The sequence below is a fragment of the Pandoraea sp. SD6-2 genome, from assembly GCF_000389825.1.
Taxonomy (GTDB): Bacteria; Pseudomonadota; Gammaproteobacteria; order Burkholderiales; family Burkholderiaceae; genus Pandoraea; species Pandoraea communis.
Window position 1 is genome coordinate 1 of sequence record NZ_KB944459.1, and the last position, 114636, is coordinate 114636.

Annotated in this window: 87 protein-coding genes and 4 pseudogenes; 45 read left to right on the forward strand and 46 right to left on the reverse strand. The window is 60.5% G+C overall.

Annotated features, from left to right (window positions below):
- Positions 1-977 precede the first annotated feature (977 nt).
- The 12 genes from C266_RS25520 to C266_RS25575 all read right to left on the reverse strand — a co-directional run bounded on the left by C266_RS25520 (position 978) and on the right by C266_RS25575 (position 13751).
- Positions 978-1262 carry a hypothetical protein gene (locus C266_RS25520; protein WP_144265930.1) on the reverse strand — a complete coding sequence of 95 codons (285 nt, stop codon included), beginning with the start codon at positions 1260-1262 and terminating at the stop codon, positions 978-980.
- Between the two features lie 141 nt (positions 1263-1403).
- Entirely contained in the window at positions 1404-2150 is a 747-nt protein-coding gene (locus C266_RS25525) for an ABC transporter ATP-binding protein (protein ID WP_010806606.1), read from the reverse strand.
- Positions 2150-3946, reverse strand: coding sequence for an ATP-binding cassette domain-containing protein (locus tag C266_RS25530; protein ID WP_010806607.1), 1797 nt, complete (start codon positions 3944-3946; stop codon positions 2150-2152). Before C266_RS25530 ends, C266_RS25525 begins: the two co-directional genes overlap by 1 nt.
- A gap of 18 nt (positions 3947-3964) precedes the next feature.
- Positions 3965-5020 carry a branched-chain amino acid ABC transporter permease gene (locus tag C266_RS25535; protein WP_010806608.1) on the reverse strand — a complete coding sequence of 352 codons (1056 nt, stop codon included), beginning with the start codon at positions 5018-5020 and terminating at the stop codon, positions 3965-3967.
- A 347-nt stretch (positions 5021-5367) separates the two neighbouring features.
- Entirely contained in the window at positions 5368-5874 is a 507-nt protein-coding gene (hpaR, locus tag C266_RS25540) for a homoprotocatechuate degradation operon regulator HpaR (protein WP_010806609.1), read from the reverse strand.
- Positions 5875-6132: 258 nt separating this feature from the next.
- Entirely contained in the window at positions 6133-7278 is a 1146-nt protein-coding gene (locus C266_RS25545) for an ABC transporter substrate-binding protein (protein ID WP_010806610.1), read from the reverse strand.
- 220 nt (positions 7279-7498) lie between these two features.
- Entirely contained in the window at positions 7499-8281 is a 783-nt protein-coding gene (locus C266_RS25550) for a TSUP family transporter (RefSeq protein WP_010806611.1), read from the reverse strand.
- A gap of 659 nt (positions 8282-8940) precedes the next feature.
- A complete protein-coding gene (locus C266_RS25555) occupies positions 8941-9939 on the reverse strand; it encodes a branched-chain amino acid ABC transporter permease (RefSeq protein ID WP_010806612.1) in 999 nt (332 codons plus the stop codon).
- 11 nt (positions 9940-9950) lie between these two features.
- A complete protein-coding gene (locus tag C266_RS25560; RefSeq protein WP_010806613.1) occupies positions 9951-10835 on the reverse strand; it encodes a branched-chain amino acid ABC transporter permease in 885 nt (294 codons plus the stop codon).
- 81 nt (positions 10836-10916) lie between these two features.
- On the reverse strand, positions 10917-12113 hold the full coding sequence (locus C266_RS25565) for an ABC transporter substrate-binding protein (protein WP_036664623.1): 1197 nt from the start codon (positions 12111-12113) through the stop codon (positions 10917-10919).
- Positions 12114-12189: 76 nt separating this feature from the next.
- Positions 12190-12963, reverse strand: coding sequence for an ABC transporter ATP-binding protein (locus C266_RS25570; RefSeq protein ID WP_010806615.1), 774 nt, complete (start codon positions 12961-12963; stop codon positions 12190-12192).
- 8 nt (positions 12964-12971) lie between these two features.
- The gene (locus C266_RS25575) at positions 12972-13751 is read right to left on the reverse strand and encodes an ABC transporter ATP-binding protein (protein ID WP_010806616.1); all 780 of its coding nucleotides are present in this window, start codon (positions 13749-13751) and stop codon (positions 12972-12974) included.
- A 605-nt stretch (positions 13752-14356) separates the two neighbouring features.
- Between C266_RS25575 and C266_RS27620 the strand changes: the two genes are divergently transcribed.
- The 3 genes from C266_RS27620 to C266_RS25585 are packed head-to-tail and all read left to right on the forward strand — an operon-like array spanning position 14357 to position 16657.
- Positions 14357-14557 carry a hypothetical protein gene (locus C266_RS27620; protein WP_010806617.1) on the forward strand — a complete coding sequence of 67 codons (201 nt, stop codon included), beginning with the start codon at positions 14357-14359 and terminating at the stop codon, positions 14555-14557.
- Between the two features lie 46 nt (positions 14558-14603).
- A complete protein-coding gene (locus C266_RS27115) occupies positions 14604-15818 on the forward strand; it encodes a methyltransferase domain-containing protein (RefSeq protein WP_010806618.1) in 1215 nt (404 codons plus the stop codon).
- Positions 15815-16657 (forward strand): hypothetical protein, encoded by an 843-nt coding sequence (locus C266_RS25585; RefSeq protein WP_010806619.1) that lies wholly within the window; start codon positions 15815-15817, stop codon positions 16655-16657. The genes C266_RS27115 and C266_RS25585 overlap by 4 nt, the downstream gene beginning before the upstream one ends.
- A gap of 59 nt (positions 16658-16716) precedes the next feature.
- Here C266_RS25585 and C266_RS25590 read toward each other — a convergent pair whose 3' ends face one another.
- The gene (locus C266_RS25590) at positions 16717-18351 is read right to left on the reverse strand and encodes a GMC family oxidoreductase (protein ID WP_010806620.1); all 1635 of its coding nucleotides are present in this window, start codon (positions 18349-18351) and stop codon (positions 16717-16719) included.
- Positions 18352-18672: 321 nt separating this feature from the next.
- Between C266_RS25590 and C266_RS25595 the strand changes: the two genes are divergently transcribed.
- From C266_RS25595 to C266_RS25625, 7 genes are all read left to right on the forward strand, one after another.
- Positions 18673-19548, forward strand: a complete 876-nt coding sequence (locus C266_RS25595) for a LysR family transcriptional regulator (protein ID WP_010806621.1) — start codon at positions 18673-18675, stop codon at positions 19546-19548.
- A gap of 214 nt (positions 19549-19762) precedes the next feature.
- Positions 19763-21151, forward strand: coding sequence for a class II fumarate hydratase (fumC, locus tag C266_RS25600; RefSeq protein ID WP_010806622.1), 1389 nt, complete (start codon positions 19763-19765; stop codon positions 21149-21151).
- A 38-nt stretch (positions 21152-21189) separates the two neighbouring features.
- Positions 21190-22092: a LysR substrate-binding domain-containing protein gene (locus tag C266_RS25605; protein WP_010806623.1), complete on the forward strand. Its 903-nt coding sequence runs from the start codon at positions 21190-21192 to the stop codon at positions 22090-22092.
- Positions 22093-22330: 238 nt separating this feature from the next.
- Positions 22331-23611, forward strand: coding sequence for an MFS transporter (locus C266_RS25610; RefSeq protein ID WP_010806624.1), 1281 nt, complete (start codon positions 22331-22333; stop codon positions 23609-23611).
- Positions 23612-23674: 63 nt separating this feature from the next.
- Positions 23675-24904: an amidohydrolase family protein gene (locus C266_RS25615; protein WP_010806625.1), complete on the forward strand. Its 1230-nt coding sequence runs from the start codon at positions 23675-23677 to the stop codon at positions 24902-24904.
- 292 nt (positions 24905-25196) lie between these two features.
- Entirely contained in the window at positions 25197-26360 is a 1164-nt protein-coding gene (locus tag C266_RS25620; RefSeq protein WP_010806626.1) for a hypothetical protein, read from the forward strand.
- A 54-nt stretch (positions 26361-26414) separates the two neighbouring features.
- Positions 26415-26726 (forward strand): hypothetical protein, encoded by a 312-nt coding sequence (locus tag C266_RS25625; protein ID WP_010806627.1) that lies wholly within the window; start codon positions 26415-26417, stop codon positions 26724-26726.
- 121 nt (positions 26727-26847) lie between these two features.
- Here the strand turns inward: C266_RS25625 and trpS are convergent, their stop codons facing one another.
- Together trpS and C266_RS25635 are read right to left on the reverse strand one after the other, a co-directional pair.
- On the reverse strand, positions 26848-27876 hold the full coding sequence (trpS, locus tag C266_RS25630) for a tryptophan--tRNA ligase (protein WP_010806628.1): 1029 nt from the start codon (positions 27874-27876) through the stop codon (positions 26848-26850).
- Positions 27877-28166: 290 nt separating this feature from the next.
- Positions 28167-31784: an indolepyruvate ferredoxin oxidoreductase family protein gene (locus C266_RS25635; protein WP_010806629.1), complete on the reverse strand. Its 3618-nt coding sequence runs from the start codon at positions 31782-31784 to the stop codon at positions 28167-28169.
- A gap of 224 nt (positions 31785-32008) precedes the next feature.
- Between C266_RS25635 and C266_RS25640 the strand changes: the two genes are divergently transcribed.
- The 6 genes and pseudogenes from C266_RS25640 to C266_RS25665 all read left to right on the forward strand — a co-directional run.
- Positions 32009-32470: an Lrp/AsnC family transcriptional regulator gene (locus C266_RS25640; protein ID WP_010806630.1), complete on the forward strand. Its 462-nt coding sequence runs from the start codon at positions 32009-32011 to the stop codon at positions 32468-32470.
- Between the two features lie 303 nt (positions 32471-32773).
- Positions 32774-35188 (forward strand): TonB-dependent hemoglobin/transferrin/lactoferrin family receptor, encoded by a 2415-nt coding sequence (locus C266_RS25645; protein WP_081636421.1) that lies wholly within the window; start codon positions 32774-32776, stop codon positions 35186-35188.
- Between the two features lie 108 nt (positions 35189-35296).
- Entirely contained in the window at positions 35297-36415 is a 1119-nt protein-coding gene (locus tag C266_RS25650; protein WP_010806632.1) for a hemin-degrading factor, read from the forward strand.
- Positions 36416-36453: 38 nt separating this feature from the next.
- A complete protein-coding gene (locus C266_RS25655; protein WP_371257198.1) occupies positions 36454-37341 on the forward strand; it encodes a hemin ABC transporter substrate-binding protein in 888 nt (295 codons plus the stop codon).
- Between the two features lie 85 nt (positions 37342-37426).
- A complete protein-coding gene (locus tag C266_RS25660; RefSeq protein WP_010806634.1) occupies positions 37427-38572 on the forward strand; it encodes an iron ABC transporter permease in 1146 nt (381 codons plus the stop codon).
- 91 nt (positions 38573-38663) lie between these two features.
- Positions 38664-39464: pseudogene (locus C266_RS25665) on the forward strand (heme ABC transporter ATP-binding protein); the annotation flags it as partial.
- A gap of 80 nt (positions 39465-39544) precedes the next feature.
- Here the strand turns inward: C266_RS25665 and C266_RS25670 are convergent.
- The 5 genes from C266_RS25670 to C266_RS25695 form a co-directional block, all read right to left on the reverse strand.
- Positions 39545-40516 carry a delta(1)-pyrroline-2-carboxylate reductase family protein gene (locus tag C266_RS25670; protein WP_010806636.1) on the reverse strand — a complete coding sequence of 324 codons (972 nt, stop codon included), beginning with the start codon at positions 40514-40516 and terminating at the stop codon, positions 39545-39547.
- Positions 40517-40684: 168 nt separating this feature from the next.
- A complete protein-coding gene (gene pbpC, locus C266_RS25675; RefSeq protein ID WP_051126573.1) occupies positions 40685-42961 on the reverse strand; it encodes a penicillin-binding protein 1C in 2277 nt (758 codons plus the stop codon).
- Positions 42945-43670 (reverse strand): lysoplasmalogenase, encoded by a 726-nt coding sequence (locus tag C266_RS25680; RefSeq protein WP_010806638.1) that lies wholly within the window; start codon positions 43668-43670, stop codon positions 42945-42947. Before C266_RS25680 ends, pbpC begins: the two co-directional genes overlap by 17 nt.
- A gap of 20 nt (positions 43671-43690) precedes the next feature.
- Entirely contained in the window at positions 43691-49717 is a 6027-nt protein-coding gene (locus tag C266_RS25685) for an alpha-2-macroglobulin (RefSeq protein ID WP_010806639.1), read from the reverse strand.
- A gap of 411 nt (positions 49718-50128) precedes the next feature.
- Positions 50129-50620 (reverse strand): Lrp/AsnC family transcriptional regulator, encoded by a 492-nt coding sequence (locus C266_RS25695; RefSeq protein WP_010806641.1) that lies wholly within the window; start codon positions 50618-50620, stop codon positions 50129-50131.
- A gap of 141 nt (positions 50621-50761) precedes the next feature.
- On the opposite strand from C266_RS25695, the gene phhA reads away from it, so the two are divergent.
- Both phhA and C266_RS25705 read left to right on the forward strand, forming a co-directional pair.
- The gene (gene phhA / locus C266_RS25700; RefSeq protein WP_010806642.1) at positions 50762-51607 is read left to right on the forward strand and encodes a phenylalanine 4-monooxygenase; all 846 of its coding nucleotides are present in this window, start codon (positions 50762-50764) and stop codon (positions 51605-51607) included.
- Positions 51608-51874: 267 nt separating this feature from the next.
- Positions 51875-52180 (forward strand): 4a-hydroxytetrahydrobiopterin dehydratase, encoded by a 306-nt coding sequence (locus C266_RS25705; RefSeq protein WP_010806643.1) that lies wholly within the window; start codon positions 51875-51877, stop codon positions 52178-52180.
- A gap of 167 nt (positions 52181-52347) precedes the next feature.
- On the opposite strand, the gene C266_RS25710 is transcribed toward C266_RS25705, so the two are convergent.
- From C266_RS25710 to C266_RS25740, 7 genes are all read right to left on the reverse strand, one after another.
- On the reverse strand, positions 52348-52800 hold the full coding sequence (locus tag C266_RS25710; protein WP_010806644.1) for an SET domain-containing protein: 453 nt from the start codon (positions 52798-52800) through the stop codon (positions 52348-52350).
- A gap of 162 nt (positions 52801-52962) precedes the next feature.
- Positions 52963-53604: a MarR family winged helix-turn-helix transcriptional regulator gene (locus tag C266_RS25715; protein WP_036664609.1), complete on the reverse strand. Its 642-nt coding sequence runs from the start codon at positions 53602-53604 to the stop codon at positions 52963-52965.
- A gap of 513 nt (positions 53605-54117) precedes the next feature.
- Entirely contained in the window at positions 54118-54357 is a 240-nt protein-coding gene (locus C266_RS25720) for a hypothetical protein (RefSeq protein WP_010806646.1), read from the reverse strand.
- A 669-nt stretch (positions 54358-55026) separates the two neighbouring features.
- On the reverse strand, positions 55027-56142 hold the full coding sequence (locus C266_RS25725; protein WP_010806647.1) for a YbdK family carboxylate-amine ligase: 1116 nt from the start codon (positions 56140-56142) through the stop codon (positions 55027-55029).
- A gap of 3 nt (positions 56143-56145) precedes the next feature.
- Positions 56146-57351: a cation:proton antiporter gene (locus C266_RS25730; protein ID WP_010806648.1), complete on the reverse strand. Its 1206-nt coding sequence runs from the start codon at positions 57349-57351 to the stop codon at positions 56146-56148.
- Positions 57352-57856: 505 nt separating this feature from the next.
- On the reverse strand, positions 57857-59863 hold the full coding sequence (mnmC, locus tag C266_RS25735; protein WP_010806649.1) for a bifunctional tRNA (5-methylaminomethyl-2-thiouridine)(34)-methyltransferase MnmD/FAD-dependent 5-carboxymethylaminomethyl-2-thiouridine(34) oxidoreductase MnmC: 2007 nt from the start codon (positions 59861-59863) through the stop codon (positions 57857-57859).
- Positions 59860-61554 (reverse strand): ClcB-like voltage-gated chloride channel protein, encoded by a 1695-nt coding sequence (locus C266_RS25740; RefSeq protein ID WP_370855814.1) that lies wholly within the window; start codon positions 61552-61554, stop codon positions 59860-59862. Before C266_RS25740 ends, mnmC begins: the two co-directional genes overlap by 4 nt.
- 829 nt (positions 61555-62383) lie before the next feature.
- On the opposite strand from C266_RS25740, the gene C266_RS25745 reads away from it, so the two are divergent.
- Positions 62384-62839, forward strand: a complete 456-nt coding sequence (locus C266_RS25745) for a MarR family winged helix-turn-helix transcriptional regulator (RefSeq protein WP_010806651.1) — start codon at positions 62384-62386, stop codon at positions 62837-62839.
- Positions 62840-62920: 81 nt separating this feature from the next.
- On the opposite strand, the gene C266_RS25750 is transcribed toward C266_RS25745, so the two are convergent.
- Positions 62921-63868: a DedA family protein/thiosulfate sulfurtransferase GlpE gene (locus C266_RS25750; protein WP_010806652.1), complete on the reverse strand. Its 948-nt coding sequence runs from the start codon at positions 63866-63868 to the stop codon at positions 62921-62923.
- A 133-nt stretch (positions 63869-64001) separates the two neighbouring features.
- Positions 64002-65567 (reverse strand): DHA2 family efflux MFS transporter permease subunit, encoded by a 1566-nt coding sequence (locus C266_RS25755; protein WP_010806653.1) that lies wholly within the window; start codon positions 65565-65567, stop codon positions 64002-64004.
- Between the two features lie 427 nt (positions 65568-65994).
- Here C266_RS25755 and C266_RS25760 point away from each other — a divergent pair, with 427 nt between their 5' ends.
- Positions 65995-66789 carry an MHYT domain-containing protein gene (locus tag C266_RS25760; RefSeq protein WP_010806654.1) on the forward strand — a complete coding sequence of 265 codons (795 nt, stop codon included), beginning with the start codon at positions 65995-65997 and terminating at the stop codon, positions 66787-66789.
- A gap of 94 nt (positions 66790-66883) precedes the next feature.
- On the opposite strand, the gene C266_RS25765 is transcribed toward C266_RS25760, so the two are convergent.
- The 10 genes from C266_RS25765 to rpmH all read right to left on the reverse strand — a co-directional run bounded on the left by C266_RS25765 (position 66884) and on the right by rpmH (position 73848).
- Positions 66884-67099 carry a hypothetical protein gene (locus C266_RS25765; RefSeq protein ID WP_010806655.1) on the reverse strand — a complete coding sequence of 72 codons (216 nt, stop codon included), beginning with the start codon at positions 67097-67099 and terminating at the stop codon, positions 66884-66886.
- 53 nt (positions 67100-67152) lie between these two features.
- Complete coding sequence (thpR, locus tag C266_RS25770; protein ID WP_010806656.1) at positions 67153-67737, reverse strand: RNA 2',3'-cyclic phosphodiesterase; 585 nt, start codon at positions 67735-67737, stop codon at positions 67153-67155.
- Positions 67738-67898: 161 nt separating this feature from the next.
- Positions 67899-68270 (reverse strand): hypothetical protein, encoded by a 372-nt coding sequence (locus C266_RS25775; RefSeq protein WP_010806657.1) that lies wholly within the window; start codon positions 68268-68270, stop codon positions 67899-67901.
- 81 nt (positions 68271-68351) lie between these two features.
- Positions 68352-68948: a YMGG-like glycine zipper-containing protein gene (locus C266_RS25780; RefSeq protein WP_010806658.1), complete on the reverse strand. Its 597-nt coding sequence runs from the start codon at positions 68946-68948 to the stop codon at positions 68352-68354.
- Between the two features lie 14 nt (positions 68949-68962).
- Positions 68963-69310, reverse strand: coding sequence for a hypothetical protein (locus tag C266_RS25785; protein WP_036664668.1), 348 nt, complete (start codon positions 69308-69310; stop codon positions 68963-68965).
- Between the two features lie 288 nt (positions 69311-69598).
- Positions 69599-70993, reverse strand: a complete 1395-nt coding sequence (gene mnmE, locus C266_RS25790) for a tRNA uridine-5-carboxymethylaminomethyl(34) synthesis GTPase MnmE (RefSeq protein WP_010806660.1) — start codon at positions 70991-70993, stop codon at positions 69599-69601.
- 107 nt (positions 70994-71100) lie between these two features.
- The gene (gene yidC, locus C266_RS25795; RefSeq protein WP_010806661.1) at positions 71101-72756 is read right to left on the reverse strand and encodes a membrane protein insertase YidC; all 1656 of its coding nucleotides are present in this window, start codon (positions 72754-72756) and stop codon (positions 71101-71103) included.
- 24 nt (positions 72757-72780) lie between these two features.
- Positions 72781-73137: a membrane protein insertion efficiency factor YidD gene (yidD, locus tag C266_RS25800; protein ID WP_036664670.1), complete on the reverse strand. Its 357-nt coding sequence runs from the start codon at positions 73135-73137 to the stop codon at positions 72781-72783.
- A 77-nt stretch (positions 73138-73214) separates the two neighbouring features.
- Positions 73215-73652: a ribonuclease P protein component gene (rnpA, locus tag C266_RS25805; protein WP_051126575.1), complete on the reverse strand. Its 438-nt coding sequence runs from the start codon at positions 73650-73652 to the stop codon at positions 73215-73217.
- 61 nt (positions 73653-73713) lie between these two features.
- Positions 73714-73848: a 50S ribosomal protein L34 gene (gene rpmH / locus C266_RS25810; protein ID WP_010806664.1), complete on the reverse strand. Its 135-nt coding sequence runs from the start codon at positions 73846-73848 to the stop codon at positions 73714-73716.
- A gap of 815 nt (positions 73849-74663) precedes the next feature.
- On the opposite strand from rpmH, the gene dnaA reads away from it, so the two are divergent.
- The 5 genes from dnaA (at position 74664) to C266_RS27970 (ending at position 81149) form a co-directional block, all read left to right on the forward strand.
- A complete protein-coding gene (gene dnaA, locus C266_RS25815) occupies positions 74664-76202 on the forward strand; it encodes a chromosomal replication initiator protein DnaA (protein ID WP_010806665.1) in 1539 nt (512 codons plus the stop codon).
- Positions 76203-76442: 240 nt separating this feature from the next.
- Positions 76443-77549: a DNA polymerase III subunit beta gene (dnaN, locus tag C266_RS25820; RefSeq protein ID WP_010806666.1), complete on the forward strand. Its 1107-nt coding sequence runs from the start codon at positions 76443-76445 to the stop codon at positions 77547-77549.
- A 179-nt stretch (positions 77550-77728) separates the two neighbouring features.
- Positions 77729-80206: a DNA topoisomerase (ATP-hydrolyzing) subunit B gene (gyrB, locus tag C266_RS25825; protein ID WP_010806667.1), complete on the forward strand. Its 2478-nt coding sequence runs from the start codon at positions 77729-77731 to the stop codon at positions 80204-80206.
- A gap of 255 nt (positions 80207-80461) precedes the next feature.
- Positions 80462-80761 (forward strand): hypothetical protein, encoded by a 300-nt coding sequence (locus C266_RS27125; RefSeq protein WP_010806668.1) that lies wholly within the window; start codon positions 80462-80464, stop codon positions 80759-80761.
- 169 nt (positions 80762-80930) lie between these two features.
- Positions 80931-81149 carry a hypothetical protein gene (locus C266_RS27970; protein ID WP_051126576.1) on the forward strand — a complete coding sequence of 73 codons (219 nt, stop codon included), beginning with the start codon at positions 80931-80933 and terminating at the stop codon, positions 81147-81149.
- Positions 81150-81361: 212 nt separating this feature from the next.
- On the opposite strand, the gene C266_RS27975 is transcribed toward C266_RS27970, so the two are convergent.
- The 3 genes from C266_RS27975 to C266_RS27850 all read right to left on the reverse strand — a co-directional run bounded on the left by C266_RS27975 (position 81362) and on the right by C266_RS27850 (position 87057).
- Positions 81362-81649 carry a hypothetical protein gene (locus C266_RS27975; protein WP_010806670.1) on the reverse strand — a complete coding sequence of 96 codons (288 nt, stop codon included), beginning with the start codon at positions 81647-81649 and terminating at the stop codon, positions 81362-81364.
- Between the two features lie 20 nt (positions 81650-81669).
- Complete coding sequence (locus C266_RS25835; protein ID WP_246831230.1) at positions 81670-86550, reverse strand: type ISP restriction/modification enzyme; 4881 nt, start codon at positions 86548-86550, stop codon at positions 81670-81672.
- A gap of 324 nt (positions 86551-86874) precedes the next feature.
- On the reverse strand, positions 86875-87057 hold the full coding sequence (locus C266_RS27850; RefSeq protein ID WP_168162963.1) for a hypothetical protein: 183 nt from the start codon (positions 87055-87057) through the stop codon (positions 86875-86877).
- A gap of 34 nt (positions 87058-87091) precedes the next feature.
- Between C266_RS27850 and C266_RS27140 the strand changes: the two genes are divergently transcribed.
- The 4 genes from C266_RS27140 to C266_RS25860 all read left to right on the forward strand — a co-directional run bounded on the left by C266_RS27140 (position 87092) and on the right by C266_RS25860 (position 90959).
- Positions 87092-87514 (forward strand): hypothetical protein, encoded by a 423-nt coding sequence (locus tag C266_RS27140; RefSeq protein WP_081636420.1) that lies wholly within the window; start codon positions 87092-87094, stop codon positions 87512-87514.
- Between the two features lie 16 nt (positions 87515-87530).
- On the forward strand, positions 87531-87767 hold the full coding sequence (locus C266_RS25850; protein WP_036664615.1) for a hypothetical protein: 237 nt from the start codon (positions 87531-87533) through the stop codon (positions 87765-87767).
- A 223-nt stretch (positions 87768-87990) separates the two neighbouring features.
- Complete coding sequence (locus C266_RS25855) at positions 87991-89175, forward strand: SIR2 family protein (RefSeq protein WP_036664671.1); 1185 nt, start codon at positions 87991-87993, stop codon at positions 89173-89175.
- On the forward strand, positions 89172-90959 hold the full coding sequence (locus tag C266_RS25860) for an ATP-binding protein (RefSeq protein ID WP_010806676.1): 1788 nt from the start codon (positions 89172-89174) through the stop codon (positions 90957-90959). The genes C266_RS25855 and C266_RS25860 overlap by 4 nt, the downstream gene beginning before the upstream one ends.
- 412 nt (positions 90960-91371) lie before the next feature.
- Here the strand turns inward: C266_RS25860 and C266_RS25865 are convergent, their stop codons facing one another.
- The gene (locus C266_RS25865; protein WP_010806677.1) at positions 91372-91716 is read right to left on the reverse strand and encodes a hypothetical protein; all 345 of its coding nucleotides are present in this window, start codon (positions 91714-91716) and stop codon (positions 91372-91374) included.
- Positions 91717-91738: 22 nt separating this feature from the next.
- Here C266_RS25865 and C266_RS25870 point away from each other — a divergent pair, with 22 nt between their 5' ends.
- The 5 genes and pseudogenes from C266_RS25870 to C266_RS28495 all read left to right on the forward strand — a co-directional run.
- Complete coding sequence (locus tag C266_RS25870) at positions 91739-92146, forward strand: helix-turn-helix transcriptional regulator (protein WP_010806678.1); 408 nt, start codon at positions 91739-91741, stop codon at positions 92144-92146.
- A 422-nt stretch (positions 92147-92568) separates the two neighbouring features.
- Positions 92569-93060, forward strand: coding sequence for a hypothetical protein (locus C266_RS25875; RefSeq protein WP_246831231.1), 492 nt, complete (start codon positions 92569-92571; stop codon positions 93058-93060).
- Positions 93061-93074: 14 nt separating this feature from the next.
- A complete protein-coding gene (locus C266_RS28210; RefSeq protein WP_081636423.1) occupies positions 93075-95033 on the forward strand; it encodes a DDE-type integrase/transposase/recombinase in 1959 nt (652 codons plus the stop codon).
- Entirely contained in the window at positions 95023-95961 is a 939-nt protein-coding gene (locus C266_RS25885) for a TniB family NTP-binding protein (protein ID WP_010806681.1), read from the forward strand. Before C266_RS28210 ends, C266_RS25885 begins: the two co-directional genes overlap by 11 nt.
- 118 nt (positions 95962-96079) lie before the next feature.
- Positions 96080-96289, forward strand: a pseudogene (locus C266_RS28495) (TniQ family protein); the annotation flags it as partial.
- A gap of 9 nt (positions 96290-96298) precedes the next feature.
- On the opposite strand, the gene C266_RS28215 reads toward C266_RS28495, so the two are convergent.
- Positions 96299-96673 carry a hypothetical protein gene (locus C266_RS28215; RefSeq protein ID WP_246831232.1) on the reverse strand — a complete coding sequence of 125 codons (375 nt, stop codon included), beginning with the start codon at positions 96671-96673 and terminating at the stop codon, positions 96299-96301.
- 606 nt (positions 96674-97279) lie between these two features.
- Positions 97280-97447: a hypothetical protein gene (locus C266_RS28220; RefSeq protein ID WP_246831233.1), complete on the reverse strand. Its 168-nt coding sequence runs from the start codon at positions 97445-97447 to the stop codon at positions 97280-97282.
- A 23-nt stretch (positions 97448-97470) separates the two neighbouring features.
- On the opposite strand from C266_RS28220, the gene C266_RS25895 reads away from it, so the two are divergent.
- The 3 genes from C266_RS25895 to C266_RS25905 all read left to right on the forward strand — a co-directional run bounded on the left by C266_RS25895 (position 97471) and on the right by C266_RS25905 (position 101043).
- Positions 97471-99123 (forward strand): hypothetical protein, encoded by a 1653-nt coding sequence (locus C266_RS25895; RefSeq protein ID WP_144265932.1) that lies wholly within the window; start codon positions 97471-97473, stop codon positions 99121-99123.
- 79 nt (positions 99124-99202) lie between these two features.
- Positions 99203-99997, forward strand: coding sequence for a metallophosphoesterase (locus C266_RS25900; protein ID WP_036664680.1), 795 nt, complete (start codon positions 99203-99205; stop codon positions 99995-99997).
- Between the two features lie 131 nt (positions 99998-100128).
- Entirely contained in the window at positions 100129-101043 is a 915-nt protein-coding gene (locus C266_RS25905; RefSeq protein WP_036664681.1) for a COG2958 family protein, read from the forward strand.
- Between the two features lie 235 nt (positions 101044-101278).
- On the opposite strand, the gene C266_RS26480 is transcribed toward C266_RS25905, so the two are convergent.
- Positions 101279-102097, reverse strand: a complete 819-nt coding sequence (locus C266_RS26480) for a hypothetical protein (RefSeq protein ID WP_144265933.1) — start codon at positions 102095-102097, stop codon at positions 101279-101281.
- Between the two features lie 712 nt (positions 102098-102809).
- Between C266_RS26480 and C266_RS27150 the strand changes: the two genes are divergently transcribed.
- From C266_RS27150 to C266_RS25945, 8 genes and pseudogenes are all read left to right on the forward strand, one after another.
- Entirely contained in the window at positions 102810-103838 is a 1029-nt protein-coding gene (locus C266_RS27150) for an SIR2 family protein (RefSeq protein ID WP_210400028.1), read from the forward strand.
- Between the two features lie 9 nt (positions 103839-103847).
- The gene (locus C266_RS25920; protein WP_010806688.1) at positions 103848-105593 is read left to right on the forward strand and encodes an ATP-binding protein; all 1746 of its coding nucleotides are present in this window, start codon (positions 103848-103850) and stop codon (positions 105591-105593) included.
- A 152-nt stretch (positions 105594-105745) separates the two neighbouring features.
- Positions 105746-106333: a hypothetical protein gene (locus C266_RS25925; protein WP_036664618.1), complete on the forward strand. Its 588-nt coding sequence runs from the start codon at positions 105746-105748 to the stop codon at positions 106331-106333.
- Between the two features lie 179 nt (positions 106334-106512).
- A complete protein-coding gene (locus C266_RS25930; protein ID WP_036664621.1) occupies positions 106513-107772 on the forward strand; it encodes a DUF6361 family protein in 1260 nt (419 codons plus the stop codon).
- The gene (locus tag C266_RS25935; protein ID WP_010806691.1) at positions 107766-109655 is read left to right on the forward strand and encodes a phospholipase D family protein; all 1890 of its coding nucleotides are present in this window, start codon (positions 107766-107768) and stop codon (positions 109653-109655) included. Before C266_RS25930 ends, C266_RS25935 begins: the two co-directional genes overlap by 7 nt.
- Positions 109652-113035, forward strand: coding sequence for a DEAD/DEAH box helicase (locus C266_RS25940; RefSeq protein WP_010806692.1), 3384 nt, complete (start codon positions 109652-109654; stop codon positions 113033-113035). The genes C266_RS25935 and C266_RS25940 overlap by 4 nt, the downstream gene beginning before the upstream one ends.
- An 814-nt stretch (positions 113036-113849) precedes the next feature.
- Positions 113850-114062 (forward strand): annotated as a pseudogene (locus tag C266_RS27155) (transposase); the annotation flags it as partial.
- Between the two features lie 172 nt (positions 114063-114234).
- Positions 114235-114636 (forward strand): annotated as a pseudogene (locus C266_RS25945) (transposase); the annotation flags it as partial.

Sequence of the window (114636 nt, forward strand, 5' to 3'; positions counted from 1 at the left end):
TCCGGGCCGCGAAGATCGCCGATACCCTGACTGCGCTCCACTTGAAAGTCGCTCCGTCAGGGCACCGACAATCTCCGCCGGGTCAACGCCCGAGCACAACCGTCGGGGAATCGGTGGGGGTGTTTCACGTGAAACGTTGGGGGTGGGTGGGTCACCCTCGGCCACCATCGCGTCGCAGCGATAACACTTCACCACCACATCCCCGAATACCGGCGCCCGCCCTCTCCCGCTTCCGGGCCGCGAAGATCGCCGATACCCTGACTGCGCTCCACTTGAAAGTCGCTCCGTCAGGGCACCGACAATCTCCGCCGGGTCAACGCCCGAGCACAACCGTCGGGGAATCGGTGGGGGTGTTTCACGTGAAACGTTGGGGGTGGGTGGGTCACCCTCGGCCACCATCGCGTCGCAGCGATAACACTTCACCACCACATCCCCGAATACCGGCGCCCGCCCTCTCCCGCTTCCGGGCCGCGAAGATCGCCGATACCCTGACTGCGCTCCACTTGAAAGTCGCTCCGTCAGGGCACCGACAATCTCCGCCGGATCAACGCCCGAGCACAACCATCGAAGAATCGGTGGGCGTGTTTCACGTGAAACGTTGGTGATGGCCGAGTCACCCTCGGCCGTCATTGCACCGGGTTGGCAGCGCCCCCACCAGCACCTCCCCAAACATCAGCCCCGCTCTCGCTCGCCAAAGGACAAGGAGACCACCGACGCCCTGACTGGGCGTTCCACTCGAAGGTCACTCGATCGGGCACCGGCAATCTCCGCCGGGTCAATTGCCCGAGTGCAGTGCATCGCTCGATACCGGACTTTTCCACTGAGGAATCTCCGCTGCGGGAATGGCGAACGATGGGAAAGCGGATATCCCACGGATTAATGCCATCCCGGGCCGGAAACTCGGATGTTTGAGAAGTGGGGATTGGCGGTGCCCGGACGGATGAAAGCACGCCGCCGGGATCGCGGGATGTGGCGTCTCAAGGCTGCTCGACAAACCACACTGTTTCACGTGAAACCACGAAACGAAGAATGAAGAACAAAGCCCAAAGCCCCTCCGCCCCCCCATCGAAGCACCTTATCCACATACGCGCGCCAAGGCCTCCAAACAGCTCTCGGGAATTTGCTTTTCTGTGGATAACCTCAAGCGATTTTTCCTCAAGACTTTCGAGAAAATCGCGCAACCCCTTATTGCGGCAGTGCGCCATAGAATTTGGATATCCACAACTATCCACAAGCAACTGTGAATAAGTGAGTTCGCCCATACTGCGAACAATGCTTCGATGTCACGCCTCAAAAATGGGGCCGGATAGCCCGCAGCGGACACGCACGCGCCCTGTCACAAAAGAAAAAGCCCGCCAAATTGGCGGGCCTTTCCGTCAAAGCAATCCGACGAGCAACGCGCGTCAGGCTGCCTTCTTCGCCAACCCGAGATAGGTCTCGATAACCTTGGGATTGGTCGCCAGCTCCTGTGCGGGGCCTTCCAGCGCCAGCTCGCCCGTCTCGATCACGTAAGCGTAGTCGGCCACCTGCAACGCCGCCCGGGCGTTCTGCTCGATCAGCAGCGTAGCCACGCCCGTCTTACGCAAGTCGTTGATGATATGGAAGATTTCCTTCACGATCAGCGGCGCCAGCCCAAGGCTCGGCTCGTCGAGCATCAGCAACTGGGGCTTTGCCATCAACGCACGGCCCACCGCCAGCATCTGGCGCTCACCGCCCGACAGCGTCCCCGCCTGCTGCACACGACGCTCTTTGAGGCGCGGGAACAGCTCGTAGACCACTTCCATCTGGTCCAGGAAGTTCTTCTCCCCGGCCCGCTTGCGACGGTAGGCGCCGAGCAGCAGGTTGTCCTCGACGGTCATTGTCGAGAACAGCTCGCGCTTTTCCGGCACCAGGCACATGCCGCGCGACACCCGGGCTTCGATGGTCAGCGCCGACATCTCGTGTCCCAGATACGCCACGCTCCCCCGGCTGGAACCGTTGTGCGGCAGCGCCCCCATGATGGCGTTGAGCATGGACGACTTGCCCGCGCCGTTCGGCCCGATCACCGTCACGATCTGGCCCGCCTCCACCCGCAGATGCGCACCATGCACCGCCTCGACTTTGCCGTATGCGACGGCGAGGTCTTTGACCTCAAGAATCGCGTCTGCCATTACTCCACTCCTCCAAGGTACGCCTCGAGCACCGCCGGGTTCTTCTGCACGTCTTCAGGCAGCCCCTCGGCGATCTTGGTGCCGAACTCCATCACCACCAGGTGATCGGTCAGATTCATCACGAAGTCCATATCGTGCTCGACCAGCAGCACGCTCATCCCTTCGTCCTTGAGTTTTCTGAGCAGATCGCCCAGCGCCTGCTTTTCTTTGTAGCGAAGGCCGGCTGCCGGCTCGTCGAGCAGCAACAGCGTCGGGTCGCATGCCAGCGCACGGGCTATTTCCAGAATACGCTGTTGACCCAGCGCCAGGCTGCCCGCCTCGTCGTACATATGTGCGCCAAGGCCCACGCGCTCGATCTGCATTCTGGCTTCGTTCAGGAGCATCGCTTCTTCGTGGCGATCCAGACGCAACACGCTCGACCACACGCCCCCTTGCGGACGGCGGCGCAGCCCGTTCTTGTCGCGCAGATACGCACCAATCGCCACGTTCTCGAGCACGCTCATGTGCGGCATCAGGCGCACGTGCTGGAAGGTGCGGCCAATCCCGCGCTTGACGATTTCACGCGACGGCAGACGATCGATGCGCTCGCCAAGGAACGAAATCTCGCCCCGGGTGGCTTGCAGCACGCCCGTCACCAGATTGAACGTCGTCGACTTGCCCGCACCGTTCGGGCCGATCAACCCCACGATCTCGCCGGCCTTCACCTCGAACGACACATCGTTCACCGCGACCAGACCGCCGAACTCCTTGCGTGCCTTTTCGAGCTTGAGCACCACCTCGCCCAACGCAGGCTTCGCGCGATGCCCCAGCGGATCGGCATGCGCCGGTGCCTTTGCGACGCGTCGCGCCGGGAATATCTTGGCGAAGAACGGCCACACGCCGTCACGCGCGTATTGCAGCAGCAGCACGAGCAGCACACCGAAGACGATGGTCTCGAAGTTGCCGTTGGCGCCCAGCAGCACCGGCAAAATGTTCTGCAAGTAGTCCTTGAGCACCGTCAGGATGGCGGCGCCCAACACCGCGCCCCATACATGCGACACCCCGCCCACCACGGCCATGAAGAGGTATTCGATGCCGTGGTTCAGGTTGAACGGCGTCGGATTCACGGCCCGTTGCAAGTGCGCGTACAGCCAGCCCGAGATCGCCGCGAGCACTGCGGCGTACACGAACACCACGACCTTCATCCACGCGGTGTTCACCCCCATGGCCTCGGCCATGACGCCACCGCCCTTGAGCGCGCGAATGGCACGGCCCGGACGCGAATCGAGCAGGTTCTTGATCGACACCACTGCCAGCACCACGACGATCCAGATCAGATAGAACATCTGACGCCCGCTCGCCAGCTCGATGCCGAACAGGTTGATGGTCGGAATGTCGTTCAGGCCGTCGTACTTGCCCAGGAACTCGAGGTTGCCGAACAGGAAGTACAACGCCAGCCCCCAGGCAATCGTGCCCAACGGCAGGAAGTGGCCGGACAGACGCATGGTGATCGCACCGATGACGAGGGCCGCGGCTGCCGTGATCGCCACGCCGACGATCAGACCCAGCCATGGCGATGCGCCGTAGGCAGTGGTCAGATACGCCGTGGCATACGCGCCCAGACCGACGAACGCCGCCTGTCCGAACGACGTCATGCCGGCCACACCCGTGAGCAGGACGAGGCCGATGGCCACAATGCTGTACAGGCCGATGTAGTTAAGCAGCGTCACCCAGTATTCAGGCAAACGCACCGGCGCGGGCAGTACCGGCAACACGGCCAGCACTACCAGGAAAATCAGGAAGTATTTGTTTTTCATTCTGTGGTCCGCCCCGGCTTATTCCTCGTCTTCTTCCACATGCTTGCTCGTGAGCGACAGCCACAGCAGCACGGGAAGGATCAGCGTGAAGACGATGACCTCTTTGTATGCACTCGCCCAGAACGACGAATACGACTCCAGCAGGCCCACCAGAATGGCCCCCAGCGCTGCGACCGGATAGCTCACCAGACCGCCGATGATGGCGCCCACGAAGCCCTTCAGGCCAATCAGGAAGCCCGACTCGTAGTAGATGGTCGTGATCGGTGCGATCAGAATGCCGCACAGCACACCCAACACCGCCGCCAGCGTGAACGCCAACCGCCCGGCCTGCACGGTGCCGATACCCACCAGACGCGCACCCAGCCGGTTCACGGCCGTGGCACGCAGGGCCTTGCCCGAGAGCGAGCGGTCGAAGTAGAAGTACAGCGCCAGAATCATCACGAGCGAGACACCCAGCACCCACAGGCTCTGACCCGACACCATCACCGAACCGATGTTGAAGCTCGCGTCGGAGAACGCCTGCGTGCGCGAGCCTTCGGCCCCGAACATCACCAGCCCCAGCCCCGTGAGCGCAAAGTGCACCCCGACCGAGACGATGAGCAGCAGCAGCGTGCTCGCCTCGGCCAGTGGCTGATAGGCCAGGCGATAAAGCATCGGCCCCATCGGCACGACCAGCAGCAGCGTAAGCGCGATCTGCACGAGCATCGGCAGTGTCATCGTCGCCAACGCCTTGACGACGAAGAACACGGCGATCGGAAACACCAGATATTTGCCCGCAAGCACCGGCACCAGGCGGCCCGCCAGCTTGCGACGCTCGCTATGACGCAACACGCCAGCCGTCTCCACGACGAACGTGCATACGCCCATCGCCACGAGCAACCAGCTCGTAAGCGGAAACTTCTGGGTTTGCAGTGCCGCCAGCGTCAGCGCGCCATACGACACGAACTCGCCCTGCGGAATGAAGATGACGCGGGTGACGGAGAACACCAGCACGAGCGCCAATGCCAGCAAGGCATAAATCGCACCCGTGGTGATGCCGTCCTGCGCCAGGATGGCTGCAATCGAAAGATCCATGCTCCTCTCACTTCGTTTGAGTACTTCTTGAACCGGCTGGCGAGACAGCCGGTGTGATGCACGGCGCGGCGCGCGGCCGCCCCGTTCCCCTTCACATCGATACACCCCGCACGATCCCCGTGTCGCAGCGCAGCGAATTATGAATTGTATAAACGATTATGTATTGGTAAAACTCGGGCGACTACTGAGTCGGCGAAACCTGTCTCCTGCCATTTCGCCGTCTGCACCGTCCTGCATGCCGCGCCTGACTCGGCGCACCCCCATCACCCGCTCCCGCTCAAGACCGCTCAAAACTGCTGCTGACCGCTCTCGACGCTCATTCCCGCAGCGTCGCGCACGATGGATGCCTACCCTCCCGCCGCCGGCTTGCGACGGCGACGCGCCTTGGTCGGCAACGACGGTGCTTCTGCCAGCACTTCGGGAGGCAACGCCTCACGTACGACGTCGAGCAACCGGTAGATTTCGGCGAGCGTGTCGCGCCCGACCTTGTCTTCCAGGTAGCGATAACGTTCCTCGACCAGCGGGCCGAGCTTCTTGCACAGCGCGCGGCTCGACGGCGTGAGCGACACCATTACCCGTCGCTGATCGGCGGCCACGCGACGACGCAGAATGAGGCCGGAGACCTCCATTCGCTCGAGCATGCCCGACAGACTCGGACTGAGAATGCAGCACTCGCGCGCGACCTGTCCGATTTCCATTTCCCCGGATTCGCTATCGTTGACGGCCCGTATGACACGCCATTGTTGTTCGGTGATGTCGTAACAATTAAGCAAGGGCCGGAACAGCCCCATCACCGCTTCACGCGACTGCAGCAACACCAGAGATAGATTGCGGTGCTCGAATTCACCCGTCATGGATTTACGCTCGAAAGGATCGCCTGGTCAGCCCCCCGGCTGTAGCGATCAGGTTGGGACAATACGGCCTCTCGTGTGCCGCTCGTTTCGCATGTCCTGCCGTCTCTTTGCGAAGCGCGAAATTACCACGCGCTCAAAAAAAACGGGCGCGAACGCCCGTTCTTCCGGCCCGATCGGTCCAACCGGGCGCAGATACCGCAGATACGACAACGGGGCATGCCAGCGTACTACTGGTGCTATAGGCAGCCCCGAACCGTATCAGTTCGCCAATTTCCACTTGCCGTCGACGATTTGCACCATCACGCGCGAGCGTTGATCCAGACCGTTGTGGTCGTTCTTGCTCATATTGAAGATACCGGCGGTGCCCGGCATGTCCTTCACGTTCTCCAGCGCCTCGCGCAGCGCGGCACGGAATTCCGCCGTGCCCGGTTTGGCTTTCTTCAGCGCCACCGGAATAGTCGTCTGCAGCAGCAGACCGCCGTCCCACGCATGACCGCCGAAGGTCGAGATCGAACCGGCGCCGTAAGCCTTCTCGTAAGCGGCCTTGTATGCGGCGGCCGACTTCTTCACCGGATTGTCGGCAGGCAGTTGCTCGACCACGAGCAGCGGGCCAGCCGGCAGATACGTGCCTTCGCAGTCCTTGCCGCAAACGCGCAGGAAGTCGTTGTTGGCCACGCCGTGGGTCTGATACATCTTGCCCTTGTAGCCGCGCTCCTTGAGCGTGCGCTGCGGCAATGCCGCCGGCGTGCCCGAACCGGCGATCAGCACGGCGTCCGGGTTCGCGCCCATGACCTTCAAGGCCTGGCCCGTCACCGACGTGTCGGCACGGTTGAAGCGCTCGTTGGCCACCACCTTGATCTTGTTCAGATCGGCAGCCTTCTGGAATTCCTTGTACCAGCCTTCGCCGTAAGCGTCCGAGAAGCCGATGAACGCCACGGTCTTCACACCGTGATCGGCCATGTGCTTCGCAATGGCGGTGGCCATCAGAATGTCGTTCTGCGGAGTCTTGAACGCCCACGTGCGTTTGGCATCGACCGGCTCGACGATGGCTGCGCCCGCTGCCATCGAAATCACCGGCGTCTGCGTCTCGGCCGCCACGTCGACCATCGCCAGCGAATTCGGCGTGACGGTCGAGCCGAGCACGGCGTCGACGTGATCTTCGGTGATCAGCTTACGCATGTTCTTGACGGCGGTCGTCGTGTCGGTCGCGTCGTCGAGCACGATGTACTGCACCGACTGACCGGCGATCGTCTTCGGCATCAGCGCAATGGTGTTCTTCTCGGGAATACCCAGCGAAGCCGCCGGGCCGGTCGCCGACAGCGACACGCCAATCTTCACCTGAGCGTTCGCGACGCCCGCGGCAAGCATCATCGCCGATGCCATACACAGCAACTTCAATTTCATTTGGGTCTCCTCACAAAAATTTCGAATTCGTTTTTTTGACATTAACCGACCGATCAGTCGGTAAATTGTCGCCCATCTTACGGGCACCGATGCCTTCTCGTAAAGTGCGGTTTCCCCACATGTGGTTTCGACCGCATCTGCCCCCGACACGCCGGCCCTCCTTATTGCCTGAACCTGCCGGAACGCCAACGGCCACCCTGCGCGATCCCGCAATCCCATCTCACGCGCGCAGAAACGCGTCGTAGCCGGTCTTCACGATCAGCACCGCGAGAACGCACAGGAACATACGCCGCACGAAGCTCACTCCGTGCTTGAGCGCGAGACGGCTACCCACCTGACTGCCGAGCACGTTCATGATCGCCATGCCAAGGCCCACCTGCCACCACACATGCCCGCCCATGCCGAACAGCAGCAGCGCGGCGAGGTTGGTCGCCACGTTTACGATCTTCGACGACGCCGACGCGTTGACGAAATCCTGCCCGAACAGCCGGACAAACAGAAATACAAGGAAGCTGCCCGTACCAGGGCCGAAGAAACCGTCATAGAAGCCGATGGCACCGCCCACGGCAACGGCCATGAGGGTTACCCCTGTCCCACCCTTCACAGGGGCGTGGACGGTCCCGAAATCCTTCTTGCGCAACGTGTAGACCGCCACCCCCGCGAGCACGAACGGCAGCAGCTTGCGCAGCACGTCGGCGGGAATATGGGTGACGGCATACGCACCGCAGAACGAGAACACGAACGCCGCGACCGTTGCCGGTACCAGAATGGCCCAGCGAAGCTGGATGCCGCGCGCGTAGCGCAACGCGGCAGACGCCGTGCCCCAGACGCCGGCCATCTTGTTGGTACCGAACAGCACCGGTGGCGCAGCGTTCGGAAAGACGGCAAAAAGCGTCGGCACCGAGATCAATCCGCCGCCACCGACCACGGCATCGACCAGACCGGCGAGAAACGCCCCGCCCGCGAGCATCAGCAAGTCGGTCAGCGCCCAGCCCGTCAACATACATTCCCCGCACGGGCCATACCCGCCATACGGGCCATAAGGACCACACAGACCCTTCGCACTTGCGACGGCCACCGGGGGAAGTCACCGGCCAGACAGCGCGGGTGCGCGCATTGCGGAACGTGAAGGGTGCTAGACATACGACTGCGACTACCGGGTAATCGTAATGGCCGAATGGAACGAGCCGAATGAGTGAGAGTGGCGCCCAAATGGAATTGACCGAATTGGACGACACCATCGAAAGCGCACAATGAAACGGCGAGCATAGCGTCTTTAGGCCGCATTGCGCGAATTTAAGCAATGCGATTCTCGCAATATGGCGTGAATCGCAGAAAAAACACTGTGCAAAGGGATGTCGTACAGACTGCCGGGCTCCGGCGGCCAGCGGCCAGCGGCCTCGCGCGGGGGCGAAGCGCAATATAAAAAGCGCTGTTGGAGCATTCTCCAACAGCGCTTCCTTTTTGGCGGTGCGCGTTATCGCGCTTATTGTCTCCTCGTTCCTCGCCCCTATATCCTGCCGTGACGCGAACTGATAGAGAGAATAAAGGAGCACCCGATGCACCACAAGTCAGCATTTACCCCTATGAATTAGCTTTTTTCCGACATTCATGCGCCAGGGTGATGAGCGGACGCCCCAAGCCGGTGCGTCCACCCCGCCGTCACGACGGTTGCGAGATGGTTCGGAAGAACCGGTTGCGCGCTACCAGTTCGCCCACCAGACCGCGCCGGAAGGCCAGCACGCAGATGATGAAGATCGCGCCGATAACGATGGTCACCGATTCGCCAAGCGTCTGGAACCAGGGCACGCCGGTGGCCGTCGCGAGCCAGTTGCCGATGTCGCCGAGCTTGTTCTCCAGCACGATGATCACCACTGCGCCGACCACCGGCCCGAGCATCGTTCCCAGACCGCCCACGAGCGTCATCAGGATCACCATGCCCGACATGGTCCAGTGCACGTCCGTCAGCGTCTCGAAGCCCAGCACCACCGTCTTGGTCGACCCGGCCAGTGCCGCCAGCGTCGCCGAGAGCACGAACGCCAGCAGCTTGAAGCGATCGACGTCGTAACCGAGCGAGATGGCTCGCGGCTCGTTCTCCTTGATCGCCTTGAGCACCTGACCGAACGGCGAGTGCACGATGCGCATGATGAGCAGAAAGCCCAGCGCACAGATAGCTAGCACCACGTAATACAGCGTGAGGTCGGAATCGAGCGGCAGCACGCCGAAGAGACTGCCGCGCGGCACGCCTTGCAGGCCGTCTTCACCGCCCGTGAACGGCGCTTGCAGACAGAGGAAGTACAGCATCTGCGCCAGTGCCAGCGTAATCATCGCGAAGTAGATCCCCTGGCGTCGAATCGCGAGCAGGCCGATGACAAGCCCCAGCACCGCACCGGCGATCACCCCCGCGAGAATGCCGATCTCCGGGGTGAATCCCAGATTGCGGATGGCGTAGCCGGTGATATAGCCTGCGCTGCCGAAAAACGCCGCGTGGCCGAACGACAGCAGCCCCGTGAAGCCCAGCAGCAGATTGAACGCGCAGGCGAACAGCGCGAAGCAAAGCACCTTCATGACGAAGACCGGGTAGGCGCCGGCGAACGGCGCGACGATCAGCGCGAGCAGCAGAAGGGAATAAAGCACCCGTTGTTGCGTCTGTTGTTGCATGGTTCTGCCCCTTACTTTTGTTTGCCGAACAGCCCAGCCGGGCGCAGCAGCAACACGATCACCATGATGACGAACACCACGGTCGCGGACGCTTCCGGGTAGAACACCTTGGTAAAGCCTTCGATCACGCCGAGCATCAGACCGGTCACGATCGAGCCCATGATGGAGCCCATGCCACCGATCACGACCACCGCGAACACGGTGATGATCATCGACTGCCCCATGAGCGGCGAGATCTGGATGACGGGCGCGGCGAGCACCCCGGCGAATGCGGCCAGCGCGACACCGAAGCCGTACGTCAGCGTAATCATGAGCGGGACGTTCACACCGAACGCTTCCACCAGCTTCGGGTTCTCCGTGCCGGCACGCAGATACGCGCCGATCTTCGTCTTCTCGATGACGAACCACGTCAGGAAGCACACGATGAGCGACGCCACCACCACCCACGCGCGGTAATTCGGCATGAACATGAAGCCGAGATTGGTGGCACCTGAGAGCGCCTCGGGGGCGTCGAAGGGCTGGCCCGACACGCCGTAGATCGAACGGAACACGCCTTCGAGCACAAGCGTAATGCCGAACGTGAGCAGCAAGCCGTAAAGGTGGTCGAGTTTGTAGATCCAGCGCAGCATGGTGCGCTCGATGACAATGCCGATGATGCCCACCACGAGGGGGGCGAGAATCAGCATGACCCAGTAATTGAGGCCAAGATAGTTGCCGCCCATCCAGGCAAGCATGGCACCCAGCATGAACAACGCGCCGTGCGCAAAATTGATCACGTTGAGCAAACCGAAAATCACCGCCAGGCCGAGGCTCAGCATGGCGTAGAACGAGCCGTTCACCAGTCCCAGCAGCAGTTGGCTCAACAGCGCCGGCAGGGGGATGCCTAGAAATTCCATCGAAATCGATTCTCTGGGAGAAAGGTCGCGACGGGACACACGTCCCGCCGCTTTCGTTGCATCGCTTTCAGATCGTGCCGCTTACTTCGGCAGCTTGCAGGTCGACTCCGCCTCGGTGGTGAACGCCTTCTCACCCGGAATCGTCGCCACGACCTTGTAGTAGTCCCACGGCGACTTCGATTCCGCCTTCGACTTCACCTGCATCAGGTACATGTCGTGGATCATCGTGCCGTCGCGGCGGATATAACCCTTGCTGAACATGTCGTCGATCTTGATCTTGTGCAGTTGCTCCATGACCTTGTCGGCATCGGTGGTGCCGGCGGCCTGCACTGCCTTCAGATAGGTCGTCGCTGCCGAATAGTCGCCGGCCTGCAGGCTCGACGGCATCTTCTTCATCTTGTCGAAGTAGCGCTTGGCGAAAGCACGGGTCTTGTCGTTTTTGTCCCAGTACCAGCTATCGGTCAGGTACATGCCCTCGGTGTTATCCAGACCGAGCGAGTGAATGTCGTTGATGAACACGAGCAGACCGGCGATTTGCATCTTGCCCTTGATGCCGAACTCCTTCGCGGCCTTGATCGCATTGATGGTGTCGCCACCGGCGTTGGCCAGGCCCAGCACCTGCGCGCCCGACGATTGCGCCTGCAGCAGATACGACGAGAAGTCCGACGCCGAGAGCGGGTGACGTACCTGCCCCTTCACCGTGCCGCCGTTGGCCTTGACCACGTCGGCCGTTGCCTTCTCCAGCGCGTGACCGAACGCATAGTCGGCCGTCAGGAAGAACCACGACTTGCCGCCCGCCTTGACGACGGCCGAGCCCGTGCCGCGTGCGAGCGCGACGGTATCGTAGGCGTAGTGCACGCCATACGGCTGGCACTGGTCGTTCGTCAGCGCATCCGAACCGGCGCCCACGTTGATGTAGACCTTCTTCTTCTCGGCCGAGACCTTGTTCATCGCCAGACCGGTACCGGAGTTGGTACCGCCGATGAGCATGTCCACGCCGCCACGGTCGAACCATTCGCGCGCCTTCGACGCCGCAACATCCGCCTTGTTCTGGTGATCGGCAGTGACCAGTTCGATCGGTTTGCCGAGGACCTTGCCACCGAAGTCGGCGATGGCCATCTTGATGGCTTCCGCCCCCCCTTGCCCGTCGATATCGGTGTACAGGCCCGACATATCGGTAATGAAACCGATCTTCACCGTGTTGCCATCGGCATGGGCCTGCGAGGCCATTGCCGCAAAACCGAACGCAGCCGCAACGGCCAACGCCTTCATCCGAATCGTCATCTTCGTCTCCTTCGTGGATTTGATCGCCTGGGTCCATCGCCCGGAACGCATGTGCGCCGGGTAGCTCACCTCATACGCCCAACAACTCGTGCAGCACCGGCATCTTCGTCTCCAGCTCCTGAGCGCCGAAGCGCTCCACGATCTTGCCGTGCTCCATCACATAGAAGCGATCGGCCAGCGGAGCCGCAAAACGGAAATTCTGTTCCACCATCACGATGGTGTAGCCCCGCGCCTTGAGCGTGGTGATCATGCGCGCCAACGTCTGCACGATCACCGGCGCAAGACCTTCGGAGATTTCGTCGAGCAGCAGCAGGTTGGCCCCCGTGCGCAGAATGCGCGCCACCGCCAGCATCTGCTGCTCCCCCCCCGACAGACGCGTGCCCTGACTGTGACGCCGCTCCTTCAGGTTGGGGAACATGTCGTAGATCTCTTCGAGCGACATGCCTTGCCCGCCATCGTCGCGACGCTTCCCGCTCACGCCGATATACGGCGGCAGCAGCAGGTTTTCCTCGCACGACAGGCTCGCGAAAATGCCGCGTTCTTCGGGGCAATAGCCCACGCCGTGGTGTGCGACTTTATACGTCGGCAGGTGAATCGTTTCTTCCCCGCCGATGCGAATCGACCCCTGACGCTGTCCTGTCAGGCCCATGATGGCGCGCAGTGTCGTGGTGCGTCCGGCGCCGTTGCGCCCGAGCAGCGTGACGACCTCGCCACGGCCCACCGTCAGATCGACGCCATGCAGGATGTGCGATTCGCCGTACCACGCCTGAAGTCCTTCGACTTCCAGTGCCGGCACGTTCGAGCCGCCCTTCCCGCTACCGTTGCCCCCCCCATTCCCGTACATAGCCGTCCTCACCCGTGGGCTCCCTGCATTTCGCCGTCCGCGGTGCCCATATAGGCTTCCATCACCTGCGGATTCTTCGAGACTTCGTGATACGGGCCTTCGGCGAGCACCTCGCCGCGCTGAAGCACGGTGATGGTGTCGGAGATACCCGCGATCACATTCATGTTGTGCTCGACCATCAGAATCGTGCGGCCTGCCGACACTTTCTTGATGAGTGCGGTGACACGATCGACGTCTTCGTGGCCCATGCCTTGCGTGGGCTCGTCGAGCAACATTAGTTCGGGTTCCATAGCAAGTGTGGTTGCGATTTCGAGCGCGCGCTTGCGGCCGTATGGCAGTTCCACGGTGAGCGTATTGGCGAATTCGGTGAGACCGACCTCGGCGAGCAGTTCCATCGCACGGGTGTCGAGCTTGCGCAACGTGCGGTTACTGCGCCAGAAGTGGAACGCGGTGCCAAGGTTGCGTTGCAGACCGATGCGCACGTTCTCGAGCACGGTGAGGTGCGGGAAAACGGCAGAGATCTGGAACGAGCGGATGATGCCGCGCCGCGCAATTTGCGCCGGTGCTTCGCGGGTGATGTCTTCACCGTTGAAGGTAATCGCTCCCGCGCTGGGCACCAGGAATTTGGTGAGCAGGTTGAAGCAAGTGGTCTTGCCGGCGCCGTTCGGTCCAATGAGCGCATGAATGGTGCCGCGCGCGACGCGCAGGTCGACCCCGTTCACGGCGGTGAAGCCACGAAACTCTTTCGTGAGTCCGCGGGTTTCGAGAATGTAATCGTTGTTCGCCATGTCTCCTGCCACATTCCTGGTTGGCGGTGCGAGGCCGTCAAGCGCCACGGCACCATCGTCTGTGACAACCGCAAGGCAGGCAGATGACGCTATGGTCCGGCGTCGTCGGCGATATGCCCCACGTCCCGCATGTGGTGTCGAATTCTTGGTTCGATCGCACATAGGGAAACGTTATTGTGTGTGGTTTGCTGCAACGCGATCATTGGGATTTGCACTTAGCTTCGCACCCACCGAAACACGCATGCTCACTCGTGTTGCAGTACGTTCGATCGCACTACCCGGAGGTGCCACAAGCCCTTATGGCAAAAGGCTTTTGCGGCACACGCAAATGTGCGTCCGATAGCTTTTGGCGATGGACTCGTGTCGTTCGCGCAACCGACATTAGGTATTACTACGTAAGTTTTAGCGCCGCTGTCCGGATTTCCGGAAGGCGCCATCGCCGTTCCGGCTCGTTTTTTTGTCCTCGCCTTTCGGCGCCAGTCCCAAATGCGGCAAGAAATCAGAAAATCTCCAAAGTCCCTTCCCCCCCTCTCGTGCCACGATTTGCCAACCGCTATCGGCATACCAAGTTTGGCGTTCGGCTAACGATCCGTGGAGAGAAAAAAATGAGCCAGGAATTCGTTTATCAGTTCGATATCAATGGCTACGTCGTTATTCCCGCAGCGATATCACAACCTCATCTTCAACGCCTACAAGACTACTGGTCTGAGAACCTTATCGGGCTCCAACTACACGACGTGAATTTCGACTGGACCATATGTTTTGTGCCGATGAGCGCTTCGTCAGCAGCGGCAACTGGTCGTTGAACCTGCCTATGCACGAGGCCACGCGCCAGTAAGGAGCTAAACATATATGGATCCGGTCAGTGTTAAAGCGGTCATGCGGGGGCCTCAAGGAATTCTCTTCCTAAAAAATCCACGCAACGAACTGGAGTTGCCAGGAGGCAGACCTGACCATGGAGAAACGCTTGAATCCGCCTTGACTCGAGAGATCGAGGAAGAATGCGGCCTCAGCATCACCTCGGCAACTTACATGGGAAGTCAATCCTGCGAAGTCGTACCTGGGAGGAGTGTTCTGCTGGTTCTCTTTTACTGCACGCTCCCTGAAGGTTGCCTCGTACTGAGTGACGAGCATACCGACTACGAATGGGTCGATCTCGACGCCGAGCCACCCCACAACATGCCGAGCTTCTACTGGGAATTCTGCACTCAGTTGAGAAATGGTCACAACGCATCGGAATACGCTGGCGCGGCACGGCCCGAATACCCCCTGCTCACAGGAGAAGCGGACAGGCAACGGCTCATGGTCACTGCAGAGGTATACAACGCCGCCACGACCGAGTTCCTCCGAAAGTTCTTGCCGAAAAACGGTCGCATCCTTGAGGTCGGCTGCGGCCACGGGCAAATCGCTCAATGGCTTGCCTCCAGCGTCCCAGAAGCCACAGTCATCGGACTCGACAACGATGCTGAACAAATCTCCCTGGCGAAAGCGGCCGCGTCAGCACACGGAATCAGCAATCTTTCCTTTCAAGTCGGCGATCTGAATGATCCGGCGAGCATCTCTCAATTCGCAAGAAAATTCGAACTCATTACCTGCCGGTTTACCCTCCTGCACATCGGGCAACGCCACCCCGTTATAGAAGCACTATTGGATCTCTTAACCCCCTCCGGCATATTAGTCGTCGAAGAGCCATCACTCGGGAGCCTATTCTGCATGCCCCATGTGGCAGGTTTCGAGCAAGCCAATGCGGCGATCCGCGCATATGGTGAAAGCAGAGGCGTCAACTACAACTGCATCGAAGACATTTGGTCAATCATCACGAAGATGAACGTTCAAATCAAGGATGCCAGATTCAGTCAACCCACGGTCTGGAAAAAGGAGCACAAGGCGCTTGTCAAGCTGTCATTTCAGCAGCTTTCGCCCCGGCTCGTTGCGCATGGAATACTCGAAAAAAAACAGGCGAAGCGTATCGAGCAGTCACTTGATAGCGAGTACATGGACGACCTCGTTATTTCCGGAGGATTGCGAACGTTGCAGATTGCCATGTCGGTCAAGGGGGGGCTGTGAAAAGGTTCAATGTCGAGTCGATTTCGCAGGGCATTTATAAGGATATTCCGTCTGAGGACGTCGTCGGATACCTTCCGCGTGAGCGCTCAATTCTTGCATGGGCCATCGACGGTGCGTCCACACTCACCGAATCGCCATTCGCGACTTTCGACTGCATCTCAGACGCGGGATGGTTTGCAAGAAGACTGGCCGACTTGCTGCGGCAACTCAAAGCTACCGCTTTCTGCAAAGCGAAGCTGCGTGACGGCCTGGATATGCTTCGGCAAGAGTATTGCGCCGCGTCGAAACTCATCCCGCCGCTGGAAGATTGGCCAGTTGCAGCAGCAACTATCGCCGAGATAGATTTCAGCGTTGGAACAACATTGACGGTCTCCATCTATCGTTATGCGGATTGCTTCGACCTGATTCATCAGGGGGCGCTCCCTCATTCGAACAGAGACAAACCATCGGCATCACAGTGTCTGTCCTACGACCCATGGAAACCCTGCTCAGGGTTCCGAGGACAACCACTTGAGCAATTGCTACAACGAAGGCGCCAACAGCAGCGAAACGAATTTAGTACTGCACTCACGTTAAATCCAAAAAGTGCCCTAAACGCCACGGAAGAGCATCTAACAATCGACGCCCCTGCCCACATTCTCCTTGGCACCGATGGCCTGTCTCGCGTCTGGGAAACATACAATCTGATGGCCCGCGAGCAAGTCATACAATGGGTCGCACAAAACGGGTTATCCACACTACTCACGATCCTTAGAGATCACGAGGCAAGGATTCCCGCTGGCGAGAGGAGCGGCAAAAGAAGAGAGGACGCTAGCGGCATCTACGTTTCTCTTCTTTAGAAACCAGCGACGCCGTCGTGGATTCCACTTCACAGGAGAATCCCACCCGAGCACCTCCATCACTGCCTGGCTTTGCGCCCCGCACGAATCATGTCGCTCGCGCGTTCGGCAATCATGATCGTCGGCGAGTTCGTATTGCCCGACGTAATCGCCGGCATGACAGAGGCGTCGACCACGCGCAGGTTCTGCACGCCGCGCACGCGCAACTGCGCATCGACGACAGCATCGGGGTCGTCGGCGCGTCCCATGCGGCAGGTGCCGACGGGATGGAAGATCGTCGTGCCGATCTCGCCCGCCGCGCGCATCAGTTCCTCGTCGCTCTGGAACGACGGCCCCGGCAGATATTCGCGCGGCTCGTAACGCGCAAATGCCGGTGCCCCCACGATGCGACGTGTCAACCGGATAGCATCCGCCGCAACACGCAAGTCCGCTTCCGTCGACAGATAGTGCGGCGCGATGTTGGGCGCAACGCGCGCGTCCGGCGACGTCAGATGCACGTTGCCGCGCGACGTCGGCCGCAGGTTGCACACCGATGCCGTAAACGCGTTGAACTTGTGCAACGGCTCGCCGAAGCGCTCGAGCGACAACGGCTGTACGTGGTACTCGAGATCGGGCCGCGCCACGTCCTCCCGACTGCGGGCAAACGCGCCCAATTGCGACGGCGCCATGCTCATCGGCCCACGCTGCGCAAACGCATATTGCATGCCGATCTTGAGCTTGCCGAACAGACTGTTGGCCGTGAGATTCAGCGTCGTGACACCGCGCAGTTTGTACACCGAGCGCAATTGCAGATGGTCCTGAAGGTTCTCGCCCACGCCCGGCAGATCGGCGACGACATCGATACCGAAGCCGCGCAGCCGCTCTGCGCTTCCGACGCCCGAGACTTCGAGCAGATGCGGCGAATTCACTGCCCCCGCCGCGAGAATCACCTCGGCGCTCGCGAGCGCCGTGAAGTCTTCATTGCCGCCGCGATACGCTACGCCGGTGCAACGCGTACCGTCGAACGTCAGGCGGCTCACACTCGCCCCCGTGATGACGGTCAGATTCGGCCGCTGCATCGCCGGACGCAGAAAACCCTTCGCCGCACTCCAACGCACACCGCGCCGTTGATTCACTTCGAAATAGCCGATGCCGAAGTTGTCGCCGCGATTGAAATCGTCCGTCCTGGGAATGCCGATCTGCTCGGCGGCATCGGCAAACGAATCGAGCACGCGCCACGACAGACGCTGCTTCTCGACACGCCACTCGCCCCCGCCACCGTGAAACTCGGTGCCGCCCTTGTAGTGATCCTCGCTGCGCTTGAACAGCGGCAACACGTTGTCCCAACGCCAGCCGTCGTCGCCGGTCGCGTCGGCCCACGCGTCGTAGTCCTCGCGCTGACCGCGCATATAGATCATGCCGTTGATCGACGAGCTACCGCCCAGCACCCGCCCGCGCGGATACGCGAGCGAGCGGCCGCCGAGGCCCGCTTCCGCCTGCGTGCGATACAACCAGTCCGTGCGCGGATTGCCGATGCAATAGAGATAGCCGACGGGGATATGAATCCAGTGATAGTCGTCCTTGCCGCCCGCTTCGAGCAACAGCACGTTGACGTCGGGATCCTGCGTGAGGCGATTGGCCAGCACACACCCGGCCGAGCCGGCCCCCACGATGATGTAATCGAAGCGCTCGTGCTTCGCTGCCTGCTTGCTCATTCCCGCATGTCTCCGTCAATGGCGCGGCACTCGCCATAGTGCGGTGCCGGCGCGGGTGCAGCACCCGACTGGGGTGGACTGTCGCCCACCGCTTCAGGTTCATTTTGTCAGCGGTGCCCGAATATCAGCATCGCTCATGTTTCATACCCCGAATTCCTCCTGCCCGCGACACGCTCGACGACACGCGCACCGGCAAGCACCAAGCGTACTGCGGCACACCGGCGCAAGCCAATGAGAAATTATCAAAAGCAATATAAGATCGGCTTATATTGCCCGTTACCCTCCACCGGGTAACGATTGCGGATTGCTAACGGCTGCCCCATGGAACTCGCCCATCTTCGCGCTTTCGTCGCCATCGCTCACGAAGGCAACCTTACCCGCGCCGCCCGGCGGCTGCATCTGACGCAACCGGCGGTCAGCCTTCAGGTCAAGGCGCTTCAGGAAGCGCTGCGTCTGACACTCTTCGCGCGCACGGCACAGGGACTGGCCCTCACCCGCGACGGACAAACGCTGTTGCCGCTGGCCGAGCGCATGCTCGCCGCGCTGACCGATCTTCAACAGGCCGCCGGTGCGCTACGGGAAACGGTGCGCGGACGCTTGCGTATCGGCACGATCCTCGATCCCGAATTCACCCGGCTGGGCGGGTTTCTCAAGCGTCTGGTCGAGTCGTATCCGCACATCGAGACGGCGCTGCGCCATGGCATGTCCGGCTCGGTGCTGCAGCAGGTGGGGCGCGGCGAACTCGACGTCGGCTTCTATCTCGGCCGCCCCGACCCGGTGCGCTATCACGCCATCACCCTCACGCCGTTCTCGTATCAAGTGCTCGCACCCGCCGGCTGGCGCGAGCGGGTGGCCCGGCGTGGATGGCGCGAACTCGCCGCACTGCCCTGGATCTGGACACCGCCAGAGTCGGCCCACCACCGTCTGCTGTCGGAACTGTTCGGCGCGCTCGGGGTGTCGCCCACCCGGGTTGCGGAAGTGGATCAGGAGCCGTCGATGCTCGATCTGGTGAAGTCGGGCATCGGGCTTTCGCTCGTGCGCGACTCGATTGCGCTACGCGAGGCCCGCGCCCACGGCCTGGTGATCGCCGACGGCGTGAGCGTGCCGACCGAACTCACGTTCGTCACGCTGGCCACGCGGCGCGACGAACCCGCCATCGCCGCCGCCTTACAGTTGGTGGCTGCCGTATGGGCCTGAGCGATCCGGCAACGGTCTGCGTACGCCGGCACCCCCTGCCTGGCGTCACAATTCCGGCGCATAATCCATGCCTGCTCAGGCCTCCCGTTCACGACATTCGAAATGGCCGCGCTCCCCGCAATGCATTCCCACGTCATGGCATGTCACCCCTGTGCTGCCATGCCGGAACCTTACTAAAGCTCTAGAATTCAATTCTCTCTTCGAGGAGTCGATCATGTCTGTGAGAATGGAACGCGATACTTTCGGCGAAATTGCGGTGCCCGCCGATCGTCTGTGGGGTGCCCAAACGCAGCGCTCGCTGCAGAACTTCAAGATTTCCACCGAAAAGATGCCGCGCGAACTCGTGCGCGCGCTCGCTCGCGTGAAACGCGCCGCCGCCCAGGTCAACAAGGACCTCGGCATGCTCGACGCGAAGAAGGCCGACGCCATCATCAAGGCCGCCGACGAAGTGATCGATGGCCAGCATGACGACGAATTCCCGCTGGCCGTGTGGCAGACCGGCTCGGGCACGCAGTCGAACATGAACATGAACGAAGTGCTCGCCAATCGCGCCAGCGAACTGCTTGGCGGCGTGCGCGGCGAAGCGCGCAGCGTGCACCCCAACGATGACGTGAACAAGGGCCAGTCGTCGAACGACGTGTTCCCGACGGCCATGAGCGTGGCCGCCCTCGACGCCCTCGTCAACCATCTCAAGCCCAACGTCGGCCAACTGCGCGACACGCTCGCCGCCAAGGCCCACGCCTATGACGACATCGTCAAGATCGGCCGCACCCACCTCCAGGACGCCACGCCGCTCACGCTCGGTCAGGAAATTTCGGGCTGGGTCGCGCAGATCAACCACGGCCTGAAGCACGTCGACGACGCCCTGCCCCACGTGGCGGAACTCGCACTCGGCGGCACGGCCGTCGGCACGGGCCTGAACGCGCATCCGCAATTCGCGAAGAAAGTGGCCGACGCGCTCGCACGCGACACCGGGCTGCCGTTCGTCACCGCGCCGAACAAGTTCGAAGCGCTCGCCGCCAACGACGCCATCGTCAACGCGCACGGCACGCTCAAGACGCTCGCCGCCAGCCTGATGAAGATTGCCAACGACGTGCGCTGGCTGGCCAGCGGCCCGCGTTGCGGCATTGGCGAACTGATGATCCCGGAAAACGAACCGGGCAGCTCGATCATGCCGGGCAAGGTCAACCCGACCCAATGCGAAGCGATGACGATGCTGTGCGCTCAGGTGCTCGGTAACGACGTGGCGATCAACATCGGCGGCTCGATGGGCAACTTCGAGCTGAACGTGTTCAAGCCGATGCTCATCCACAACTTCCTGCAAAGCGTACGCGTGCTCGCCGACGGCGCCGTGAGCTTCAACGACAACTGCGCCATCGGTATCGAACCGAATCGCGCCCGCATCGCCTCGCTGCTCGAGGAGTCGCTCATGCTCGTGACCGCGCTCAACCCGCACATCGGTTACGACAAAGCCGCGCAGATCGCCAAGAAGGCGCACAAGGAAGGCACCACGCTCAAGGCGGCCGCCCTCGCCCTCGGCCATGTGACGGACGAGCAGTTCGACGCGTGGGTTCGCCCCGAGCAGATGGTCGGCAAGCGCTGATTCCTCGTTAGCGCCACACCGCCCCTCGTCTCCGACGCATGCCCATTTCGCCGTTGCCTCCGCTGCATTGCCTGATTGCTTTCGACGCTGCCGTGCGGCACGCAAGCTTCACCCGGGCCGCAGCGGAACTCAACCTCACGCAAAGCGCCGTGAGCCGGCAGATCGCGCAGCTCGAGGAATTCCTCGGGCGCGCGCTCTTCACACGCGAACATCGCACGCTGCGGCTGACGGTGGCCGGACAACGCTACGCCGAGCAGATTCAGCGTCTGCTTGGCGAGTGCGCCGAAGCCACCGCCGATCTGATGAAGCGGCGCGGCGATCTCGATCTCACCGTGGCCTGTTCGTCTGGTGTGGCCGTGTTGTGGATGACACCGCAACTCATGCGCTTTCGCGCCGCCCATCCCGACATCAAAATTCGCGTGATCGTGAAAGACGGCATCACGTCGCTTTCCGCGTCGGAGTTCGATCTCGGCGTGTATTACGTGCGTAACGACCTGCCGCCGGCCTTCGCCGGACGGCGTCTGTTCGACGAGGAAGTCTTCCCCGTCTGTTCCCCCGCCTACCTCGACGGCCGCAAACTCACGCCCGCCGATCTCGTCAACGAGACGCTGCTTCTCGTCGAAGACGGCCAGCGCAAGTGGATGTCATGGCCCGACTGGTTCGAGCTGCAAGGTGTCAGTGCCCGGAAATTCCCCCGCATGGTGAGCGCCAATCACTATCCGCTGCTCGTGCAGATGGCCATCGAAGGCGGCGGCATGGTGATGGGATGGCGTCACATGATCGACTCATGTCTCGACGCCGGCTTGCTCGTTCGCGCGTGCGAAGCGACCGCGAGTCTGGGCGGCGGCTACTACCTCATATGGCCTGCCGAGCGCCATGAGCATGCCGCAGCGCGAATTTTCCGCAACTGGATTTATTCCGAAACTCGTTTCCCATCATAGGGGTTACGTGTTTTTTTGAAAGTTGCCATGCGCCACACGCATGGCAACATGCGGAATTATCGTTTGGCCTGTCATTTTGTATGCACTACTTTGTGCTCTATCCGCGCACGTACACCGAGGCCATCGGGCCGCTTGTGCCCGGCTTCGGCAGACGTGATTCGACAAAAGCAGGCGTATTACCGGCATGACGTGAAAGCAAAGCACGCAACGGACGCCACCTATCCTCCGGGAGACCCAGATGCAGGCGACCTACGCAGTGCCTCAAGACAATATGGCTCGTCAGCGCCGTCACGCGATCGTGGCGACGGTGATCGGCAACGGTCTTGAATGGTTCGACTTCACCGTCTACAGCTTCTTCGCAGCCATTATCGCGAAACAGTTTTTCCCCACCGGCGACGATCTGTCGTCGTTCCTGCTCGCTGTCGCGACCTTTGGCGTGGGCTTCTTCATGCGCCCGGTCGGCGGCATCGTGCTCGGCATCTATTCCGACCGCGTGGGCCGCAAGGCAGCCCTGTCGCTCACCATTCTGCTCATGGCTGCCGGTACCGCGATGATCGGTCTGGCCCCGACCTACGATCAGATCGGTCTGGCCGCCCCCCTCATCATCGTGCTGGCGCGTTTGCTGCAAGGCTTCTCGGCCGGCGGCGAAATGGGTGGTGCAACCGCCTTCCTGACCGAATACGCCCCCGCCAATCAGCGCGCTTACTACTCGGCATGGATTCAATCGAGCATCGGCTTCGCCGTGTTGCTTGGCGCTGCCGTGGGTACGTTCGTCACGACGGAACTCGATAAGGCCTCGCTCGAATCCTGGGGCTGGCGTGTGCCGTTCATCGTCGGCATGCTGATCGGCCCGGTGGGTTTCTACATCCGTAACAAGATCGACGAAACGCCGACGTTCCAGCACGCCGAGAAGTCGGATACGCCGCTGCGCGACGTGTTCTCGCAGTATCCGCGCGAGACGCTCGCCAGCTTCTCGATGGTCGTGCTGTGGACGATCTGCACCTACGTGCTGCTGTTCTACATGCCGACGTATGCCCAGCGCGTGCTCAAGCTGCCCGCGTCCTACGGCTTCACGGCAGGCATGGTCGGCGGCGCAATGATTCTCGTGTTCGCACCCGTAGTGGGACGTCTGGCAGATCGCTACGGCCGCCGGCCGTTCCTGTCGGGTTCCGCACTGCTGATTCTGTTGCTTGCATGGCCGATGTTCACGTACCTGAACGTGGCGCCGGGCCTGCAATCGCTGCTCACGTTCCAGATCGTCTTCGGTCTGCTCATCGCCTGCTATACCGGCCCGATTCTCGCAGCGTTCGCCGAGCTGTTCCCGGCGAAGGTGCTCTCGACCGGGCTGTCGGTGGCCTATAACTTCGCGGTGACGATCTTTGGCGGCTTCGCTGCGCTCATCATCACGTGGCTGATCGCCCGCACGGGCAGCAACATGGCCCCGGCCATCTACGTGATCGTCGCGGCCACCATCAGCCTGATCGGCACGCGCTTCGTGAAGCCACTGCCCAAGGCCTGAGTTTTCTCTCATCGAGGCGCGCCCTGACCGGCGCGCTTTGTGTCTTTTGCAAGGAACTCCCCCATGTCCGTTACCCTGCTTCGCGGCGGCAATGTGCTCGATGCGGCCGCCGGTTGTCTGCTCGAGCGTCACGACGTTGTTATCGAGGGCGATCGCATCACCGCTGTCAGCGCCACACCGCTCGATATCGATGGCGCCACGGTGATCGACGTCACCGGCAAGACCGTCATGCCCGGCATGATCGACTGCCATGTGCACGTGCTCGCCTCGCATCCCAACCTCGGCACGAACGCCAGCCAGCCGAACGTGCTCACTGTGCTCAAGTCGCTGCCGATCATGCAAGGCATGCTCAATCGCGGCTTTACGACCGTGCGCGACGCCGGCGGTGCCGACTGGGCACTGCAACAAGCCATTGAGCAAGGCGTGATTCCCGGCCCGCGCATTTTCCCGTCGGGCAAGGCGCTCTCGCAGACGGGCGGTCACGGCGACTTCCGGCCGCGCAACGATACGCTCGAGCCGTGTTCGTGCGCGTTTCGCGCCGGGGCGATTGCCCGCGTGGTCGACGGCGTCGATCCGATCCGCCTCGCCGTGCGCGAGGAGATTCAGAAGGGCGCCACGCAGATCAAGCTGATGGCCTCGGGAGGGGTGGCATCGCCGGTCGATCCCATCGCCAATACGCAGTACTCGGAAGATGAAATCCGCGCCGCCGTGGCCGAAGCCGAAGCCGCGCAAACCTATGTGATGGCTCACGCCTACACGCCGCGTGCGATTGCGCGAGCTGTGCGTTGCGGAGTGCGTACCATCGAGCACGGCAATTTGTGCGATGCCGAGACGGCGAAGCTCATGGCCGAGAAAGGCGCCTATGTGGTGCCCACGCTGGTCACGTACGACGCCCTGGCCAAGGACGGTGCATCGCTGGGCCTGCCGCCGGAATCGGTCGCGAAGGTGGAAAGCGTGCAGCGCGCCGGTCGCGAATCGCTGTCGATCTATCGCGACGCGGGCGTGAAGATGGGCTTCGGCTCCGACCTGCTCGGCGATATGCACAAGTACCAGTCGGACGAGTTGACGATTCGTGCCGGCGTGCTGGGCACGGCCGACACGCTGCGCTCGGCCACGGTCGTCAGTGCGGAGATTCTGAATCGCGTGGGCGAACTGGGGGTGATCGCACCGGGCGCACTGGCCGATGTGCTGGTCGTCGATGGGAATCCGCTCGAATCGATTGAGGTACTCACCGGTCAGGGTGAAGGTATTCGCTGGGTCTTCAAGGACGGCAAGGTCGCGAAGCAACCGTAAGCTGCGGTGCTCACTGCCCCGCGTGATCGCGTAATGGGCACTGCATCGCCATATGAGCGCCTCTGCTGGTTTGGATCGGGTAACTCGGCTTAACACTGCTTTACACGGCCTAACACGAATAACGCCGCGATGTCTCGCACATCGCGGCGTTTCCTTTTTTGCCTCGCCGATACCACCGTCGCTCAAGATCACGCGACACCTCGTTTACAACAATCCGTCAAACGAATGAAAAGCGCACGCGGGCGACGCTGCCTAGACTTCGTGAAATGTTGTCGACGGAGGGTCCCCCCAAATGAAGCTCGTTCCGCAAAACTACATATCGCTTGGCTTCGACACCGTGGCCCCGCCATGGCCGACTGCCGATTCCACGACCTCCCCCGAATGGAAGCATGTTGCCGTTCGCCAGCAGATGCCGATCGTCGGCGCGTCATCGCCGCCTGCCGACACCTCTCCCACCATCGAGACCCTGCGCGAGGGCATCCTCGAGAGCTTCGCCACGATCAAGCGCGACTGGAATGCTGCTGCACAAACGGTCGCCCCCGACGCAGTCCGCGGGAAATTATCCAACGAGTACGACGTCATCGTCAGACTGTCCGAAGCCGTCTCCACCCATCAGGCGTCCGACCTCCTCAGCATCGATAAGCTGATCGAGACGTTCGAGAGCGCGGTCGAGAGAATCTGCGATGCCCGCGATATTTCCCTGACGTCGCTCAAGATCAGGAGCGTCGACGCGCAACGCTCGATCTCCGACCCTGAACAATTGATGCCGAAAGCACGGGCCGCATTCGAAGCACTGGGGCACTTGAAAGCGGCGCTCGACACGATGGTGTGCGCGTCGTCCGCGCGACGGCTTCTGGAAGACAAGCGTCAGGGCCTGAACGGCGCCAACATGACGCCAGAGGGGCTCAAACAGGCCAAGGCGGAGTTGCACAAAGCGTTCGAAGTCACGGGCGACCTGCTCAGCAAGACCGAGCCGCTGATTCATCACTATCTGACGCAGGCGCAGACCGCCATTCCGGGAGAGAAACGGCGATGGAAGACGAAAATCGCGATCCTCGTCACGTTTCTCGTCATCACCGTATCGTTGGGTGTGGCGTCGATAGCGGTTCCCGCGCTGTTGCCTGCGCTTGCGGGCCTCGCCCTCGGGCTGAAGATCGCCACGACAGGGGTCGGCATCCTGACCGCACTCAACGGGATCTGCAACGTCTTCGCGTACGCGCGCAATCGCGGCTGGGGTCAGCTATCTAACGAAATCACCGCAGTCAAAAATCTGAACGACGCCATCAATCGGGGAATAGAAGCCAGACATGGGATTCATCAGTCTGGCGCGACCACGCAGATACAAGAGCGTCTCGACAAGATCAATCACGAAATCACGCACGCCACACGCAATCAACGCACATTGAACCGAAAGTTCGAGAATTTCGACCGCGACGACATCAAAACCCAACTTTGACGGCGGGCCAAAGGGGTCGGAGACGGTCTAGTCACCAAGAGGAGGAAATCCATCATGCGTCCTACCAGCAACGCCTTTTTTTCGCCGGCGGCCGATCCGGGGCAAAGCTATCGAGCCGCCGCCGCAGAAGGCCGGATCATCGACACCCTGACCGACATTGAGACCGGACTGTCGGAGCTTCTGAGTATGCAGAACGCAGCGCTCTCGCGCATCGACCATCTCATCGCCCAATCGGGCACGCGCACCGTGACGCGAGCCGCCTCCGCCGACAATGCGCAATCCTCGCAACGTGTCGAAGCGCTAAGGAGCGACATCACGCGCTGCCGGTCGTGCGGCAACCTCGAGACGACCTCCACGCAGCTCTGATACCTCCGCCGAGCGCTGGTTTGCAGTGCCCCGACACAAGCGCCAGCGACCATAAAAAAAAGCAGCCCGGATGGGCTGCTTTCTTCTTTGCCGATAACACCGTCGGGCGAGTCGGCAAGCCTTACTTCTTCCAGCCCGGCGTGACGAACACCGAGCGCACGTCGTCGAGCGTTAGCGCGACCGTTTCGCGTGCGCGTTCGGTGCCCGCACGCAGCATGTCCCACACGAAGTCCGGATTCCTGGCGTATTCCTCACGGCGCTCGCGCATCGGGCGAAGCATTTCCTGCAATCGCTCTTCCAGACGCGCCTTTACCTTCGAGTCGGCCAGACCGCCGCGCACATAGTGATCCTTGAGCGCCTGCAACCCTTCCTTGTCCTCGTCGAAGGCATCGAGATAGGCGAACGCGACGTTACCTTCGAGGTGCCCCGGATCTTCCACCTTCAGATGCAGCGGGTCGGTGTAGCACTTCTTCACCGCAGCGCGGATCTCGTCCGGCGTCGACGAAATATTGATCGCGTTGCCCAGCGACTTGCTCATCTTGGCCTTGCCGTCGATGCCCGGCAAACGTCCGATCGGCGGCACCAGCGCCTTCGTTTCGACGAGGATCTCGCGATCGGCCAGACGGTTCAGACGGCGCACGATTTCGTTCGTCTGCTCGATCATCGGCAACTGATCTTCGCCGACCGGCACGAGCGTGGCGCGAAACGCCGTGATATCCGCCGCCTGACTCACCGGATACGTGAGGAAGCCGGCCGGAATGTCGCGCTCGAAGTTGCGCAGAACGATCTCCTGCTTGACGGTCGGATTGCGCTCCAGGCGCGCCACGGTCACCAGATTCAGATAATAGAACGTGAGTTCGGTCAGCTCGGGCAGCCACGTCTGCACGCAGATGGTCGTCACCGCCGGATCGATGCCGACAGCCAGATAGTCGAGCGCCACTTCCGAGACGTTGCGGTGAACCTTGCCGCGATCGTCCGTATTGTCGGTCAACGCCTGCGCGTCGGCGACCAGAATGAACTGCTTGTACTCGTGCTGATACGCCACGCGGTTTTTCAGACTGCCGACGTAGTGACCCAAATGCAGCGGGCCGGTCGGGCGGTCACCCGTGAGGATCACCTTGCGATCCGCAGGTGCCTTCGAAACACTCATTTTCCTCTCCGTAATCAAGCGCTTATGGCAATTCCCGACGCCTCGCGGGCAGTCGACGGCTTCCCGTCGTCACGCCCTCTGCGGCATCCGGTTCACCCAGTTGCGTCAACCGTAACCCCCGAATGGTAGCGCGTCGGCCCGATGACAGTACAGAAACGCGCTCGGTGCGGGTCGGCACCTTCGGCTACGAAGCATGCGTGCGCCCATGAAAAACGGGGGCCGCAGCCCCCGTTCCGTGCATTTCGAGCATCAACGCCGATCCGAAACCGGCATCCACTCCCCCAAGCGGCTCAGCGTGACGTCACCACCGGAATGCCTGCCAGCGACTTGCCGCGCTTGCGCGCGTGCGCCAGCGCCTGCTCGACGGCGTTACCGGTGGCCGGTGTCACGCCCAGCCGGCCGGCGATCGTGGCTTCGACGCGTTTGGCCATCGCCAGATTCGCGAGCTTCACATGACCGTAGCCGCGAATCTTTGCCGGGGCTTCGGCCAGCGCCACCCCATCGGCCAGCGTATCGACCGACAGACCGGCCAACGCACGTTCGATCGTCGTACGGTAGTCCGCGATCAACTGACGCTCCATGCGGCGCTCCAGCGTGTACCCGAAGACGTCGAGCGCCCCGCCGCGCAACCCGCGCAGCTTCGCCATCCCCCGCAGCACCGGCCACAACCACGGCCCAATGGTCACCTTCTTCGGCGCCGCGCCGTTCTTGCCGCGTGCGATGAGCGGCGGTGCCATATGGAACTCAAGGCGGAAGTCGCGACCCGGCTTGCCTTCGAAGGCCTCGCCCAACGAATCGGCAAACGCCGTGTGCGCATACAGGCGAGCCACTTCGTACTCGTCCTTGTAAGCCATCAGACGCGACAGTTGCTGCGCGACGGCACGCGAGAGGCGTCCCGGAGCGCCGGACACCCGTGTTTCCGCATCGGCCACCCGTTTCACGAAGCTCGCGAATTGCGCCGCATACGCCGCGCTCTGGTACTGCGTGAGCAGATCCACACGGTGTGCGACGAGCGTATCGAACGTCATGTCGTCGGCGACCGGCGCATGCACCGGGGCGTGCGCCGCCTTGGCCGACGTCTGCGTCAATGCCGCCGGATCTCCCGCCGCCAACCGGCCGATTGCCAGCGCCAATTGGTTCATCGGCACCGCCACGTTGTTCAGTTCGATGGCGCGTTGCAGCGCGTGCAGCGATACCGGCACCAGACCTAGTTGCCATGCGAAGCCGAGCATGATGATGTTCGCGCCCATCGTGTCGCCGAGGAAACGCTGGGCGAGCGCTTGCGCGTCGCAGGCATCGAGCTTGGCGTTGCCTGCGGCGTGATGCATCTTCGCGAGCAGCGCGTCGGCGTGAAGATTCGCGTCGGGGTTCTGCACGAATGTCGCGTTCGGAATGGCGTGCGTGTTGACGACCACGCGCGTGCGGTCGCGACGCACGGTTTGCAGCGCATCGGCACTCGCGCCCACCACCATGTCGCAAGCGAGCAGCACGTCGGCCTGCTGCGTGTCGATACGCACCTGATTGAGCGCTTGCGGCGTGTTGGCGAAACGCACGAACGACAGCACGGCGCCGCCCTTCTGCGCGAAGCCCATGAAGTCCAGCACCGAGGCGCTCTTGCCTTCGAGGTGCGCCGCCATCGTGATGAGCGCGCCGATCGTCACCACGCCGGTGCCGCCCACGCCCGTGACCATGATGTCGAACGGCACGTCGCCCGCGAGCGCGGCCGGTTGAGGCAGCGCATTCAGACGTCCTTCAAAAGCCGCCTGATCGAACGCCGCTGCGAGCGCCTTCTTCAACTGCGCGCCCTTGACCGACACGAAGCTCGGGCAGAAACCGTTCACGCAGGAGAAGTCCTTGTTGCACGACGATTGATCGATGCGGCGCTTGCGTCCCAGCGCCGTTTCCACCGGTTCGACCGACAGACAATTCGAAGCCACGCCGCAATCGCCGCAGCCTTCGCAAACCGCCTCGTTGATGAACAGACGGCGATCCGGATTCGGGAACTCATTTTTCTTGCGGCGGCGACGCTTCTCGGCCGCGCATGTCTGATCGTAGATGAGCACAGTCGTGCCGGGAATCTCGCGCAGCTCGCGCTGCACAGCGTCGAGTTCGCTGCGATGGTGGAACGTCGTGCCCTTCGGAAACTGTCCTTCGTGACCGATGTACTTCTCCGGTTCGTCGCTCACCACGACGAGTTTTGCAATGCCCTCGGCTTCGACCTGGCGCGCAATCTGCGGCACCGAAATCGAGCCGTCGACCGGCTGGCCACCCGTCATCGCCACGGCGTCGTTGTAAAGAATCTTGTAGGTGATGTTCGCCTTCGAGGCCACGGCCTGACGAATGGCGAGCAGGCCCGAGTGGAAGTACGTGCCGTCGCCCAGATTCTGGAAAACATGCGGACGTTTGGTGAAGTGCGAATGCGCGGCCCAGTCCACACCTTCGCCCCCCATCTGGATCAGCCCCGTGGTGTCGCGGTCCATCCACGACGCCATAAAGTGACAACCGATACCCGCCTGCGCGATGGAGCCCTCGGGCACCTTCGTCGACGTATTGTGCGGACAACCCGAGCAGAAATACGGCACGCGACGCACACCGTCGGCCGCATTCGACAGAATCTCGTGCGCGACGAGATCGACCACACGCTCACGGCGATCCAGTGCCGGGCGATGCTTCGCCAGCCACTCGGCGAACACCGGCAGCACGCGCGACGGACGCAACTCGCCCAGCGCGGAGAGCAACGCGCGTCCTTCGGCGTCGGTCTTGCCGAGCACGATCGGACGCGTGCCCGTCGTGCGGTTGTAGAGATATTGCTTGATCTGCTGCTCGACGACCGGGCCCTTCTCCTCGATCACGAGGATTTCCTTCAGACCGGCGACGAAGGTGTCCAGACGCGACAGGTCAAGCGGAAACGACAGCCCGACCTTATAGATGCGCACGCCGGCGGCGGCGAGATCGTCGACAGTGATGTCCAGGCGGCGCAGCGTCTCCATCAGGTCGAGATGTGCCTTGCCGCACGTCACGATTCCGATGTCGGCCTCGGGGGCGGGAACGATCCACTTGTCGATGCTGTTCACACGGGAGAACGCACGCACGGCGTCGAGCTTGTCAGCCAGACGCGCTTCGAGTGCGAGGCTCGGTAAATCGGGCCAGCGGTTGTGCAGGCCGCCTGCCGGCGCGACGTAATCGAGCGGCTCAATCCAGTCGGTGCGGATCTTGTCGAGGTCGACGGTGCCGCGCGACTCGACGGTCTCGGAGATCGCCTTGAGGCCCGCCCACGCGCCCGAGAAACGCGACAGCGCATAGCCGTACAGACCGAATTCGACGAGTTCGCCGATGTCGGCCGGGTTGAGCACGGGCATGCTCCACGACATCATCGTGAAGTCGCTCTGATGCGGCATCGACGACGACACGCAGCCGTGATCGTCACCCGCGACCACGAGCACGCCGCCATGACGCGATGCCCCGTAGGCGTTGCCATGCTTGAGCGCGTCGCCGGCACGGTCCACGCCCGGGCCCTTGCCGTACCACATGCCGAACACGCCTTCGACAGTGCGCTCGGGGTCGGCTTCCACACGTTGCGTGCCCATGACGGCAGTGCCGCCCAGTTCCTCGTTGATCGCCGGCAGGAACTTGACGTTGGCCGCATCGAGCAGTTTCTTCGCCTTCCACAACTGCTGATCCACGCCACCGAGCGGCGAGCCGCGATACCCGCTAACGAAGCCGGCCGAGTTCAGGCCACGGGCGGCGTCGAGTTGGTGTTGCATCAGCAAAATGCGCACGAGCGCCTGCGTCCCGGTCAGGAAAATCTGACCGCGGCGGGCCGTGAGCGCGTCGGAGAGCTGGTAATCGGGATGGGCCAGGGGGTTGGCCGTCGGCGTCGCAAGCGCGGCGCGCATGGGGGCATTCATTGGGTATCTCCTGATCCCTGCAGCCAGCACCGGACGGATGTGACCGGGTGTCGGCCGTGCTTTGGGGAGCTTCTGTTCTGTTCGTCTTAACGCACTAGCCGCATAGCGCGGGCACGCGTTGGTATGCAAGCAGTGTATGGGGAGGCAGGAGAAAGATTTTTACTATTTCACTCATTTTGTCGCACAATTAGAAACGTTCATTTCGAAAAAGGCGATTTAAGGAAATGGAATTACTCGACAATTTTGCCCGTCAAATCCTGCGCCTATTGCAGATCGACTCGCGCCGCTCGGCGCAAGAACTGTCTGAAAACGTGGGCCTGTCGGCCACGCCGTGCTGGCGACGCATCAAGGACATGGAGCAAAGCGGGGTGATCCAGCGCTACACGGTGCTGCTCGACCGCGAAAAGCTGGGCCTGCATGTGTGCGCGCTGGCCCATGTGCAACTCACCCGCCACACCGAGGGCGGCACGGAACAGTTCGAGCGCGAAATCCGCACCTGCCCGGAAGTCACCGAGTGCTACAGCACGACGGGCGAGGCCGACTACATCCTCAAAATCGTGGCGCCGGACATCAAGGCCTACGACGCGTTTCTTCACGAGCACATCTTCCGTCTGCCCGCCGTGGCCAACGTGAAGACAAGCGTCGTGCTGCGCGAAATCAAGTTCGATACGAGTCTGCCGATCTGACGCCGCCCTTTCGCCGCTTTCCCATTTGTCGACATCGCACGACATATCCCCTTGACGTGCCGTCACTTCTCCGCTAAAAATGCAAATGATTCTCATTTAAGTTTTTCGTCCCAAGGCCGGGTCTCTGCGGCCGGGTGGTACGAGATTTTCGCCAGCCGCGCCTGCCTGCGTGTTCCTCAGCGTCGATGACGATGCTGCCTACACGCCGATTGCCACGAGCGCTTGCCAGCCAGAAACGGGGTTTTCTTGCACTGGGAGCCAGCAGTGAAGCAGTCGTCGAGCGGCGGGGGCCGCACCTTTGTCATGTCCATGCGCCGGAATTACGGCGCCAACGGTTCGATCCGTGCCATTCGCGGCGGCGGAAATCGAGCCGAAGACTCGCAACGCCAAACTGCGCGCGCGCCTCGCCGGCGTCTGCAACCGCTCGCAGGCGCGGTGCTCGCCGCGTTCTGGTTGCCTGCCGCTTTCGCACAACAAGCCACGTCCGAGGGTGCGACTCAGCCAGCCGGTCCGGCCCAGACGATTCAGCTCGCGCAAGCATCGTCCAACGCGCCGTTGCAACTCGCCGACGCCAATCTGCGAGAAGTGAACGTGACAGCAACGCGCACACCGACCGAAGCGGAACGCACTCCCGCGTCCATCTCGGTCATCACCGATCAGGATCTCGAAGAACAGCAAGCGCAGGACATCAAGGAAGCACTGCGCTACGAGCCAGGTGTCACGGTACGCCGCGCGCCGTATCGTCCCGCATCGGCAGCGGCCGGCGGCGGTCGCGACGGCAATTCGAGCATCAACATCCGGGGTCTCGAAGGTAACCGTGTGGCGCTCTTCGAAGACGGCATCCGCATGCCCTCCTCTTACTCGTTCGGCCCGCTCGAAGCCGGCCGTGGCGACTACATGAGCATGGACCTGCTGCGCCGCATCGAAATCCTGCGCGGCCCGGCATCGTCGCTGTACGGCAGCGACGGCCTGACCGGCGTCGTCAACTTCCTCACCAAAGATCCGCAAGACCTGCTCGACGTATTCGGCAAGTCGACCTACTTCTCGCTGCGTCCGTACTACAACTCGATGGACCGCAGCTTCGGCACCACCGCGCAGGCCGCGTGGGGGGGCGAGCAGTGGCAGGGCATGGTGATCGTCGACGGCAACAAGGGGCACGAACTCGACGGCAAGGGCACCAACAACTCGGCCAGCACGTCACGCACGAGCGCCAACCCGCAGGACGCCAACGGCGACTCCGTACTCGGCAAGCTGGTCTTCAAAGCCACGCCAAGCTCGACATTCAAGCTCACGGGCGAGACCGTGCGCCGCCGTGTGGACTCGAATGTTCTGTCGGCCGTCAATCCGCCGGCGACACTCGGCCTGAACACGAGCGACCGTCTCGAGCGTAATCGCGTGAGCCTCGATTACGACTTCAACGACGCCTCGCAGGCATACGTACAGAACGTCCACGCGCTGCTGTACTTCCAGGATGCGAAGAACAGCCAGTACGCGTACGAGAAGCGCACGGCGGGCGATCGCACGCGCGACAACACATACAAGGAGCGCACCGTCGGCGGCTCGCTGCAAGCGCAGAGCAACTTCGCGACCGGCCCGCTCACGCACAAGCTCGTGTACGGCACCGACGCGAGCCTCGCGTACATCACCAGCTATCGCAACGGTACGCTGCCGGGCGTGGGCGAGTCGTTCCCGAACAAAGCGTTCCCGGACACGGATTACACGCTCTTCGGCGCGTATTTGCAGGACGAGATCCGATACGGTGCGCTCACCGTCACGCCGGGCATTCGCTACGACGCCTATTGGCTCTCGCCGAAGCAGAACGACCCGCTGTACGTTTCGCAAACGTCTTCGGGCGCACGTGTGCAACCGACGTCGTCGAACGATTCCGCGTTCTCGCCGCGTCTGGCGATCATGTACGAGATCGCGCCGTCGCTGATTCCGTATGTGCAATACGCACGCGGCTTCCGCACACCGACCCCGGATCAGGTCAACAATGGCTTCTCGAATCCGATCTTCGGCTACATGTCGATCGCGAATCCGAACCTCAAGCCCGAGACAAGCGACACGTTCGAGCTGGGTTTGCGCGGACGTCTCGCTACCACGCTCGGCCCGGTCACGTACAGCACCGCGGTCTTTGCGGGCAACTATCGCAACTTCATCTCGCAGCGGAGCATCAGCGGCTCGGGCCGTCCGAACGATCCGCTCATCTACCAGTACGTGAACTTCAGCCGCGCGCGCATTCAGGGTTGGGAAGGCCGTGCCACGTGGGCGCTCAAGGGCGGCGTGACGGTGCGCACCGCCATGGCCTACACGCATGGCACGACCGAAGACAACGGTGCCGCCAATCAACCGCTGAACACCGTCAACCCGTTCTCGATGGTGCTCGGCGTGCGTTACGAGCCGAACAGCACGTGGTTCGCACAAGCCGACCTGCTCTTCCAGGCCGCCAAGTCGCAAAGCCAGATCGCGAAGACCTGCACATCGGGCGCGCAGCAGAACCAGAATTGCTGGGCACCGCCGTCGTCGATCGTGCTCGATCTGTCGGGCGGTTATCACATCAACAAAAACGCCACGCTCTATGCGGGCGTCTACAACGTGTTCGACCGCAAGTACTGGAACTGGTCGGACGTGCGCAACATCGCCGATAACTCGACCGTCAAGGACGCGTATTCGGCACCGGGCCGCAGCGTGGCTGTGAGCCTGAAGCTCCAGTACTGATTCCGCAGATCGACCTCAGCACCGCGCCGGCGCGCCCGCACTTCGTTGGTTCGACGCCCGTCGGCGCATGCCAGCCATTGCCAGCCAACCCGCAACAAAGGACTCGCCATGATGAACGCTCAAAACGCTATCCCCGCCGCCCGTCCGGCGTTCCCCGCGCTCGCCGACGTCACCCGTCTGCGCAGCGAATTCCAACGTGTGAAGACCGAACAGAACCTGCGCGATCGCGACGCCGCGGCCGCACTGGGCGTGTCCGAAGGCGAGACGGTCGCCGCTTTCGTCGGTGAGCACGTCGTGCGTCTGCGCCCCGAATTCACCGAGATTATCGAAGCGCTGCCCGCACTGGGCCGCGTGATGGCGCTCACGCGCAACAACGCCGCCGTGCACGAAAAGGACGGTCAGTACGAGAAGCTCTCGCACACGGGCACCATCGGCCTCGGTCTCGGCAAGGACCTCGACCTGCGCATCTTCTATCACCAGTGGGCCTTCGGATACGCCGTCGAGACGCCTGCGGAAAACGGTCCGCGTCGCTCGCTCCAGTTCTTCGATAAGGCCGGCACTGCCGTGCACAAGATGTTCCTGCGCGATCACAGCGATGTAGCCGCGTTCGAGGCCCTTGTCGCGCGCTTTCGCGCCGACGACCAGACGCCCGGCCAGCACGTCGTCGCCGCCGACGCACCGAAGGCCGAAACGCCCGACGCCGATATCGATGTGGCGGCCTTCCAACGCGACTGGCTCGCCATGACCGACACGCACCAGTTCTTCGACTTGCTCAAGCGTCACGGCGTATCGCGCGCACAGGCGCTGCGTCTGGCCCCGGACGGTCATGCGCAGAAGGTGCACACCGCTTCGGTCCAAACACTGCTCGAAGACGCCGCTGGCACCGATCTGCCGATCATGGTGTTCGTCGGCAATGCGGGCATGATCCAGATTCACACCGGCCCCGTGAAGCACATTCGCATGATGGGCCCGTGGGTCAACGTGCTCGATCCGGGCTTCAACCTGCACTTGCGCGAAGACCTTGTCGACACGGCGTGGCTCGTGCGCAAGCCGACGTCGGACGGCATCGTCTCGTCGCTCGAATTGCTCGACGCTTCGGGCATGGTCATCGCCATGTTCTTCGGCGAGCGCAAGCCGGGTCAGGCCGAGCGCGAAGACTGGCGCGAGACGCTGGTGCGCGTGGAGGGTTCCGCAGGTTCGCAAAGCGTAGCGGAGGCATCGAAGTGAACGAGTCAATCGACGCGCGCGGCACCTCGCGGCGCGCACTGCTGACCGGGGGCGCTACGCTCGTCGCCGGTGCGTGGCTGGGCACGCTCTTGTCCGCAACGCGCGCCAGCGCGGCCTCGCCCGCCGCGCCGGGTGACGGTGGACCCAAGCGCGTCGTGGTCGCTGGCGGCGCGCTCACCGAGATCGTCTATGCACTCGGCGCGCAAGACCGCGTGATCGCCAACGATCTGACCAGCCTGTATCCGGAAGCGGCCACCAGGCTGCCCAAGATCGGCTATCTGCGCACGCTGTCGGCCGAGGGCGTGCTCTCGCTGCATCCCGACCTGCTGCTGGCGGGCGCGGAAGCAGGCCCGCCCAACGTGCTGTCGCAAATCGCGGCGGCAGGGGTCCCGGTCAAACGCTTCGCGCACGGCTACACCGCCGAATTGGTGCGCGACAACATTCGTGACATCGCCGCCGCCCTGCGAATGAACGACGCGGGGCTTCGCGTGGCGGGCCGCTTCACATCGGACTGGCTGCGTATTCGTGACCAGATCGAGCAGCGATACGGCATTGCGCGACGCCCGCGCGTGCTGTTCATCCTCGGTCACACGGGCAATCAGGTGATGGTCGCCGGGCAGGACACCGCCGCCGACGCCATGCTCACGTATGCAGGTGCCGAGAACGCGCTGCGCGGCTTCAACGGATACCGGCCGCTCACCGCCGAAGCGGCGGTTGCAGCGCAGCCCGATGTGCTGCTCACGACGACGACCGGGCCATCGTCCGCCGATCCTGCGGCAGCGTTGCTCGCACAGCCGGGGCTGGCGAACACACCCGCCGGACGCGCCAAACGCGTGGTGAGTTTCGACGCGTTGTACCTGCTCGGCTTCGGCCCGCGTCTGCCACAGGCGGTGGCCGATCTCGCGCAGCGCGTGCACGCCACATGAATGTGACCCGGTGCGTCGCTATGCACGGTTTGGCCCTGCACGCCAGGGCCATCCAAAAATCCGCCAATCGCCAGTGAACGAAGACATGTCAGCCGCTCCTCCGATTCCGAAGCCATTGCCGTCCCGCAGCGCTGAGACGACGCCGGCCTCGGCCACCGCCTCTGCTTTGGCGCAAACCAACGCCGCGCGTCGCCGCCCGGCGCAGTGGATCGTCATGGCGGTGCTCGCCGGCTTGCTCGCCGCCGCCGTGCTCGCCGCCCTGTGCGGCGGCGCCTATCGCATTGCGCCGGGCGAAGCCGTCATGGCGTTGTTCCGGAGGGCCACAGGCGACTTCGCGCAGGATCAGGCGCGCAACGTCATGCTGCAGATCCGGCTGCCGCGCATCGTGCTTGGCATGCTCGTCGGTGCGGGATTCGGTGCCGCTGGCGCTGCGCTGCAAGCCCTCTTTCGCAATCCGCTCGCCGACCCCGGCCTAATCGGCGTGGCCAGCGGCGCCGCGCTGGGTGCGGCCGGTGTCATCGTGTTGGGCGGTGTCATGCTGCCCGCCGCGCTCGCCGCGTCGCTCGGCCTGTGGCTGCTGCCTGTGGCAGCGTTCTCCGGCGCGCTCGGTGTCACAGCGCTCGTTTATCGACTGGCAGCGGGACGCGGACGTCTCGCCTTGCCCCTGTTGTTGCTCGCGGGCATCGCCATCAACGCCGTGTCGGGAGCCGTCATCGGTCTGCTCACCTATCTCGCCAACGATACGCAGTTGCGCACACTCACGTTCTGGACCCTCGGCAGTCTCGGCGGCGCGCAATGGTCGATGCTCGCGGTGATCGTGTGGCCGGTCGCGCTGGGCGTCATTGCACTTGCCACGCAGTGCCGTTCGCTGAACGCGCTGTTGTTGGGCGAGGCGGAAGCGCTGCATCTCGGTGTTGCCGTGCAGTCGGTCAAGCGCCGCGTGATGGTGGCGTGCGCGCTTTGTGTCGGTGCGCTTGTGGCGTCGAGCGGCATGATCGGGTTCATCGGCCTGATTGCTCCGCATATCGTGCGTCTGGTGGTCGGTCCCGATCCGCGTGCGGTACTGCCGGCGGCAGCGCTCTTCGGCGCGATCCTGACGCTGCTCGCCGATCTCGTCGCGCGTACGTGGGTGGCGCCGGCCGAGTTGCCGCTGGGTATTCTCACGGCACTGCTCGGCGCCCCATTCTTCCTCATGCTGCTGTGGCGGCGCCGCGCACAGTTCGGGCTGTGATGAAACCGGACCGACGACAAAGGACATCGCGATGCTCAGTGCACACAACCTGACGATTGCTCACACCGATTCGCCCGTGCTCGACGGGTTGTCGCTCGACATCCGTCCCGGCGAACTACTCGTACTGCTCGGCCGGAACGGCGCGGGCAAGAGCACGTTGCTCAAGGCGCTCGCGGGGGAACCGCTGCCACCGCGCGCGCATCTGAGCGGCACCATTACGCTGGGCGGCGCGCCGCTCTCACAGTATTCGACGGCGGCGCTGGCGCGTCTGCGTGCAGTGCTGCCGCAAACGGCTCAGTTGTCGTTTCCGTTCAGCGCACTCGAAATCGTCACGATGGGACGTTTGCCCTTCCCAAGATCGCGCGGACGTGGGGCGGCAAGCAAGATCGCGAAGAGCGACACAGAAATCGCGACGCTCGCGCTGGAGCGCGTTGGCGCACTGCCGTTGCTGCATCGCGACGTGATGACGCTTTCGGGTGGCGAATGGGCGCGCGTGCAGTTCGCGCGTGTGCTGGCGCAGCTTTGGCCGCACGACGACGCGTTGGCACCGTCTGTACCGCGCTATCTGTTGCTTGACGAACCGACAGCGGCACTCGACCTCGCCCATCAGCATCACCTGCTCTCGCTGACGCGTGAACTTGCCGGTACTTGGGGATTTGGCGCGATGGCCATCGTGCACGACGTCAACCTTGCGGCGCGTCATGCCGACCGCATGGCGTTGCTCGCCGACGGACGCATTCTCGCCACCGGCACACCGCGCGAAGTGATGCGCGCCGACCTCATCGAGACAACGCTGGGTCTTCCGGTCCACGTCATCACGCCGCAGATGTCGCCGGGCTATCCGGGGCTCGCCGGTGCTTCGGCAGGCGTACCCTTCGCGCTTCCGGCCTAAATCCGCGACGCGATCGCGCTTCGGCGTGATCCGCGTCTCACCATCTCACCACTGCATCGCCTCACGGCGTAGGCGTGGCCTTACGACACCGGCACACCGTCCTTCGCGAGATTGGCGCGCGCGCACAGCACGGCAGCAAGATCCCACAACGCGTAACCCACGCTCTTGAAAAGCACGGGCCCGCTCGACCGGAAGCGATCGGGAGTGATGATCGCGTCGAGTAGCGGCGCGGCACGGCCCCAGTCAATGGCGGCATGCAGCAGATCGCCGGCTTCGTGCTTGACTTCCCAGGTGTCGACGACGAGCGTGCCGCGCACGGCGGCATCGCGGCACAACTGCGGCGGCAACTCCCGCATGTCGGGGCGGAACGACCCCACACCGGCAACGAAGATGTCATCGCGCCAGCGATGCACGTCGCTATCCGGCAGCACAGGCTCGTTGCTGGTTGTCGCGGCAATCACGATGCTCACGGAATTCAGCACCGGCTCGATGGCGTCGATGACCGTCGCTTCCACGCCGAGGGTGGCGGCGTGATCCGCGAGCGCATGCGCGCGTTCCGGGCTGCGCGAGAAGATCATGAAATGACGCGTGCCCATCCCTGCGGCAAAGGCCTCGAGATGCGCACGAGCCTGCACGCCGGCGCCAACGATCAGCACCGGCCCCTTCGGGCGGGGCGCAAATTTGCGGGCAGCGAACAGCGTCACGGCGGCGGTGCGACGCCCCGTAATGGTCGGTCCATCGAGCAACATGAGACGTTCGCCCGTATGCGGATCGAACACCATCACCTCACCGATGATGGACGGTTTGCCCGCACGGCAATTCTCGGGATGAATGGTGATGTGCTTGGTCATCGCCACATCGCGATTGGTGGCAGGCATCACCAGCAGCACGCCACCTCGGCGGCCGCGTTCCGGTTCGGTCAGGGAAAAATGCAGACGCTCAGGCGCGCGCGCGGTGCCCGAGCGCATCTCCATGAGCATGGCCTCGATACCGTCGGCCAACTGAGGATAAGGCAGCAACTGCGCGGTTTGGCGCGCGTCAAGCGTGATCATCGATATGTCTCCGCTCCGGGGCGTGCGCCGTCGGCGGCAGGACCTGAACTCGTCGCCTTCACATCGCGTCACGCATTGACAGTCTCGTTTCAGTGTAGCGTGCATCGCGTGGACGCGTCTGCCACATCAAAAATTAATCCTGACAAATCCCATCGAGCGCACATGCGCTCAGCGACTCGCATTGCGCATGCGCTTGCCATCGGTCAATGTCGCACCGCGTACCTCGAAACGTATGCTGTCGCGAACGACGCCGGCAGCGTCGACAAGCTCGAGCGTGTGACGCCCGGGCCACGGCAGCCAGCCCGTGCGCGCGCCCCCCGCAAGCGGCTTGCCGTCGAGCCGCCACGCGGCCCCTTTGGGCCAAGCGGCCGCCACCTGAAACCACAGTCGCTGGTTGGCGGGCGGGATGTCGGGGTCCAGTGCCACGATGGTGCCGTCGGCCGGCCCGGCAATTCGCCAGAGCGGCCCGCCGGGCGCTTTGGTCGCGAGTGACGAAAGGGCAATCGTGCTTTGCGAAGTACCGGGAAGAAACCACTCTTCGCGTGTAGGTTCAACGTGCTCCGCGTATTGCACTGCGACATGCTCGAGACCCGGCGGCGGCGCTGGCGGCAGGCTTGCCGTCCGGCGATGCAGATAGTCCATCATGCGATGCCAGATGGGCGCCGCACCCGACACCCCGGAGACGTCCCACATCGGCGCACCATCGGCGTTACCGACCCAAACGCCGACGGTATAGCGCCGCGAGTACCCGACGGCCCAGTTGTCGCGCATGTCCTTGCTGGTGCCGGTCTTCACGGCGGTCCAGTAACGCGTGGAGAGCGGACTATCGAGGCCGAACGTGCGGGTGCGCGCCTGCCGGTCCGCAATCATGTCCGACACGATGAAACTCACCTGCGGGGAAAAGACAGCCGTATGTCCCTCGGACCGGACCGTTCCCCTGGCGTTGTCGCCGCGCGTGCGGGCCGTCTCGGGCATACGTTCCTTCACACCGCTGGCAGCACCGCCGTTGGCCAGTGCACGATAGGCATTCGTCAGCGAAAGCAGCGTAACGTCGGCGCTGCCGAGGGCAAGACTGTAACCGTAGTAGTCGCCGCTCTGCGTGAGCGGCAGGCCGAGCGCGACGAGCGTCTGGGCGAACCGGCGCGGTGTGACCATCACGAGCGTGCGCACGGCAGGCACGTTCAGCGACGAACCCAGCGCAGTGCGTGCGCTCACCCATCCCTTGAAATGCCGGTCGTAGTTCTGCGGAATGTACAGGCCGCCGCCCGTGGGCAGATCGATGGGCGAATCGTCCAGGAGCGACGCCGCCGTCAGGCGCTGCTCGGCAATCGCCTGTGCGTAGAGAAATGGTTTGAGTGTCGAACCGGCCTGCCGTAACGACGTGACACCGTCGACCTGTGCGGCGGAAGACAAGACGCCCGACGATCCCACCCAGGCAAGAATGTCGCCACTTGCGTTGTCGATGACGACAATTGCCCCGTCCTGCACGTTGCGCGAGCGACCCGGCGTGCCCAACTCGCGCAGGGTCTGCTGCAAGGTGGTGACGGCCATGCGCTGGAGGTTCGCATCCAGCGTGCTGGTGATGCGCGTGCCCGCCGGCGGGCGGCTCGCGCTGAAGATGCGACGCGCGAAATGCGGCGCGAGGTTGACGGCGTCGCGCGTCGTCATCACGTTTGCCGGTCTCGAGAACACGAGTTGCGCGTAGCCGTCCAGTCCGTTGCAATCGGTGGCCTGCCCCATGTCGCGCAGGATGCCGCAAGCGCGCTGCGCCACGCGCGAGACGGCCGCATTCGGCGCACGCAGCAACGCAACGGCCAGCGCCGACTCGCGAGCATCAAGGCCGATGGGCAGCTTGCCGAAGAGCGTTTGCGACACAGCCGAGATGCCAACAAGTTCGCCGCGAAACGGCACGAGGTTCAAATACGCCTCGAGAATCTGATCCTTGCGCCAACGCTGCTCCAGCCATACCGCCGTCGCCGCCTGACCGATCTTCTGAGTGACGGATCGATTGCGCGCACTCGGGCGCAGATCGTCGTCGAGCAGCCCCGCCAACTGCATCGTCAGCGTGGACGCGCCGCGCGTGCGCGAGTGCCAGAGGTTACCCCACGCGGCGGCGGCCACGCCTCGCCAGTCGACGCCGCTGTGCTCATAAAAGCGCTTGTCTTCAGAGGCGATCAACGCCTGACGAAAGGCCGGAGATACCTCGGCGAGCGTCACCCAATCGCCGCGTTGCGCCTGCATGTCGGCCCGCAGGCGTTGCAGCGGTTCACCCCGGCGATCCAGCAGAATCCAGTCGGAAGCGCGCCAGTCCTGCCGCACCTCGTCAAACGACGGCACCGCGCTTGCCGGTGCCGACACCTGCAACAACCCAAGCGCCAACCCGACGCTCAATACGACACGACGCGCAACACCCCAACCATGAAGAACGTCAGACACTGGGCGCATGCTCCTCGCCCTCTTGCGCCAGTCGCGGCACGCGCACTGCCATGATGCCGGCGGTCAGCAGCAGTTGCGCAAGCGCGTAGAGAATCCAGATGGCGTACTCCTGCGCCGGAATCGTGCCAACAAAGCGCGTGGCGCCAATAAGCGCATCCGAGATCGTGAAGAGCAGCGCGCCGACGGCGGCCCACTCTCCGCGGACGTCGGCGAGCAGCGCCGCCGACGCCATCATCGCAAGCACAATCACGTAACATGCCACAGGCGCCTTGAGTTCCCCCATGCCGGGCCAGTACATCGCGTACGCGAGCGCCGCCGTCACCCACACCAGCACGATCGCGACGCGATGCCAGCCGGGCACCTGCGTCCAGGGTCGCCGCAAACGCCAGAAGAGCGCGAAATAAGCGAGATGAGCCAGCAGGAAGGCAGCGAGCCCCAGCACGAAGCCCTGTGCCAACGTCGGCAACGCGAGCAGGACATCGCCCGCGCCGGAAAAGAACAAGGCTGCACACAACCACACCCGCTCGCGCGGCATTCGGTGGTGCAAGGCGGCGAACAGGAGCAACGCGCACAACAGCGCCTTCGCGACCGCCTGATCGGCGTACGGTGCCCCACGCAACGACAGCGCATAGGCGGCTCCCGCGACAGCGGCCAGCCACCAGAAGCGGCGTGCGTCGCGGGGCAGCGCCGCCGCCGGTGCAAAGAAGTTCGACGTCATGTCTGCCCGGCTCCCATTCGTCACGGTTTCGCAGGCACCACTTGCACGGGCGCGTTGGGCGTCTCGCCGTACATCGCAGGCTCGTACATTGCTTCGACACGCGTCGGCGGCGTGGCGAACTTGCCCACGTTGTTCAGACGCACCGTGTACTCAATCCGATGCTGGCCCTTTGGCAGGTAGTCGTAATACGCACGATAAGCGTCCTGCGCTCTTTCCTCGAACGCCGGCATCGCGCCTTCACTCTTCTCCCCTTGCGTAGCGATAGCCGAATCTCGTCCCAACCCGCCGCCGAGCACCGTCGCCCCGCCGGGCAGCGGATCGCTCACCACGACCCAGCGCATATCGGCCTGTGCGTCGATATCCAGCCGCACACGCAGCACGGCACCCCGCACGAAGCTGTCACCCGAGCGATCCGCAGCGTCTTGCACCTGAACGCTGCGCGTCACGCGGTAGCCGGCCGCGAACGGCGCTTTGAGCGGAACGGCAGCCAAGCTCTGGATCGTCGCCCATGGCTTACCCGCCCCCGTCTGCTCGAGACGCAACACATCGCGCGCGCTGTCCGTGCCGGCGGCGACGTGGCTCAGCCACGGCAGCGAGACCGTGGGTGGCACGGTGCCCGCCTTGAGCTTGGCCCAGTCGACGGTTTGCACGGCGCCGCTCGTCTGGTTGTCGCGCTGCCACTGAATGGCGGTTTGCCCGGTCGGCGTGTCGCGCTCGAAGCGTGCCGAGAAGCGATCCACCGCCAATCCGCCCCACACGTTGGCCGTTGTCGTCGACCAGGCACCGCGCGATTGCAGCCCCAGCAGCCCGATTACGAGACGGGGCATTTCGTCCTTCCAGGCCGGGTTCGCGTTCATCAGTAACGCCAGACGCGCGGCGTTGGTCTCCGGGCCAACCATCAGCCACCAGAGCCCGTCGCTCGCCTGTGTCGAGAAGCCCACCCGCGTGCCCTGATACGACAGGCGCGCGCGCAGGATCTGCTCGGCCTGTGCCAAACGCTCGGCACGCTGCGGCGCATCGGGCAAGCGTTGCAGGATGGCATACCAATCGATGACCGCCGACGTCGGCCAATCGTTCGGCGCAACGGCAAGCGAACTCAGCATGCGCGCGTTTGCCCGTCCATACCGGGACAGCGCCTCGATCGCGGTGAGCTTGCGCAGTGTCAGATCGTCGCGCGGTGCCCAGAAGCGACGCGTGAGGCGTCCTTCCACGAACGCCGTCAGGCCGTCCTCCATGCGAGCCAGCGCGTCGTCCGGCAGAACGTACGCCGGGTCGAGCGCCTTCGCTTCGCTGCTCACGGCCAGCAGATAAGCGGTAAGCGTATCGCTGCCCTGATTGGCGAAGCCCTCCTGCGGCGGGAAGTAGCTCGCCAGCCCGTCCTCATCGAGATACGACGGCAGCATGCCCATCACCCGCTTCCACTGGGCGACGTCACGTAAGCCGAGCGCCTTCGACGCCTGCTGCTCCAGACAGGCATACGGATACAGCTCGAACCAGCGCTTCACGCCGGGCAATCCCTGCGACAGACGCGGCTGCATGCTGATGCGCACGCCGCCGCGCAGCTTGCCGGTGCTGTCCGCCACAGCGCCCGACGGCGGCGCCATCGGTAACGTCAGACTGCCTTCGACCTGCGTGAGCACCGACTGCTGAACGCTCGCAGGCAACGATGGCTGAATGTCCTGCCCGACCTTGATCGTGTCGCTCGCCGCAGGAGCCCCACCTGCCGCCGGAGCCTGAGCACTCACCTCCCACAGCAATCGTTGTGCACGCGTGTCGGCCAGCCCGGCAGGCGCCGTGACTTCCCAAGCCACTTCACGCGACTCGCCGGCCGGCACATCAACGCGTTGCGGTGCCAGCGTCAGTTGGGTCGCCCGTGCGCTCAACTGCACCTGCATGGGGTGCTGCGTCGTATTGCGCACGGTGAACTGGGCACGATAGTTGTCACCTTCGCGCACCAGCGGCGGCAATCCCGAGATCAGTTGCAGATCCTGCGTGGTGCGAATGGTCGCCGTCCCCGTGCCGAACCAGCCAAGCGCCTGCGCACCGGGCTTGCCATCGTCGGCAACGGCCACGATGCGGAAGCTGGACAACGAGTCGTTGAGCGGTACGTCCACGCTCGCCTCGCCCTTGTCGTCGAGCACTACACGCGGCTGCCAGAGCAATAGCGTGTCGAACAGCTCGCGCGTCGGACTCTTGCCCCCGCCCCCGCCTGCCGGTACCGCCTTGCGGCCGTAATGCCGGCGTCCGATGATCTCCATCTGCGCGGTGGCGGTCGTCACGCTATAGCTGCGCCGTTGCCACATGGCGTCGAGCAAACGCCAACTCGTGTTCGGCGCCAGTTCGAGCAGTGCTTCGTCAACCGCAGCAACGGCAACCTCCGATCCCGCCGCCACCGGCTTGCCGTCCGGCTGCGTGACCTTGATGCGCACCTTGGCGTGACCTCGCACCGGATAGGCCGCCGCATCGGGCTTCACCTCCACGCCGAGACGTTGTCCCGCCGTGCCCACGCGCAACTCGGTCAGCCCGAAGCGATAAGCCGGCTTGCCCAGATCCACCAGCCCCGTCGGCGCCTGATACTCCCGGCCTTCGTACCAGAAGGCACGGAACCACTCTATTGGCTGCTTCCAACCCCATTGGAAGAATGAGTACCAGGGCACCTCATGGATGCGACCGCGCACCGCCAACACCGACACATAGACGTTCGGGCCCCAGGACGGATCGACCTTGAGGGAGATGTTCGGGTCCTTGCCCGAGATCTCCATCGTGCGCGTCTCCATCACCCCTTCGCGCTCGATCGCCACAAGCGCCGTCGCAGAGCGGAATGGCATGCGCACCTGCAGTTTGGCCGTCTCGCCCGGCTCATAGGCGCGGCGCTCAGGCAGCACGTCCATGCGGTCGGTGTTGTCGCCACCGAACCAGACCTCGCCGCGTCCCGTCACCCATACACTCGTCGTCGAGGTGCTTAAATTACCCTTGTCGTCCTTGGCCTGTGCAACGAGCGTGATCTCGCCCGGCTGAGAGAGAGATACGTCGCACGACAGCAAACCGCGCTCGTCCGTCTTCCCGCTGCACACGGTTCCGAGATCCTTGACCTCGATGCGGTTGTCGTAGGCGTAGAAGCCCCCCACCATTCGCTTGCGGCTGCTGGTGGTAATTCGCGCCTCGGCACGCACATCCATCGCAACCCCGGCCTTCGGCTTGCCTTGCAGATCGAGCGCGAGTGCCTTCACCGGCAGCTTGTTCGTCACGGATACCCAACTCTCGCTGCGCACGCCGGTGATCAGATTCGCGGGCCAAAGCGTGGCGTTACCGCGAAGCGTCTGAATCTCGCCGTTCGGGTCTGCAAAACTCGCTTCAAGCACCAGATCGCTCGGACGATCGACCTTCGGCAGATCCTTGAGCGTCAGACTGCCAGCACCGTTTCGATCCAGCACCAGCCGTTGTTTGTCGGCCACCAGCTTCTGATCGCTCGACCCCGAACTCTCGTCGTTGCCCTGGTCGTCATCGTCGGCCCCCGACTGAGCCGACGGCGGACGATAGGGCATGAAGCTGAAATCGTCGTATCCGTCGAACGTCAGGTCACGCACGCGCAACAGCGCGGAGACGCGCACGGGCAAATTACCGGCGGGTCCCCCCGCGACGTAATTCACCTGTACGTTGACCGGCGCTTCCGTCTTGTTGACGAGTGGAGCCTTCCCCGCGTCGCGCACGCCAATCGAGCCCGCGAGCACCGGCAGACGGAAGGCCTCCACGCGGAAGTGTCCTGCGTCGAGCGACGAGGGATACGACTTCGGGCGCGAATCGGTATCCGTATAGTCGAGCGTTACCGCATACTCCCCGAGTTTCGCGCCTTGCGGAATCTGGAAGGTGTTCTCGGCCAACCGCCCGTTGCGCCACTTGATAGGCTGTGTGTAGGTTTGTCCTGAGCCTTGGTGCGTGATCGTCAGTTGAGACGGCAGACTCGCCGGCAATGCCAGCCCCTGCATGGTTTCCTGGCGGATGAAGTGCTTCATCGACACCGTTTCGCCGACACGGAACAGCATGCGGTCGAAGACCGTCTGTGCGCGCACGGTCGGACTGCTGCCACCATCGGTCGGCACATGGAAGCGCCACGGCTCGATGCCGCGATCCCAGTCGGACGATACAAACGCCATGTCGGGATCGTTCCCTTGCGTGCGCGCGACGACAAAGTACCCCGAGCGCATGGTCTTCTCGCAATACCGGTATCGCTCGAGCGATTTGTCGATCTTCGCTACCCCCGTCTTGTCCGTGACAGCGCTGGCGACTTCCGTACCATCGCAATCGAGCACCCGCACCTTCGCGTTGGCGACCGGCTGGCCTTTGTCAAGCGTCGTCACCCATGCAACGGCGTTCTCGCGGCCCATCTTGAAATGCACACCGAGATTCGTGACAAGCACGGTGGTACGCACGTACATCGGCAACGACTTGCCGAGCAGCGCCGCCCCGAGCGACGGCGAAGCCAACTCCACGACATAGAAGCCGGGCTTCTGGAACGGAATGCCCACCACCTCGAACGGGCGTAGGTCCTTCTCCTTGGGCACGGGCAAGGTCAACGCCTGAACCCCCTGCAATCCCGACAGCAACGACAGGCTACGCGTGTCGTAACGCGTGACCTTGTCCTCGACGATCACCGCCGCGTTCGGGCCGAAAGCGTCTTTCGCCGCCGGGGCAGTCAGAATCGACGGCATCTCCTGCGCAATCTGCTTGCGCGTCATCGTCGTCTCATCGAAGCGACGCACGCGCGACATCCAGTTCATGACTTCGGCATCGTCGTCCACGCGCAACTGCAGGGTGCGGCCGCCCTCATTCGCTTTGGCGGCCTCTCCGGCAACACCGAGCCCATTGATCTGCAGCACGGGCTCGACCTTGCGCAGCGTGACCGGCAACATCGGCGGCATGCCGGGCTCGGCAAAACGCTCTACGATCCCGAACGGTGCGGCAGCGAACTTGGCGAGCGGCGGCATCGTCGCGGTTTTCGTTTTCAGCGGAAATTCGCCGGCGTTATCGAGCACGCGACCACTGTCGTCCGTAAATCCCTTCGGGAGCGTGACGGTCAGTTCGGCTTTCTCAGGGAAAGGCGCATCGAACGTCACCTCGTTCACGCTCGAAGAGCGATCCGAATCAGTGAACTTCGGTGAGCGCTCCGCGCCCGCGCCTTGCAGGCGGATTTTGGCCGCCATATCGCGAGCGACCGGCGAGTTGAACGTCAGACGCAGCGGGCGCAACGGCGTGCACGGTGCGTTCGCGTTCTCACGCTCACAACTGAAGCTGGCGGTAAACGGCTCGCGCACGTCGTATTCGAAGCGTCGAGCCTGCTTGGTCGGCACCCCCGACGGCGTGCTGATGCCCGCCCCCCAAACCAGATGCATCTTCGAACCTGCCGCGAGCGTGCGGTTGCATTGCAGCATGACCACGCGCGCAGCCTGCTTATCGAGATTGAAGCGTTTGATCAGCGCGCTTCGCGTATCGCCCTCGATCCACTTCACGCCGATGCGCTCGCCAACGCCCTCGGTTTCGCACCAGGCGTTCTGGCGCACGCTGGCAGGGGTTGCCGCACCGTTAAGCGTGAGGATGAATATCTGGTTTTCGTCGATGGCGCCGTACGACGGACGGATGGACGTGACGGCCGGGCCGCCGGTGTTGAATGCATAGCGCGTGGTGCCCGATAGCGCGGCACCTGAGACGGCGGACAAGCCGCTGCGCATCTCGACCGAACACTTCGCGCCAGGCGGGAGCGGTTGTCGGAAGTCGTAAACCCAGATCTTCGGTTCGAGCCAATGGCCCTCGCCGGTGAGCGAGGTATCGGAGCACCTCACGGTGGCCGGTGCCTGAGCGCGCGGATCACCCGCCGGCACGATGGCTTCGTCGAATTTGACGACCACCTGGTCTACGCTGGCGACCTCGCCCTGCGGACTCACGCTCGCGACACGCGCCGCCTGAGCCGGCGACGTCACGAACATTCCAAGACACAGTGCCGCCCACGCCATCGGCGCGGTCAGCCAGACGCGTTGCGTTCGACGATGCATGCCGGACTCCTCCCGAATTCTTGTCAGGCGATTCTAACCCGCGATCTTTGGCAATTCGAACCGTTCCCCCTCAGATCTGCGACGGGGCACGATATTTCGGAATGGCGGCGTGGCTGCATCGGAATCAGCCGGGATTGGGGGCGGGGCCTGTATGAAGAACCGAGCCTCGCCGTGCTGCGCGTCATCGAAGTGTTGGTCGGCTCCACCGTCGCGCTTGTCCAGTCGTTGATCTATGGATGCTACGTGAAGCCATGGCTGATGCCCGCCGACTGATGCGAACGGGCAGCCGGGACGGGCCAAAGCGCCGCCGGCTGGCCGCGCTTTGCATCGGTCAGGCCAGCGAAATAGCGCCGGCAAGCCGGGCCAGTCCGGGGAATGCGGCAAAGCGAAGCGGCATGACGCCGCGCCCGCTTAACGTTGCGTTTGTTTGGTGACCACGTAGTGCAGCGGTAACGCATTGCTGCGCTTGAACGCGCTCAGCACGATGTTCGAGCGCACATTCTCCACACCGGGCACCTGCATGAGCCGTTTCATCACGAACGTCGACAGGGCGTTCAGATCCGGCACCACGATGCGCAGCAGGTAATCGGCTTCGCCAACCACCGCGTGGCATTCGAGCACTTCCGGCAATAGTTCTATCTGCTTCTGAAAGTTCTCGATGGGCTTGTCGCCGTGATGTTTCAGCCGCAGCGACGTGAACGCCGTCACCGTCAGGCCCAACGCCTCGGGGCGCAGTACCACGCGATACCCCTCGATAATCCCGTCCGACTCGAGCTTTTGCAGGCGACGACCGATCTGCGACGGCGAAAGCGCCACGCGCTCCGCCAATTGATGATGCGTTTCCCGACCGTTCCTCTGCAACGCGTCCAGAAGAGCCAAATCGAATTGATCCAGATCAAGCATGACGATTCTCCGCAACAAAGTACATTTTTATGCGAGATTTATGCAAACGACTTTCACCACAGGCGCATTATGCGCCCATTTCGCATGCGATGCGCACTACACTTTTAATCATTGCAACTGCTTGATTGAGTCGTTCGTATCATGTCCATTACCGCCATGCTCCAGGAGCAATTCGATGCCGGTCTCACAACCCGGCCCGACTTCACCATCGATCAGCCCGTCGAACAATACGGCGCGATCGATCACGCGGTATGGCAGCAACTTTACGCGCGTCAAACGGCCATGCTTCCGGGCCGCGTCTGCGACGCCTTCATGGACGGCGTTCGCGCTCTCGACATGGACGCGCGCCGCGTGCCCGAGTTCGCTCGCCTGAACGAAAAACTGATGGCGGCAACCGGCTGGCAAGTCGTGGCCGTGCCCGGCCTCGTGCCGGACGACGTCTTCTTCGATCATCTCGCCAATCGCCGTTTCCCGGCCACTTGGTGGATGCGTCGTCCCGATCAGCTCGACTACCTGCAAGAACCCGATTGCTTCCACGACGTCTTCGGTCACGTGCCGTTGCTCGCGAATCCGGTGTTCGCCGACTTCATGCAAGCCTACGGCAAGGCCGGCAAGGTCGCGCAATCGCTGGGGGCACTGCCGCTGCTCGCGCGTCTGTATTGGTACACGGTCGAATTCGGTCTGATGCGTGACGGCGACGGTCTGCGCATCTATGGCGCCGGTATCGTCTCGAGCCGTGGCGAAACCGAGTTCTCGCTGACGTCGCGCGAGCCCAATCGCCTCGGATTTTCGCTCGAACGGGTGCTACGCACGCAATACCGCATCGACACCTTCCAGCAGACGTACTTCGTGATCGATGATTTTGCCCAACTGTTCGACGCCATGCGCGCCGACCTGCCGGCGCTGTTCAAGACGTTCGCCGAGCAGCAGGCTTTCGAGGCCAACGCCCGTCGTCCCGAAGACACGCAAATCCTGTTGCCGGCATGATGGCATGGCCCGGTGCGTTCCGGGCCTGTCTTCCCTAGTGCCTGTCACAGCCCCGGATTCCTGCGATTAGTCCTTTACACGTCGCGCTTTCAGACGCGGCTCACGCACACGCGACGCCCGCCTGTGGAACAATAGCCCGAATGAACCGGCAACCCTGCCGATTCATGGGCACTGCGTCCGGCTCAGCCGACAATCCTCCTGACGCCTAGCCGGCCCCGGTGAACTCGAATCTGCCCGATTTGCACTGAACGCTTTGAAAGGAATGCCATGACAACACGACTCTCATCCGAGGCACGCGCCAGTCTGACCGAAGTGCTGCCCGAGTGGCACCAGGTGGTCGGACGCGACGCCATCCAACGCAGTTTCACGTTTCACGACTTCAACGAGGCCTTCGGCTTCATGGCACAGGTCGCGCTCAAAGCCGAGAAGATGAATCATCATCCGGAGTGGTTCAACGTCTACAACCGCGTGGACATCACCCTCTCGACGCACGACGCCGACGGATTGACGCAACGCGACGTCGATCTGGCGCTGGCCATCGATCAGTTCGCCGGTGATCGCGCCTCGAGCTAACTCACCCGCCTGAAGTTTCTTTGCCCCCCGTCACCGCATTAGGGGCATTTCCCTCAGCATCGGACGGCATCGCGGCCAGCCGCCTCACCACGGCCCGATCCGCACCGATGCCGCAATGCTTCCCCCGCAGACTCGGCGTGTCGTACCGCCGGTAATGCCCGACGCACTCAGCGCTTCGGCGCGAGCAATGTGCCGCGGCACGCCTTGCTGCCACAGTGGCAGGCGTATTCACGTTTGAGTTTTGCCGTGTAGCGCGCGTCGATCACCAGACCGTAATCGTAGAAAAGTTCTTCGCCCGGCTCGATCTCGCGCGTGGCGTAGATATAGACATGTTCGCCCTCTTCGCGCGCTTCGCAGTTCGGCGAGCAGGCGTGGTTGATCCAGCGGGCATTGTTACCGTCGACCTTGCCGTCGATGCAGCGACCGTCTTCCAGACTGAAATAGAAGGTATGTGTCGGGTGCGCCGGATCATGAGGATGGCGGCGCAAGGCCTCACGCCACGAAATGATCTCGCCCTTGTACTCGATCACGCGATCCCCTTTCTTGAGACGCTTGACCGCGTACACCCCCTTACCGTGGACGCCGGACTTCCTGACTTCGATTCTGCGCTTGGCTGCCATCTCTATGCGACGAGGTTTCGTGGATACAAAAAAGCGCAGTGTACAGGCAGGCGGCGATCGTGTGCGTGACAACGCATGACGAAAAAAAACGTCATCCGGTACCGAATGACGTTTTTCCCCTTCGTTCACGCCACTTGTGCATGACGAACGACGGTCTGCCGATCAGGTCTTGTTGTACAGCTTCCAGACTTTGCGCTGCGCAGCGATGTCGGCAAGCTCGTGCGCGTTGCAGTCGAGCGGCAGGTGCGAATCGTCGTAATTCGCATTGAAGTGATTGCAGTGGTATTGCCCTTTGCCGCGTTCCAACACCGCGAAGTGGCTGCACGTCAGACACATGCGCTGCGGCGGCATGTCGCCACGCTCCTGCATCGTGAAGATCAGTTTGACGAGTGTCCGGTAGAGCTGGGTACATTCCTTGTCGGCGAGCGAGTCAGACGCCGAGGTCAGGAAGTTCGGCCATTGCGACGCCTTTTTGGCGGCCGTCTTGCCGCGCGCCGTCAGACGAAGCGCGAGAGCACGACCATCGTTGGCATCACGCCGTTTCTCGACAAGCCCTTTGCTTTCCAATGTACTCACGGCCTCGCTGACCGTGGCCGATGTGAGTGCGGCATCCTCCGCAATCTCGCCTAATCGCATCGGCACGCCGCGCATGAGCAGAAGCGTAAGAATCTCGCCCTGCGTCGGCGTCAATCCAGCCATTGCCGCGCCCTCCCAGGCGTGGCTCCGTAACGCGGTTCCCATGCGCAACAAACCTGCCGTTACGCGCTTGGACAGCGCTTCATCTAGTGGGGTCGGAGTAGCCATGATTTTCGTTAGGATTTCTAAAAACTATACGTCGGTAATACAGCTTGTCAAATGAACCCACGGGCGGTGCATCACACGTCTAAACATTGCAATTTCTTCATTTCGGCGCCCCGCCCGGGGGAAACCCTAAGCCACTTCCGTGTCGATACGCGACGGCAAGTCGCTGTTGAACTCGCCGCCCCACCACGATTCCATTGTGTGTTCTGAGTTGAATTTTGGCGTATCAGTTCTTGTACTGATCTCCCAAATCCTACTCACGATGTTTACAAAATATTGGTGTCCTGCGCACTCGTGGTGCGAAGCGTTTTCTGTCGAAAAATGTTTCGCATCCCATGCGAATTTCATCGATTGCTGAATAGGTGTAACGCACAACCGTCTGTCGAACCGCGTCGCATCCCGCATCTTTTTTATTTTTCCCCGCAAAGCCACGCCGGCTATGGCTTGCGGGCCGTGTCGCTACTTGCCGCTCATCTCCGGTTTGCTTTGTCAGCCATCGGAGACTCTCCCCGATCCTCAAGAAATTTCCGGCCGCCGCAGGCTTTTCATGCGCACGAAATCGCCGTCCCGCGTTTCGGACAGAACGCAAATTATTTGAAACACGACTGCCAGTCGCCAGTCGGCGGCGGCAAGGTTCCGCAGAAAAGTGGGGAAATAAGGACTCGGCGTGCCCGCAGGTAACACGTTCTGGACATGCGAATCGAAGAATTTGACAGTACCGGCGATTTCGCTCGTTACCGCCAGCAAAACCAACATCAATCACTTCTTACACCACGCGCGGCAAGTCGAAAAAACGAAGTGGCGAGATTGTATCCGCGAACCGGCCGGCCAACGCAAGAACATCAAAATTATCCACAAAACCCCGTTTTCGGGGGTGTCTTGCACAAAATTTAGGCGCCTGTGGATAACTTTATGGATAACTTATCGGACTAGATGTGCATGGGTTCGGGATAACTTGCGAATCTTTCCACAGGGGGCAAAAACTGTTCCGAGTTGTCCTTGGGATACCCGCTGTTTGTCCATCCAGTTCTCATTCGGGCAACTTTCTGTTTACACGGCGTTAACTGTGGTTATCCACAGGAGTGAGCTGCCTTTGTTAACTACTACTATGTATACATACAGTAAACCTATTAAAACCTTAAAAACTGACTACGAGCGACGCGAAAACCGCAAAACCCGCTCAGCCCGGACAGTGGAAAACGCAGCGCTCGCGGTGCGTGATCCGGGCCCTGCCAACACGTTCTGCCCCGTTAGCGGCACACCCTGGAGGCTCGTCCTGTCCAGTGCCGCAGATTCCGTGTGCCGCAAACCAGGCAGGCAATAAAAAACCCCGCCAAGGCGGGGTTTCGTTACACCGATCGCATAACGACGGGTGTTGCCAAAGACAAACGGTCGGGAAACGGCGCCGTTTCCCGCGGCATCAGGTCATGCCGCCCATCGTAAGCATTGCTGGCGAACCATTTCATTGAGCGATTTCGCGTCGGCGTACACTTCGCGCAACCAAACGGCGTCGTTCTTTCCCGAGGCAACGAGCTGACGGATTTCTTCACAGGCAGCTTCGGCCTCCAGCGCCGCTGCGTGCGGCTTGATGACCTCCAGCGTCTGTGCAACGTGCTGCCCCAGTGTGGTGCGCTCGCCCGTCTGCGGGTCCACGTAGGCGCCGTCCAGACCGAAACGGCAGGCCTCGAAGCGATTGAACGTGTAGACGAGGTAATCGTCTTCGCTCAGGACGAACGGACGTTCCTCGAGCAGATAACGGGCCAGAGATTGGATATAACAGGCGATGGCGGCCGCGCGGTCGACCGACAAGGGGGTATCCATGACTCGCACTTCGATCGTCCCAAAACCCGGTTTAGGACGGATATCCCAGTAGAAGTCCTTCATGCTCTCGACAACCCCGGTTTTCACCATCTTGTCGAAGTACGTCTCGAAGTCCTCCCACTTCAGAACGAACGGCGCACGGCCCGAGAGTGGAAACGCGAATACCGAATTCAGGCGCGCCGAATGGAAGCCCGTGTCGACCCCCTGCACGTACGGCGACGATGCCGAGAGCGCGATAAAGTGCGGGATATAACGCGACATGGCGTGAAGCAGGTATAGCGCGCTGTCGGGGTCCGGACAGCCGATATGGACGTGCTGACCGAACACCGTGAACTGCTTGGCGAGGTAGCCGTAAAGCTCGGAGAGGAAGTGAAAACGCGGCGAGTCGTAGATCGTGCGTTCGCTCCAGCGCTGGAAGGCATGCGTGCCGCCGCCGCACAAGCCGACGTTAAGTTGCTCGCTCGCGGCCACCAGCACATCGCGGACCCGCCGGAGTTGCTTCACGGCATCGCTGTGCTGATGGCAGATGTCCGTCGACAACTCGATCATGCTTTCGGTCATTTCCGGCTTGATCTCGCCCGGATGTGTCTCCTTGGCCACGAGCCGCATCAGATCGGCAGCGGCCTTCGTCAGATCGTAATCGTGACGATTGACGAGTTGCATCTCCAGCTCCACGCCGAAAGTGCACGGCTTCGAGGGAATGAATTCTTCTAATGACATGGCTTAATCCTTCCGTTCACCGACAAGGGCCAATGCCCAATAGACTGCCAACGGCCCAAGCAGTTGCAGCAGGGCAATGGCACACATCACCACGGCCTTGAGCATCGGGTCGAACTGCGGGTAGATGTCGTATGTATCGGCAACGAGTACGAACGCGAGACTGGCCATCGGGCACAACGACAACCCGAGCGCGATGGCCTGCTTGTAGCTGATTCCTGCCTGATGGGCGAAGGCAACCGTGCCCACCACCTTGGCGAGCGAGCGCACGACGATGATCGCCAGTGCCGCCAACCCGCCGATCACGACGTATTGCCACTGGAACGCCAGCGATGTCAGAACGAAGAGCACAACCGCGAGCAGCCAGCCCGCCGTGCCGAAATATGCGGGCCAAAGCTGCGGACGCTCCTCGACGTTCCGGAAAATGATCCCGGCAAGCAGCAGCGTGAGCGAATTCGGCAGCTTGAGCATATGCACGAGCGCGACCATCAACATGATCAGACCGATGAGCACCACGAAGGCGTGATGGTCCTGACTGCCGAATTTGCGGAAGACGAGATTGCAGGCTTTCGCAAGGACGAATGCCAGCACGATCGAGCCGATGAGCAGGTACAACGGGTGAAACAGCACCACCCAGAAGCTGGAGTGATAAGCCTGGTGCATCCAGCCGTAGACAAGCTTGACCGCGACGACTGCGTACACGCTGTTGAGCGCCGCCAGCGCCAGCAAACGCTCCGTCACCTGACCTTCGGCCCTCAGTTCGTTCTTGAGCTGGATGACCACGGCAGGCGAGGTCGCCATGCTGATGGCGCCGATGAGGACAGCCGTCAGCGGCGATACACCGAAGACGCGCAGCACCGCATAGACGGCCACGAAGGTGAGCAAGGCTTCCAGCGCACTGGTGACGATGATCCAGGGATTCGCCCGCATCCATTTCAGGTTGAGGCGGCTGCCCAGTTCGAACAACAGCAGGCCCAGTGCCAGGTCGATCAGCAGCCGGATGGCCGCGCTTGTCTGCGCGTCCAGCATCGAGGAAAGACCCAGGGTGCCACCGGCTAGCCCGACCACGGCGTAACCGGTAATGCGCGGCAGGCGCAATTTCCGGAAACAGATCTCCCCGGCGAGTCCGGCAAATACCAATGCCAGCCCGGCGAAGAAAACGGGATCGGGCGCCGGCGGCCAGCCCGGAAAAAGGGACAGTTCCGACGTCATTAATGCTCGCTTTGCGCCGCTTGACGGCGCATCAAGTGGTGAAAAGGAAAGAAGTCGCGCGCGGGGTTGCAGATGAAGGACAAATGCGCGACGAACCCGAAGGGTTGGGTTCATTTTGCCACACTCGGTTTCTGCCGATTTCAAACGGCCGTCACGTTGACCGTCGGCCCGTCGCACGAGGACGTTCGGACGGTTGCGTTTCCTCACCCTGCCGAACAAGGGGAATGTCAGGCTTGCGGGACGAACATTGGGCGAGCGCAGGAAGGTACGGGGCAAGCGCCGTAGGCGCGTCGGCCCCGCATGGGGCGGGCTTTTTACCCCTATAGGGTCAGATTCGATTTATTGGCGCAGCGCCGATTTTCGGAGAAAAACACTTTAGGCGCTGTCACACGCAGGCGTAAGGGACGCGGCGAGCGGATATGCGTGGGTGTCGGCTTGCGATCGGGAACAAACGGAAACCTGGCGGCGAGCGGTGGTGTGAGGTGACACGCCCGCACGCGGGCTGTCAGCCTTTGCGCAGCGCGTGCATCACGTAGCGAGCCGGGTCGATGGCGTCGGCCAGATCCGCACCGATGGGCCACGGCTCGCCTTCGATTTGGCTGGCGACCAGTTCCGCACACAGCGACGCGAACACCAGCCCCCGTGAACCGAACGCAAAGCTCGCGTACAGGCCTTCCAGACGCGGCAGGTCCCGCAGGTGCCCACCGGTCAACCGTCGCCGTAGCGGCTCGATGGCGGCCATATCCGGCAGTTGCCCGGCCATCGGCAGCCTGTCGGGCATTAACGAGCGGAATGCCGTGCGTCCGCCAAGCTCGGCGGCGGCGCTTTCGCTGGCGAGTCCTGCATCGCCGAACACGTCGGCACGGGCCGGCAGTAGCGCGGCAAGACGGCGCAAATTGGCTTGATGGTCGGCCACGCGCACTTCCTCTGCCGGATCGTCGAAGCCGTATGTCGCGCCTGTGACCGGCCCGGCGCCGCCGAGCGGCGACGGTGCGACATAGCCGTCGCCGCAGACCGGCACGCGCAACTCGGGCAACGTGTCGGGCGGCAGAAAGGTCAACTGCCCGCGCACCCGTTTGACGGGCAGGAACTCCGGCGCGAGATACGGGGCGAGCAGTTTCTGTGAGACATCGGCGGCCGTCACGACCGCGACGTCGGCCTCGGCGAGCACGCGTCCCGTCTCGTCGATCGCGGTCCAGCGGCCATTGCCCGGTTCGAGCCGTTGCACGTTCACGCCGTAGCGCGCGTCAAGCGACGGGCCGGCCGCGACCAGCTCCGCGCGGCACAGCATGGCCGGTGCGAGCCAGCCGCCTTCCGGATACCAGATACCGCCGTGTGCCAGCGTTTCCCCGGCAAGCGCCGAGGCCTGGGTCTTGTCGACCCACTTCGCGTACGTTTCCGGATATCCGTGTACGGCAGCGAGCTGCTGCATGGCCTGCGCTTCCACGTCGGTCATGGCGACCTGCAACAAGCCGTCGGCCCGTCCGGGCAGCCCGCCCGGCAATGTTCTCCATTGCGAGAGCGCGTACAGAAACCCTGCGCGGGTGAGGCGCGACAACACATTGTCGTCCGCTGAGAGTTGCGGATGAAAGACGCCCGCCGGATTGCCCGATGCGGCAGTGCCCGGTGCCTGTGCCCGTTCGAACAGACGCACCCGCCAGCCGCGCGCGATGAGCCGCCGCGCCATCGCCGCGCCCGCCATTCCGGCACCGACGACGATGGCCTCTCGGGCTCGTGGCGACGGGGCCACGGGCGGATCGTACCGGCGCATCCGGTACGGTGGCGCGTAGTGGCCCGCGAGCATGTCGCGCTTGTAGCCATAACCAGGCCGCCGTGCCATGGCGAAGCCGGTGGCGATCAGATCGCGCCGCACCTGTCCGGCAGACGTGTAGGTGGACAGCGTCGCGCCGTCGCGCGCCAGGCGGCTGAGCGTCTTGAAGATGTTGGCCGTCCACAAGTCGGGATTCTTGGCCGGGGAGAAGCCGTCGAGATAGAAGGCATCGGCACCCGCCCGCAGCGAAGGCATCAGATCGAAAAAATCGCCGAAGCCGACGCTCAGCACCACGCCGGGCGCCACTTCCAGCCGGTGCCAACCCGCCACCGGAGACGGCCAGACGTCGCACAGCCGCTGCACGAGCGGCGCCAGTTCGGTCATGCCGGGCAGCACGAGCATCGACTCGAGAACGCGGCGCAGATCCTGCGCGCGGAACGGAAACTTCTCTACCGATACGAAATGCAGCCGCTTGGGCCGCTGCGGATCGTCTCGCCACGCGGCCCACGTTGCGAGGAAATTCAGGCCCAGACCGAAGCCGGTCTCGACGATCACGAATTGCTCGCGGCCGCGCCAGCGCTCGGGAAGATCGTTGCCACCGAGAAAGACGTGCCGTGCCTGCCCCAGCGCTCCGTTGACGCTGTGATAGACGTCGTCGAACACCCTCGAGTAAGGCGTGCCGTCTGTGGCGGTTGCCGGTTCTGCCGGCTGGATGCGGCTCGGGCCCGGTCGATGGCTCATTCGCGCCCCCGCTCTTCGGTCACGATGTCGATGAGTCCCGGTAGCGAGACGACGCCCAGCCACTTGCCTTCCCCATCCGTCACGGGTACCCAGTCGGCGTGCATCGTGCCGACCGCGCGCAGGGCGCCGACTAACGCCATTTCGCCGTCGAGTGCTTCGCATGGCGTGACCGCGTCTGTCCACAGTTCCGGCTTGCCGGTGGCCTGACGCTTCCACCAGTTCGCGGCGTCCAGCGTGCCGGCGAGGCGCCCGTCCGGTGCACGCACCACGAGGTTGCGATAGCCGGTCGCGATAAAGCGCTCTCCGATGCTCTCCGAGTGATCGGCGGCGCTCACTACGGCGTCGTTGTCCACCGCAAGCGACGACAGACGCATCGCGCTGCCCTCGCTGCTCATCGACAACCACCGGCCGGCAACCCGATTGCGGCGCAGCGACTTCGCGTACACGGAGTCGGCGCGCAGTGTCTGCGCGGTGAGATAGGCCGTCACGCATGCCAACATCAGGGGCAGCACCACCTGATAACTCAGCGTCATCTCGAAGATCATCAGGATCGACATGAGCGGTGCATAGGTCGTCGCCGCCAGAAACGCGCCCATGCCGACCACCGCGTAGCTGCTGGCCACCGAGGCTGTCGCTGGGGCGAGCGCGTTCATCGCCAGGCCGTAAAGGCTACCGAGTGCAGCGCCGACGAAGAGCGTGGGTGTAAACACACCGCCCACCGCGCCGGAACCCGCCGACGATGCGGTTGCCAGCACTTTGAACACCAGCACCATCGCCAGCGCCTGCCAGGCCCAGTGCGTGTGCAGGATCGAGTTGACCACGCTGTATCCGTTGCCCCAGACCTGCGGCACTTGCAGCGACAGCACGCCCACGACGAGACCGCCCAGCGTCAGACGCAGGAACAGCGGCACGGGCAATGCGCCGAAGCGTGCCTTGGCGGTGTCGAGCAGACGCAGGAACAGCGGCGCGAGCACACCCGCGAGTACGCCGAGGCCCACGTAGAAGAAGACCTCCCAGCCGGAAACGAAGTCGAAGCGCGGCATCTGATAGACCGCTTCGTAGCCGAGGAACTGGCGGATGACGATGTTCGCGATGACCGAGGCCACGACCAGCGGGCCGAGCGTTGCCGTTGAAATCGAGCCGTAGACGATCTCGGAAATGAACAGTGCACCCGCGATCGGGGCGTTATAAGCCGACGTGATCCCGGCCGTCGCGCCGCAGGCGACGAGCAAACGCAGACGCTCCGGTGGAAACGCGAGAATACGGCCGACGAGCGACGCGAACATCGCGGCGAGCTGCACCATCGGCCCTTCCCGCCCGATCGACGCCCCCGAAGCCACCGAGCACAGCGACGACAGGCTTTTGACGAGTGTCTGGCGCAGGCTAAGCACGCCTGTGCCGATGGCAATCGCTTCCATGTAGTCGTCGGCGCCCTTCTTCGGCACCCACAACGTGGCGTATTGCAGGATTAGCCCGGCGATCAGTCCGCCGGCGGTGGGCAGCAGCAGTCGCTGCCACCAGTTCAGGTTCTGCGCGAGTTCGACCATGCCGCTGCGGTGTCCGGCGAGCAGGAATTGCAGGCCCGAGAGCGCTTCGCGAAACGCCACGGTTGCTAACGCCCCCAGCAGACCAACGATGCCGGCGAGCAGCAGCGTGATTTGCAGAGTGTTCGGTGCGAATTGGCGCCGCACCCACACAACGATGGGCAATTTTGCCCAGGCGGACACTGCTGACACGGATAGAAGACGGTGCGTGATCGAAATTGGGTCCCATGGTATCGACCGGCGCCTTTTTTTGAAAGCGCACGACCGGCGGGCGATTTTCGGCCTCAAAACTGAGCAGTGCTCAGGTAACGTCTTTTTGACGATATTTTCCTCGCCGAAGCAGGTTTGTGCCGCTGGATGTTGGTGGGATTCCGTCGTGAATTGCCAAGTGACGAAGCGATTTCATAGATGACCATCCGCTAACCGGAATTCGGCGCCTGTCTCAGCATTGCGCTGCGAACGCCGTGAATGCCATCGACACCGCCGATTCCACCGAAAAAAATGAGGCATGCTCAGATAAGGTGTTTTTAAGCCCTGTCGATTGCGGTCCGCCACACGCTTCGAGCGACTGCGATGCGGCGAGCATTTGACCTGCTTCCCGCGTTTTCGCCGCTTTGGGTGCCAGCGATAGCCACCCCCGTGGGGATTTTCTGAACGTTATTCAGATAAAGGTAAATTCCGAGCGCTTGGCGCAAGGTTAGGACACTTTTCTTCACTGTGTTCCGGGGCCAGCTTCACCGCCGGTGATGATTTCCGCCGGTGTTGGCGTGCCGGCACGAAAGCACCGCCCTGCCCCTTACCGCCATCCCTCCCGACCCGGTGTCATCGCTTCGTATGCCGCGCGCGCAGGCCGCATGGACTTCCCTTGAAATTTCTCGAGAAGCGCGTCATTCGGTTCGTCTTTCGAACTGGTCACATTCCACGCGGTGAAATAGAATGGCGCGCAATCGAATTGGAACTGAGAAGTCATACCGGAATGGCAGTGAGCAAAAAAGCCGCACAAAAATCGCCCGTGCGTCTCGAAGAGCAGTTGGGTTTCGCCTTGTACTCGGCATCGCTTGCCATGACAAAAGCACACAAGCCGATGCTCGATAGACTGGGTCTGACGTACTCGCAGTATCTTGTGATGACGGTGCTCTGGGAGCAAGACGATCTCGCCGTCAATCAGCTTGGCGCACGTCTCGGACTCGACTCCGGCACACTCACGCCATTGCTGAAACGACTGGAAACCATGGGGCTTTTGACGCGTCGCCGTGGAGAGGCCGACGAACGTCAGGTGTTCATCGACCTGACACCGAGAGGTGTGAACCTACGTCGAGAGGCGCGTTTGGTGCCTGCACAGGTACAGGCTGTCACCGGGCAATCCGATGCGGCGCAGAAGACCTTGCGAACCCTGCTTCTCCAACTTCGCGAAGTCCTCAACGAAGCGTGATGCAAAGCAAGACGCGCGCTTCCTTGCGGATAAGCGCGCGTCATTCAGTGGTGCGCAATGCATTGCGCTAGCGGCGGAATATCAATGTGCCGGGACGAGCATGTCGATGCCGTCGATCTTCTCGACGGTGTAGCCGGCATCTCGCCAGGCGTCGAGGCCGCCAAGCAACGGACGCACTTCGGCAAAGCCCTGCGCACGCAGTTGCTGCGCCAGACGGGCCGCCGTCACCTCGTTCGGACAAGCGCAAAACACCACAATCCGGCGATCGCGCGGAATATCCCGCAGTTTCTCGGCGATTTCGTCTGGCTCGATCGCGAGCGAACCGGGAATCGTGAACGGATCGATCGCCCGGCGAGCGGCTGAGCGCACGTCGATCACGACCGGCGTCACTTCGTCGTTCATCCACGCCTCAAGCGTTTGAACGCCGATACGCGCCATGCGCAGCGAGCGCAGCAGGCGGTAACGGTTGAGCCATCGATTGAGCAGATAAAGCACGAAGACCAGCGCGACCAGCCACAGCACGCCACGGCCGAGCGTATCGAAGGCGTCGAGTACGGCCACGATGCGCGACGCGAAGCCGAACCCGAGGGCTACGGCGACACCCGACCAGAGCACCGCACCGATGGCGTCGTACATCAGGAACGTGCGCCAGGACACGCCGAGCGCGCCGGCCATCGGCACCGACAGGGCCGAGAGTCCCGGCACGAAGCGGGCGAACATCAGCACTCGCACGCCATGGCGTCCCATCGCACCCTCCGTGCGGCTCACGCACGTATCGGGAGAGATCGACAGCCGGCACATCAGCCGCAGGATGTGGTGGCCATAGCGTCGTCCGGCGAGGAACCAGAGGGTGTCGCCCAGCAGCGCAGCGAAAACCGCGAGGGCGACAATCAACGCCGCCGGGAAGAGCGACGTCGACGCCGTGACGATGAGCGTGGGATAAGCCGGCAGCGGCAGCCCCAGCGCTTGTCCGAAGATATTCAGAAAGACCAGCCAGAGCCCGTAGCGGGCGATCAGATCGAACAGCATGCCGGGTACCTGTTGGCGAATGAGCGCAATATCGCATGTTAGCGCCCGGACGTGACGGCCAGAAGCCAGGATGCCGGAAAGTATTGTTGCTTTTCTGGAACGATCGCCGGTGCAGGCCGGAGGAAAGCGGATGTCAGTGGCCCATCGCAGCTTGGGTGCCCCGCTTGGGGCGGGTTAGCCAGACGAGCGCCGCCATGACGAGAAAGACATATCCCGAGAGGTGAAAGACGTCGTTCGTGGCCAGCATGAAAGACTGCCGGGTGACGAGATCGTTGAGCATGCCGAAGTCGGCCCCGTTTGCGAGCCCCAACCCTTGGCGCAACTGGTCGAGATAGCTCGTCGTGGCGTCGGAATAGGGGGTGATGCTCTCGGCGAGCCTTGCGTGATGGTAGATCGCCCGGTCTTCCCACAGGGTCGTACTCACGGCGGTGCCGATGGCGCCCGACAGGGTGCGGAAGAAGTTCGACAGCCCGGAGGCCGCGGCGAGGCGATCGTCTGAAATGCTCGAAAGCGTGATGGTCGTCACAGGCACGAAGAAGCATGCGATACCGATGCCCTGAACGAGCCGGGGCTCGATGACCTTCGCGAACGACAGATTCAGCGCAAAGTGCGAATTCCAGAAGGACACCCCGGCGAACACGACGAACGCGAACGAGGCGACTGCCCGCAGGTTCAGCCGATTCATGTTCTGCCCGATGAGCGGTGAGAGCACTAGCGCCAGCAGGCCAACAGGCGCCGTCGCCAGCCCGGCTTTGCCCGGCGTGTAGCCCATGACCGTTTGGAGCCACAGCGGGAAGATGACCACCGAGGCGAAGAACGTCATGAAGCCGAACGAAATCACCACCACGCCTAACGCGAAGTTGCGATCCTTGAACAGTGTCAGGTCGACGATGGGCTTATCGGATGTCAGCTCCCACAGGATCAGGAACGACAGGCAGATCGCGGCGGTGAGCGCGAGCGTGACGATCAGGCTGTTGTTGAACCAGTCGCGGTCCTTGCCGAGGTCGAGCATCATCTGCAAAGACCCCACGCCGATGGCCAGCAACGCCAGGCCGATCAGATCGATGGGCAGCTTCTGCGTCTTTGTTTCGTGCCCGCGTAACAGGAGGAAACAGGACCCCGCCGAGAAGATGCCGACGGGCACATTGATGTAGAAGATCCACGGCCATGTGTAATTGTCTGTGATCCACCCGCCCACGACGGGACCGAAGATTGGCGCGACGATCACGGTCATGGCCCACAGCCCGAGCGCGAGACCCCGCTTTTTCTCGGGGAAGCTGCGCAGCAAAATGGTCTGCGAGAGCGGCACCATCGGGCCGGACACAAGGCCCTGCAACAAACGGAAGAAGACGAGCGTTTCCATGTTGGGCGCCAGACCGCAGAGCATCGACGCCACCGTGAAGGCCGTGACCGACGACACGAACAACCTTGCTTCGCCCACGCGTCGTGCCAGCCAACCGGTGAGCGGCACCGCGATAGCTGCGGCCACCGCGTACGAGCTGATGACCCAGGTGCCCTGACTGTTCGACACGCCTACGCTTCCCGCGATGGTCGGCACGGCAACGTTGGCGATGGATGTGTCGAGCACTTCCATGAAGGTGCCCAGTGCGAGGCCTATCGTGAGGATCGCCAGTCGCGCACCGGTCAGCGGCGCCCCTTGCGGCGCGGCGGTGGCGCTTGCCGTGGCGGCGTCTGCCATATGCATCGTCTCCCTGAAATGACGGCCGCGTCGTGATGGACCGCGACCGATATCTTTCACCGGATGGTGCCGCAGAACGGCAACCGTGTGCGACGTGAGTTTGGAAACCGTGCTCTAAATCGTCAGGAAACCCGCCCGTCGGCCACTCGAATCAGCAGGCGTTGCGCGAATCACGCGTCCCGTAAGGGTTTCCAGCGGGGCCGTTTCATCGCGCGTCAGCCGGGTGCGGCAAATCGCCTTCGTCTTGCGAACGCAAGACGCTTTTATCCCTTGACGCGAGTGGGCGAGCAAGATTGAATCGGCGCTGACGCCCGACGTGCACGATGCCACGTCGCAGTCCCCTGGGCGTGTGTGCAGGCTCAATAAAGTTCTCTCTCTCTCCCGCGCTTCCGGCGCCGGGGCGACAGCGAAACCACAGGATAAGCCCATGCAGCCAGGCAGCGTCGTTCCCCTTCAATACAGCGAGCTTCTTGTTCTGCTTTCCTTCGTGATATCGGCGCTGGGGGCCTATGTCGCGCTGGTGGCCGCATCGCGTATTCGCGACGACGACGGACGCATCAGTCTGGGTTATCTCGTGGTGTCGGCTCTGGCCCTCGGAGGCATTGGCATCTGGGGTATGCACTTCATCGGCATGGCTGCGCAACGCATGCCCTTCCCCGTGGCGTATTCCCTCTGGCCGACGCTGGGCAGTCTGTTGCTGGCGGTCGTGGTCTCGGGGGCGGCGCTCTGGTATGTCGCCCGCGCACCGTATCGCAATGGCCTGCAATGCACGATCGCCGGCGTGGCGGGCGGATTGGGCGTGGCCGGCATGCATTACCTGGGCATGAGCGCCATGCGCACGCAGGCGTACTTCGAATGGGACGCGACGATCGTTGCGCTGTCGGTGCTCATTGCGATTGTGGCGGCGAGTGTCGCGCTGTGGCTGGCGTTCCATCTGGAGACCACGCTGCAACGCGGGCTGGCGTCCTTGGTCATGGCGGTGGCCGTGTGTGGCATGCACTACACGGGCATGCGCGCGGGCACGATCATCTGCACGGCCGCGACGCCCGTGCAAGTCAGCATACGTCTGCATGGCGATATGCTGCCCTACGGCGTCTTCTTGATTGGGTGTGTGGTGTTGCTTGCCATGGGCGTGCTGCTGCATCGCACATCGCGCAAGCGGCGCGAGCGGATGGCGGCGCGACTCGATGCGCTCATGCGCCAGCGCGCGGACCAGGTGTGAATCCCGTTCCGTTTCCCTGACAAACGAAACGCCGGCCCATCGAAAGACGGGCCGGCGTTTTCTTATCCGAGCGCCTCTCGGCGCAACACACTATTCAGTGCAGGATGGGGCTTCCCCCGACGGGCATCACATCGCCTGTTTCGATCAGGTCGACAATGAAGAACGGTTCTGTGTTGAGTTGTTTCGATGCACCGGGCTGGCCGGAGTACCAGCACACCATCGCCATGTCTCCCAGCATGCGGGTGACGATGCCAATGGCACCACGCGGCACTGCGATGTGATTGGATTTGACGATCGATCCGACTTGCACTTGAGCCTCCTGCGAATGACGAAAAACCGATGCGCCAACCGGTTGGCGCATCGTCATCCGAATATACCGTATTGCGTTGTGGCTATCGCCGATTTCTCCGTCGACGTTAAGAAAAATCCATCGGGCAAGGTGCCGCGATGCTCTGCGAGCACGCGGTAGTGCGGCCCGCGCGGCGTGCGTACCGAGTGCACGAGAACGTAGCCGTCGCAATGCCAGATCAGCGGACGCGGATACGGATCCGACGGCGCGCGACGCGCATGGCGCAGGAGTGAGACATGCGGGCGAAACGACTGCGTCACCACTCGGGCACCCGTCGCACGCCATTGAGACAGCAGCGTGTCGCGGGTGGCGATGAGGCTGTCGGGAACTGCGGGCGCACCGGCCCAGACGATCTTGCGATCGGACCAGTAGCCAAGATGATCGAAGGTGAGCGTGAGCGGAACGAGCGGTGTGCGTTGCATGAGCGCAAGCAGTACCGGGAGACGGGCGGGATCGACCTCGTCGAGAAACGCCAGCGTCAGGTGCAAAGTCTGGGCGCGCAGCACACGTCCGCCGCATTCCGCATGAGCCGAGACGGCCCATGCGTGAAGCTGCTCGCGTACACCCGGCCCGGGCCATAGGGCAAGGAAAAGTCGCATGAGAACACCAGGGGTTGGGTCCTGCTGATGATTCTCATAGTAGACGGGCGATCGGGCGAATGCCAGCCGGGCCCCGAGGAGGGCGGGGTGTCGTGTGGACCCCTTTGGCGGGTGTCACCCGCGGGAGCGGACGCTACGCCGCGGGTGGCATGCCGCTCGTGTCAGTTTGTCGAGATACCCGGTGTGATGCCGCGACCGCGGCGCGGCGTCGCTACCGGTTTGTCTTCGGGGTTGTCTTTCACGGGCGGGCGCATGATGCTGTTCCAGTTGTTCTGAATGGCCGTGTCGGTCGTGTCGCGAGAGACCGCGCGCGAGATGTCGGCACTCGGATTGAAGGTGCCCGAGCCTGTGGCGCCTGCCGTTCCTGCCCCACTCCCCGGCGCGGCCTGGTTCGCCCGTGCAGGCGTGTTCTGCGCGTGGGCATGCGGCGTGAGCACAAGCACGGCGGCGATAGCGCCGGGCAGCATTCCCCAGCCCCATTTGCGCAAGGGGGAAATGTTGCGAACGGCGCGGGCAATCGAATCGTGGGTCATTGGGTGTCTCGGCGAAGCGACGCAATTTCGCCGGCATCGTCACCTTGTGGGGGCGATGCCGGCGTCACGTCTTATGTGGGATCAGTAGGTGCCGGGAGGCGGCTTCCAGCCCGGGGGCGGAGGCGGCGGCGGCGCATAGCGCTGCGCCGGCTGCGGCAACACCATGTCGCCGCGAACGGGGACGCGATTGCCGGACGCATACATGCACTGAACGTAGGCCTGATCATAGCGGCTTTGCGTCATATATGCAGACGACTGGGCGTTGCCCATACCCACGGCGCTGCCGGCGAGCAGGCCTGCACCGGCCCCGATCGCCGCCCCGGAGCCACCTCCGAAGGCGGCACCGGCTGCGGCGCCGATGGCCGTGCCGACTACGGCGCTGCCGACGGCACTGTTGTTGGCGGCGGTCGCGCTATCCAGACCGCCATTCATGCCCGAGGCATATTGGCGGCAGTTGAAATCGTCCTGACGGAACTGATCGAAAGATTTGTTGGTGCCCGGCAATGCCATGAGGCTTGGGCCGGCGGGTGCCACGGCACAACCGGCGAGTGTGGCGGCGGCGGCGATGATGGCCAAGGGCACAGCGAGACGCCGGGTGGCGCGTACGTGGTGTGCGGCACCCGCGATGGCCGTCGACGGTTTGCGAGGTTGGGAGACGAGGGGCGATTCAAATGACATGGCGCGTCTCCAGATCAGTTCACCGGCTGCGCGGGCACTTCGCGCCATCCGCTCGGACACGTCTTTACGTAAGGATAGTAAGCACCGGCCTTGTCGCAGTAGTACCAGGTGTCGCTGTTTGCGCCGGGCTGAGCGTTCTGGGCGCCGGGCTGAGGCTGCTCGATGTATTGCTGAGGCTGGCTGGGCACGACGACGACCGGGGGCGCGTAATAGCTGGGCCCGTAGTACGGGTAGGCGTAGGGATAGGGGTAGTAGCCGGGACCGACCCAGACACGTACGCCACCTCGCCAGGCAAAGGCGCTGCCACTGATCAGGGCAGCCGCCACGGCAACGAAGCCGATGACAACCGGAAGACGTTTCACGACACGGACCTCGAAGAACAAACTCCGGGCACGGTGGATTCCGCCTCGCGTACGCGCGTCGCAAGGAGGTGGATGTCCCCAAATGTGCCGCAACGCCGCCCTGGAGCTGACGCTTCCGAGTCTAGGCCCGTACCCCTCCCGGAGCAATGACGGTACGTGTTAGAAGTGTTTCAAAGCATTACGTTTTTTACGGGAATTTTCGAGAAAAATGGGTGATGTGCCCGAAGTCCGCCGAACGGTAGCGATGGACTGCTTTCCCGGCTTTGCCAGACCCGGCTTCAAAACCGGCTATTTCCCGATACAGAATCGGCTGAAAATCACCCCGAGCAAATCATCCGACGTGAACTCGCCGGTGATCGTGCTGAGTTGTTCCTGCGCGAGCCGCAATTCCTCGGCAAAGAGATCGAGCGCATTCGCATTCTGCCGCGCATGTGCATCCGCCATCTCGATATGATCGCGGGCTGCACGCAGCGCCGACAAATGCCGCTCGCGCGCAAGAAACACGCCTTCGTTCCCCGCCTGCCAGCCGGCAATCTTGAGCAGCTCTGCGCGTAGCAGATCGATCCCCTGCCCGCCTTTCGCCGACAATCGCACGCCAAGCGGTGCGGTGCCCTCCTTCGGCAACACGGTCGCGGGTTCGCCCGCCAGATCGGTCTTGTTGTACACGCGCACGATGGGCACGTGCTTGGGCAACTGCTTCGCGATGTCTTCGTCTTCCGGTGTCATTCCCGAACGCGCGTCGAGCAGATGCAGCACGGCGTCCGCCTTGGCGATCTCGCTCCAGCTACGCGCGATGCCGATACGTTCGACTTCGTCTTCCGTTTCTCGCAGACCCGCCGTGTCGATGATGTGAAGCGGAATGCCGTCGATCTGAATCGTCTGCTGCACCTTGTCGCGCGTGGTGCCGGCGATGGGCGTGACGATAGCCAGTTCGGCACCGGCCAGTGCGTTGAGCAAGGACGACTTGCCTACGTTGGGCTGCCCGGCCAGCACCACGTTGATCCCTTCGCGCAGCAATGCGCCCTGCTTCGCCTGCGACAGCACATGCGCCAGTTGCGCGCGAATCCGCTCGAGTTGCCCGAAGGCGTCGGCCGCCTCCAGAAAATCGATTTCCTCTTCCGGGAAGTCGAGCGTCGCTTCCACCAGCATGCGCAGATGAATCACCAGATCCACCAGCGAATGAATCTCGCGCGAGAACGCCCCGTCCAGCGAGCGGCTTGCCGAGCGCGCCGCCGCTTCGGTGCTCGCTTCGATCAGATCGGCCACGGCCTCGGCCTGCGCCAGATCGAGCTTGTCGTTCAGAAACGCGCGATGGGTGAATTCGCCCGGCTCCGCCAGACGAACCCCCAGTGCCGCGCCTTCGTCGATGCAACGTTGCAACAACAATTGCAGCACGATAGGCCCGCCGTGGCCCTGAAGTTCGAGCACGTCCTCGCCAGTGTAGGAATTCGGACCAGGGAAGTACAGCGCAATGCCGCGATCCAATGCCTCGCCGCTGGCGTCGAGAAACGGCAGATACGACGCGTGTCGCGGCTTGAGCGGCTGCCCGACCAGACGCGCGATCACGCGCTGCACGGCGTCGCCGCGGTGCTTGCCGAAGGACACGCGCACGACGCCTATCCCGCCGCGTCCGGGGGCGGTGGCAACGGCGGCGATCGGGACAGTCGAGACGGTGGCGCTCATGGAACGATTCTTTGAAAAACAGAGGCTTATTTTGACATGCACCAAACAAAACCGCCCGCGAGAGACTCGCGGGCGGCAGTGTCAGTCAGACGGTCGGACCTGAATCGTCAGGCCGCCTTTTCTTTCTTCTTGGTACCGAGCATCCGGTTGATCGACCATTGCTGCGCGATCGACAACGTGTTGTTGACCACGTAGTACAGCACCAGGCCCGAAGGCAGGAAGAGGAACATGACCGAGAAAATCAGCGGCATGAACATCATCATCTTGGCCTGCATCGGGTCCGGCGGCGTCGGGTTCAGCTTGGTCTGGATGAACATCGACACGGCCATCAGCACCGGCAGGATGTAATACGGATCCTGCGTCGAGAGATCGTGAATCCAGCCCAGCCACGGCGCGCCGCGCATTTCCACCGACGACAGCAACACCCAGTACAGCGCAATGAACACCGGAATCTGAATCACGATCGGGATACAGCCGCCGAACGGATTGACCTTCTCGGTCTTGTACAGCTCCATGAGCGCTGCGTTCATCTTCTGGGGATCGCTCTTGTAGCGCTCACGCAGTGCCTGCATCCGCGGCGTGATTTCCTTCATGCGCGCCATCGACTTGTAGCTTGCGGCCGACAGCGGGAAGAACACCAGCTTGATGATGACGGTCACGGCGATGATCGCCCAACCCCAGTTGCCGATCAGTCCGTGCAACTTCGAGAGCAACCAGAACAGCGGCTTGGCGAGGATCGTGAAGTAACCGTAGTCCTTCGTCAGCTCCAGGCCCGGCGCAATCTGCTCGAGCATGTGCTCTTCCTGCGGACCGGCGAACAGACGCGCATCCACGGTCTCGGTGCCGCCTGCCGGAATGCTCGCGAGCGGCTCTTTCACGCCCACGCGATAGAGGCCGTTGTCCAGCTTGCCGATGTAGTTGTCGCGCGTCGCGCCTTCCTTCGGAATCCAGGCCGTGGCGAAGTAATGCTGCACCATGCCGATCCAGCCATCGCTCGACTGCTTGACGTATTTCGCCTTGTCCTTGTCGATGTCGCTGAACGTGATCTTCTGGAATTTCTCGTCGCTGCTGTAGACCGTCGGGCCCGTGAACGTGTGCGAGAACTTCGCGCCACTGATTTCACGGCCGTCACGCACGAGTTCCATGTACAGCGTCGGTTTGATCGCGGCGTCGGTCTTGTTGACGATCGTGTTCGACACGTCGATCACGTAGCTGCCGCGATGGAACGTGTAAGCACGCACCAACTGCAGGCCGCCCTTGACCGGCGATTCGAACTTCACGGTCAGCGAGTCGCCGGTCAGCGTGGTCGGACCCGGCACTTGCGTGAAGATGTCGTTGTGGTTCGGGTAGTCGCCGCCGATCAGACCCGTGCGAGCGAAGTACTGATGGCTCGGCGTGTTGTCGAACAGCACGACATGCTTGTCGGCTTCGTCGGCGTCAGGCCACTTGGTGAGCGCGAGGAACGACAGCGTGCCGCCCTGCGTGCTGATGTCGGCCTCAAAGACATCGGTCGTGATGCGCACCTTCTGCGCAGTGGCAGCGGCCGGCGCATTGCCCGGTGCGCTACCCGCAGCGGCAGCGGCGTTGGCAGCTTGAGGCAGGTCGTTGGCCGGCGTCTGATTGCTACCCGTGGCGGCCGGGGTGGACACCTCCGGCGACGGGAAGAACAATGACGAATGGCCATTGCTGCGTTGCCAGTTGTCGAAAAGCATCACGACAGACAGCGCGAAAATGACCCAGAGTACGGTGCGTTTGATGTCCATGCGGTAACTCGTGGTGGACGAAACTCAGGAATGGCCCGGCGCGCGGCGCGTAACTGCCGATGCGGCCGCGGGCCCGGACGAGACCGCCTGCTTGGTTCGCGACGTGTCGCTTCCGGCGGCCTTCTCGGCGCCTTCGGCGGTAGGATCGGGAGCGTTGCAGACGTGTCGAGCCGGCGGTACGGGATCGAAACCGCCGGGATGAAACGGATGACAGCGGCATAGACGCCGGGCCGCGAGATAAGTGCCGTAACCGGCACCGTGCTCGACGATGGCCTCGCGCGCGTAGTCGGAGCAGCTCGGATGAAAGCGGCAACGGTTCCCCAGCCAGGGACTGATCACCAGCTTGTAACCGCGCAGGAGCAACAACAGCACGCTTCGCATCTCGATTCCGCCTGTCAGTCCGGCCGAGGTGGCCGGGGGGCGGCGCATGCCCAGGTTCGGGCGCTACCGTTTGGGGACTAACTACCTTCCGTCTTGTCGTCGGTCGTGCGGCGCTTGCGGGCGGCTTTTTCGGCCGCATCGAAGAGCTGCGCGAATTCGGCCTGAACCAGTGTGTTCAACACCGGTGCCGCCGCCGCAGTGTACGTCCCCTTGTCGAAGCGCCGGGTCAGTCGCAGTACGAAGTCCCAGCCAGCCAAAGCCGCGCGGCGCTGGCGGAACATCTCGCGTGCCTGACGTTTGATCAGGTTGCGAGTGACCGCGCGGGGCGCGTGCTTCTTGCCGACGACAATGCCGATGCGGCCTTCATCAGACGTGGCATCGACAGGGGTGTCCGGCGCAGTTTCACGCCGGCGCATGTACAACACGAAGTGCGCGCTGCGACGCAGGGGGCGCAAACTAAAAACGGATGAAAACTCATCCGTTTTGAGAAGTCGCGCAGCTTTGGGAAACCCCATTGCCGGGACTTCGCGCCTTGCGGATTTGACGCGCAAACCGCGGTACGACCGAGATCCGCGATTAAACGGCCAGGCGCTTACGGCCCTTGGCGCGACGAGCGGCGATGACCTTACGGCCACCACGGGTCTTCATGCGAACCAGGAAGCCATGGGTGCGCTTGCGGCGCGTCACGGAAGGCTGAAAAGTACGTTTCATGATGCACTCACTGTGTGAAAAATTCCCGCGCAGCAGCATCGTGAAACGCCACATGGACACCGTGAAAACCTGCAAATTCAAGGACTTTCACGCGCGGCCCAGCCGTCGGGAGTTGGATAAGAATCCGGTTGTCTTTCTAACGAACCCGCTATTTAATCGGCTTTTCCGTTGTGTGTCAATAGGTTAGCCATCGCCCGCAGCGCGCTCGCGCGCCGGCGGTGTTGTTGATGTCCTGGATTCACCACCCGGCGGCCTTCCGGCTGTGGATAATGGCAGAAATTGCCTCCGGCATCAGTTTCCGTCGGTGGATAAATGTCTGGCGAGGGAGATATCCCGGCGGTCGCGGCAAATCGTCGCAATTGCTGGGCATTTGCGCAGCATGCGCGCAAAGTCAGGCGGGTTAACGCGGCACGCCCGCCCGGAGATGCCTGTGCTGTGGGCATTCCTGTGGATAACTCGCTTTGCCGACGCTTTGGCGTTAAAATCCTCCATCTATTTTTTCCCAGCAGAGTACCGGTGACGCCGCCATGTGGATAGCGCGCCGGGTTTTGTCGTCTGCGCGCGCCGAAGCCGGCCGCACCGCGCGAGGCAAAATCCGAACGCAGCGCCGTGGTTCGTGTGTTTCCGGACGTCTGCAATGCGCCGCCGGTCTGACTCGACCTCGGCCGGTTGCCTATCTGAACCCTGTTTGGGGACGGGGGTTACCGGCTTGGTTTGCGACGTTCTGCCCCCATATCTGATGTAACAGATAGTGGACGGCAAGAGCGCCAACCGAAGCAGTCGGATAGGTTCCGCGCCACCTGGACACACGCTGCATGAATGATTTCTGGCAACACTGTGCGACTCGACTCGAACAAGAGCTGACGCCCCAGCAATTCCGCACCTGGATCAAACCGCTGGCGCCGCTCGACTTCGATGAACAGGCGCGCACGCTCAAGATCGGCGCCCCCAACCGCTTCAAGCTGGATTGGGTGAAGAGCCAGTTCTCCGGGCGGATCCAGAGCATGGCGGCGGATTATTGGAATGCACCGATCGAGGTCACATTCGTGCTCGATCCGAAGGCCGGCATGCGCGTGCCGTCGTCGACGCCCGCGCCGCCCCCGGCACCTGCGCCGAGCGCCGCACCTGCGGCGGGGCCGGCCGGCGTGGCGCGTGCGAATCCGGCGCCCGCTGCGGCACAGGTTGCGGTGGCCGGTGGACATGGCAACGATACGGCGTCGCTCGACGGCGAGCGTCCCGATCTCGAAGCCAGCGAAGCCGAGGCGGTGCGCCGCAATTGGCGGGTCACGCCGCAAGAGCCGGCGCAGGTTGGGGAGGTCGAGTCGATCTATGAGCGCTCGAAGCTCAACCCCGTGCTGACGTTCGACAATTTCGTGACGGGTAAATCGAACCAGCTCGCCCGCGCCGCGGCGATTCAGGTCGCGAACAATCCTGGCACGTCGTATAACCCGTTGTTCCTGTACGGCGGCGTCGGTCTGGGTAAGACCCACTTGATCCACGCCATCGGCAACCAGTTGCTGGCGGAAAAGCAGAATCCGCGCATTCGGTACATCCACGCCGAGCAGTACGTGTCCGACGTGGTCAAGGCATACCAGCGCAAGGCATTCGACGAATTCAAGCGCTATTACCACTCGCTCGATTTGCTGCTGATCGACGATATTCAATTCTTCTCGGGCAAGAGCCGTACGCAGGAAGAATTCTTCTATGCGTTCGAGGCGCTCATCGCGAACCGTGCGCAGGTGATCATCACGAGCGACACGTACCCGAAGGAGATCACCGGGATCGACGATCGCCTGATTTCACGTTTCGATTCCGGCCTGACGGTGGCCATCGAGCCGCCCGAGCTGGAAATGCGCGTGGCAATTCTTATCAAGAAGGCGCAGGCCGAGGGCGTGGGCTTGTCGGAGGACGTAGCGTTCTTCGTCGGCAAGCATTTGCGCTCGAACGTGCGTGAGCTGGAAGGTGCGCTGCGCAAGATTCTCGCGTACTCGAAGTTCCATGGTCGCGAGATCACGATCGAACTGACGAAGGAAGCGCTGAAAGATCTGCTGACGGTTCAGAATCGTCAGATTTCCGTCGAAAACATTCAAAAGACGGTGGCCGATTTTTACAATATCAAGGTCGCCGACATGTATTCGAAAAAACGGCCTGCCAATATTGCACGGCCACGGCAAATTGCGATGTATCTGGCAAAGGAGCTGACGCAGAAGAGCTTGCCGGAAATCGGTGAATTGTTTGGCGGACGCGACCATACGACGGTGCTTCACGCGGTACGCAAGATTGCGGAAGAGCGGGGCAAGGACGCGCAACTCAATCACGAGTTGCACGTGCTGGAGCAGACGCTCAAGGGGTAAAAACCGGCGGATACGCGGGATGGCGGGCGGGGTTGTCCGCGTCCCTGTGGATAAGCTGGGTGTGGTTTGGGGGGAACTGGCGTTTTCGGGCACAATAGCGGATCGGCGCACAATGCGTCCCCTGTTCGTCCACAGCGTTTTCCGCCCTGTTATCCCTTCCACAAGCGATTGATTGATAAGGGAATCTTCGGGTTTTCAGCAGAAACTGATACCCGTTAACAGTTACTACGAAGGATAAATATGCAATTGGTCAAAACTCAACGAGACAATCTGCTGCGGCCGCTGCAAATTGTGAGCGGCATCGTCGAGCGTCGCCATACGTTGCCGATTCTGGCCAATTTGCTCATTCGCAAGCACGGACAGGACATTTCCTTCCTGTCGACCGATCTTGAGTTGCAGATCACGACCACCGCCGATTGCGGTGCCGGCGCCGATGATGTGGCGACGACCGTGGCGGCGCGCAAGCTGCTCGACATTCTGCGCAACATGCCGGATGCCGAAGTGGCGCTGTCGCTGTCGGACAAGCGTCTGACGGTGCAGGCCGGCAAGAGCCGATTCCAGTTGCTGACGCTGGCGGCCGAAGATTTCCCGACCGTGGCCGCAGCGAAGGACTATGCCGCGAGCTTCGAGCTGCCGCAGCGTGCGCTGCGTCAATTGCTGGGCATGGTGCATTTCGCCATGGCGCAGCAGGACATCCGTTACTACCTGAACGGCATGCTGCTGGTGGTCGAGGGCGAGAAGATCGAAGCGGTGGCAACGGACGGTCACCGTCTGGCGTACTGCAACACCACGATCGAGGGTCAGAATTTCGCGCGTCAGGAAGTCATCATCCCGCGCAAGACGATTCTCGAGTTGCAGCGTCTGCTTGAGGACATCGACGACAAGGTGAAGATCGATGTGGCGCCGAGCCAGGTCAAGTTCACCTTCGCGAATGTCGAGTTGGTTTCGAAGCTGGTCGAGGGTAAGTTCCCCGACTTCAACCGTGTGATCCCGAAGGGTTACAACAAGAGCTTCGTCATCAGCCGCGAAGAGTTGCATCGCTCGTTGCAGCGTGCGGCCATCGTGACGTCGGACAAGTTCAAGGGCGTGCGTTTCCTGGTGAGCGAGAACCTGCTGAAGATCAGCGCGAGCAACGCGGAAACCGAAGAAGCGCAGGAAGAACTCGAGATCGATTACACGGGCGAGTCGGTGGATATCGGCTTTAACGTGACGTACCTGCTCGACGTGTTGTCGAACCTCAAGGTCGAACAGGTAAAGGTGAGTCTGGGCGACGCCAACTCGAGCGCCTTGATTACCTTGCCGGACAACGACGAATTCAAATACGTCGTCATGCCGATGCGCATTTGAGCGGATATTCCGCCATACGCGCCGTCATATGCGCGAAGGGGCCGAGCGCCCCTTTGGCGTTTCTAGAGAATTATCCTTTTGCGGGATAAGCCTGCCTTCGCGGCGCCAAAAGCACGCGGGGGTGGCGGGTCATGAAGCAGTAATTCGTCAGTTAATGACGCAGTAACCGGAAGATTGTCATGAGCGAACAGCAAAAGCAGGCCGACAGCGGCTATGGTGCAGCCTCCATCCAGATCCTTGAAGGTCTGGAGGCTGTGCGCAAGCGTCCCGGCATGTACATTGGCGACACGTCGGACGGCACGGGCCTGCATCACTTGGTATTCGAGGTGCTGGACAACTCGATCGACGAGGCGCTTGCGGGTTACTGCGACGACATCCACGTGATCATTCACGCGGACAATTCCATTTCCGTGACGGACAACGGTCGCGGCATTCCCACGGGCATCAAGTTCGACGACAAGCACGAGCCGAAGCGTAGCGCTGCGGAAATCGTGATGACCGAGTTGCACGCTGGCGGCAAGTTCGACCAGAACAGCTACAAGGTGTCGGGTGGTCTGCACGGCGTGGGTGTGTCGTGCGTGAACGCGCTCTCCACGTACCTGAAGCTGACCGTGCGTCGCGACGGCAAGAAGCATTTCATGGAGTTCCACCGTGGTGTGCCGCAGAACCGCGAGTTGGAAGTCGTCGACGGTATCGAGACGTCGCCGCTGAAGCTCCTGGGCGACACGGACAAGCGCGGCACGGAAGTGCACTTCCTGGCTGACGAGACGATTTTCGGCAAGGTCGAATTCCACTACGACATTCTCGCCAAGCGTATGCGCGAGCTGTCCTTCCTGAACAACGGCGTGCGGATTCGTCTGACGGATCAACGCACGGGCAAGGAAGACGATTTCGCGTTTGGTGGTGGTGTGAAGGGCTTCGTCGAGTACATCAACAAGTCGAAGTCGGTGCTGCACCCGACGATCTTCCATGTGACGGGCGAGCGCGACGGTATCGGCGTGGAAGTCGCCATGCAGTGGAACGACAGCTACAACGAGACGGTGCTGTGCTTCACGAACAACATTCCGCAGCGTGATGGTGGCGCGCACTTGACGGGGTTGCGCGCGGCGATGACGCGCATCATCAACAAGTACATCGACGAGAACGAACTGGCGAAGAAGGCCAAGGTCGAGACGACCGGTGACGACATGCGCGAAGGGTTGACGTGCGTGCTGTCGGTGAAGGTGCCTGAGCCGAAGTTCTCGTCGCAGACGAAGGACAAGCTGGTGTCGTCGGAAGTGCGTGCGCCGGTGGAAGAGTACGTGGCGAAGGCGCTGGAAGAGTTCCTGCAGGAAACGCCGAACGACGCGAAGATCATCTGCGGGAAGATCGTTGAGGCGGCGCGTGCGCGCGATGCTGCACGTAAGGCGCGTGAGATGACGCGTCGTAAGGGCGTGCTCGACGGCGTGGGTCTGCCGGGCAAGCTGGCGGATTGTCAGGAGAAGGATCCGGCGCTGTGCGAGATCTACGTGGTCGAGGGCGACTCGGCGGGCGGCTCGGCGAAGCAGGGTCGCGACCGTAAGTTCCAGGCGATTTTGCCGCTGCGCGGCAAGGTGCTGAACGTCGAGAAGGCGCGTTTCGACAAGTTGATTTCGAGCGAACAGATCGTGACGCTGATTACCGCGCTGGGTTGCGGTATTGGCAAAGACGACTACAACATCGACAAGTTGCGTTATCACCGCATCATCATCATGACCGATGCTGACGTGGACGGCGCGCACATCCGTACGCTGCTGCTGACGTTCTTGTATCGTCAGGTGCCGGAGCTGATCGAGCGCGGTTACGTGTATATCGCACAACCGCCGTTGTACAAGATCAAGCACAACAAGGACGAACGTTACATCAAGGACGAAAGCGAGCTGGGACAGTACATGCTCAAGCTTGCGTTGAACAATGCCGAGCTGATGCCGACGACGGACGCTGCGCCGATTACGGGCGATGCACTGGGCGAGCTGACGCGCAGCTACCAGTTGTCTGATGGCGTGATCGAGCGTCTGAGCCGCATTTACGAGTCGTCGGTACTCACGGCAGTGACCGAAGGTGTCGAGATCGATCTCGGTAGCGAAGCGTCGGCACAGGCCTCGGCCAAGGCGCTGGAGGCGGCATTGAGCAACGATCCGCTCGCTCCGGAGATCACGATCACGGCGGTGATGGAAGACGTGGAGAATGCCGAACCGGCGCCGTCGCTGCGCGTGGAGCGCCGTCATCATGGCAACGTGAAGGTGACGGTGATCGATCAGGACTTCCTGCAGACGGCGGACTATGCGCAGTTGCAGAAGACAGCCGAGACGTTCAAGGGCCTGATTGGTGAAGGTGCGACGATCAAGCGCGGCGAGCGTTCGCAACCGGTGACGAACTTCAAGTCGGCGATGAAGTGGCTGATGGCCGATGCGGAAAGCAAGGTCTCGAAGCAGCGCTACAAGGGTCTGGGCGAAATGAACGCGGAGCAGTTGTGGGAAACCACGATGGACCCGGCGGTGCGCCGCCTGCTGCGCGTGCAGATCGAAGACGCGATCGCGGCGGACGGCATCTTCACCACGCTGATGGGTGACGACGTAGAACCGCGTCGCGCGTTCATCGAGTCTAATGCGCTGCGTGCTGGGAATATTGATGTTTGATTGATGGTGTGCCCGTAGGGCGCCAGAGTAAGTGCGACTGGCGCCACAGTTTTGCGACTGGGCGACGAGATTGATGCGACTAACCTACCTGTCGAGCGCCACGTTTTATGAAAGCTCAGCCGCGGAATCATAATCCGCAGGTCCCGGGTTCAAGTACCTGATTCGCCACCAAATGCTGTAAGCCCTTGATACTTCTCACGAAGTTCAAGGGCTTTTTTCTTGTGGTGTCACGGTCGGTGTCACAGATACCCGACCATGCACAAGATCCCCCGCCTTCTCCGGTCCCGTCATGGGGTCTACTACCTTCGCCTCACGCACGGCAAAACTGACACTCGTCGCTCCCTCGGCACACAAGATTTCCAGCGGGCTAAACTGTCCGCTTTGTTACTGAACGTGCACGTTGAGATGAGCAAGTCGCGCCTTGATGCTGAGATGTTCCGCCACCTCGATATCGCGCTGCCGAACGGGGTCAAGCTCACGAATATCCAGCCCGAGGACAAGGGCATTCTGTTCGATATTCTGGACAAGCTCGGCGTAAGCCGTTATCCGTTTTGAAGCAGACTATTGATCGACTGGAACTTCCGATCAAGCATTTCTGGTACGCCTGCTGATCTTCGTCTATCAATCCATCAGGCAGCTCTGGCAGAAGATCTTTGAGCTTCGCGGTCGTAACTTCACGCCCGTTCGCGCAGAAGTGATAAACGTGCCTTGCACGCAAATCTTTGTGTCGAAACGCCTGCAAGGCAAACGTGCGCTCATCAACATCAAAGAACCGCTCTTCAATGTGGCTCTGCACTGTCGTCTGGAAGAGCGCATGAAGGTCCATTACCGCCGTGCCTGGCACCTGCAGGCTGATGCGTGGGCAAGAACGAGCGGCAAATCGAATAAGAAAATGCGCGATCACGCGCTCCGCCAGCGTCTGCGGATCAATGGGCCATGCTGAGCGATATTTGTCCGTAAGTCCGCGTAAGGTCAGCGTGGTTCCAACGGGGCGATCTGTCGCCACGGTCTTATCTGCACCGTCGAGCTCCCGCTGGATTGAGAAGGAGAAGGCTCGCGAGTATCGTTGCCCCTCCTTCTCGAAGACGCTATCCACAGAGCATTGAGAAAACACCTTGAGGAAGGTAAAGCGACCAACGCCTTTGCCTCCAACCTTTACCTTGGAAAGCGTATATGCCTCACCGAACGACGCGATGTTGGCGTCAGTGAAACCCGCGCCGTCGTCGTTATCTCGAATCCGTCGATCACGAGGGTATCGTCATCGGCTTGGGCGACAAGATCATTGTCGCCCAGCAACCTGATGCAGATGTTGCCTCCAACCGGGGCGCCCAACTCTTCCTCGATGGCATCCATCGCGTTCGATACCGCTTCGAACAAAGGCATCAAGCCCTTGGACGGCGCCAGATCAAGTCGATCCACCAGACCCTGAATATTGGTGAGCATGATAGTTCTCGCTTCCGAGGTTACCCGCGCGCCAGTTGTTGCTCGCCGTCGTCACTAGACCGCCACTCATCGAGTGCAGGCAACGCTTTCACGATCCGCGCGCTCTCCACGCTCACACGCACAATGCGCTTGAACAGATCCACGATGTATCGCGGGTCATCTGAATAGTCGTTCGGGTCGTTACGGATGCCACTCGACTTGTCCGTCGTGACCTGATAACGCTCCATGATCCATTCAATTGCAGGCTTGCCGTTCACCACATAACCGTAGGCTTCCAGCGGGATGTCGCGCAGCGTCAGGTGTTCGTTGTAGACGATCACCGACTTATCAGGCTTACCATCCTTTTTACCGAACGTCATCTTGACCACTCGGAAGTCATCGGCCTCCATGACCAGTCGCTTCGTGTCCTCCGTGAGCGCGAACGGTTCAATGGACTCGTAGCGCAGATGTAGATCACTCAGTGCGCGCCCAGCGGTCGAGAACGCACGGAAATCGCTGGCAAGCGGAATGCGGGGCAACTGTTTGCGCAAGTCTACGGCAAAACGTTGTTGGTATTCCGTCGAATGCAGAACCCCATAGACGTAGTAAAAAACGTCTTCTTTACTGATGCTCCCATCCTGATAGTGCTCACGAAACAGATTCAGTGCCCAATCGGTAATTGCCTCACGACGAACATAACCATCTGCATCTTGGGTATTGGGTTCGGTGGAAAAAATTTCGGCCTGCGGCGCGGTGTCAGCCTCGACTTTCTCATACCAATAGAAAGGGAAATGCTGCCCCTTCGAGATCAGTTCATAGTCGGGCAGAAACCCCGAAATGAGCGGAGAAAATTCTTTGTTTGCACCAACGCCTGCTGCGGAGATAACCATATTCTGATGCCTTGGCGTCGGAAATAGCCTAGGCATCTGATACACGCGCTCATTGAAGCGTCGGTTGAAATACAGCCACTGTCTCGTGAACGGTCGATACATGCTCGGCGTCAGAGATTCAGACTCGTATGTATATTCTTTTCCCCGTCGCACATCTTCCTTGAGGTTGTGTGTCCAACTGATCCGCTTCGGATCAGTATCAATCACGTCCTCGACGTCTGGCCATTGATCTTTTTGCTTGCCAGCACACAGCTTGGCATAGCGAGCACGATCCTTGTTGAAAGCATCAATCATGCGTCGCATGTTGGATTCGAGCGCATCGCGGCTCATGTTGTACGCCCAGGCATCGCGTGCGCTCAACAGCCCTTGGGAATACATGCCGAAAATTGCCTTCCCATCACTCGCACCCTTGTCACCCAATGGAATGAAATCGTCAAACGCTGGGTCACGCTGGTTTGCCCAGTCGCCCTGTTCGTTCGGCATGAGTCTCTGCCAAGTGACACCGTCAACGTTTACGAAACCATCAAGTCGATCCAGCTTTTCTTCCCGAGTGAGATAGTCGCCGATATCGTGGTAATGCAGCTCGCACGGCCCCGTGTGTGTGGGGTCTTTCACCATAAGTGAAATGGCAACAGGCGTGCGGGAACCAGAGCCAAATATCTTGCCGCCTTCTCGTCTGGATTCCTCGCCTGACGTGCGCTGGTTACCGCGCAGATTCAAAATATACAAGTGGCTGTATTCCTCAGTCAGGCACTTGCGCAGGCCGTCCATGTTGTTAGCGTCGAGGAACGAACCGTTCGTGACGAACGCGACGATACCTCGGTCCTGAATTCGGTTTGATGCCCAGCGAATCGCACGAATATATGAATCGTATAGATTCTTGACCAGCTTCGCCCCCGACTTCGCCGCATAGGTGTTGCGGATACCAGAGTCGAGTGTTGGATAGGTGAGATTCTTGTTGTTGTCGTTCTCGCTATCCTGTTGGGCCGAATACGGCGGGTTGCCGACGATCACGCGAATGGGCTGGGCCAGTTGGCGTTCCGCCTTCGCATTGTTCTCGGGCAGGACAACACGGTCAACAAGATCGTTCTCCTCCATCATCTGGAAGGTGTCGGTCAGTACCATCCCATTGAACGGTTCGTAGCGCCCCGTCTGCCCGTGGAATGCCGTCTCAATGTTGACCGTGGCAATGTAATACGCGAGCAGCACGATCTCGTTGGCATGCAGCTCGTTGCTGTATTTGTAGGGCAGGTTGTCAGCACCGATCAGGCCCGACTGAATGAGCCGAACCAGGAACGTGCCCGTGCCGCTGAACGGGTCGAGCACTTGCACATCACGGTCACCGATGCTGCTGTTGAAATGACGCTTCAGCGCAGACTGGACGCTATGCAAGATGAAATCCACCACCTGGACGGGCGTATAGACGATTCCCAGCCGTTCCGCCATTCGCGGAAAACCGTTCTGGAAAAACGTGTCGTACAGGTTACGGATAACTTCCTGCTTGGATTTGTCGCTCTTCGCCAGTGCGATGCGTTCACGCACGTTGTCGTAGAACTTCTCCAGTCCCTCCGTTTCACTACCGACAGCAGCAGCGTCGAGGCGTGCAACGATCTTCTGGAGAGCCTTGGCCACAACGTTGCCATCGGGGAAACCGCTGTCAGCGAACAGCGCCTGAAAGACAGGAAGCGTCAGGATATGCTGGGCCAGCATCTCGATAGCCTCATCTTCCCGCACCTCGGGGTTCAGTGTGTCTTGCAGCCCCTTGAGGAACACGGCAAATTCCTTCGCCATGCCTGCATCGTTGGCGATCAGAGATTTGATGCGACTGATCAAACGCTCCGCAATCTGGCTAATGCTCTTGGCCCATTCGCTCCAGTATTCACGGTCGCCAAGTTTCTTTGGGATCGCGGCATAGACGGCCTCGTTGACAGCATCCAATGGCAGGTTGGGGAAATCAAGCGGCAGCACGCCGCTTTCGCCATTTCGCTTGTCGCCGCCCTTACGGTCACCGCCGTCGCCAATAACGTGAATCTTGCGCCTGAACTCGGCCTCGTCCACGAGTGATTCGTCGTGAGCGCGCAGAGCCTTGATGACTTTCCAGATGCCCTTGAATTGCGGATCGCTATCGATATAGCTGTTGTAATCCTTGATCCTCTCAGACGGGATGCAGACGGGCAGGATGATGTAACCGTATTGCTTGTTGTCGGCCTTGCGCATGACGCGCCCCACCGACTGCACGATGTCGACAATGGATTCGCGGGTGTCGAAAAACACCACGGCATCCAGTGCGGGCACATCGATACCTTCGGACAGGCAGCGGGCATTGGAGAGAATGCGGCAATGCCCCTCGTCCACACCAGCCTTGAGCCATTCGAGCTTGTTCAGGCGAATCAGCGCATTCATGCCGCCGTCCACATGGTCGAGCGAGCAGTTAACCATGCCCGTGTCCTCGTCGTCGTCGTGCGCCTCCTGATACAGCCCTACCAGCCGGGTAAAGGTGTCCCGCATCTGCTGGGAATCCTTAATCGATTTCGAGAAGGCCACAGCTCGCCGCATCGGTGCGGTATCTTCGGACAGAGCATCTTCCTGCCCATCTTCGCCGACCAATACCAACCCGCGTTTGGACAACCCCTTCCAGCTTCCGACGATCTTGGTGGCAAAGCGGATATCGATGGCTTTCTTGTCGTCCAGCTTGTACGCGTTGTTGTAGTTGTTCGCCAAGTTCGCCATCTCGGTTTCCTTGACGGCAACAATCAGCACCTTGTATTCAGACAAGCAGCCAAGCTCAACTGCCTTGCCAAAACCAATGCGATAGAACTCCTGACCATAGATGTCTTCATCGTCCATCGAATACAGAACGGCATCGGCCTTATTCGCCTTGGTCTTGGATACGTCGCCGAAGATGCGTGGCGTCGCCGTCATATAGATCCGCCTTTTGCCACGCACAACACCGTTGTCGTGAACCTTGACGAATTCGGAAGGGGCGGGATCGTCAGGCAAAGTCAGACCAGTGGTACGGTGCGCCTCGTCACAGATGATCAGATCGAAATCCCAAAGGCCCTGCTTCTGCGCATCGGCGACAACCTGAATGGACTGGTACGTTGAAAAGACTACCGTTCGCCGATCCTTTGACGACACGGAGACTGCTGCCGCCAATTTCCGCGCGTCGGTTGTCGCGGGATAAGCTAGATCGTGCGTGCTGATGTCTTCGTGCTCCTTGCCCACCTTGCTGTCCGAGCAGACAACAAAGGCATGGATGGGGTCGGCCGCCTGCGCAGTCCATTCACGCATGGACTGCGACACCAAAGAAATGGAAGGTGCCAGAAAGAGCACGCGCCCATTGACCGGCGTAATCTGCTCCACCAATCGCAGCGAAGTGAACGTCTTGCCCGTTCCGCAAGCCATGATCAGCTTGCCCCGGTCGGCACTCTGGAATCCCTCGACGACCTTGGCAATCGCATCACGCTGGTAGTCGCGTAGATCCTTCTGCTTCTTGAGCTTAATGTTCTTGATATTGGACAGGCTGAACTGTGCCCAATCGATGGGACTGTCGGCCAGATCCTTGAACCAAAGCCGCGTAACAGGGATGGTCTGATCCGACAGAGCATCCTCGGCGTGCTTGCTCCACTTGTCGGTCGTGGCGACGATCAGCCGCTCGCTGAAGCCGCGCTCTCCATCCGTGGTGGCAAATCGCTTGCCCGATGCCGTGAAGAAGGAGTCAATGTCGCTCTTCTGGATCGTGTGCGACGGATCGTAAAACTTGCACTGGATGGCCCAGTAGTTGCCGGTACCACGCTCCTTGGCAACCAGATCGATACCAACATCCGCACCAGTGCGATCGGGCCATTCCGACCACAACCAGACGTCCGACAACCTGTCCGCATACTGCGGGTCGGTCACTAGGTAGTTGGCGATCAGATGCTCAAATTGGGTCCCCTTGTCCCGGTTGGTGCGGGCGGCTTCGGTCAGCTCGTCGAGTAGTTCTTGGAAGGTCATTGTTTTGGCGCCGTAACTAGGCAGGCTGCCATCCATGCAAGCCATGCCCGATTATCGAGAAATATAATCTCGAAATAATGCCATGCCCGGCTGACGGGCGGGTGACGACGCGGATATAAAATCGGTCAGCCAGTGGTGCGGTAGGATCATGTTTTTCTCTGCTACCGTTCCACCGACATGACGCCAATTGAATTTCTGGCCAGACTTCGGCAGCTTCCTGGCTTGACGCCAATCAGCCTTCCGCACGTCGCTGCTGCGCTTGAAATGCTGTCGGGGGTTCTGGCGCACCGTCCCAACGGCGATGTTGGACAGCGTGAGCGATGGGCCGACGAAGCTGCACTGGCGCAATGGCTAGGCGAGTCAGTCAGCACCGTTGAAAACTGGCGGCTCGACGTCGCTGGCAAGCAGCAGTATCGCCTTGGGGCTGTGGTTGACTGGCTGGACGGGCAGATGGTCACGCTCACGGGCACCGATGAGGATGCCGCCCGCATCGCCGAAGCATGCTGGACGAGGCTGATACCAGCACTGGAGATCGGTGGTCACCTCAGCCTCCATCTTGAGATGGAGGCTCAGGGGTATGGATACAAACAAAAAACGCGAAATCATCAAGGGGAAATTCCATTGCGAGGTGCCAATCATATTTTCTGGCATTTCCCCAGGCGTACTAGACTTCGTTGTCCACTGCAAGGAAGAGGACAAGCATCTGTTCGAGATGTTTGCCGCAACGGTACGATTTCGGGCGAGTCGCGGCGCACATACGCGAAACAATGCGTACACCAAGATGCGACGCTTGATTCTGTCAGCCCAATACAAGAAGTCGGGTTCTTTTATCCTTGAATTCGAGTGGCCTAAAGAATCCGTACTTTTTCGCCTTGACGAAGAAATTCTCTCGCCCTGCGACGGCGATTACTTCAATTTGCTCGATAAGGAAAATCTGCACGCAGCTTTGGAAGGAGATCTGAATGTAGATCGTCCTACCGCAAAACGACTCAAGGTTTAGCCACACTGGCTACCGCATGGTCGGTTACCAAAGCGATGTAGTTCAAGCAGTGCCCAAACATGGTCGGTGGATGCGTGAAAAACGCTCGCCGCCATTTTTTGTTTCTGCCTTTCATTTTTCGTGGTTTTTTCTACGCGGACGGCTGCGCCTTGATCGTTTCGATTTTGAGCCTATCGGCTATCGCGCATCATCTGGTTGGCGCACGATGTTTCTGATTGTGGCACGCTATCGCGTCGGCAGCGATGTCGGCTAATTACCTGTTGTACGCCGTAGTGGTCTCGACACAATAGCCTCCATCTCAGGAATGAGGCTGGTGCGCAATGCGCTGAAAAATCGAATCTAATTAGAGCGGGCACGAATATACTGGTGATCATGGGATACAGAGCTGCGTCTGGCCGGTGTTGGATAGGCCGCACATGATCATTCCTGTTACGATTCAGACCATTGAACAAAAGCAATACCGGGGGGGACAAGCAGTGATTTCCATCGGCGATATCTACGACAAGGATGTCAATTTCCTGTTCGGCTCCGGGGCGTCATACGGCCTCCTGCCCACCCTGCAGCTTCAGTTGCCAAACGGTGATGGACGCTACACGCTGGAAGAACTGGCCACCAGGTTCGAGCAAATGCATGATCGGCGTTTCATTCCGCTGTTCATGCACTATTACTCCACGTGCATCAGGCCCGCTCAGCAGCTCACCCTCGAGACAGCGATGGCCACGGACGCTGGCAAGCGGGTCATCCACAACTACCGCACTTTCCTTGCGACTGTCCTAGACATGGTCAAGCGGCGAAAGGCTCTGGACCGTCGGTGCAACGTGTTCACGACGAATTACGACGGTTGTTTCCCGCTCGTGGCCGACCAGTTGCTCAAAGAGGGCCAAACTGACTTCGTGCTCAATGACGGCGCGCGAGGCTTCACCAAACGCATATTGCAAGCCCGGAATTTCGGATCGTACCTGTGCCAAGCCGGTGTCTTCGGGCGCTATCAGAGCAGCATCCCACAAATCAACCTAATCCACCTCCACGGCTCGGTGTACTGGAGCAAAGCAGATGGCGCCATCCAGGTGGACTATGACCTGTCGGGCCGGGAGTCTTTACTGGATGCAGAGGCGACAACTGTCTTGCAACCGTTCTCGACTGTGCTCGACAGTCCGGCTGCAACGCTAGCAGACTTGCAGGAACCAGCATTCGATGATGACGCACTGAACGTGTTCTGGGCGAAGTACGAGCAGATGCCCATCGTCAATCCGACCAAATGGAAGTTCCATGAGACGGTGTACGAGGAGCACTATTACCAGATGCTCCGACTGCTCAGCTATGAACTTGAGAAGCCCAATGCGGTGCTCATAACCTTTGGCTTCTCGTTCGCCGACGAGCACATCCTCAATCTTGTGATGCGCTCTTTATCCAACCCAGGCTTGCAGGTGTTCGTGTGCTGTTTTAGTGCCGAAGGATACGAAGCGATGCGCGATAAATTCAAAGGCCATCGCAACGTTCAGTGCCTTGTGCTCGACGAGGGCGTTCTGGACTTCACCGCATTCAACGAGAAGGTGCTGGCATGGCCAGTAGCGACCGGACCGACGGTCGTCACGGCTACCGTACCCGTGAGCGACACAGATGCTGCCTCGGTCGATACCAGCGCCGAAGGTCTCGTATGAGCATCCGTGTTGGCGAGGTAGTAGCCGTACATGGCACCAAGGTAATCCTCAAGATCGACGAACAGTCCAGCAAAGAAACGCTTTTTCACGCTGGCGAGAAGTACAAAGGTGTGTCGATCCGCGAGTACCTTTCGATCCAGCGCGGCTTCCGCGACATCATCTGCATGGTTGAGGGCGAATACCTCGACGAGAGCCGGATGGAGATGCAAGACGGCAAGCCGACGTATGTTCGGAAGGTTGAGGCCAGGCCTATTGGTTTTTTCGACAGATCTGATTTCTCGCAGGGTATCAAGTACCTCCCAATGATTCAGGATCCGGCGTTTCTCTTGCCCGAGGAGCGGATTCGGTCGATCTTCGACCGTCAGTCTGACGGTCAATTCAAGATCGGGCGAATGCTGAAGGAGGAGATCGCCGTCGGGTTGCCGTGGAAGCGCCTCTTCAACAGCCACATCGGCATCTTCGGTAACACAGGCAGCGGAAAATCCAACACGCTGGCAAAGCTCTACACCGTTCTTTTCGATCAGAAGTTGCAGCTTATCGCGGGCAAGAGTCGCTTCGTCATCCTCGACTTCAATGGAGAATACGGTGGCGAACAACTGGCACCTGCCGCTCACAAGACCGTCTATCAGCTCTCTACGGCGACCACCCCAGATCCCAACGACGCAACGGCCCGCTTCCCCTTGGCACCACAAGAATTCTGGGACCTTGAAACTCTCTCCCTGTTGTTCCAGGCGACCACTAACACGCAGCGCCCGTTTCTCAACCGCGTCATCTCGGGCAAGCTGAAGTATGGGGCTAACCCGGCCTCGTTGGCGAACTACGCGAAGAGCAAGTTCCGCCAGGCGTTCTGCGCCGGAGAGGTAAAGCCCGCGACACTAGACCTGATGCGAACGGTCGCACGACGCATGAACAACCAGGCGGTTCAAGACCTGCTGGCCGACGTCACCTGGTACCGCAATGGACGCTTCCACTACAGGGCGTTTATCGATCCCGACGGCAACCAATACGCCGCGCACATCGCACCGACTGTCGACACGCTGGATGTCCAAGGACTCGACGAGTTCGACCAGCTCATCCTTCGTGTAAACCTGCAACTGATGTCCGACCTGAACGCTGGCTACGTTCAGTTCGAGCACGTCCAGCCGCTACTAAAGCGCGTCGAGTCATCGCTGGCCAGCTTGCGCAAGGTCCTGGTAATCACAGACACGCCGCCTGTCGAGAGGCTGCTTACCGTCATCTCGCTGCGCCGCAGCAACAACGAAGTCAAGAAGATCCTGCCACTGCTTTTCGCCAAGCATTACTACAACTCCCACAAGGCCACTGTCGCCACACCTCCTGACCGCACGGTCCATGTCATCATCGACGAGGCTCACAATATCCTTTCTGACCAGTCCACGCGCGAAAGCGAAAGCTGGAAGGACTATCGATTGGAGCAGTTCGAAGAAATCATCAAGGAGGGGCGCAAGTTCGGCATGTTCGTCACGATCGCCAGTCAGCGTCCCGCTGATATCTCCCCAACAATCGTTTCGCAACTCCACAATTTCTTCATCCACCGGTTGGTAAACGATCGAGACCTATTTCTCATCGACAACACAATCTCAACGTTGGATGCACTGTCCCGCAGTCTGATCCCAGGGCTTTCGCAAGGCTGCTGCGTCGCCACGGGCACCGCGTTCGATTTGCCAATGGTGATCCAAGTAGATCGCCTACCCAGCGATAAGCAGCCAGCTAGCGAGGACGTTGACCTCGAGAAGCTCTGGGGGGCACCTCCCGCTGTCGCATAGCTGCGATGGAGTAGTTCGCCTATCGCAGAAAGGCAATACTGGAATGTATCGCCCTCGCAAACAGTTCGACAAGGTAAGGTCGGCCATTTTTGCTTGTGCTTTTCGTGTCATTGTCAGTGACGCCTTATCGATTTCGTTGTTGGGCCTATCGGCTATCGCGCATCATTTGGCAGACGCATGATGTTTTCGGTGGTGGCACGCTATCGCGTCGGCAGCAATGTCGGCTAATTAACTGTTGCACGCCGTAGTGGTCTCGACACGGCAGCATCCATCTCAGGAATGAGGCAGCAATCTCTACCGAATGATCTGGGAAAAGTATTTGCGCTCGGTCTTGATGTTCATGCCCGTGTGGTCCACGATCTGGGGAACGCTAATCTGATCGCCATGCTCGTATCCCCGACGTCACGCTGGGCTAGGCCCAATATACCGCCTTCAATTCGGCCTCAATGCGTGGCGTCATTGGCGACAGCTTGCGCTCGCAGAAGAACGCGAAAAGCTCGCCGCGGCCTGGCAAGGACGCGACCGCTTCGACGGTGCTATTGCCTAGACTTACGACAATAACGTCGTGGCCCCCGCTGCGGACTGGTTCATCTCGATTCACGCCGCATTGATTGAAATGCGCATCAAGTCGTACCTGCTGAAGTTCGTGCAAACGGCTTAGATTTTCGCGTTTTTCATCGAAACGGATGCAAAAAAATAAGTGCGTGAAATTTTTGCAAATTTGATCGAAGCCCGCTACGCTCGTCACATTGACCATCAACAAATGCGAGACGAGTGTTATGAGCGCGCTCGGCGATTTCATTCGAGCTAGAAGGAAGAAATTAGGTCTAACGCAGACGGCGTTGGCTGTGCGCGTCGGCGTGGACGACACATACGTAAGCGCCGTCGAAACCGGGAAACGAACTCCGGATGGCGAACAATTCCTGGAACTGGTAGCGGCCGCGCTTGAGCTTAACGATGACCTCAGGCGTGATCTAGCTGCCGCCGCTCGCAAATCTCAGCGTATCTTTCGACTGCCTGCCGAAATGTCGGTGCACAAGCACGAGGTTCTTCGAGCATTGGCGATGGACATCAAACTTTCCGACGACGATATGAGTGCATTCGCCGCGATCCACGCTGCGCTTGCGCGCAGCCGGACGTCGGAAGCGGTGGATACCCAAGAATCCACGATAGGAGGTCCCATGTAACGAAAAAGCGCCACAAACCGGAAGGCTTGCAGCGCTTTTCGGGTCCGAATCGACGACGACTCAGCTCCTACACAAAGCCAAGTCTCCGCCTATTCGACCCTAGCGTCAAGCCCTTCCTTTCCTCTTCAGTTTGCACCTGAAGGGATTCGATCAATCTCGGTCGAATCCTTGGCCTCGTTCGTCCGCAATTCCGTGCGCTTCCGCGCGGCAATTGTCGGAAACGTGGTGCAAACCCATCACGTGAGCGTCACATGAAGACGCGACGGAGAGAGCTCGTGCCTAGAAAGTCGAAGACCGCAATTTCCCCTCCTTCAACACGCCGTCCGCGCCGGATTGTCACGGTCTCGGGCCGAGGCGTCCGAGGGCGATTCCCCAGCCGAAAGTCCCCAAAGCCTCCGCAGTTTGAAAGCCTCGTCGAAGAGATGATGCTGCACGTTGTCGAAGTTGCACCGATGGTGAAGGCGATCACCACGCAGCCCTGTGTTTTCGAATACTTGGAAGGCGCCCGAATGCGCCGCTATACACCGGATTTAGCGCTCGATACCGCGGTAGGAGCGTTCTACGTGGAGGTCAAAGACGAGGCCTCGCTAGTAGAGGGCTCCAAAAATGTCGAGAGACTGAGAGTGGCGCTGAAGCATCTGAGGGAGTGTGGCGAGCGCCTGTTTATCGTGTTGAGAAGTGATCTGATCGGAAACGATCTTCAGTGTCGGCTCAGGCAAATACTCAGAACGCGGCCAATTCGGCGCAGGCATCGATCGGATATCGACGCAAGTCTCTGGGATCCGGAATGCGGGACAACTCCACCGGCGGGCATCCATGAACAGTGGGAAAGCGCAAAGCTAGAGTGTGACGCCTTGCTCCGTCGGATCATGAAGCGCGATCCGGACGGCCTTCTACCGCAGCAAGCTCGTTGATCGAGGTCCCCATCATGGCAAATTTCACGAAAGACCAAACGATTTTCCGTGGCGCCGCGAAGTTCCGTATTGTCCGAATCCAGAACAATGTGGCTCAGCTCGAGAACACAGTGACGGGTGAATTCTCCAGCCACGACGAATCTGATCTGTTGGAGGAGTACGTAAAGGGGTATCTCAGAACCATCAACACAAAGGAATATCAACGGGGCCCGAAGCCCGACTCGTTCAGGGATCTGGCGAAAGCGGCCTCGGGCGACGAGGCTCAGGGGGACTTTGTGACTCGCCGTCGAGTCAATTATCTAGTGATGCTCGAGCGCATGGGGGCGTTCGAAAGTTCAAGGCAGGCACTTCGCGATGCAATTCGCGCTGTTTCCGTGGACCTGGCTGATCCAAGCCCCCCTCATGAAACGACAGTATATCGATGGCGACGCCGATACCACGTTGCACATTGCGATGTCCGTGCATTGCTGGATCAATCGGCGCGTCGAGGCGGGAGAGGAAAGTCGAGGCTTGACCCGATCGTTGAAGGCATCATTCTCGAGAAGATCGAAACCACCTTCCTCAACAATAGGAGAGGCAAGCCAGAGGAGGTGCACAACGCCGTATTCTTGGAGATACAGCGCCAAAATACGACGCGTATCGAATCCGAGTGGCTCAAGGTGCCGGGACTACGAACCATTGAGCGTCGCATTCAGGAAATCGATGCTTATGACTTGGCCGTAGCTCGATACGGCGTTCGCGAAGCTAAGCGGCGGTTCTCGGATCAACACCGGGCCCGTCAGGTATCCCGGATCCTTGAGATCGTTGAGCTCGATCACACGCCCGTCGATGAGATGGTCACTGATGAACACGGTGTTTGCATCGGCCGACCGATGTTTACCGTCGTTATCGATCGCTTTTCTCGGTGTGTCCTTGGCTTCTGCTTCAGTTTAGCCGGGCATGGCGTTCACGCAGTGTTCGAGGCACTACGGCACGCGATGATGCCGAAGAGCTACCTAGGCGAGGCGTTTCCAGAGCTGGATCTGGAGTGGCCGTGTCATGGATGGCCAGAGCGTCTACTGATGGACAACGGTCGGGAGATGCATGCGTATGCCGTTGTTGATGCATTGACCAACCTCGGCGTAATTTGCGAGTACGCAGCGTCTCGAACACCAAACGACAAGCCGTTCGTCGAACGCTTCGTCAAGACGTTCAATTACTCCTTCATTCACTCACTTCCCGGTACCACACTGGCAAAAATCGGCGATCGCATCGGCTTCAAAGCTGAGGATGAGGCTTGTCTGACGTTGGAAAAGCTCAATGAAATGGCGCACACCTGGATTACTTCGGTGTATCACGTCAGACCACACAGGGGATTGAACGGTCGCACGCCGCTTGATGTCTGGAAGGAAAGCGCGGCCGTATTCCCTCCCCAGTTGAAATGCAACGCAGAAGATCTCAGCATTGAGTTCGGTAGTTACACCGAATGTGCCGTCCAGCACTATGGCATTGATCTCAACGCGTTCGTCTATAGCTCTTCCGAGTTGCTCGCGCTTCGCCGAATGTTGCCCGCCAAACAGAAGGTGCACGTCAAGGCTCCGTTTGAAAATGCGGGACAGATCTGGGTGTGGAATCCTATTGAATCGCGCTATTTCGCCGCCTACAACAAAGACGATAGGTACGTCGGCCTGACGATTGAACAGGCCAAGGCGCTAAGGAAGCAGTCGCAGCCCCTGGATGCGCATCAACGCACGCGCGCGAGCGCTGAGGAACGAATCCGTGAGCAGAGTCGCGAGGCGATGCGGGCCAAGGAGTTGAAGACTCGCAAGCGCGGCGCGCGTCAGGCACACATCACGTCTAAGAGCATCAACCGTCCTCAACTTCCCGCGCCGGAACGGGCACCGATCCAAAATCTGCAATCGCTGACGGTCGACGACGAGCTTTACGATTTTGCCGTAGACGTCTCCGGCGAAGGGGGCCGCCATGACAGCTAACACGTCCCTGAAGCCTACAGTCACGGACATACGGTCGAACTTCATCTACTTCCACCACGTTAAACACTTGCTCGCCAGGCTGGAGCGCATGTACGAGTACCAATGCTCTAGCGACGAAGCCGACCACCTGATGGTGGTCGGGGAGTCCGGTGTGGGCAAGTCGACGCTGCTCGAAAAATACGTGGCGAAACACCCTCCCATCCAGCATGAGGAGTTCACGGAAGTTCCCGTCCTCTATGTTCCGCTGGGTCCGTCGCCAACCCCCAGAATCTTGGCCAGCACCATCCTGCAGCGACTTGGCGATCCAAAGTGGAATTTGGGGCGCGAGATCGAGCTGACAGCACGGTTGGTTTTTCTAATCAAACAATGCCGCGTAAGAGTTGTCATCATCGACGAAGCGAATCACCTGGTTGACCGAGGCGGCGAGAAGACCCTCCACACCGCAGCCGATTGGCTCAAGCGGTTAGTTGATGCAACGCGCGTGTCGTACGTGATCGCAGGTATTCCACGCGTTCGGCGGTTGCTTGCGACGAACGATCAGTTGCGAGACCGATTTCGCGAGGTTGTGGAGATCGATCGGTTCTCCGTGGCCACGCAGTTCACCCAACGTGAGTTCCGAAGTGTACTGAAAGTCTACAAAGGGTATCTCCGGCAACTACCGACGGTGGACATCGCGAGTGGCGCATTCGCGCAACTCATGGCCTTTGCCACCGATGGTCGTCTTCGCGACATTCGTCGATTGCTTGTTCGTGCTGTGGAGCTAGCTTACGAGCAGCAGAGTCCGAGATTGACGGATCTGGTCTTGGCTGAAGCTTTCCGCGCAGTCATTTACCCAGGATCGCCGGACGATCGAAATCCATTCCTCAAGGCATTCAACATGATGCCGCTCGTGAAGCTTGATGAGCCCTTTTCTCCAGTGGAGCGATGATATGAGCGCTGCGAATCACATCGGAGTACCGCTTTGCCGTCCGAGTCAATATTCCGATGAATGGTCTGAGACATATCTATTTCGAGTAGCGCGAGCGAACGGCATCTATCGGCCGCGCATGAGTGACATCGAGCGCCTGCGCCCTGCGCTGGGACCAACGGCTTCTAGCCGCTCAGACGGCTACCCGGTTTGGAGCCCGTCGACGTTACCGCGCTGGAGCGTAGTAACTAGGGTCAATCCGATTAGATATTGCCCGCAATGCATGGTCGAGTCCCGATACATCCGAGCACGATGGCGGCTAACCCGACTTGATGTATGCACCCTGCATGGAGTTCGCCTAAAGGATGACTTGGCCGAACCGGTGATGACCAAAGGATATCGGCAGCCAGACAAGCACTTCATCACTGAGGTAACGGACGAACAGCTGTGGGAGGGGGCGCTGTGTCCGATGCCCTGCGAAATGCGTCACGCACAGCGGCTGTGGTCCAGATTCGAGCGACTGCTCAATAGCGGCAATAATGCCGAAGCGTTTGACGAGCTTGTGTGCATACTGTTTTTGGAAGCCATGCTGGACGCGATCGCGACGACATACGAGGAGCCTGGATTGGAGGCGTTTCAGGCTCCTCGGTCGGCTCAGATCGCGGAGCTCGCGGATCGCTTTCAGCTTCCGATTGAACCAAACCAAGAAGGTCTTCGGCAATTCTTGATCCATATTGAACGTCCCTCGCACCGAAACGCGGTGCTTGCGAGACTGCGCCGGATGCTTCTTGACGAAGCGATGCGCCCCACTTGCCTATCTGCACTCCCAATCGCAGAGTTGCGGCAAGAGTTCTTCATGGGCGGGTACCTAGCGCCTCGCACTCCCACGCGTACCGCACTCCATCCGGCTCGCGACATTCCAGACGGTTATATCAGTTTCGAGTCCGCTGTAGCTCTCATCGGATGCCCATCTGAGATGCTGCGGCATCTAATTCACCATAACGTTTGTCAGGGTTCGCGCACGGTTCTGCACGGAATTCGCCGATATACCTACCTCCCCACGAGTGCGGTTCGAGAATGCCGTCGGTGGTTTGCGTCTCTCATCACACCAGGCAAGGTTCCCCGCGAGCTTAACGTAGACTTTCGAGCGTACGTGGCCCTTCGGAGTATGGACATCCTGCGTCCTATCGTCGTTGAGAACTCCACGTACTTTCGGAAGGCTGATTTAGTTGGGGTCTGCCAACGCCTAGAAGAGGTAGCGCGTCCACATCCGGGCGACGCTATGCCCACATACTCCCTATTCGGAGATTGGATGGCGTGGCGCGGAGGCACCCGAGCGTTATCGCTGAAAATCGTGCGTGAGGTGTTCAATGGAAGCATCCCCGTCTTTCGGAAATTGGACTGTCCCGGTTTGTCGGCGTACTTCGTCGACGAAACCGCGGTAAGACGTTTGCGGGAACTGCGCCGCGTCGAAGGCGGGCGAACGCGCAAGCGGCACGTTACTCATGGACAGCTTTCCTTGCTGCCGCAATGAAGCCTTCTTCCACCTACGTTACCGACTGGCGGGCGCTGGGGATGCGGTTGTTTCACGGCCGCTTCCTGGTTCGCCCGTCCGCCTATCCGGACGAGAGCTATCTCGGCTATCGATTGAGAGTGGCGTGGTCCAATGGGCTGTCTGACCCTGGTTGGATGTCGCCCGTCGAAAGTGGATTGCCGAAGATGCATGGTGCTGCACGATGGTGCCCTCTTTGCCTGGTTGATGCCGCCGGATACTGGAAAGAGGATTGGATTTCCGGGCCAGCAGCGTGCTTTGAGCATCGTTGTTGGCTAACGTCGATCTGCGCGGGATGTCGTCGTGTCTTGCGCTGGAAGCAGGCACGACTTTCGACGTGCATTTGCGGCGCGTCACTAGCGATCGCGCAATTCGAGCGGGTTTCGCAGGACGTGGAGTGCTTGATCGATGACTTATCCGAAGGCGACGCTCGCACTCTGTCCGTGACAGACCGATGGGAGCTCGCGCGCTTCCTCGGCGCATTGTCTCTCTTCGGGCTGCGGGGGAAGCCGCAAAAGCGAGCGTCACGTAGGTCTGAAGATATGGAAAGAAATGTCGTAACCGCGGGGGCGCCGCTCGTCATAGACCACATAGCTTGCTTTGAGTTGATGGATCGTTTACGAGTGCCACAAGCAGCTTCAGTGTGCGTTCCACTTTTGTCGGACGCTTTTCCCCACCTGCTCGCAATGCTGCGTAAGCAACTGGCCGTTGGGGCGAGATGCTGGCTGTTGGAATTGCTGAACGACTACGTCGAATACGCTGTGTCCAACGGAAACGCGTTGCTGTGGGAAAGGAAAGACAGAATATCGTCCCCGGACCTGCGTTGCGGAGAGATGCCGCGCAGCTCCTCGATTGCCAGAATTATTAGGCAAACGGGAGAGGCGGTGCCGGTGAGACAGACCAAAGCTGGGCGACGCAAGTTTGTCGTCGATGACGCTAGCCTTCAACGGATGCGGCAAGTGCAGCGTTCTTTGCTTTCTGAAAAGGCTGCGGCTCGATACATTGGACTTTCCTCGACGCGCGTTCGCGAGCTGGTGAGGTTGGGGCTGATCGATGGCGTAGAAGGCCGCATACGCAAGGACTCACTAGATCGCATGGTGAGTCGTATCGCATCCGTAAGCACCGAGAACAAGGAGCTTGTCGATCCCGTACGTTTGGGAGAAGCGCTTCGACGATACGTCCCCACACATGCGTCCGAAGTGTTTTTTGCGAAACTGACCTCCGGCGCTATTCGGCTCGTTGCTGCGGGTACCGTTCTGGGAGACTTCGTTGTTGAGCGGGGCGACGTGCTGGAAAGTACCCTTGGTAACGTGACGGCCTGTGATCAGGTGTCCATTGTTGAGGCAGCTCGACGCATTGGAGTAAAGCAGGAGGTGATGTATCACCTCGTTAATGTGGGTCTAGTGCGCTGTCAGTCTGGGAGACTACGAACGCGTTCCGCGCGCACGATTAGTCTCACGGAGCTTGCGCGATTCAGACATCGCTTTCAACCACTAGTCCACGTCGCTCGAGCGCATGGCGTCTCGTCGCGCACCGCGTTGTGTTGGGCTCGCGAGAACGGTATCGATGTCGTTTCCGGACCATTGGTTGACGGTGGACGGCAGTACTGGATTCGAACTACCAGTTCGTGATCGCGCGAAGCTGGTCGCACACGAACGTATGCTCCTCATGTTTTTGGCGATACAGAACCGAATATTGGGAACTGCAGCCATGAAATTGCTGATACTTTCTGATTTGCACAACGAATTCGAGCCATGCGTAATCGACTCGGAGGCGCTAGCTCGAGCTGACGTTCTCATTCTGGCTGGCGACATCCACACGAAAGATCGAAGTGTGAAATGGGCTCTTGAATTGACCAGCGTTTCCCCGAAGCCCGTCCTCTTGGTGGCTGGGAATCACGAGTTTTATGGGGGGCATTTTGATGGTGCCCTAGAAAAACTACGTGCGGCAGCGGCCGGGACGAATGTGAGTTTCATGGAAAATGACGAACTGGTGTTGGACGGCGTCAGGTTCCTTGGTTGCTCGCTGTGGACGGATTTCAAGCTGTACGAGGGCGAAGTGTCTCCCGGGGTAAGCATGCGAGACGCTCAAAGCTCGATGAGCGACTTTCGCTTGATTCGAGCTACCTCCTCATTTCGAAAGCTCTATCCAATAGACACTGTCCGTCGCCATGAGGTCTCGCGCGCATGGCTGCGCAATAAACTAGCCGAACCGTTCGACGGCAAGACTGTCGTCATTAGCCACCACGCACCATCGATTCAGTCGGTTGATCCTGAGTACGATGGAGACTCGCTGACACCAGCATACGCTTCGAATCTATCTGATCTGATGGGTCCCGCCGTCGATCTATGGATTCATGGGCATATGCACACGAGCTTCGATTACATCGAGCCTCCAAAGCATGATGTCGCCGCACGCGGGACGCGCGTCATTTGCAATCCGCGCGGGTACTCGCCGCGACACCTTAATCCGCAGTTCGATCCCGGCTTGATCGTCGAGTTGTAGTGGGAGATCTGCAAGGGGGCGCGGAGGATTTCATGTATGGCATTGACTGCAACGAGACGTACACGGCTTTCACCGTGCCAGATGGTCGAGATAAAATCAGGCAAGCAGAACCAATGACCGACGGGGGAATTTTGAAGCTCGAGTTGCGAAAGCGTGTTTTGGAGTGCCTGCAATCCGCTCATGGTGAAAAGCTGACGGCGTCAGAGATTGGCCGCTGGATCATGGCGAACTACCCTGAAGAGTGCGCCCTAAAGCTTGCGAACAGCACCGTGATGGAGACTGACGATCAGCTTCTGACGCAGCTCCGCGCAGAGATCTATGGATCGCAGCGGAGCTGGCAACGGCAAGATCCTTCGTTGAAGACTACTGAGGGACGGCCCCGCCGCTTCTTCTGGTCGACCAAAGACGACGAAACGGAGGTCGCCGAAGCGGAGGGGGCGGTTAGCCCGGTGCAGGGGGCAAAGCGGACCGAGCATTCGCTGTATCCCCTTCTTTCAGAGTATCTCTGGACCGAGCACAACGTACATTCCATGCGGATCGATGAGAAGCGATCTAGTAACCGAGTTGGGTCTGGCGCCAATGAATGGTTGCATCCGGATGTGGTTGGAATGGAGGATCTCTCCACCGAATGGGCTCCCGAGATTCGAGCCTGCGTGCGAGAACATGCGGATACCAGAACGAAGCTCTGGGCGTTCGAGGTAAAGCTGCTGCTCAACAGGTCAAATGTTCGCCGGAGCTTCTTCCAAACCGTCTCCAACGCCTCTTGGGCAAACTTTAGTTACTTGGTTGCAGCCGAAATTGAAGGGCCTGACATCATGAAGGAGTTGCGGCTTCTGGCGACTGCGCACGGAATCGGTGTCATTCAGTTAGATGTGACAGATGTTTCCGCAAGCCAGGTGCTAATTCCTGCGAGAGAGCGACCAAACGTCGATTGGGACACGTGTAATCGGCTCGCGGAAGAGAATCGGGACTTCGTGGAATACATCAAGCTGGTCAGAAAGTTTTACCAGACCGGCGAGACCAATGTCCGCGACTGGGGCATGTAACTTTCCGGCGATGCTGGCTTATTTAGCTAACATCGCGGACAGACGAAGCGCGAATATCGGTGCCAGGCAAGATAATTCTCTGCAATGTTCTTGCCTGTTCGTCAAATAACGACCTGAAACTTGGCCTACAGGCGTTCAGAGGCCAGTAGAGCATCGGATGTTTTGGAGATCCGCGCCCCGCATTCCTCGATTCCATTCCAGCCGTGTGTTTTGGTGACTTTCAGCGAAGTGTGAGTCAATTTCTCTCATGCGGTGCCCTCCATCTCAGCAGCCTTTCAAGAGGGCGGGGGTCACCCAACAGTTTTTTTGCCAGCGAAACGCGGTCTATTGTTTTTTGCCGTTCGCCCTCGTCCAGGCTATCAATTGCGTTCTCAACCTCGGTGAAAAACGCTTCAATCCGTCTGGCCTCGTCCCAGCCCGCAATGACGGCCAGCAGATCAGCTCGCGCGTCCTGACGGCATTTCTCTTGTCTGGCACGTGCTTCCGCCTCCCGTTGGCGCTGCATTTCTTCGTCCCACTGCCTGCGTTTCTCCTCGGCTTGAAGTTTCGCGATGTTGAGCTCGGAACTCAAAGCGGGACCTGCAGCCTCCAATGCGGAAACGATGTTGGGCAGCATCGATGTGAGTTGCCCTGGCTTTTCTTCGCGCCAGTGCTTGGTCCACTCAACTAGCCACGATGGACAATATGCTTGCAGGCAAAGGCGACCCGATGCCACGTCCTTCATAGTTGTCCAATACCCCTGCCTCTTGTACCTTTCGCGTTGAGCCGGCGTGACGCCACTAAGGGGGACGTACTGGCTATTGCCGACGTACTGCATTTCAACGACTTCACTCATCTCGAAGAGCGTTAGGCCGATTGGAACGTCAGATATGTACACGACCGTTGGACGCTCAGGCGACCACGGGTCTTGCAGGTAATGATCCTTTCTTGGTACCTCGCGTAAATCGACCTCAGCGCGCCGAAGGCGCTCGCTGGCCGGTGCGATTGTCACTCGGTGACCGCGGGAAGTCAGTGAATTGAAGAGCTTGTCGGCGGCATCGATGCTGGTATCCAACAGCTCCCTCGACGAAATTAGGTCGGCCATCAACCGTTTGAATGGCCGCAATATGCCTGTTTCGCTGTCCCTAGTTTTGTCGAAGAATGGTTTGATGCCGACGACCAGCGGGTGGACGGACTTTGAGGGGACTGGGCGGCGGGATTTGCGACGTATGACTCGTCCAGTTGCTGGCTTGGCGTCATTGAGTACATGAGGTGTTTGAGCTGCTCTCTTGGTGGCCCGCTCGGTGGTGCCAATTCCACTGCCAGGCTTCCATTCCGTGACATCGCCGGGCCTGGCTTCAGGGAGTGCTGGTCGCAGAGGAGCCTTTCCCACCTCCAGCTTCGCCCAATAACCGCGAGGCGGTCGTGGCACACGTAGCTCTGTACACACTCGGGCCATGTAACTCGAAGAGACTCCGAATCTCTCCGCTATTCGAAGCATTGGCTCTCGCCACACTAGTTCGTACAGTTCCGCGCGGGAAAGTGGATCACCCAAGATTGCATGAATTCCCTCCGTCAATTGGCTCTCCTCATTGGGGAATACTGCCGATGCAATTAATTCCCCACATTTATCCGCAAATATCCAGCCCGCTCCCATGCCATTCAGCGAACAACGTACTATCGATTCGTGCGTTGTCGTGAGGTATCCTAATTGCCCGTGGCTATCTACACGATTAGCATCACTCCAATTTTGAACGTTTTCCGAGACAATTCGTAAGGTCGCGCGAATGGATCCAGAAAAAGAAATATATCGAATGGTGCAGGAGGCTATCGCAAATGTCCCCGTCATCGTGCTTGGCAGTGGTGCATCGGCGGCGCACGGAATTCCGGGGATGGGAGCACTTGGACATCATTTGTCCAAGACAGCTCCGCCTGCCACTTCTACGACAGACGAGCTTGCCAGATGGAGCGATTTTTGTTCGATCTTGCCCAACACCGACCTCGAGTCTGCGCTCACGAAAGTCGCGCTGAGCCAGGATTTAACTAGACATGTTGTCACGTCAACTTGGCATTATCTCGTCACCCACGACGTAGCGGTCCTTCGCGAGACGCTGGCCAATCCCGACGCGTTGCCATTAACGCGGCTATACCGTCATCTTTTCCGAAGCACAACGCGAACATTGTCCGTCGTAACTACCAACTATGACCGGGTCGCTGAGTACGCAGCAGAGATAGCCGGATTCAACACGTATCTTGGATTCACTTCAGGAATGATTGGGCATCGTGTTAGCGGTGCGGCCCCAGTTCTGATGGACGGAAAATTGCCTGCGAGGACGGTAAACATCTGGAAGGTGCACGGATCATTTAGTTGGTTCGAAGACTCGCACGGGGTTGTTATTTCACTTCCTCCATCCGAGCCGCCACCAGTAGGAATGGAGCCGGTTATTGTCACCCCAGGGTTTGATAAGTACCGTCGAACTCATAAGGAGCCGTTCCGGACCATTATTTCCAACGCGGATAAGGCAATTGGTGCTGCGTCGTCATTCCTTTTCGTCGGGTATGGGTTCAATGACGAGCATATCCAGCCTCGAATCGTCGAGCGGTGCAAGGATCACGAGGCTCCGATGATTTTGCTAACCAAGGAAATTAGCGAGAAGGCTCATGAGTTTTTTCAGAGCGGAATGTGTAAACGGTATCTGGCGCTCGAAGAATCGGCTCTGGGAACGAGAGCATATTCCGATCTGTTTCCTGGCGGATTGGAACTGGCGGGGCACAACATTTGGCAGTTTGACGAATTTCTCTCTTTGTTCATGTGAGGAAGCGAAATGGGAATTCTGGATTACGAGGACCAAGAGGCGTTTGGACGAGTGCGCGCGGTAGACACAGCGACCGTGGTCGTCGCCGTGGATGATGTCGAACGCTTGCGGAAGCTTCAGGTAAATCGACTTGCCGTACTGCAAAGCAGCCGCCCGGGAGAGCACTTGGTTGGAATAATTCAAAAGATCATACGAACAGCGTTGGATGACGTGCATGAGCGCGATGAGCTGGGGGAAGTGAGTCCCACGGAGCAGAACATCGTACGTATCTCGCTTATTGGGACCTTAGCTAGCAGAATTGGGGATCGGGAGAACGTATTTCTACGAACACTGGAGACAGTGCCCGAAATTGACGCGAATTGTTTCGCTTTGGAGGACGCGCGATTGACGGAATTCATGCGCGTCATCGCCAACATTTCTGGGGACGCGCAGAAGTTGTCGATTGGGAATTACACCTTGGACAAGAATGCTGAGGCGTATCTCAATGGCAACAAATTCTTCCAACGGCACGCAATCATCGTCGGAAGCACTGGATCCGGCAAATCTTGGACCACGGCGCGTATCCTTGAGCAGACAGCAGACTTACAGAACGCAAATGCGATCGTCTTTGACGTCCACGGTGAATACACGCCGATCGCCGGAGACGGGGTGCGACATTTCCGAATCGCGGGCACGCGCGATCTTGAGCGCGGAGCGACTCTCTCTGAGGGGGTGATCTTCCTTCCTTACTGGTTGCTCGGCTACGAAGCATTGACCGCAATGTTCGTCGATCGTTCTGACCAGAACGCGCCAAACCAAGCAATGGTCATTTCCAGAACCATTGTCGAGGCCAAACAAGCGTATTTGCAAGCACTAAATCAGGACGCCATCTTGGCCAACTTCACCATTGATAGCCCTATTCCGTTCGATCTAAGTTTCGTGTTGTCCCGGCTTGAACAGCTCAATACTGAGATGGTCGCCGGATCATCTAGAGAGAAGCAGGGCGAGTTCCATGGGAAGCTGAGCCGGTTGATTCAACGCTTGTCTGCGAAGGCAAGCGATCGACGCCTTGGGTTCTTGTTCCAAGGGGGCGCGGAAACCTTGGAGCTGCAGTGGTCGGATAGACTTGTAGTCGCATTGACGGCAGGAACCAAAGATCAAGCTGATGGCAAAGGCGGTGTCAAGATCATCGATTTCTCCGAAGTGCCATCGGACATCCTTCCGGTTATGGTAAGCCTAGTTGCACGCCTCGCGTTCGCCGTACAACAGTGGACAGAGACTTCGCAACGGCACCCCATCGCCCTTTTCTGCGACGAAGCCCACCTATACATTCCTGAGAGGGCGTCCTCGGGCGGTGCAGGAGAGATATCGGTTGAGATCTTCGAAAGAATCGCGAAGGAAGGACGAAAGTACGGGGTCGGTCTAGTAGTTATAAGTCAACGTCCTTCGGAAGTGAATCGCACCGTATTGAGTCAGTGCAACAACCTCGTTGCAATGCGTTTAACTAATGGCGACGATCAGAACGTTGTTCGGCGCCTACTACCGGACAGCCTGGGAGGGTTCGGGGATCTGCTGCCGATCCTCGATACAGGCGAGGCGTTGGTGGTCGGCGACGCCAGCCTGCTGCCAACGCGAATTCGGATCACCGAGCCGACACGTCGACCTAATAGCGGCACCATTGATTTTTGGGAGTGCTGGGGCGGCGGGGACGAGCATAAAACGCACGCCGTGGCCGTAGACAACTGGCGAAAGCAGTCTGTACAGGCTTCTGCCTGAACGGTGACTCTCGGTCGTTTGGTTGCTCCGATCGAGCAGGTGGACCCGAAAGAAGGATGGAGCCTATGGACGTTGGAGTGATGGTGTTTCGACATCAAGCTTCGGGTGGGCTCACATTAGGGCAGACTTCGGCATATTCAATTCCTTGATCTATGGATCCCATTTATGTGACTGCGTTCGCCGGTTTGGTGGGCGCGATATCAACGTGCATTTGCGTTGCCATAACTGCCCGTACCCAAACGCGCAATCAGCACTTTAGCAACCAGTTTCAGTTGACGCTTGCTCAAGAAAAAACGAGAAGCGATCTTATGGTTAAGTCCAGAGAAACTGCCGCCATACAGTTATCCATCGCTCATCGACTTCTAAGTCACATCGAGCGAGAGTTTTCGGTGACTGGGTTCAATATCGTATGGACTGCGTCGATGTCAGTAGATGATTTCAACATCAAATACATGGCGTTGTGCGAACGATTCGATGAGCTACAAATGATTGTCGATTTCTACACTCCTGATGCGTCTGCCGTCTGTGAAAAGCTCTACGGAGAGATGAACATGTTCTGGGGAAATGTCCAGAACGTCCTTTATCTCACGGCCGAGGGAAGAGAGGTTGACCACAAAACGAGCTGTCTTCAGAAAGCACATGACGCAGCAACCGAAATCGGCCGGCACGCCGCATCCGTCAAACGTTTGCTCCAACAGAGTTTCAAAGCCACCAGCGCTTCTGGGATGATTTCTCAATAATGTTCCATATGCATTTCGACGAAGAGCGCGGGTATCGCTGCGGCGATAACCAACGGAATCGGCGGGGCCGGGCAGACGCGGTTTGATGAAACGAGCCAGCCACTGTCGGCCGTCGTTGTGATCCGCTACACCGTGAAATAATTCAATAAGGCGCCTTGCAGGCGCTTGCAGGAGGCCAGTTGAGCAGTATTGGGTGGATTGATTTTTCTTCGACCGATCGGGAGCGCGTGACAGGGGTGCTCGCGTTGTTGAGCGAGGCCGGTACGTTGGACGAACTGGGCATCGCGCAATTGCGCGATGCCTTCTCCGATAGTCTATTCCCTGGTTTTTCGACGATTCAGACACGTGCGAAATATTTCGTCACGGTTCCGCAACTCTTCGCCGACTACTGGGCGCTTACGCCCGGAGCGCGTGCGGGCCGCACACTGGAGACGTATCTCAAGGACGCGGAAGACAGTTTGGCTGAGTTGTTGGTGCGTAACCACGAGTCGGATACCCGCGAGCATGGCGCCCCCAATCCGAACGGCATTATCGGCCGGGAACGTATTGGCAGGGGCGGTGCAGCACGCCGACCTTCATCGACCTACTGGACCGGCTTGCGCAAGTTCGGTCTGATCAACACCGAGTTGTCGCTCGCGGAATTCTGCCGCAGCGCAGCCAAATCACGGTCCACCGGTCACCTGCTGGCGGAAAGCGCCGAGATCGACAGCGATGAAGACGACATTGTGAAGCGTAGGCGAGTCGTCGTAACCGTGCCGCGGTTAAGCGCGACGTGGCGGGAGGACGTTCGCATTGATCTGTCACGTGCCGAGGCCGAACTGCTTCACAAGAAGATCAGCTTTTCCGAGCATCTCAAGCACAGCATTCCCGCGCAGTTGATCAACGCTGATCTGCTCGATGATGAGGTGCTGCTGACAATCGATTCATTTGAAATGCTGAGCGAGGCGCTCTGCAATCTACCGCAGATTTCTGAGGTTTGCCGAACGACGGCGCGCAATGCCGCGCGCTTCAGCAAAGCGATGCTTGGCGCGCATCTGCGGTTTAACTATCTGATCGCCCACAATCTTCAGCAGACGCAGCGGGCGCAAGAACTGAGCGAACAGTTTGAGGAATGGCTCGGCGCAGCGAACGACGACGCGCTCTTTCACTCGAACGCCATCGATGAATGGTTTGCGCCCTGTGTCGCGCAAGGCATCCGGCCAGCATTCAATACTCGCCGGTTCATCAGCGCCTGGCACGAAGCCATGAGTGCTGGTGCGCCGACCAACAAGCTCGACATGCTGGTGCGCCAGCAGGCAATCGACAATAAAGGGAACCGCTCGCTGCTGCGACGCTCGCTGCGGCACGATACCGACTGGGTCGGCATCAAGATGCTGCAATACCGCTGGCCGCAGGCGCGGCAGATTCTCATCGATATCAGAGAAGGACTCGCATGTTGAACCCTGCTACGCACCGTTGCGATTACGGTCAGTTGCTGTGTCCGCCCGCGCCCGTTGATTCCGGCGGTGAAGTCTTCGAACTTGATGCGGCAATTACCACTACGTATTCGCTGGATCTCAACGCATTGCTTGTACTGCCGGTGTCGCTAGTGCTCGGTAACACCTTGGACGGCGATCTGGCGGGAGAGAAGTTGCCGCTACTCGATGCCATCTCGAGACTGAGCGATCGACTAAAGGTCTTCTATCAGCGTGGCAACATTCACGTGCCGTTGCAATTCAACCGGCTGTTCGGTCTGCTGGAGCCGATGCTCGTGCCAATTGTTCCTGCTGAGGGGGAGCGGGGGCGCAGCGCGGCGTTCTCGTCGTTTCACCCCAAGCTGTGGCTGTTGCGTTATGTCAGGCGCGATCGGCGCGGTGCGAAGACGCTGGACCCTGCACGCAAATATCGCCTGCTCGTGATGAGTCGCAATCTGACTTTCGACCGCAGTTGGGATATCACCGCGACCCTCGATGGCGAGCTCTCGGACGGCCCGGCGCGCGAATACGATGCGCTCGCCGACTTTATCACCTCGTTAGAGTCGCACGCGCCCGATTTCCAGCCCATTAAGTCGATGATTCGTGATTTGCCGCGCGTGCAGTGGAATGCGCCGCAGCCATTTCGTGATCCTCGTATGCTGCCGGGCGGTGGTGCGCATATAAAGAAGGCCGACGAGCGTTTTAAAAGCCCGCTCAACTTTGGTGGTGCCGTCGACGAACTTCTGGTCGTATCGCCGTTTCTCGATGCTTCGGATAAGAAGGCGCTTGATTGGCTGGGTGAGAGCGTGACAGGCCCCCGGTATCTGTTCAGCCGTAGCGAGACCCTGAACGCGCTTGGGGCGCAGGCACTCTCAGGCTGGAGCTGCTATGCGCTGAACGAGCGGATTGTTAACGGAGAGGAACGGCAGGAGGAGGACAACGCGCGTGCTCAGGATCTTCACGCCAAGCTTATTGTGAGCCGCAGCGGGCAGACCGCGCATTGGCACCTCGGATCGGCGAACGCGACGCTCGCCGCACTTGGTGAGTCGCTCGATGACGTGCCACGGAACACTGAGTTCATGTTACGCCTGAGCGGCGCGCACAGTAGGGTTGGAATCGAAACGTTGCTGGGGCAATGGACCGGCGAGGCGGGAAACTATTTCGCGTTGCTGCACGAGTTCGAGCCGATCGATACCGGCGAACAAGAAGCGGACCGTCAGCAATTGCGTATTCTCGTGCATCGGTTGATCGGGGCGAAGTGGAAGCTGGTTGCGAACGCGGGAGATGACGATCGTTACCGTATTGTGCTGTCGACGAGCTTCGTCGACAGCACAGACGTGTCGGATGACGTCGGCCAGTTCGATGTGAAAATCGGCCTGCTAAGCGGGCAGGGAGGATGGCGGGCGCTGCAAGGCGCGATCGAATGGAGCGGTCTGCGGCTCACAGATCTAAGCGCGCTCTTGCCGGTGCAGATCAGTGATTATGCCGGCAAGGTGAGGCAGACGCTTGTGGTCCAGGCAGACCTGGTCTTGCCGTCCGGCGTTAATCGCACCGACGCGGTGATCCGGGAACTCATTGACACGCAGGAAAAATTTCTCAGCTACGTGCGTATGCTGCTTGACCCCACACCTGACAAACGCAGGTTGCTGGAGAGGGGCAGACATGGCGGCGAGGTTTCTGATCTGTTTGGCTTTGACGGCAACCAAGCGATGTTCGAGCAGCTCATGCTGGCAGCGGCGCGTAATCCCGGACATTTACAGAGGGTTGAGCAACTCGTAAGGCGTCTCGACAAGCTGAACGTTGTTGTGCCAAAGGATTTTTCGGCCCTTTGGAAGCATTTCGAGCACGTCGCTAAGGATCGCCGATGAGCAGCAAACAGGAGTTGATCATCGGGTCGTTCGACCGCCTGACGGATTTTCAGAAGGCGACCGTGGAAGCGGTGGTGCAACGTTTCGAAGAAGAGCATCAGCCCCGGGTGCTCGTGGCTGACGAAGTAGGACTCGGAAAGACGGTCGTGGCGCGCGGCGTGATCGCGCAAATGTTGCTGCGGTATCTGGAGACGCACGGCGATACGCCGGTCAGGCCGCTACGCGTGACCTATATCTGTTCCAATCAAACATTGGCGGAAGAAAACCGGCGCAAGTTGGCGATTTTCTCAGGGACGACCGCGGATGCCTTCGTGCAGGCGCCTACCTTCTGGCGACTTGCGGAACTCGGTGTGAGGCGTGACCAGGCGCAAAGCGGCAAGCTGATCGAGATCTGCACGCTGACACCGGCAACCTCATTTGGCGGAAAGCGGCGGGGCGAAGGTAATGCACATGAGCGCTACATTCTTTTCCGCGCCCTCGCGGAACACCCACTGCTCGCTCGTACGGATCTGGTCTCGCTGGAGGCATTTTTCCGCAAAAGGGTCAAAGGATGGTGGCCAGGGACTGACAGCTGGCCCGGCCGCGGTGGCATCGTACCGGGCGTTCTGGAGGCGTTTCATGCGTCGCTTGAGCAACCTGTGACGTTGCCGCAGGTGGTGCAAGACGCTTTGCATCAACAGCGAGTCGGATGCGCTAACTGGATCGATTTGTTACGTGACAGTGCGGCCCTCTACGCACGCGGCCAAGACACCTGCGTGTCGGCCTTCAACCGGGTCCGCACTGAGTTGCGTAGCCGTTTCATTCGCGCTTGCGCAGGCAATCTGGAAGCCGATCTGTTCATCCTCGACGAATTTCAGCGCTTTAAGGAATTACTCGGGCGCGAAAGCGAAAGTGAGGAAGGCATCATTGCGCACAAGGTTTTCGAGAATGCGAGGCCAGGAGCCAGCAAGGTGTTGCTGCTTTCGGCCACGCCGTTCAAAGCATTGACGCATATCGATGACGAAGAGAACGCGCATGCCGAGCAACTACGCTTTCTGCTGCGCTTTATCGTCAATGGTGACGAGTCTCGCCTCGACGCTTATGAACGGGCACGCGAGACTTTGCTCAAGGAAATTCTGCGCCTGCGCGATGAATCGCTCCAGCCTGCCGATCTGAGTGCGCAGCCAAAAGACAACGTCGAAGCGGTGCTGCGCCGCTATATCTGTCGAACAGAGCGTGCGTCGATCGGCCGTGGCGTTGAGAACGTCACGGATGCCAATCATCTGGCGTGCACGCAGACTTTCAACCGTGCAGAAATCGATGCATTTATCGCGTTTGACAAGGTAGGCCAGGCGCTACGCGTCGCACAACCTACGATCAGCCACATACCTATCATGGAGTTCTACAAGGCTGCGCCCTGGCCGTTGTCGTTTCTCGGTGACTACAAAATGCGCGCCCATATCGATGCCCTGCGGGATATACCCAACGTCAAGGCGGCCCTTAGCAAGGCGACGACGGCATGGATTCCGGCGGACGCACTGAAACAATACAAGCTGATGGTGGCCGAGAAGGCGCCGAACGCCAAGGTGCGCGAACTGATCCGGACGGTGCTCGGCAACGGTGCCGAAATGTTGCTCTGGGTTCCGCCGAGCCGACCCTACTATGCGCTGGAGGGACCGTTTTCTCTTAATCCACAGTTCTCGAAGACACTGTTGTTTTCGGGCCTCCTGCTGGCGCCGCGTGCGCTCAGCGGGCTGATTTCGTACGAGGTGGAACGGCGTCTCGTACGGGCGGCGAAAGACAGTCAGGTAACGTATTTCGGCGACGCCCGGGATGCCGCGATAATCCGTTTCGACGATTCCAAACGGCTCGCGCCGTGGGCACTCGTCTATCCGTCGACGACGCTGCGCAAACTGATTTCGTTGCGCAACCTGGGAGCGGAAGCCAGCTCTGCCGATCTCGTGGCTGCAACGAAGCAGCGGCTTACCAGCGATCTTAAGCGGCTCCAACGTTTCAGCAGGTCTGGGCGAACGCAGAAGGATCTCTGGTACGCGTTGGCGCCGATGCTTCTCGATCTGACTGACCAATCCACTGACAGTGGGAGCGGCGACGTGCTGTCGCCTCACGACACCTGTCGCAGGTGGTTGGACGAGTGCGGGTGCGTCGAACTTCGAGAGCAGTTGAACAACGTCGATCTCGATCTCGGCCCGATGCCCGACGAACTGCCTGAGTTTCTCGCCAAACTCGCCATTGCTGGTCCGGGTACCAGTTTGCTGTCTAGCCTGGAGCGCGTGTGGGGCAATGACGATCGCACCTTGGCCCGCCGCGCAAGCCAAGGCGCCATCGATTTCATTCAGCTTTTCAACAACCCCGAAGGCAAGCGCATTCTGAAGGTGACGGGACGTGAGACACATGCCCCATACTGGAAGGCCGCGCTAGATTACTGCGTCGCAGGCAATTTGCAGGCGATGTTTGACGAGTACCTTCACATGCTGCAATCTGGGGGCCTCGTCATTGACGACGCTATGGAGCGAATCAAAGACGCGTCTCGGCTGCGGGCGGGGAGCGTGATGGCACAAGTTCAGCGCAGCAATGGTAATGCCCTTCGATTGCGTTGCCATTTTGCCGTTGCGATAAGCAACCAGCACACTTCGGATCAGGATGCCATCGACCGGATCAGCAATGTACGCGATGCGTTCAATTCGCCTTTCTGGCCGTTCATGCTTAATTCGACGTCGATTGGACAGGAGGGCCTGGACTTCCACTGGTATTGCTCGCGCGTCGTGCACTGGAGCTTACCCTCGAACCCCATTGATCTGGAGCAGCGTGAAGGCCGCGTTAATCGCTATAAGTCGCTGCTGGTACGTCGCCGCGTGGCCGAGTACGTGGGCGATACCTGGGCGCTAACCGATGGCGGGGACACATGGGCATCATGGTTCGAACAGGCGAAGTCTGCACGTAGCCTCGTAGGCGATGCACGCTCGAGCGACCTCGTGCCGTTCTGGCACATGCCCACAGGTAAGGCTCGCATCGAACGTCTAGTGCCGTTCATGCCCATGAGTCGGGAAGACGCGCGTCTTACCGAGATGTTGAAGATCCTCTCGTTGTATCGGTTGGCGTTTGGGCAGCCTCGCCAACAGGAGTTGCTGGAAAACCTGTTGGTACGCGAATTCGACGAGGTAGGCATCGAGGAAGTTCGGCGCAAACTAATGATCGATCTTGCTCCGCTCAACTATGCGTCCAACACTTCATCTGCTCCGATCGACGTCGCTTTTGACGATACGGGGATCACGATCGACATGACGGCCGGTATCAGCGAAAGAGATGGGAGCGCGCCGTTTGCGCCACCCCTGCCAGTTGTTGACGATCTGCCTCACTCCGGCGGTGCCGTGTCGCCGTAATCCGTGTGGTTGAGAGCCTGCGCGACAGGGACGACCGCGGCGGATCTGTGGAACTGGAGCAGGATTGACGCCTACGTTAAAAGGCGTTACGGGGGCGAGACCTGAAGTGGGCGTTGCGAATCTCGATGGCGGTTGGGGACCGGATGCGCGACTACTGCGGCGGTTCGGTAGGCCAGTCGCAAAAAGTTTGGGTCTGCTGCCGGCCACCTATTGGCGCTTAGGGCAATAACTCATTGTTTTTATTGAACTCGTAGTCGCATCGTCCCTGGCGCCCTACGGTGCCCGTAGGGCGCCAGAGTATGTGCGACTGGCGCCACAGTTTTGCGACTGAGCGACGAAGTTAATGCGACTGGCCTACTGCCGAGCGTTACCGATAGGGAAATTTACCGAGGGCGTTTAGCGCGCATTCCGTCTCTTTTCGAGCACAAGCGCTCTGACGGACTAGCTAAGTCGTTACCCCGGGTCGATAACTCATAATGCGAATGTCGGGAGTTCGAACCTCCTCCGCTCCACCAACAGAACTTCCAAGCAGGTCCGAAGAAGTCCGGAAACCCCGCGTAGCGTAAGGCTCGCGGGGTTTTTTGTTTCCGATGGCGTCCGACGACATCCATTGACACCCAGGGGGTAAGCCCCCGGTGAAGTCATCTTGTCCGGTCGCATCATGACCGCGAGGATCGTGCCTACCTGATTTTTTAGTGGGCACGTGCGGACCGCACGCTATTCCGAGGAAACGTCTCGACGAGCTCCTGCCTTACCATTGTCGCCCTGACGTAACCGTGGGGTGGATTTGGTGGAGTGAGCAGCGTAAGCGTTCGGCAAACCCACGGACAATCCGTTCATCGAGTCGTTTAATGGCAGTTTCCGGGATGAATGCCTGAACGTGCATTGGTTCCTGTCATTGGACGACGCTCGTGAGAAGATCGAGGACTGGCGACAGGATTACAACGACTTCAGACCGCATAGTTCGCTAGGCGATCTGACTCCTGGCGAGTTCCGAATCGCCCACCTTGAAGCCGGAAATTTCTAATTCAAGGTGCTCGGGTATCCGGGGGGAGGTCAGCACCAGCCGAATTCGACCGACAACTGGTGTTTTTACCTGGGGCACCTTGACCCGCAACTGATCTGCAATGAGAAATCTGGACCACCTGGGACGTTAGTTTTTCGGCAAACTTAACCCTTGGAAAAAGGAGGGGTTTGCTATGAAACGCAAGCGCTTTTCAGTCGAGCAGATTGTGGCGGTACTGAAGCAGGCCGAGTTGGGCATGCCGGTGGCCGATCTCATCCGTCACGTCGGTATTTCGGAGCAGACGTTTTATCGCTGGAAAAAGCAATACGCGGGTATGCAGTCAGACCAGGTACGTGAGCTCAAACAGTTGCAAGACGAGAACGCACGGCTCAAGAAGCTAGTGGCCGAGCTAAGCCTGGACAAGGCCATTCTGCAGGATGTTGCTTCAAAAAAGTGGCCCGGCCCGCGCTGAGGAAAGACGTGGTGGATTACGTGATAAGCCACTATGGATTGACGATGAGGCGGGCCTGTCGTTTGGTGAAGCAACCTCGCAGCACGCAGTACTACCAAAGCGTAAAAGATCCTCGGCCGGAGC

Coding starts and splice junctions, on each gene's coding strand:
- C266_RS25520 (WP_144265930.1), bottom strand. CDS start 1,262: ATGGGCGAACTCACTTATTCACAGTTGCTTGTGGATAGTTGTGGATAT.
- C266_RS25525 (WP_010806606.1), bottom strand. CDS start 2,150: ATGGCAGACGCGATTCTTGAGGTCAAAGACCTCGCCGTCGCATACGGC.
- C266_RS25530 (WP_010806607.1), bottom strand. CDS start 3,946: ATGAAAAACAAATACTTCCTGATTTTCCTGGTAGTGCTGGCCGTGTTG.
- C266_RS25535 (WP_010806608.1), bottom strand. CDS start 5,020: ATGGATCTTTCGATTGCAGCCATCCTGGCGCAGGACGGCATCACCACG.
- hpaR (WP_010806609.1), bottom strand. CDS start 5,874: ATGACGGGTGAATTCGAGCACCGCAATCTATCTCTGGTGTTGCTGCAG.
- C266_RS25545 (WP_010806610.1), bottom strand. CDS start 7,278: ATGAAATTGAAGTTGCTGTGTATGGCATCGGCGATGATGCTTGCCGCG.
- C266_RS25550 (WP_010806611.1), bottom strand. CDS start 8,281: ATGTTGACGGGCTGGGCGCTGACCGACTTGCTGATGCTCGCGGGCGGG.
- C266_RS25555 (WP_010806612.1), bottom strand. CDS start 9,939: ATGCAACAACAGACGCAACAACGGGTGCTTTATTCCCTTCTGCTGCTC.
- C266_RS25560 (WP_010806613.1), bottom strand. CDS start 10,835: ATGGAATTTCTAGGCATCCCCCTGCCGGCGCTGTTGAGCCAACTGCTG.
- C266_RS25570 (WP_010806615.1), bottom strand. CDS start 12,963: ATGTACGGGAATGGGGGGGGCAACGGTAGCGGGAAGGGCGGCTCGAAC.
- C266_RS25575 (WP_010806616.1), bottom strand. CDS start 13,751: ATGGCGAACAACGATTACATTCTCGAAACCCGCGGACTCACGAAAGAG.
- C266_RS27620 (WP_010806617.1), top strand. CDS start 14,357: ATGAGCCAGGAATTCGTTTATCAGTTCGATATCAATGGCTACGTCGTT.
- C266_RS27115 (WP_010806618.1), top strand. CDS start 14,604: ATGGATCCGGTCAGTGTTAAAGCGGTCATGCGGGGGCCTCAAGGAATT.
- C266_RS25590 (WP_010806620.1), bottom strand. CDS start 18,351: ATGAGCAAGCAGGCAGCGAAGCACGAGCGCTTCGATTACATCATCGTG.
- C266_RS25595 (WP_010806621.1), top strand. CDS start 18,673: ATGGAACTCGCCCATCTTCGCGCTTTCGTCGCCATCGCTCACGAAGGC.
- fumC (WP_010806622.1), top strand. CDS start 19,763: ATGTCTGTGAGAATGGAACGCGATACTTTCGGCGAAATTGCGGTGCCC.
- C266_RS25605 (WP_010806623.1), top strand. CDS start 21,190: ATGCCCATTTCGCCGTTGCCTCCGCTGCATTGCCTGATTGCTTTCGAC.
- C266_RS25610 (WP_010806624.1), top strand. CDS start 22,331: ATGCAGGCGACCTACGCAGTGCCTCAAGACAATATGGCTCGTCAGCGC.
- C266_RS25615 (WP_010806625.1), top strand. CDS start 23,675: ATGTCCGTTACCCTGCTTCGCGGCGGCAATGTGCTCGATGCGGCCGCC.
- C266_RS25620 (WP_010806626.1), top strand. CDS start 25,197: ATGAAGCTCGTTCCGCAAAACTACATATCGCTTGGCTTCGACACCGTG.
- C266_RS25625 (WP_010806627.1), top strand. CDS start 26,415: ATGCGTCCTACCAGCAACGCCTTTTTTTCGCCGGCGGCCGATCCGGGG.
- trpS (WP_010806628.1), bottom strand. CDS start 27,876: ATGAGTGTTTCGAAGGCACCTGCGGATCGCAAGGTGATCCTCACGGGT.
- C266_RS25635 (WP_010806629.1), bottom strand. CDS start 31,784: ATGAATGCCCCCATGCGCGCCGCGCTTGCGACGCCGACGGCCAACCCC.
- C266_RS25640 (WP_010806630.1), top strand. CDS start 32,009: ATGGAATTACTCGACAATTTTGCCCGTCAAATCCTGCGCCTATTGCAG.
- C266_RS25645 (WP_081636421.1), top strand. CDS start 32,774: ATGTCCATGCGCCGGAATTACGGCGCCAACGGTTCGATCCGTGCCATT.
- C266_RS25650 (WP_010806632.1), top strand. CDS start 35,297: ATGATGAACGCTCAAAACGCTATCCCCGCCGCCCGTCCGGCGTTCCCC.
- C266_RS25660 (WP_010806634.1), top strand. CDS start 37,427: ATGTCAGCCGCTCCTCCGATTCCGAAGCCATTGCCGTCCCGCAGCGCT.
- C266_RS25670 (WP_010806636.1), bottom strand. CDS start 40,516: ATGATCACGCTTGACGCGCGCCAAACCGCGCAGTTGCTGCCTTATCCT.
- pbpC (WP_051126573.1), bottom strand. CDS start 42,961: ATGCGCCCAGTGTCTGACGTTCTTCATGGTTGGGGTGTTGCGCGTCGT.
- C266_RS25680 (WP_010806638.1), bottom strand. CDS start 43,670: ATGACGTCGAACTTCTTTGCACCGGCGGCGGCGCTGCCCCGCGACGCA.
- C266_RS25685 (WP_010806639.1), bottom strand. CDS start 49,717: ATGCATCGTCGAACGCAACGCGTCTGGCTGACCGCGCCGATGGCGTGG.
- C266_RS25695 (WP_010806641.1), bottom strand. CDS start 50,620: ATGCTTGATCTGGATCAATTCGATTTGGCTCTTCTGGACGCGTTGCAG.
- phhA (WP_010806642.1), top strand. CDS start 50,762: ATGTCCATTACCGCCATGCTCCAGGAGCAATTCGATGCCGGTCTCACA.
- C266_RS25705 (WP_010806643.1), top strand. CDS start 51,875: ATGACAACACGACTCTCATCCGAGGCACGCGCCAGTCTGACCGAAGTG.
- C266_RS25710 (WP_010806644.1), bottom strand. CDS start 52,800: ATGGCAGCCAAGCGCAGAATCGAAGTCAGGAAGTCCGGCGTCCACGGT.
- C266_RS25715 (WP_036664609.1), bottom strand. CDS start 53,604: ATGGCTACTCCGACCCCACTAGATGAAGCGCTGTCCAAGCGCGTAACG.
- C266_RS25720 (WP_010806646.1), bottom strand. CDS start 54,357: ATGTTGGTTTTGCTGGCGGTAACGAGCGAAATCGCCGGTACTGTCAAA.
- C266_RS25725 (WP_010806647.1), bottom strand. CDS start 56,142: ATGTCATTAGAAGAATTCATTCCCTCGAAGCCGTGCACTTTCGGCGTG.
- C266_RS25730 (WP_010806648.1), bottom strand. CDS start 57,351: ATGACGTCGGAACTGTCCCTTTTTCCGGGCTGGCCGCCGGCGCCCGAT.
- mnmC (WP_010806649.1), bottom strand. CDS start 59,863: ATGAGCCATCGACCGGGCCCGAGCCGCATCCAGCCGGCAGAACCGGCA.
- C266_RS25745 (WP_010806651.1), top strand. CDS start 62,384: ATGGCAGTGAGCAAAAAAGCCGCACAAAAATCGCCCGTGCGTCTCGAA.
- C266_RS25750 (WP_010806652.1), bottom strand. CDS start 63,868: ATGCTGTTCGATCTGATCGCCCGCTACGGGCTCTGGCTGGTCTTTCTG.
- C266_RS25755 (WP_010806653.1), bottom strand. CDS start 65,567: ATGGCAGACGCCGCCACGGCAAGCGCCACCGCCGCGCCGCAAGGGGCG.
- C266_RS25760 (WP_010806654.1), top strand. CDS start 65,995: ATGCAGCCAGGCAGCGTCGTTCCCCTTCAATACAGCGAGCTTCTTGTT.
- thpR (WP_010806656.1), bottom strand. CDS start 67,737: ATGCGACTTTTCCTTGCCCTATGGCCCGGGCCGGGTGTACGCGAGCAG.
- C266_RS25775 (WP_010806657.1), bottom strand. CDS start 68,270: ATGACCCACGATTCGATTGCCCGCGCCGTTCGCAACATTTCCCCCTTG.
- C266_RS25780 (WP_010806658.1), bottom strand. CDS start 68,948: ATGTCATTTGAATCGCCCCTCGTCTCCCAACCTCGCAAACCGTCGACG.
- mnmE (WP_010806660.1), bottom strand. CDS start 70,993: ATGAGCGCCACCGTCTCGACTGTCCCGATCGCCGCCGTTGCCACCGCC.
- yidC (WP_010806661.1), bottom strand. CDS start 72,756: ATGGACATCAAACGCACCGTACTCTGGGTCATTTTCGCGCTGTCTGTC.
- yidD (WP_036664670.1), bottom strand. CDS start 73,137: ATGCGAAGCGTGCTGTTGTTGCTCCTGCGCGGTTACAAGCTGGTGATC.
- rnpA (WP_051126575.1), bottom strand. CDS start 73,652: ATGGGGTTTCCCAAAGCTGCGCGACTTCTCAAAACGGATGAGTTTTCA.
- rpmH (WP_010806664.1), bottom strand. CDS start 73,848: ATGAAACGTACTTTTCAGCCTTCCGTGACGCGCCGCAAGCGCACCCAT.
- dnaA (WP_010806665.1), top strand. CDS start 74,664: ATGAATGATTTCTGGCAACACTGTGCGACTCGACTCGAACAAGAGCTG.
- dnaN (WP_010806666.1), top strand. CDS start 76,443: ATGCAATTGGTCAAAACTCAACGAGACAATCTGCTGCGGCCGCTGCAA.
- gyrB (WP_010806667.1), top strand. CDS start 77,729: ATGAGCGAACAGCAAAAGCAGGCCGACAGCGGCTATGGTGCAGCCTCC.
- C266_RS27125 (WP_010806668.1), top strand. CDS start 80,462: ATGCACAAGATCCCCCGCCTTCTCCGGTCCCGTCATGGGGTCTACTAC.
- C266_RS27975 (WP_010806670.1), bottom strand. CDS start 81,649: ATGCTCACCAATATTCAGGGTCTGGTGGATCGACTTGATCTGGCGCCG.
- C266_RS25835 (WP_246831230.1), bottom strand. CDS start 86,550: ATGGATGGCAGCCTGCCTAGTTACGGCGCCAAAACAATGACCTTCCAA.
- C266_RS27140 (WP_081636420.1), top strand. CDS start 87,092: ATGGATACAAACAAAAAACGCGAAATCATCAAGGGGAAATTCCATTGC.
- C266_RS25850 (WP_036664615.1), top strand. CDS start 87,531: ATGGTCGGTTACCAAAGCGATGTAGTTCAAGCAGTGCCCAAACATGGT.
- C266_RS25860 (WP_010806676.1), top strand. CDS start 89,172: ATGAGCATCCGTGTTGGCGAGGTAGTAGCCGTACATGGCACCAAGGTA.
- C266_RS25865 (WP_010806677.1), bottom strand. CDS start 91,716: ATGGTCAATGTGACGAGCGTAGCGGGCTTCGATCAAATTTGCAAAAAT.
- C266_RS25870 (WP_010806678.1), top strand. CDS start 91,739: ATGAGCGCGCTCGGCGATTTCATTCGAGCTAGAAGGAAGAAATTAGGT.
- C266_RS25875 (WP_246831231.1), top strand. CDS start 92,569: ATGATGCTGCACGTTGTCGAAGTTGCACCGATGGTGAAGGCGATCACC.
- C266_RS28210 (WP_081636423.1), top strand. CDS start 93,075: ATGGCAAATTTCACGAAAGACCAAACGATTTTCCGTGGCGCCGCGAAG.
- C266_RS25885 (WP_010806681.1), top strand. CDS start 95,023: ATGACAGCTAACACGTCCCTGAAGCCTACAGTCACGGACATACGGTCG.
- C266_RS28215 (WP_246831232.1), bottom strand. CDS start 96,673: ATGGATCAAGAATTGCCGAAGACCTTCTTGGTTTGGTTCAATCGGAAG.
- C266_RS28220 (WP_246831233.1), bottom strand. CDS start 97,447: ATGAGTAACGTGCCGCTTGCGCGTTCGCCCGCCTTCGACGCGGCGCAG.
- C266_RS25895 (WP_144265932.1), top strand. CDS start 97,471: ATGAAGCCTTCTTCCACCTACGTTACCGACTGGCGGGCGCTGGGGATG.
- C266_RS25900 (WP_036664680.1), top strand. CDS start 99,203: ATGAAATTGCTGATACTTTCTGATTTGCACAACGAATTCGAGCCATGC.
- C266_RS27150 (WP_210400028.1), top strand. CDS start 102,810: ATGGATCCAGAAAAAGAAATATATCGAATGGTGCAGGAGGCTATCGCA.
- C266_RS25920 (WP_010806688.1), top strand. CDS start 103,848: ATGGGAATTCTGGATTACGAGGACCAAGAGGCGTTTGGACGAGTGCGC.
- C266_RS25925 (WP_036664618.1), top strand. CDS start 105,746: ATGGATCCCATTTATGTGACTGCGTTCGCCGGTTTGGTGGGCGCGATA.
- C266_RS25935 (WP_010806691.1), top strand. CDS start 107,766: ATGTTGAACCCTGCTACGCACCGTTGCGATTACGGTCAGTTGCTGTGT.
- C266_RS25940 (WP_010806692.1), top strand. CDS start 109,652: ATGAGCAGCAAACAGGAGTTGATCATCGGGTCGTTCGACCGCCTGACG.